This window comes from Vibrio sp. MEBiC08052 (assembly GCF_001506075.1).
Taxonomy (GTDB): domain Bacteria; phylum Pseudomonadota; class Gammaproteobacteria; order Enterobacterales; family Vibrionaceae; genus Vibrio.
In genome coordinates, this window is record NZ_KQ947475.1 from 1 (window position 1) to 115,343 (window position 115,343).

General features: G+C 45.0%; 96 protein-coding genes, 6 tRNA genes and 4 pseudogenes (1 of these 106 running past the window's edge). 54 read left to right on the top strand and 52 right to left on the bottom strand.

Going from position 1 to position 115,343, the window contains the following annotated elements:
- The first annotated feature begins 173 nt into the window (after positions 1–173).
- From VRK_RS00005 to VRK_RS00015, 3 genes are all read left to right on the top strand, one after another.
- Positions 174–264: transfer RNA gene (locus tag VRK_RS00005), tRNA-Ser, on the top strand.
- Positions 265–429: 165 nt separating this feature from the next.
- Positions 430–1,821, top strand: a complete 1,392-nt coding sequence (locus VRK_RS00010; protein WP_231735716.1) for a phospholipase D family protein — start codon at positions 430–432, stop codon at positions 1,819–1,821.
- 435 nt (positions 1,822–2,256) lie between these two features.
- Positions 2,257–4,218, top strand: coding sequence for a methyl-accepting chemotaxis protein (locus VRK_RS00015; RefSeq protein WP_059119527.1), 1,962 nt, complete (start codon positions 2,257–2,259; stop codon positions 4,216–4,218).
- 102 nt (positions 4,219–4,320) lie between these two features.
- Here VRK_RS00015 and ilvY read toward each other — a convergent pair whose 3' ends face one another.
- Positions 4,321–5,217: an HTH-type transcriptional activator IlvY gene (ilvY, locus tag VRK_RS00020; protein WP_059119528.1), complete on the bottom strand. Its 897-nt coding sequence runs from the start codon at positions 5,215–5,217 to the stop codon at positions 4,321–4,323.
- A gap of 138 nt (positions 5,218–5,355) precedes the next feature.
- Here ilvY and ilvC point away from each other — a divergent pair, with 138 nt between their 5' ends.
- The gene (gene ilvC / locus VRK_RS00025; RefSeq protein ID WP_059119529.1) at positions 5,356–6,840 is read left to right on the top strand and encodes a ketol-acid reductoisomerase; all 1,485 of its coding nucleotides are present in this window, start codon (positions 5,356–5,358) and stop codon (positions 6,838–6,840) included.
- A gap of 156 nt (positions 6,841–6,996) precedes the next feature.
- Here ilvC and ubiK read toward each other — a convergent pair whose 3' ends face one another.
- The 3 genes from ubiK to VRK_RS00040 all read right to left on the bottom strand — a co-directional run bounded on the left by ubiK (position 6,997) and on the right by VRK_RS00040 (position 11,628).
- Entirely contained in the window at positions 6,997–7,254 is a 258-nt protein-coding gene (gene ubiK / locus VRK_RS00030; RefSeq protein WP_059119530.1) for a ubiquinone biosynthesis accessory factor UbiK, read from the bottom strand.
- A 130-nt stretch (positions 7,255–7,384) separates the two neighbouring features.
- Positions 7,385–10,498, bottom strand: a complete 3,114-nt coding sequence (locus tag VRK_RS00035) for a multidrug efflux RND transporter permease subunit (RefSeq protein WP_059119531.1) — start codon at positions 10,496–10,498, stop codon at positions 7,385–7,387.
- An 11-nt stretch (positions 10,499–10,509) separates the two neighbouring features.
- Complete coding sequence (locus VRK_RS00040; RefSeq protein ID WP_059119532.1) at positions 10,510–11,628, bottom strand: efflux RND transporter periplasmic adaptor subunit; 1,119 nt, start codon at positions 11,626–11,628, stop codon at positions 10,510–10,512.
- A 324-nt stretch (positions 11,629–11,952) separates the two neighbouring features.
- Between VRK_RS00040 and rep the strand changes: the two genes are divergently transcribed.
- The 12 genes from rep to VRK_RS00100 all read left to right on the top strand — a co-directional run bounded on the left by rep (position 11,953) and on the right by VRK_RS00100 (position 23,398).
- A complete protein-coding gene (rep, locus tag VRK_RS00045; protein ID WP_059119533.1) occupies positions 11,953–13,974 on the top strand; it encodes a DNA helicase Rep in 2,022 nt (673 codons plus the stop codon).
- Between the two features lie 200 nt (positions 13,975–14,174).
- Positions 14,175–14,251, top strand: a tRNA-Arg gene (locus VRK_RS00050).
- Between the two features lie 32 nt (positions 14,252–14,283).
- Positions 14,284–14,359 (top strand) — tRNA-His (locus VRK_RS00055).
- A 117-nt stretch (positions 14,360–14,476) separates the two neighbouring features.
- Positions 14,477–14,553: transfer RNA gene (locus VRK_RS00060), tRNA-Pro, on the top strand.
- A gap of 11 nt (positions 14,554–14,564) precedes the next feature.
- Positions 14,565–14,640: transfer RNA gene (locus VRK_RS00065), tRNA-His, on the top strand.
- A gap of 8 nt (positions 14,641–14,648) precedes the next feature.
- Positions 14,649–14,725: transfer RNA gene (locus tag VRK_RS00070), tRNA-Pro, on the top strand.
- Positions 14,726–15,608: 883 nt separating this feature from the next.
- Positions 15,609–17,327 (top strand): dipeptide ABC transporter ATP-binding protein, encoded by a 1,719-nt coding sequence (locus VRK_RS00075; protein ID WP_059119534.1) that lies wholly within the window; start codon positions 15,609–15,611, stop codon positions 17,325–17,327.
- A gap of 64 nt (positions 17,328–17,391) precedes the next feature.
- The gene (locus VRK_RS00080) at positions 17,392–18,948 is read left to right on the top strand and encodes an ABC transporter substrate-binding protein (RefSeq protein ID WP_059119535.1); all 1,557 of its coding nucleotides are present in this window, start codon (positions 17,392–17,394) and stop codon (positions 18,946–18,948) included.
- A 171-nt stretch (positions 18,949–19,119) separates the two neighbouring features.
- Complete coding sequence (locus VRK_RS00085; protein ID WP_059119536.1) at positions 19,120–20,097, top strand: ABC transporter permease; 978 nt, start codon at positions 19,120–19,122, stop codon at positions 20,095–20,097.
- A 2-nt stretch (positions 20,098–20,099) separates the two neighbouring features.
- Positions 20,100–21,038: an ABC transporter permease gene (locus VRK_RS00090; RefSeq protein WP_157371953.1), complete on the top strand. Its 939-nt coding sequence runs from the start codon at positions 20,100–20,102 to the stop codon at positions 21,036–21,038.
- 163 nt (positions 21,039–21,201) lie between these two features.
- Positions 21,202–22,149: an SPOR domain-containing protein gene (locus VRK_RS00095; protein WP_082671430.1), complete on the top strand. Its 948-nt coding sequence runs from the start codon at positions 21,202–21,204 to the stop codon at positions 22,147–22,149.
- A gap of 163 nt (positions 22,150–22,312) precedes the next feature.
- Entirely contained in the window at positions 22,313–23,398 is a 1,086-nt protein-coding gene (locus tag VRK_RS00100) for an ABC transporter substrate-binding protein (RefSeq protein WP_059119539.1), read from the top strand.
- Positions 23,399–23,480: 82 nt separating this feature from the next.
- Here the strand turns inward: VRK_RS00100 and yjfF are convergent, their stop codons facing one another.
- From yjfF to ytfQ, 4 genes are all read right to left on the bottom strand, one after another.
- Complete coding sequence (yjfF, locus tag VRK_RS00105; protein WP_059119540.1) at positions 23,481–24,479, bottom strand: galactofuranose ABC transporter, permease protein YjfF; 999 nt, start codon at positions 24,477–24,479, stop codon at positions 23,481–23,483.
- Positions 24,466–25,491: a galactofuranose ABC transporter, ATP-binding protein YtfT gene (ytfT, locus tag VRK_RS00110; protein WP_059119541.1), complete on the bottom strand. Its 1,026-nt coding sequence runs from the start codon at positions 25,489–25,491 to the stop codon at positions 24,466–24,468. The genes yjfF and ytfT overlap by 14 nt, the downstream gene beginning before the upstream one ends.
- A gap of 8 nt (positions 25,492–25,499) precedes the next feature.
- Complete coding sequence (gene ytfR / locus VRK_RS00115) at positions 25,500–27,005, bottom strand: galactofuranose ABC transporter, ATP-binding protein YtfR (RefSeq protein ID WP_059119542.1); 1,506 nt, start codon at positions 27,003–27,005, stop codon at positions 25,500–25,502.
- Between the two features lie 96 nt (positions 27,006–27,101).
- The gene (gene ytfQ, locus VRK_RS00120) at positions 27,102–28,061 is read right to left on the bottom strand and encodes a galactofuranose ABC transporter, galactofuranose-binding protein YtfQ (protein ID WP_059119543.1); all 960 of its coding nucleotides are present in this window, start codon (positions 28,059–28,061) and stop codon (positions 27,102–27,104) included.
- A gap of 564 nt (positions 28,062–28,625) precedes the next feature.
- Between ytfQ and VRK_RS00125 the strand changes: the two genes are divergently transcribed.
- Complete coding sequence (locus tag VRK_RS00125) at positions 28,626–30,635, top strand: methyl-accepting chemotaxis protein (protein ID WP_059119544.1); 2,010 nt, start codon at positions 28,626–28,628, stop codon at positions 30,633–30,635.
- A gap of 73 nt (positions 30,636–30,708) precedes the next feature.
- Here the strand turns inward: VRK_RS00125 and VRK_RS00130 are convergent, their stop codons facing one another.
- Positions 30,709–31,449, bottom strand: a complete 741-nt coding sequence (locus VRK_RS00130; RefSeq protein WP_197413038.1) for a 5'-nucleotidase, lipoprotein e(P4) family — start codon at positions 31,447–31,449, stop codon at positions 30,709–30,711.
- A gap of 661 nt (positions 31,450–32,110) precedes the next feature.
- On the opposite strand from VRK_RS00130, the gene VRK_RS00135 reads away from it, so the two are divergent.
- From VRK_RS00135 to VRK_RS00155, 5 genes are all read left to right on the top strand, one after another.
- On the top strand, positions 32,111–32,647 hold the full coding sequence (locus tag VRK_RS00135) for a TIR domain-containing protein (protein ID WP_059119545.1): 537 nt from the start codon (positions 32,111–32,113) through the stop codon (positions 32,645–32,647).
- A gap of 73 nt (positions 32,648–32,720) precedes the next feature.
- On the top strand, positions 32,721–33,209 hold the full coding sequence (locus VRK_RS00140) for a TIR domain-containing protein (protein WP_059119546.1): 489 nt from the start codon (positions 32,721–32,723) through the stop codon (positions 33,207–33,209).
- A 4-nt stretch (positions 33,210–33,213) separates the two neighbouring features.
- Positions 33,214–34,374, top strand: coding sequence for a toll/interleukin-1 receptor domain-containing protein (locus VRK_RS00145; protein ID WP_059119547.1), 1,161 nt, complete (start codon positions 33,214–33,216; stop codon positions 34,372–34,374).
- A gap of 2 nt (positions 34,375–34,376) precedes the next feature.
- Positions 34,377–35,048 (top strand): SLOG domain-containing protein, encoded by a 672-nt coding sequence (locus VRK_RS00150; protein ID WP_059119548.1) that lies wholly within the window; start codon positions 34,377–34,379, stop codon positions 35,046–35,048.
- A gap of 197 nt (positions 35,049–35,245) precedes the next feature.
- Positions 35,246–35,947 (top strand): TIR domain-containing protein, encoded by a 702-nt coding sequence (locus VRK_RS00155; protein WP_059119549.1) that lies wholly within the window; start codon positions 35,246–35,248, stop codon positions 35,945–35,947.
- A 186-nt stretch (positions 35,948–36,133) separates the two neighbouring features.
- Here the strand turns inward: VRK_RS00155 and gorA are convergent, their stop codons facing one another.
- Together gorA and VRK_RS00165 are read right to left on the bottom strand one after the other, a co-directional pair.
- The gene (gorA, locus tag VRK_RS00160) at positions 36,134–37,486 is read right to left on the bottom strand and encodes a glutathione-disulfide reductase (protein WP_059119550.1); all 1,353 of its coding nucleotides are present in this window, start codon (positions 37,484–37,486) and stop codon (positions 36,134–36,136) included.
- A 49-nt stretch (positions 37,487–37,535) separates the two neighbouring features.
- Entirely contained in the window at positions 37,536–38,375 is an 840-nt protein-coding gene (locus tag VRK_RS00165; protein WP_059119551.1) for a 23S rRNA (adenine(2030)-N(6))-methyltransferase RlmJ, read from the bottom strand.
- A gap of 206 nt (positions 38,376–38,581) precedes the next feature.
- Between VRK_RS00165 and prlC the strand changes: the two genes are divergently transcribed.
- Positions 38,582–40,624, top strand: coding sequence for an oligopeptidase A (gene prlC / locus VRK_RS00170; protein ID WP_059119552.1), 2,043 nt, complete (start codon positions 38,582–38,584; stop codon positions 40,622–40,624).
- A gap of 104 nt (positions 40,625–40,728) precedes the next feature.
- Here the strand turns inward: prlC and VRK_RS21545 are convergent, their stop codons facing one another.
- Positions 40,729–43,083, bottom strand: coding sequence for a phosphatase PAP2 family protein (locus VRK_RS21545; protein ID WP_059119553.1), 2,355 nt, complete (start codon positions 43,081–43,083; stop codon positions 40,729–40,731).
- A gap of 314 nt (positions 43,084–43,397) precedes the next feature.
- Between VRK_RS21545 and uvrD the strand changes: the two genes are divergently transcribed.
- The 3 genes from uvrD to VRK_RS20790 all read left to right on the top strand — a co-directional run bounded on the left by uvrD (position 43,398) and on the right by VRK_RS20790 (position 46,371).
- Positions 43,398–45,572, top strand: a complete 2,175-nt coding sequence (uvrD, locus tag VRK_RS00180; protein WP_059119554.1) for a DNA helicase II — start codon at positions 43,398–43,400, stop codon at positions 45,570–45,572.
- Positions 45,573–45,595: 23 nt separating this feature from the next.
- Entirely contained in the window at positions 45,596–45,913 is a 318-nt protein-coding gene (gene yqfB, locus VRK_RS00185) for a N(4)-acetylcytidine aminohydrolase (protein WP_059119555.1), read from the top strand.
- 245 nt (positions 45,914–46,158) lie between these two features.
- Positions 46,159–46,371 (top strand): hypothetical protein, encoded by a 213-nt coding sequence (locus tag VRK_RS20790; RefSeq protein ID WP_157371816.1) that lies wholly within the window; start codon positions 46,159–46,161, stop codon positions 46,369–46,371.
- Between the two features lie 560 nt (positions 46,372–46,931).
- On the opposite strand, the gene ggt is transcribed toward VRK_RS20790, so the two are convergent.
- Together ggt and rarD are read right to left on the bottom strand one after the other, a co-directional pair.
- Entirely contained in the window at positions 46,932–48,692 is a 1,761-nt protein-coding gene (gene ggt / locus VRK_RS00190; RefSeq protein ID WP_059119556.1) for a gamma-glutamyltransferase, read from the bottom strand.
- 225 nt (positions 48,693–48,917) lie between these two features.
- Positions 48,918–49,826: an EamA family transporter RarD gene (gene rarD, locus VRK_RS00195; protein WP_059119557.1), complete on the bottom strand. Its 909-nt coding sequence runs from the start codon at positions 49,824–49,826 to the stop codon at positions 48,918–48,920.
- A gap of 219 nt (positions 49,827–50,045) precedes the next feature.
- Here rarD and recQ point away from each other — a divergent pair, with 219 nt between their 5' ends.
- Both recQ and VRK_RS00205 read left to right on the top strand, forming a co-directional pair.
- Positions 50,046–51,884: an ATP-dependent DNA helicase RecQ gene (recQ, locus tag VRK_RS00200; protein ID WP_059119558.1), complete on the top strand. Its 1,839-nt coding sequence runs from the start codon at positions 50,046–50,048 to the stop codon at positions 51,882–51,884.
- Entirely contained in the window at positions 51,877–52,179 is a 303-nt protein-coding gene (locus tag VRK_RS00205) for a DUF3630 family protein (protein ID WP_059119559.1), read from the top strand. Before recQ ends, VRK_RS00205 begins: the two co-directional genes overlap by 8 nt.
- 52 nt (positions 52,180–52,231) lie before the next feature.
- Here the strand turns inward: VRK_RS00205 and VRK_RS00210 are convergent, their stop codons facing one another.
- Complete coding sequence (locus VRK_RS00210) at positions 52,232–53,320, bottom strand: hypothetical protein (protein ID WP_059119560.1); 1,089 nt, start codon at positions 53,318–53,320, stop codon at positions 52,232–52,234.
- 559 nt (positions 53,321–53,879) lie between these two features.
- Between VRK_RS00210 and VRK_RS00215 the strand changes: the two genes are divergently transcribed.
- Positions 53,880–55,037 (top strand): hypothetical protein, encoded by a 1,158-nt coding sequence (locus VRK_RS00215; RefSeq protein WP_157371817.1) that lies wholly within the window; start codon positions 53,880–53,882, stop codon positions 55,035–55,037.
- A gap of 182 nt (positions 55,038–55,219) precedes the next feature.
- On the opposite strand, the gene VRK_RS00220 is transcribed toward VRK_RS00215, so the two are convergent.
- A complete protein-coding gene (locus tag VRK_RS00220; protein ID WP_059119562.1) occupies positions 55,220–56,536 on the bottom strand; it encodes a PTS sugar transporter subunit IIC in 1,317 nt (438 codons plus the stop codon).
- A 400-nt stretch (positions 56,537–56,936) separates the two neighbouring features.
- Between VRK_RS00220 and VRK_RS00225 the strand changes: the two genes are divergently transcribed.
- The 6 genes from VRK_RS00225 (at position 56,937) to VRK_RS00250 (ending at position 62,280) form a co-directional block, all read left to right on the top strand.
- On the top strand, positions 56,937–57,251 hold the full coding sequence (locus tag VRK_RS00225) for a PTS sugar transporter subunit IIB (RefSeq protein ID WP_059119563.1): 315 nt from the start codon (positions 56,937–56,939) through the stop codon (positions 57,249–57,251).
- Positions 57,252–57,276: 25 nt separating this feature from the next.
- Positions 57,277–58,605 (top strand): PTS sugar transporter subunit IIC, encoded by a 1,329-nt coding sequence (locus tag VRK_RS00230; protein WP_059119564.1) that lies wholly within the window; start codon positions 57,277–57,279, stop codon positions 58,603–58,605.
- 69 nt (positions 58,606–58,674) lie between these two features.
- Complete coding sequence (locus VRK_RS00235; protein WP_059119565.1) at positions 58,675–60,060, top strand: glycoside hydrolase family 1 protein; 1,386 nt, start codon at positions 58,675–58,677, stop codon at positions 60,058–60,060.
- Positions 60,061–60,097: 37 nt separating this feature from the next.
- The gene (locus tag VRK_RS00240) at positions 60,098–60,406 is read left to right on the top strand and encodes a PTS lactose/cellobiose transporter subunit IIA (protein ID WP_059119566.1); all 309 of its coding nucleotides are present in this window, start codon (positions 60,098–60,100) and stop codon (positions 60,404–60,406) included.
- Positions 60,407–60,584: 178 nt separating this feature from the next.
- Positions 60,585–61,544: a LacI family DNA-binding transcriptional regulator gene (locus VRK_RS00245; RefSeq protein WP_059119567.1), complete on the top strand. Its 960-nt coding sequence runs from the start codon at positions 60,585–60,587 to the stop codon at positions 61,542–61,544.
- Positions 61,545–61,791: 247 nt separating this feature from the next.
- Positions 61,792–62,280 carry a hypothetical protein gene (locus VRK_RS00250; protein ID WP_059119568.1) on the top strand — a complete coding sequence of 163 codons (489 nt, stop codon included), beginning with the start codon at positions 61,792–61,794 and terminating at the stop codon, positions 62,278–62,280.
- Between the two features lie 98 nt (positions 62,281–62,378).
- On the opposite strand, the pseudogene VRK_RS20525 reads toward VRK_RS00250, so the two are convergent.
- From VRK_RS20525 to VRK_RS21645, 10 genes and pseudogenes are all read right to left on the bottom strand, one after another.
- Positions 62,379–62,795: pseudogene (locus VRK_RS20525) on the bottom strand (DDE-type integrase/transposase/recombinase); the annotation flags it as partial.
- 145 nt (positions 62,796–62,940) lie between these two features.
- Positions 62,941–63,687: a M48 family metallopeptidase gene (locus VRK_RS00255; protein ID WP_059119569.1), complete on the bottom strand. Its 747-nt coding sequence runs from the start codon at positions 63,685–63,687 to the stop codon at positions 62,941–62,943.
- The gene (locus VRK_RS00260; RefSeq protein WP_059119570.1) at positions 63,687–66,935 is read right to left on the bottom strand and encodes a type I restriction endonuclease subunit R; all 3,249 of its coding nucleotides are present in this window, start codon (positions 66,933–66,935) and stop codon (positions 63,687–63,689) included. The genes VRK_RS00255 and VRK_RS00260 overlap by 1 nt, the downstream gene beginning before the upstream one ends.
- Positions 66,932–68,173 carry a restriction endonuclease subunit S gene (locus VRK_RS00265; protein ID WP_059119571.1) on the bottom strand — a complete coding sequence of 414 codons (1,242 nt, stop codon included), beginning with the start codon at positions 68,171–68,173 and terminating at the stop codon, positions 66,932–66,934. The genes VRK_RS00260 and VRK_RS00265 overlap by 4 nt, the downstream gene beginning before the upstream one ends.
- Positions 68,170–69,015: a DNA damage-inducible protein D gene (gene dinD, locus VRK_RS00270; RefSeq protein ID WP_059119572.1), complete on the bottom strand. Its 846-nt coding sequence runs from the start codon at positions 69,013–69,015 to the stop codon at positions 68,170–68,172. Before dinD ends, VRK_RS00265 begins: the two co-directional genes overlap by 4 nt.
- 109 nt (positions 69,016–69,124) lie before the next feature.
- Positions 69,125–70,759 (bottom strand): type I restriction-modification system subunit M, encoded by a 1,635-nt coding sequence (locus VRK_RS00275; RefSeq protein ID WP_331456292.1) that lies wholly within the window; start codon positions 70,757–70,759, stop codon positions 69,125–69,127.
- 334 nt (positions 70,760–71,093) lie between these two features.
- On the bottom strand, positions 71,094–71,339 hold the full coding sequence (locus VRK_RS00285) for a DUF2188 domain-containing protein (RefSeq protein WP_005085359.1): 246 nt from the start codon (positions 71,337–71,339) through the stop codon (positions 71,094–71,096).
- Positions 71,340–71,433: 94 nt separating this feature from the next.
- Positions 71,434–72,012, bottom strand: coding sequence for a restriction endonuclease subunit S (locus VRK_RS00290; protein WP_059119574.1), 579 nt, complete (start codon positions 72,010–72,012; stop codon positions 71,434–71,436).
- Positions 72,013–72,373: 361 nt separating this feature from the next.
- Positions 72,374–72,727 (bottom strand): hypothetical protein, encoded by a 354-nt coding sequence (locus VRK_RS21640; protein WP_231735717.1) that lies wholly within the window; start codon positions 72,725–72,727, stop codon positions 72,374–72,376.
- Positions 72,728–72,733: 6 nt separating this feature from the next.
- Positions 72,734–73,036 (bottom strand): hypothetical protein, encoded by a 303-nt coding sequence (locus VRK_RS21645; RefSeq protein ID WP_231735718.1) that lies wholly within the window; start codon positions 73,034–73,036, stop codon positions 72,734–72,736.
- A 554-nt stretch (positions 73,037–73,590) separates the two neighbouring features.
- Between VRK_RS21645 and VRK_RS00300 the strand changes: the two genes are divergently transcribed.
- Positions 73,591–74,643 carry a helix-turn-helix domain-containing protein gene (locus VRK_RS00300; RefSeq protein ID WP_059119575.1) on the top strand — a complete coding sequence of 351 codons (1,053 nt, stop codon included), beginning with the start codon at positions 73,591–73,593 and terminating at the stop codon, positions 74,641–74,643.
- A complete protein-coding gene (locus VRK_RS00305; RefSeq protein ID WP_059119576.1) occupies positions 74,644–75,123 on the top strand; it encodes a PIN domain-containing protein in 480 nt (159 codons plus the stop codon).
- A 133-nt stretch (positions 75,124–75,256) separates the two neighbouring features.
- Here the strand turns inward: VRK_RS00305 and VRK_RS21610 are convergent.
- From VRK_RS21610 to VRK_RS00355, 11 genes and pseudogenes are all read right to left on the bottom strand, one after another.
- Positions 75,257–75,594 (bottom strand): annotated as a pseudogene (locus VRK_RS21610) (hypothetical protein).
- Position 75,595: 1 nt separating this feature from the next.
- Positions 75,596–76,863 (bottom strand): annotated as a pseudogene (locus VRK_RS00315) (tyrosine-type recombinase/integrase).
- Positions 76,864–77,952: 1,089 nt separating this feature from the next.
- Positions 77,953–78,774 carry a YagK/YfjJ domain-containing protein gene (locus VRK_RS00320; protein WP_059119578.1) on the bottom strand — a complete coding sequence of 274 codons (822 nt, stop codon included), beginning with the start codon at positions 78,772–78,774 and terminating at the stop codon, positions 77,953–77,955.
- The gene (locus tag VRK_RS00325; protein ID WP_059119579.1) at positions 78,774–79,202 is read right to left on the bottom strand and encodes a hypothetical protein; all 429 of its coding nucleotides are present in this window, start codon (positions 79,200–79,202) and stop codon (positions 78,774–78,776) included. Before VRK_RS00325 ends, VRK_RS00320 begins: the two co-directional genes overlap by 1 nt.
- A 10-nt stretch (positions 79,203–79,212) precedes the next feature.
- Positions 79,213–79,449 (bottom strand): helix-turn-helix transcriptional regulator, encoded by a 237-nt coding sequence (locus VRK_RS00330; protein WP_059119580.1) that lies wholly within the window; start codon positions 79,447–79,449, stop codon positions 79,213–79,215.
- A 64-nt stretch (positions 79,450–79,513) separates the two neighbouring features.
- Positions 79,514–80,041 (bottom strand): hypothetical protein, encoded by a 528-nt coding sequence (locus VRK_RS00335; RefSeq protein ID WP_059119581.1) that lies wholly within the window; start codon positions 80,039–80,041, stop codon positions 79,514–79,516.
- A 1-nt stretch (position 80,042) separates the two neighbouring features.
- Positions 80,043–80,540 carry a hypothetical protein gene (locus VRK_RS00340; RefSeq protein WP_059119582.1) on the bottom strand — a complete coding sequence of 166 codons (498 nt, stop codon included), beginning with the start codon at positions 80,538–80,540 and terminating at the stop codon, positions 80,043–80,045.
- A 2-nt stretch (positions 80,541–80,542) separates the two neighbouring features.
- Positions 80,543–80,866, bottom strand: a complete 324-nt coding sequence (locus tag VRK_RS00345) for a hypothetical protein (protein WP_059119583.1) — start codon at positions 80,864–80,866, stop codon at positions 80,543–80,545.
- A 10-nt stretch (positions 80,867–80,876) separates the two neighbouring features.
- Positions 80,877–81,917 (bottom strand): tyrosine-type recombinase/integrase, encoded by a 1,041-nt coding sequence (locus VRK_RS00350; protein ID WP_197413039.1) that lies wholly within the window; start codon positions 81,915–81,917, stop codon positions 80,877–80,879.
- A gap of 28 nt (positions 81,918–81,945) precedes the next feature.
- A complete protein-coding gene (locus tag VRK_RS20800) occupies positions 81,946–82,122 on the bottom strand; it encodes an Arm DNA-binding domain-containing protein (RefSeq protein WP_157371820.1) in 177 nt (58 codons plus the stop codon).
- A 181-nt stretch (positions 82,123–82,303) separates the two neighbouring features.
- Complete coding sequence (locus VRK_RS00355) at positions 82,304–83,170, bottom strand: YicC/YloC family endoribonuclease (protein ID WP_059119584.1); 867 nt, start codon at positions 83,168–83,170, stop codon at positions 82,304–82,306.
- A 233-nt stretch (positions 83,171–83,403) separates the two neighbouring features.
- Here VRK_RS00355 and rph point away from each other — a divergent pair, with 233 nt between their 5' ends.
- Together rph and pyrE are read left to right on the top strand one after the other, a co-directional pair.
- Complete coding sequence (rph, locus tag VRK_RS00360; protein ID WP_059119585.1) at positions 83,404–84,120, top strand: ribonuclease PH; 717 nt, start codon at positions 83,404–83,406, stop codon at positions 84,118–84,120.
- A 95-nt stretch (positions 84,121–84,215) separates the two neighbouring features.
- A complete protein-coding gene (gene pyrE, locus VRK_RS00365; RefSeq protein ID WP_059119586.1) occupies positions 84,216–84,860 on the top strand; it encodes an orotate phosphoribosyltransferase in 645 nt (214 codons plus the stop codon).
- An 81-nt stretch (positions 84,861–84,941) separates the two neighbouring features.
- Here the strand turns inward: pyrE and lpxM are convergent.
- From lpxM to coaBC, 4 genes and pseudogenes are all read right to left on the bottom strand, one after another.
- A pseudogene (gene lpxM, locus VRK_RS00370) lies at positions 84,942–85,933 on the bottom strand (lauroyl-Kdo(2)-lipid IV(A) myristoyltransferase); the annotation flags it as partial.
- 19 nt (positions 85,934–85,952) lie between these two features.
- Entirely contained in the window at positions 85,953–86,897 is a 945-nt protein-coding gene (lpxL, locus tag VRK_RS00375; protein WP_059119588.1) for an LpxL/LpxP family Kdo(2)-lipid IV(A) lauroyl/palmitoleoyl acyltransferase, read from the bottom strand.
- 6 nt (positions 86,898–86,903) lie between these two features.
- A complete protein-coding gene (gene slmA / locus VRK_RS00380; RefSeq protein WP_059122573.1) occupies positions 86,904–87,494 on the bottom strand; it encodes a nucleoid occlusion factor SlmA in 591 nt (196 codons plus the stop codon).
- 72 nt (positions 87,495–87,566) lie between these two features.
- Positions 87,567–88,769 carry a bifunctional phosphopantothenoylcysteine decarboxylase/phosphopantothenate--cysteine ligase CoaBC gene (coaBC, locus tag VRK_RS00385; RefSeq protein ID WP_059119589.1) on the bottom strand — a complete coding sequence of 401 codons (1,203 nt, stop codon included), beginning with the start codon at positions 88,767–88,769 and terminating at the stop codon, positions 87,567–87,569.
- Between the two features lie 196 nt (positions 88,770–88,965).
- Here coaBC and VRK_RS00390 point away from each other — a divergent pair, with 196 nt between their 5' ends.
- The 6 genes from VRK_RS00390 (at position 88,966) to mutM (ending at position 93,666) form a co-directional block, all read left to right on the top strand.
- The gene (locus tag VRK_RS00390) at positions 88,966–90,645 is read left to right on the top strand and encodes a methyl-accepting chemotaxis protein (RefSeq protein WP_059119590.1); all 1,680 of its coding nucleotides are present in this window, start codon (positions 88,966–88,968) and stop codon (positions 90,643–90,645) included.
- A 109-nt stretch (positions 90,646–90,754) separates the two neighbouring features.
- Complete coding sequence (gene radC, locus VRK_RS00395) at positions 90,755–91,429, top strand: RadC family protein (protein WP_059119591.1); 675 nt, start codon at positions 90,755–90,757, stop codon at positions 91,427–91,429.
- 366 nt (positions 91,430–91,795) lie between these two features.
- A complete protein-coding gene (gene rpmB / locus VRK_RS00400; RefSeq protein WP_059119592.1) occupies positions 91,796–92,032 on the top strand; it encodes a 50S ribosomal protein L28 in 237 nt (78 codons plus the stop codon).
- 13 nt (positions 92,033–92,045) lie between these two features.
- Positions 92,046–92,213, top strand: coding sequence for a 50S ribosomal protein L33 (rpmG, locus tag VRK_RS00405; protein WP_004728408.1), 168 nt, complete (start codon positions 92,046–92,048; stop codon positions 92,211–92,213).
- Between the two features lie 138 nt (positions 92,214–92,351).
- Positions 92,352–92,855, top strand: coding sequence for a hypothetical protein (locus tag VRK_RS00410; protein ID WP_059119593.1), 504 nt, complete (start codon positions 92,352–92,354; stop codon positions 92,853–92,855).
- 1 nt (position 92,856) lies between these two features.
- Positions 92,857–93,666, top strand: coding sequence for a bifunctional DNA-formamidopyrimidine glycosylase/DNA-(apurinic or apyrimidinic site) lyase (gene mutM / locus VRK_RS00415; protein ID WP_059119594.1), 810 nt, complete (start codon positions 92,857–92,859; stop codon positions 93,664–93,666).
- 28 nt (positions 93,667–93,694) lie between these two features.
- Here mutM and coaD read toward each other — a convergent pair whose 3' ends face one another.
- Entirely contained in the window at positions 93,695–94,189 is a 495-nt protein-coding gene (coaD, locus tag VRK_RS00420; protein ID WP_059119595.1) for a pantetheine-phosphate adenylyltransferase, read from the bottom strand.
- Between the two features lie 168 nt (positions 94,190–94,357).
- On the opposite strand from coaD, the gene VRK_RS00425 reads away from it, so the two are divergent.
- Positions 94,358–95,422, top strand: a complete 1,065-nt coding sequence (locus tag VRK_RS00425; RefSeq protein ID WP_059119596.1) for a glycosyltransferase family 9 protein — start codon at positions 94,358–94,360, stop codon at positions 95,420–95,422.
- Here the strand turns inward: VRK_RS00425 and VRK_RS00430 are convergent.
- Both VRK_RS00430 and VRK_RS00435 read right to left on the bottom strand, forming a co-directional pair.
- Complete coding sequence (locus VRK_RS00430; RefSeq protein ID WP_059119597.1) at positions 95,361–96,140, bottom strand: glycosyltransferase family 2 protein; 780 nt, start codon at positions 96,138–96,140, stop codon at positions 95,361–95,363. The two genes, VRK_RS00425 and VRK_RS00430, sit on opposite strands and share 62 nt — an antisense overlap.
- 119 nt (positions 96,141–96,259) lie before the next feature.
- Positions 96,260–97,312: a glycosyltransferase family 9 protein gene (locus VRK_RS00435; RefSeq protein ID WP_059119598.1), complete on the bottom strand. Its 1,053-nt coding sequence runs from the start codon at positions 97,310–97,312 to the stop codon at positions 96,260–96,262.
- A gap of 100 nt (positions 97,313–97,412) precedes the next feature.
- Between VRK_RS00435 and VRK_RS00440 the strand changes: the two genes are divergently transcribed.
- Positions 97,413–98,114 carry a 3-deoxy-D-manno-octulosonic acid kinase gene (locus VRK_RS00440; RefSeq protein WP_059119599.1) on the top strand — a complete coding sequence of 234 codons (702 nt, stop codon included), beginning with the start codon at positions 97,413–97,415 and terminating at the stop codon, positions 98,112–98,114.
- Between the two features lie 10 nt (positions 98,115–98,124).
- Entirely contained in the window at positions 98,125–98,871 is a 747-nt protein-coding gene (locus VRK_RS00445) for a glycosyltransferase family 25 protein (RefSeq protein ID WP_059119600.1), read from the top strand.
- A gap of 27 nt (positions 98,872–98,898) precedes the next feature.
- Here VRK_RS00445 and waaA read toward each other — a convergent pair whose 3' ends face one another.
- The 8 genes from waaA to rfaD all read right to left on the bottom strand — a co-directional run bounded on the left by waaA (position 98,899) and on the right by rfaD (position 107,764).
- Positions 98,899–100,170: a lipid IV(A) 3-deoxy-D-manno-octulosonic acid transferase gene (gene waaA, locus VRK_RS00450; protein WP_059122574.1), complete on the bottom strand. Its 1,272-nt coding sequence runs from the start codon at positions 100,168–100,170 to the stop codon at positions 98,899–98,901.
- 13 nt (positions 100,171–100,183) lie between these two features.
- Complete coding sequence (locus tag VRK_RS00455; RefSeq protein WP_059119601.1) at positions 100,184–100,963, bottom strand: glycosyltransferase family 32 protein; 780 nt, start codon at positions 100,961–100,963, stop codon at positions 100,184–100,186.
- A 12-nt stretch (positions 100,964–100,975) separates the two neighbouring features.
- On the bottom strand, positions 100,976–102,199 hold the full coding sequence (locus tag VRK_RS00460; protein WP_059122575.1) for an O-antigen ligase family protein: 1,224 nt from the start codon (positions 102,197–102,199) through the stop codon (positions 100,976–100,978).
- A 2-nt stretch (positions 102,200–102,201) separates the two neighbouring features.
- The gene (locus tag VRK_RS00465) at positions 102,202–103,224 is read right to left on the bottom strand and encodes a glycosyltransferase family 9 protein (RefSeq protein ID WP_059119602.1); all 1,023 of its coding nucleotides are present in this window, start codon (positions 103,222–103,224) and stop codon (positions 102,202–102,204) included.
- Positions 103,225–103,232: 8 nt separating this feature from the next.
- A complete protein-coding gene (gene waaF, locus VRK_RS00470; RefSeq protein ID WP_059122576.1) occupies positions 103,233–104,264 on the bottom strand; it encodes a lipopolysaccharide heptosyltransferase II in 1,032 nt (343 codons plus the stop codon).
- A 78-nt stretch (positions 104,265–104,342) separates the two neighbouring features.
- Positions 104,343–105,455 carry a glycosyltransferase family 4 protein gene (locus VRK_RS00475; RefSeq protein ID WP_331456275.1) on the bottom strand — a complete coding sequence of 371 codons (1,113 nt, stop codon included), beginning with the start codon at positions 105,453–105,455 and terminating at the stop codon, positions 104,343–104,345.
- Positions 105,456–105,575: 120 nt separating this feature from the next.
- On the bottom strand, positions 105,576–106,742 hold the full coding sequence (locus VRK_RS00480) for a nucleotide sugar dehydrogenase (RefSeq protein ID WP_059119604.1): 1,167 nt from the start codon (positions 106,740–106,742) through the stop codon (positions 105,576–105,578).
- Positions 106,743–106,822: 80 nt separating this feature from the next.
- Positions 106,823–107,764 (bottom strand): ADP-glyceromanno-heptose 6-epimerase, encoded by a 942-nt coding sequence (gene rfaD, locus VRK_RS00485; RefSeq protein WP_059119605.1) that lies wholly within the window; start codon positions 107,762–107,764, stop codon positions 106,823–106,825.
- 255 nt (positions 107,765–108,019) lie between these two features.
- On the opposite strand from rfaD, the gene VRK_RS00490 reads away from it, so the two are divergent.
- From VRK_RS00490 to VRK_RS00515, 6 genes are all read left to right on the top strand, one after another.
- Positions 108,020–109,414, top strand: coding sequence for a mannose-1-phosphate guanylyltransferase/mannose-6-phosphate isomerase (locus VRK_RS00490; RefSeq protein WP_059119606.1), 1,395 nt, complete (start codon positions 108,020–108,022; stop codon positions 109,412–109,414).
- Between the two features lie 5 nt (positions 109,415–109,419).
- Entirely contained in the window at positions 109,420–110,802 is a 1,383-nt protein-coding gene (locus VRK_RS00495) for a phosphohexomutase domain-containing protein (protein ID WP_059119607.1), read from the top strand.
- 184 nt (positions 110,803–110,986) lie between these two features.
- Complete coding sequence (locus tag VRK_RS00500) at positions 110,987–111,838, top strand: ABC transporter permease (RefSeq protein WP_059119608.1); 852 nt, start codon at positions 110,987–110,989, stop codon at positions 111,836–111,838.
- 9 nt (positions 111,839–111,847) lie between these two features.
- Entirely contained in the window at positions 111,848–112,594 is a 747-nt protein-coding gene (locus VRK_RS00505; protein ID WP_197413040.1) for an ABC transporter ATP-binding protein, read from the top strand.
- Positions 112,587–113,960 carry a phenylacetate--CoA ligase family protein gene (locus tag VRK_RS00510; RefSeq protein ID WP_197413041.1) on the top strand — a complete coding sequence of 458 codons (1,374 nt, stop codon included), beginning with the start codon at positions 112,587–112,589 and terminating at the stop codon, positions 113,958–113,960. The genes VRK_RS00505 and VRK_RS00510 overlap by 8 nt, the downstream gene beginning before the upstream one ends.
- Positions 113,957–115,343, top strand: partial view of a polysaccharide deacetylase family protein gene (locus tag VRK_RS00515; protein WP_059119609.1) — the 5' portion only. The gene runs 188 nt beyond the window's last position; only the first 1,387 of its 1,575 coding nucleotides appear in the window; it begins with the start codon at positions 113,957–113,959; the stop codon falls past the right edge of the window. Before VRK_RS00510 ends, VRK_RS00515 begins: the two co-directional genes overlap by 4 nt.

Below are 115,343 nucleotides of genomic sequence, written 5' to 3' on the forward strand. Positions count from 1 at the left end.
CATGTGAGAGTAGGACATCGCCAGGCTTTAATTGTTTATCTTGGTTCTTGTTTGCATCTAATCTGCTGCACATTTCCCAAGATAACCTAAATAAAGCAGTTGTTGGTAAGACTTTATTTAGAGAAATTTAACTAAAAATAGGATAATTAGGTCTGTTTTTAGTCACAATTTGTGGAGAGATGGCTGAGTGGTTGAAAGCACCGGTCTTGAAAACCGGCGATGGTTAATAGCTATCCTAGGGTTCAAATCCCTATCTCTCCGCCACTTTAAAAAAGCCGTTGATATTTCAACGGCTTTTTTTATGCCTTTAAATCACCAATTCCTATCGATTTTGCTGCCTGAAGGTTCAAGCTTATATTTTTAAAAGCACAGGTATTCAGTGAGTGTACATCTCTGTTTATTACTGGCTGTTCTTCAGCACCAGATAGTGTGCCATTATCTGATCATGACTATTGTGCTGTACCGCTGAATCGCTCAACGCAGACTTTATCTCAGTTTACCGCGCCTTTTGCATCAGAAATGCGGCATAAGACCGGCGTCTATGTGTTGGAGCAAGGAACGGAAGCGATGATGTCCCGTGCATGGCTGTCTGAACGTGCGGAAAAATCTATCGATGTACAATATTTTATATTTTCAATCGATAATATTGGCCTGATTGCTACCGATTATTTGGTGCGTGCTGCTGAGCGTGGTGTCAAAGTTCGAGTGTTGGTTGACGATATTATGCTTGAAGCTCGGGGGGATGAGCTTTTAATGCTGGCTGCACATAAGAATATCGAGATTAAAATTTATAATCCGAATGCGAATGTCGGCAAGAATATTCTCGGAAAACTTACATCGCTTGTGACTGATTTCCATGGTCTCAATCAGAGAATGCATAATAAAGTATTTCTTGTTGATCAACAAATTGCAATTACTGGTGGGCGCAATATTGCCGATGAATATTTTGGCTTCGATCATGACTATAATTTCAGGGACAGAGATGTTTTCCTCGCAGGTAAAGCCGTTCATTCAGTACAAGCATCTTTTGAACAGTATTGGCAAAATGATCTCAGTGTTTCCGTAGAAAACCTTGTTGATCGTCAGCAATCTTCAGAGAATCCGGATTTTTCTCGGCTACATTCCTATGCGTGTGATCCTGAGAATTTTAATTCAGAGATTAGAAAAGAGATCGAAGAAGTACCCGAGACCTTTAATCACCTCGTAGATGAAGGTAAATTTTTATTTATCGATCATATTGAATATATTACTGACATTCCGGGAAAGAATGATCGCAAGCATTTTCTGGGTGGCGGAAGTATTACCAAAGATAAGTTGGTTGAACTTGCGGAAAAAGCAACTGACAGTATCGTTATTCAGACACCATATTTGATTACAACTAAAAGAGACCGGGCATTTCTACGTCAATTGGTTAATCATGGTGTCAAAATAAAAATACTTACAAACAGTCTGGCATCCAATGATAATTTAGAAGCTTTTAGCGGCTATCAAAGAAATAGAAATGAATTACTCGACACTGGTGTCGAAGTTTACGAATTCAGACCTGATGCTAGAATTAGGCAGAGGGTGATGTCGGAACATATGTATAAACGATTACCATCGGTACCTATATTTGGCCTCCATGCCAAAACGATGACGATTGATAATAATATTACCGTGATTGGTACTTATAATTTTGATCCTCGCAGTGCAAATTTAAATACTGAGAGTATGACGATTATTTACTCTCCTGATGTTACACAAGATGTGAAAGCTTCTATGTTAAAAGAAATGGAAGCAGAGAATGCATGGAAGGTTACCAAACAAAGTTCGTTTATTTAAACAAATTGGGGTGAAGCTGCGGAGAATTGTGCCGAAAAGTATACTCTAACATTGTCATATTAAATTCATTCGACAATGTTCGATTCAAGAATTTATGGAAAGCCCCGTACTGTATTCCATGGGCATATGGATGACACGGATGAATTAAGGTCTTGTTGAATCGACTCATCCAATAAAAATTACGCACATACATGGCAATATTCACTGCCAAAGTTCTTTCGTCAATATAGATATGTGTGAATATGATATAAATATATCTGTATATAAATTACGCTTATATTGGTAGATCAATAAATATAACCAAGTGATAACTGAAAGAATAAAAAATATGTGATGGATTTATTGGACAAGTCATAGGAATCTTGCAAAAACGCTGCCGCACACTATTTTCAAATAAGGCATAAAAAATTGCCGGGACTTGGTGAGAGAGGATTCATGAAAATAAGAACGAAGCTGATTGCAACATTTGTAGTCGCAGTAATCGTGCCTGTTGCATTTTTAGCGATTTTCTCAATAAGAGAAGTGACTGATGCGGCTATCATCCAATTTCAAAAATCAACAAAGAAAGAAATTGTACAAGTTGATCGTGCATTCAATATTTTCTTCGAGAATGCGAAGAAGAGTATTGATTATCTTGCATCGGTGCCGGAAATTATCGGACCTTTATCTGGTGCACCAAGCTTTGTCGATCAACGGAATATCGACAAATTTCAGGGATGGGTTTCCCTAGACGGGGCCGCGAAGCGACTGTTTGAAATTTTTGATGATTTTGGGAAAGCACAAAAAAATCTCGCCTATATATACACCGGACGTGAGACGGGCAATTATATCGAATGGCCGGGTAGTGACTATTCTTCGCCTTTCGACCCTCGGGTTCGCCCATGGTATAAAGCGGCAATGAACGGTAATGGCAAAGCGGTGATGACGAATGCCTATTACTGGAAAGGGGATGATGCAACTTACATTGCGATTGCGAAAACGGTTAAGAATCAAAACAATAAAGTACTTGGTGTCGTCAGCTTAGATATTTCAGTCAATGAGCTGACCGATATCGTGAAAAATATCACCATTGGTGCCAATGGCTACATTGTCTTGCTCGAAGACAATGACAATATCTTAGTTGATCCCTACAAACCCGAGAATAACTTTAAATCGGTGAGTGATGTTGAAACACCGTTTTTTAAATTGATGAACGAGCACCCGAAAGCGCTATTTGAGATCAACCGTGGCGGAACCGACTATCTGGGACAGATTATTACTTCTAAGTTGGGTTGGCGCTTTGTTGCATTAGTACCTAAGTCTGAAGTCTACGCTGCTGCGGTGAAACAGACTTATGTGACTTTCGCGATTGTGATTCCGTTAGTCATTATCTTCATTCTGATCGCATTCTATGTTTCCAAAGTCATTACCTCACAAATCAGCAGTGTGACGGGGGTGCTACGGCAAATTTCTCAGGGGCATGGTGATTTGACGATTAAGCTCGATGCAACTGCCAAAGATGAGGTCGGAGAACTCTCTCGTGCCTTTAATGACTTTGTTGACAAGTTAGGGAATCTGATTCGCGAAGTGGTTAGCCTCAGCGCCGATCTGAAGCGTATGGCTGCTACAGCGACGGATAAAGCGCATCAGTGGCAGGATGATTCAGGGAAGCAGCTAGAAAAAGTCACACTTGTGGCTGATGCCATCTCAGAAATGTCGAAAGCGACGGCTGAAATTGCATCCAGCTCCGAGCAGGCTGCGGGGATTGCTGAAAGTAGTTCAGCGGCATGTACAAATGGAAAATTAGTCGTTGAAAATACAAGAGAGTCGATCGAGATGCTTGCCAGTGAAGTGCATATGACGAGTGATATCATCAGCAAGCTCAATGACAATTCTCAACAGATTACCACCATTATTACCACGATTCAGGGAATTGCAGAGCAGACAAACTTACTAGCGTTAAACGCAGCCATTGAAGCCGCCAGAGCCGGAGAACATGGCCGAGGGTTTGCTGTAGTTGCTGATGAAGTCCGTAATCTGTCACAGAAGACAACGACGTCTACGGAAGAAATTCAGCAAATGATCCAAGAGTTGCAACAAACCACGCAACAAGCAGCAAACGTCATGAAAAATAGTAAGTCGATGACCGATAGTGCTGTAGAACAAGCCAACACTGCCAGCGAAAGTTTGATTCAGCTAGCCCATTCGATTGATCAGATAAAAGGTGCTTCAATCCAGATTGCGACAGCGACTGAGGAACAGTCTTGTGTCTGTGAAGACATCACACTCAATACACAGCAAATTAATGGCATTGCCACTCAACTGACAGAAGACGCACAGGGACAACTGGATAGTGCTGAAGCGTTCCGTGCCGTCTCTGATAAGATGTTCGATTTGGTAGGAAAATTTAAAGTATAATCAATTAATTGAAAATCTATCACAGCAAATGCCTGAGTCGTGATGCTCCGGCATTTTTCGATTTGGCCTCAACTATTTTACAACCTAACCGCAGGTTCTGAATTAAGTCACAATACTTCTTTTGGCAGTGACAACCTGCCATAAGGCTTTTACCAGCGGTTGCTCCAATTGGGACTGACGGCAGCAGACCCCCAATTGGAACGGTGGTATCAACTGACTCTCCGGCAAGCGTTGCACCTTTTCTCGGGCTGGGCTGTTATTGATGACAACATCAGGTGCAATCCCGATTCCGTATCCGAGCGCAACCATACTCACTATTGCTTCGTGACCGGCACTTTGAGCATAGATATTGGGTTTGATTCCCATTTCCTTAAACCAAGTATTGGCCCTTTCTCTTGCCGTCCCTGATTCAGGGACGATGAATGGAATCGTTGACCAGTCAATCGGGTCGGCACGAAGAGCCTGCTCGAAGCTGCTGACACCGACAGGGGCAATGACTGACAGCGGTATCTCACTGATCGATTCAAATACAATGCGGTTAGGCAGTTGTTCAGGCAAAGCTGAGATGGCTAGATCGGCTTCGTTGTTCAGGACCTTGTCGATTGCCTGAGCAGGATCACCCGTTAATAGTTTGAATTCAATAAACGGGTGTTGAGAGCGAAAATCAGCCAGTAGTTCCGGAAGGTGGCTATAGCTAGCCGTTACCGAACAAAACAGGCGGATTTCACCTTTCAGCGTTTGGTTACTCTCATGCAGTTCCGCCTGAAACTGCTGCCACTCACTGATGATTTTCAAGGCGATCGGCAGAAGTCGAAGGCCTGTTGACGTCACTTCTACCCGGCGGTTATCGCGGATAAAGAGGTGTCGTCCGATTTCATCTTCAAACTTTTGAATTTGACGGCTTAATGCGGATGGACTCATGTGCATTGCCGCTGCAGTTTTACTAAAGTTTTTACTGTCACAGAGATGGACAAAAAGTTCTAATATTCTGATATTCATATTGTTGTCTAATGTGTTGCATTTTTTGCAATACTTAGTTGTGAATATATCACTTTCGGCAACAGAATGTCTGATTTAATATGTGGATATTCGGTGCCTGCTACCGACATGATGGATCAATAACGAAGGAGCCCCTACATGGCTAACTATTTCAATACACTGAACTTACGTCAGCAACTGGATCAACTTGGCCGTTGCCGTTTTATGGACCGTGAAGAATTTGCCAATGAAGCAGATTACCTCAAAGGTAAGAAAGTTGTGATCGTTGGCTGTGGTGCACAAGGTTTAAACCAAGGCCTGAACATGCGTGATTCTGGTCTGGATGTTGCCTATGCATTACGTCAGGCGGCGATCGATGAGCAACGTCAATCCTATAAGAATGCGAAAGACAATGGTTTTGAAGTGGGTAGCTACGAGCAACTGATTCCTCAAGCGGATCTGGTGGTTAATCTGACGCCTGATAAACAGCATACCAATGTTGTTGAAACCATTATGCCTCTCATGAAAGAAGGTGCAGCGTTGGGCTATTCACATGGCTTCAATATCGTTGAGGAAGGGATGCAAATCCGTAAAGATTTGACGGTTGTCATGGTTGCACCGAAGTGTCCGGGAACTGAAGTTCGTGAAGAGTATAAGCGTGGTTTCGGTGTACCGACACTTATTGCTGTACACCCAGAAAATGATCCACAAGGAGATGGTCTGGAAATCGCGAAAGCATGGGCTGCTGCAACCGGTGGACATCGTGCGGGTTGTCTGGAGTCTTCTTTTGTTGCTGAAGTCAAATCAGACCTGATGGGTGAACAAACGATTCTGTGTGGCATGTTGCAAGCCGGCTCTATCGTGTGCTACGAAAAAATGGTTGCCGAAGGTATCGATGCCGGCTACGCAGGAAAACTGCTGCAATACGGTTGGGAAACTATTACGGAAGCCCTGAAGTTCGGTGGTATCACGCATATGATGGATCGCCTGTCGAATCCTGCGAAAATCAAAGCATTTGAGTTGTCCGAAGATCTTAAAGACTTACTGCGTCCGCTGTATAACAAACACATGGACGACATCATTGTTGGTGAATTTTCTAGTACGATGATGGCTGACTGGGCAAATGATGATGCAAATCTGTTGAACTGGCGTAAAGAAACGGGTGAAACGGCATTTGAGAACTACCCTGAATCAGATGTGAAAATCACTGAGCAAGAATATTTTGACCACGGTATCCTGATGATCGCGATGGTTCGTGCCGGGGTTGAGCTGGCATTTGAAGCGATGACTGCTTCCGGGATCATTGATGAATCAGCTTATTACGAGTCTCTACATGAGCTACCACTGATTGCCAATACCATTGCTCGCAAGCGTCTGTATGAAATGAATGTTGTTATCTCTGATACAGCAGAATACGGAAACTACCTGTTTGCCAATGTTGCGACTCCGCTACTCCGTGAAAAATTCATGCCTTCAGTGAGTACGGATGTGATTGGTAAAGGCTTAGGCGAAACGTCTAATCAGGTTGATAACGCTTATCTGATCGAGGTGAACAGCGTAATTCGCAATCATCCGGTTGAGTATATCGGTGAAGAATTACGTGGCTATATGAAAGATATGAAGCGTATTGCCGTAGGTGGTTAAGCTGATGCTGTCGTCACCATTTTAGGTGACGATCACTGAGGTTATGTTATAAAAAGGCCTGAATCAAATGATTCAGGCCTTTTGCTTTTGAATAACATGAGATAACTCGTCATGAAAGCTTGCAGAACATGACAAATTGCTCTCAGTTCACTTCAATCATTTATCTTGTTTGGACAATTTATCTTCCAACTCAGTAAGCTTTGTTTCCAACTGAGTCAACTTTTCACGGGTACGAAGTAATACTTGTGTCTGAACATCAAATTCTTCACGACTGACAACATCCAGCTTATTCAATTGTCCTTGAATGACCTGACGAACTTTTTGTTCAACATCAGCACCAAGGTCTTTAACTGGTTGCGGCATGGCATCATGAATCTGTTTTGCGACTTGCTCTAGCTTTTTGGGATCAAACATATAGGGTAAAACTCCTCTTCTGTTACCTGTTATTCTATGTAATTCAGGCAAGAAAGTCGTTATGAAAGTCGACAAAAAAGGCCACAAACTGTGGCCTTTCACTTATCCGAATATCAAACACACCTTACGTCTATGAAGCTGTATGGGTTGGCGCTTCATCGGTTGATTGCTTTTCTTCATCGTCTTCCACAAAAACCGGTAGTGGTTTGTGTTTCTCTGCCAAGTAACTGTAGATGACAGGAAGTACAAACAGCGTAAACAATGTTCCGATCGCAAGACCAGCAACAATCACAATACCGATACTGAATCGCTGTTTGGCACCGGCACCGGTGGCATACATTAATGGAATCAGACCGGCAATCATCGCGGCTGTGGTCATTAGGATTGGACGCAGACGAACCTTAGCCGCTTCCATGACTGCTTCAATCCGATCTTTATTGAATTTCAATTGTACCTCTTTGGCAACCTCACAAATCAAGATGCCATGCTTGGTTATCAAACCAATCAAAGTAATTAACCCGACCTGAGAATAAATATTGAGAGAAGTGAAACCAAAGAATCCACCCCATGCCAATGCGACCAGAGCTCCACAGATCGCGAGTGGTACAGACACCATGATGACGATTGGATCTCTGACGGATTCAAACTGAATAGCCAGAACCAAGAAGATAATTGCCAAAGCGAGAGCAAAGGTCGTATAGAGTGCGCTCCCTTCGGTAATAAACTGACGAGATTCACCCATGTAGTCGCGGGTGTATCCGGTCGGTAGCGTCTTATCGACTTCATGATTCAACCACTCAAGTGCACTTCCCATGGTGACTCCGGGGGTTGGTACTGCACTGATGGTTGCTGAGTTCAACTGGTTAAAGTGGGGTAATGCCCGAGGTTCTGAAACCACATCAATCTTAATCAGACTGCGTAAGGGAATCGCATCTCCATTTGCGGCCAGTACATAGTAATTGTTCATCGACTCAGGGTTGAGTCGGTACTTACGTTCGACTTGCGGAATGACTTCATAGGAACGTCCGTAGAGATCAACGCGATTGACATACCCGTCAGCCATCATTGTTGCCAGTGTCGTCCCAATATCCTGCATCGTCACTCCATAAGCACCTGCTTTGTCTTTATCAATGCTGATCTTCATCGTTGCTGAATCGAAGTTCAGATCCAGTGTTGAGTAGACAAACAAGGGGCTCTGTTGAACTTTGCCCAGAATGTCTGAAGCCAAAGTAAACAGGTTCTCGAAGCTGTTTGGTGTTTTCAGAACTAACTGAATCGGTAGACCTGAACCGGCACCCGGCAGTTCTGGCATCTCGAAAGCGGAAACAGACATGCTCGGAACTTCTTTAAGAAGTCCTTGTAGTCGTTTTTGTATTTCAGACTGACTTGCTTCCCGCTGACTCCAAGGTACCATGACCGAGAAACCCAGAGACTGGTTTGATTTCGGCACACCAGTAAACTCCAGATTTAAGTTAACTTCAGGTTGCTTCATCAAAATATCATTGACGTGCTCCATGGTTCTCTGCATGTAGTCAAGGTTAGCGTTTGACTGGCCATTGGCAATAAACATCACCACCCCGTTATCCTCAGAAGGGGCCAGTTCAGTCGGAATAAATTTGAACAGTACCGGCAGGCTGGCAAGGATAATCAAGGCAAAAGCAATCACAACGGGACGGTGCATCATGACCGCCGATAGCATTTTCTCATAGCGGTTAGTCATACGATCCAATGCTGAGTGAACCCGACTTTCAAATCCGTTGGGGGTGCCGTGTGCGATAAGCATCTTTGAACACATCATCGGTGAAAGCGTTAGTGCAATAATCCCTGAAACGATCACCGAACCTGCCAGAGATAATGCAAACTCTTTAAATAGTGAGCCTGTAATCCCTTGTGTCAGTGCAATTGGTGCATATACTGCCGCCAGAGTGAGTGTCATGGCAATGACCGGTAACGCAATTTCTCTGGTTCCGATAATCGCTGCCCTAAATGGTGTCTCACCCAGCTTGATGTGACGGTCAACGTTTTCGAGAACAACGATCGCATCATCAACAACCAAACCGATAGCGAGCACCATGGCAAGCAGTGTCATTAAGTTCCAGGAAAACCCGAAAGTCTGCATCACCAGAGAAACCCCAATCAGAGACAGTGGTATAGTGATGATCGGAATCACGACAGCGCGGAAAGAACCGAGGAAAAGGCTAATTACCACCAATACGATTAGAATTGCTTCTCCGATGGTTTTGATAACCTCGTTAATCGACTCGTTGATTGCTTCTGTTGAGTCGTAGAGCAGCGTCATCTTGATATTGCTCGGCATATTCTTTTCGATGCGCGGCATAATCGCTCTGACATCTCGTGCGATATCAATCGGGTTGGCACTGGGGGCAGCATTTATGGCGGCAACAATAGCTTCTTTTCCGTTTGCGGTTGCCCGATAGGTATCATGGCTTTTGGCCAGCGATACTTTGGCGATGTCTCCCAAGCGGATAATTTGACCACCATCCGACTTGATGACCAGCCGTTCTAATTCTGTGGTCGTAGAAACCTGTGTATCCGCATCACCATTATAGAGAACAAATTCCCCCGTTGATTGCCCTGTCGCGGATTGGTAGTTATTCGCGCTCAGAACACTCATAACTTGAGATGCAGACAGTTTCAATGCGGCCATTTTATTGGGGTCTAACCAAATACGCAGGCCATATTTGATCCCACCATAGAGATCAACCTTCGACACACCACTGACCGAGAATAATTGTGGGTTGACCACGCGCTCGAGATAGTCGTTGATTTGGCTCGAATTCAACTCATCACTGGAAAAACCAATATACAGTACCGCAGTTGTTGAGCCGGTTGACATCGTCACACTCGAGTCTTCAGCTTCTTTTGGCAGTTGTGAGCGCACCGAGTTGGTTTTTGCCAATATATCAGCCAATGCCGCATTCGGATCGGTATTGAGCTTCATTTTGATCGTAATTATTGAACCACCCATTGAGGATTCAGAGGTCATGTAGTCGATATTATCGGCTTGAGCAATGGCTTGTTCCAAGGGTTGGGTAATGAATCCCTGAATCAGATCCGAGCTGGCACCATAGTAGCCAGTTGTCACGGTGATCACGGTGTTCGTCATCTCTGGATACTGTCTGACTTGCAGCTTGAATACGGCTTGTAATCCAAGCAAGGCAATCAACAGACTCAGTGAGATGGCGAGAACCGGACGTTTGATGAAAATGTCAGTAAAACGCATGAAACCTCCGGTTAAAGCATGGGAACTTCAGATGATGGTGTCAGCGTATTACTTTCCACCACATGAACTTTTGCCCCATTACTTAAGCGGACCTGACCGGAAGTAACAATAATATCTCCGTCCTTCACACCACTTAATATGTGAGCTACATCTTTTTTGCGCTCTCCCACCTGAATGACATGTTGCTTGACACGCTTTTCACCATCTTTATCGGTCACAATGTAAACACTGTCACCATAAAGCGTGTAGGCAATCGCCACCTGAGGAATAGTCACCTGATCTTTTTGGACTGGCAGTAGGATATTTGCTTTAGCGAACATCCCGCTGCGTAGCTTGCCATCGCTATTCGGGATATTGGCTTCTACCTGAACTAATCCACTCTGTGCACTGACCGCAGGTTCGATGGCCTTGATCGTCCCTTTGAATGAGTCATCCGGATAAGCATCGACAGCGATGTTGACCGTCTGCCCCACTGAAATTTTAGACAGGTCGGTCTGCGGTATCGTGAAGTGCAGACGCATCACAGAAGTATCTTCCAGACGGACGATATTGGATCCGATATTCAGGTATTGGCCGACATAGATATTGCGGATACCTACCGAACCAGAGAAAGGTGCCGTGATTTCACGTCGGGCAATGGTCGCTTTCAAACTTTCGATATCGGCAGACAGAGAGAAATAAGCTGCTTCAGCTTCATCGAAAGATTCTTGAGACAAAGACCCTTTTGCATACAGGCCTCTGTAGCGCTCATATTTTGCTTTTGCCGCAGGCAAACGGACTTGCGCACTTTTTAAGTTCGCTTTTTCAACAGCCGAATCGAGCGTCATCAGCATCTGTCCTTTTTCGACGGAAGCGCCTGACTCAAATGTGATATCTTTAATTACACCACTGGTTTCGGAGGTGAGTGTCACACCCTGTTTCGGTTCAATAAAACCGATCGCTTCAATAACCGGTGTCCAATCTTGCACTTTAATCTGAGAAACTGTAATCGGAAATGAGGGTTCGGGCATGTTGGCAAAATAGTCATTCATCGCTTTTTGCTTGAACAAATTTATTCCGATAACACTACCTAACAGCACAATAACAATCAGCAGCATCGAGAGTGTCCATAGTAATGTCCGCTTTTTCATTCGATGTTAAACTCCAAGTTTAATGATGAACTAGCCTCAACGAGTTTGTTTCTCTAGTTTGTGCAACAAGGTGCTTTCTGATAAAGCTGAATTCACTATCAGAATAATTGGTTCGCTTGATTGCTAACTTTTTGGTATTGAAGCATGAATTAGGTTGCCATTATAGCTTACAGAGTAGCCATATATGCAACACACTTGTGCAGTAAATTATGTAAAAAATCGCATATTTACACGAGTGGTAAATTTATCAGCCGGGCATTATCATGAGGGCGTGTGAATGTCCTCGTAAACCAGTCATCAAGTTCAGAGCAGATGAGATAACGGATGAAGTTAAATCCAAGACAAGATGAAGCCGTCAAATATATATCCGGTCCGTGTTTGGTGCTTGCCGGTGCCGGATCAGGTAAGACCAGAGTCATTACCAATAAAATTGCCTATTTAGTTCAACAGTGTGGCTATAAAGCACGCAATATTGCTGCGGTGACGTTTACCAATAAAGCGGCCAAAGAAATGAAAGAGCGGGTCGCTCAAACGCTGGGGAAAAAAGAATCCCGTGGCCTGATGGTTTCAACTTTTCATACGCTTGGCTTAAATATTATTCGCCGGGAATATAAAGCACTCGGTCTGAAGGCCGGTTTTTCTTTGTTTGATGATCAGGACCAGTTGGCTCTCCTCAAGGCGTTGACGGAAACACAGATCGATGGGGATAAGGATCTATTGCGTCAGTTGCTCAGCACCATCTCCAACTGGAAAAATGACATGCTATCTCCGGCACAGGCTAAGGCGAGTGCCAGAGGTGAACAGGAACAGCTATTTGCGTTTTGTTATGAGCTGTATCAGAACCAAATGAAAGCCTACAATGCACTGGATTTTGATGACTTGATTCTGATGCCGGTCGGATTACTGAAAAACAATGAGCAAGTCAGGCAGCACTGGCAGTCGAGAATCCGTTATCTGCTGGTGGATGAATATCAGGATACCAATACCAGTCAGTATGAGTTGGTTAAGCTGCTGGTGGGAGAACGAGGCCGGTTTACGGTCGTGGGTGATGACGACCAATCGATTTATTCATGGCGAGGTGCTAAACCCCAAAATCTGGTGTTACTGGGCGAAGATTATCCGAGTTTACGGCTGATTAAGCTGGAGCAGAATTACCGTTCAACCAATCGGATTTTGCATTCGGCCAATATTTTGATTGCTAACAATGCTCACGTATACGAAAAGAAACTCTTTTCTGAGTTGCCGGATGGCGAAAAACTAAAAGTCATTATGGCCAATAATGATGAGCATGAAGCAGAGCGTGTCACTGGTGAAATTATTGCCCACAAGTTTATCAATCATACAGCGTATCGTGACTATGCCATTTTATACCGGGGCAATCATCAATCCCGTTTGATTGAAAAAAGCCTGATGCAAAACCGGGTTCCTTACAAAATCTCAGGGGGGACCTCTTTCTTTGCGCGAGCTGAGATCAAAGACATCATGGCATATCTGCGAGTGCTGGTGAACCCAGATGATGACAATGCTTTTTTGCGCATTGTTAATACACCGCGTCGGGAGATCGGCCCTGTGACGTTGGAGAAACTGGGCAGTTACGCCAACATGCGTGGTAAAAGCTTGTTTGAAGCCAGTTTTGAAATTGGGTTAGAGCAGCATCTGACCGGTAAAGGGCTGGAAAATTTAAGGCGTTTTACCCAATGGCTGGTGCGGTTATCGGATCAGGCAGAAAGAGGCGATACCGTTGACGTTGCACGCTCACTGGTACGCGATATTCATTATGAAGACTGGCTGTACGAAACCTCATCAAGCCCCAAAGCGGCTGAGATGAGAATGAAGAACGTTTCTGACCTCTATTCATGGATTGTCGCTGATTTAGAGGGTAACAACCCCGATCAGGAAGAAAAATCGCTTAAAGAGGTGGTTCAGCGCCTGACTTTGCGTGACATGATGGAGCGCGGCGAAGAAAATGATGACAGTGATGCCGTTCAATTGATGACCTTACACGCATCCAAAGGATTGGAATTTCCGTATGTCTATTTGATCGGGACTGAAGAAGGTATCTTGCCTCATCAAACCAGCATTGATGAAGATAACATCGAAGAAGAGCGGCGCCTGATGTATGTCGGTATTACCCGGGCTCAGAAAGAGATGACCTTTATCGTGTGTAAAGAAAGGCGTCAGTATGGGGAGCTCATCCGCCCAACGCACAGTCGTTTTTTGGATGAATTACCTTATGATGATGTGAGTTGGGAGCAGCAGAAAAAAGCGCTTTCACAGCAGGAGCGGATGGAAAAAGGGCAGGCTCATATTGCTAATTTGCGAGCCATGTTTAAAAAGGATTCTTGACGAATCGAGTGGGAAAAGCAACGATAGAACACGGCATGAAGCGATGCTTTTCTGACAACGTTCAACTGTCTGATTCTCGAAGAGATGCCTTTTTCAATGATGACTGACGAAAAAGGCGTCAAACGATAAAAAAAGTTGAAAAAAAGCTAGACGACAAACCATGATATCCGTATCATTCCCCTCCGCCGATAGGGCATGATGCGCCCGTAGCTCAGCTGGATAGAGCGTTGGCCTCCGGAGCCAAAGGTCGAAGGTTCGAATCCTTTCGGGCGCGCCATTTGCGGAGGAATGATCGGCAACAGACGTATGGTGGCTATAGCTCAGTTGGTAGAGCCCCGGATTGTGATTCCGGTTGTCGCGAGTTCGAGTCTCGTTAGCCACCCCATTTCCTGAGAGCACTTCCCCATTTGGGCTGTTTTTCAGAGAGACAAACGGACTGTTTGCCTTGAGCATATATCTTATGCTGTCGGCAGTGATAGACAATATCAAACAATAAATGTATCGGTGAATAGCGCAGTTTGGTAGCGCATCTGGTTTGGGACCAGAGGGTCGGGGGTTCGAATCCCTCTTCACCGACCACTTTTTCAGTGGTGGCTATAGCTCAGTTGGTAGAGCCCCGGATTGTGATTCCGGTTGTCGCGAGTTCGAGTCTCGTTAGCCACCCCATTTATTCTCGGTGAATAGCGCAGTTTGGTAGCGCATCTGGTTTGGGACCAGAGGGTCGGGGGTTCGAATCCCTCTTCACCGACCACTTTCAGAGCCTCGGCAGATGCCGAGGCTTTTTTGTATCTACAATATTTGTCGTGTGCTGACCAGACTCTTTCTGTCTCCTATTCCTATTCGGTCATCGCACAGTTTGGTGGCGCATCGATTCTTTTAAGCATAAGCGGACCAGAGGATGGTTTTGGGGTTCGAATTCCTCTTCACCGACCACTTTCAGAGCCTCGGCAGATGCCGGGGCTTTTTTGTATCTACGATATTTCTCGTGTGCCGACGGACTTTTCTGTCTCCTATTCCTATTCGGTCATCGCACAGTTTGGTAGCGCATCGATTTATGAACATAAAAATAGTGCAGTTTTATCACGCATCGGTTTTTGAATAGATTCTGTTTCATAGCATGGTTGATACTGTCAATGAGCGGCTTAGTATAATTGACTAGATTGTCAGGGCATAAAATGTAAACATTTGGTTAATGTGGTGATAGTATCAATAACTAACATGAGTGATTATTTTGGTCTAATATATTGTATGTATGTTTTATGTTGGATACTCTCTGTTACTATCCGGTCATTTTTTAGCATTTTCCCATGTGTTTTTTTAAGACGAAAATTTAGCTTAATTTAAAGTTTTATTCTAATTATTGTTATTTATTTATATTTTAAACTGATGACGATTACATCTCGGGAAGGTTTTTTTAATTTCACAACATAAGAAAAATGCACAAAAAAAGCATTTTTATTCGATTTTTATCGCGAATTATCCGAGTATACTGAATTTATATACTATGTTTATTGCTTTTTTTTGAAATTTTTGCACAATGATAAACTTTGTGAGTAATCAGCAGAATATGCTGATATGAAAGGATTCAACTCTTTAGGCTCGGCATTCGTTGCGAGTCAGAGGTCAAATTTGTCATGTCTCTTTTAGAAGTTAAAAATCTTCAAATCGAATATCCGTCACGCCATGGGGTTCATGCCGCAGTGAAATCCCTTTCTTTTCAGATCGAGCGCGGAGAAATCGTCGGTGTGGTTGGCGAGTCCGGGGCGGGGAAGTCAACCGTCGGTAATGCGGTGATTGATCTGCTCAGCCCTCCGGGCGTTATCGCCGGTGGTGACGTCTATTTAAATGGTGAAAAGATTTCGGGCCTGTCACCGGAGCAAATGAGACGTGTACGGGGATCGAAAATTGGATTTATTTTCCAGGATCCGATGACATCATTGAATCCGCTCTTTACGGTTGAGCAGCAACTGAAAGAAACGATTCATGCCAACATGAAAGTGACGGATGAAGAAGCCTATCAGCGTGCGCTTGCGCTCATGCAGCAAGTCGGTATTCCTCAACCTGAGAACCGCTTGAAGCAATATCCACATCAGTTTTCCGGTGGGATGCGTCAGCGAGTCGTCATTGCCATTGCACTGGCCGGTGAACCGGATTTGATTATCGCGGATGAACCGACCACAGCACTGGATGTTTCGATTCAGGATCAAATATTAAGCCTGATTCGGGAATTATGTGTACAGAATCAAGTGGGCTGTATGCTCGTCACCCATGATATGGGTGTGGTGTCGAATGTGACCGATCAGGTTGCAGTGATGTACCGTGGTGATCTCGTTGAATTCGGGCCGACAGCACAAGTTTTGGGAACACCACAACATCCATATACAAAGAGTCTGATTTCGGCAGTCCCGCGTTCGGATATCAAGCTTGATCGTTTTCCTTTAGTTAGTTACATCGAAGAAGCCAGTGAGATGGAACCGCTGGATATTAAGAATCACTGGCTGGGGCAACGTCAGGATCAACGTGAATATTCCGGTGCATTATTGCGGGTCGAAAATGTTAACTTGCGTTTTGTGACCAAAGATTCGTTGTTTGAAAGTCGGCGTGAGTATGTACAGGCTTCAAACCATGTGAGTTTTGACGTGATGGAAGGCGAAACCTTTGGTTTGGTCGGGGAGTCCGGTTCAGGGAAATCAACCATTGCGCGTATTATTGCCGGCTTGTATGTGCCGAATTCCGGGAAGATTACGTTTGAGGGCATCGATCTCACGGCACTCACTTCAGAAAAAGCGCGTCGTCCACTGCGTCGTCAGATGCAGATGGTGTTTCAAAATCCATATACGTCAATGAACCCTCGCATGAAGGTCCTTGATATTATTGCCGAACCGATACGCTTCCATCATTTGACGAAAAATGAATCGGAAACACGACAGATTGTTTATGATTTGCTGGACCATGTCGGTCTTGGACGGATGTCCGGGGTTAAGTATCCGCATGAGTTCTCCGGTGGGCAACGTCAACGTATTTCGATTGCGCGTGCTTTGGCAACACGACCCCGATTATTGATTTGTGATGAACCCACATCCGCGCTGGATGTTTCGGTTCAGGCACAAATCCTGAATTTGTTGAAAGACTTACAAGCAGAGTTGAATTTAACCATGCTCTTTATCAGCCACGATTTACCAGTGATCCGCCAAATGTGTGATCGAGTTGGCGTGATGAAGATGGGAACATTACTTGAAGTTGCACCGACAGAAGCGTTGTTTTCTGCACCGCAACATGAATATAGCCGCCAGTTAATCTCTCTGATGCCGGAATTTACAGGGTTGAAAGAAGATATTGCGGCGATGCGTTGATCTCAACCCCAAAGACAAAAGCAAACACACGAAGGGATGAACTTCCCGCATAAGGAGTTATGCAATGAAAATGATAAAAACCAAACTGGTTGTGGCATTGATGGCTGTTGGACTGAGTTTCTCAGCCGCTGCTGCGGATATTACGATTGCTTATGCAGCTGACCCGGTGTCCATGGACCCACAGGAACAGTTGTCTGAAGCAACCTTACAACTGTCTCATATGGCGTTCGATCCCCTTGTTCGCTATACCCAGTCTAAAGAATTTGAACCTCGTCTGGCGACAAGTTGGGAACGTATTAACGACACCACCATGCGCTTCCATTTGCGTCATGGCGTCAAATTCCACACTGGCAACCCCTTCTCTGCGGATGATGTGGTCTGGACGTTCAATCGTCTGAAATCTTCGGGCGACTACAAAGGGATTTTTGCTTCAATTGAGAAAGCGGTCAAAGTTGATGATTATACCGTTGATCTGGTGACCACTGGCCCATACCCACTTATTCTGCAAAATGCGACTTATATCTTTGCGATGGATAGTAAGTTTTATTCAGGTAAAACTGAAGACGGCAAAGATAAGTCAGAAATCATCAAGCATGGTAATTCTTTTGCATCAACACATGAATCCGGTACCGGGCCATTTGTTGTCACCTACCGTGAGCAAGGCGTAAAAGTTGAGTTTGAGCGGTTCAAAGACTATTGGGATAAAGATTCAAAAGGTAACGTTGATCATCTCACATGGGTACCGATCAAAGAAGATGCAACACGTGTTGCAGCGCTGCTTTCCGGGGATGTTGACATGATTGCGCCGGTTGCCCCGAACGATTTGGAACGGATTGATGAAGCCAAAGGCATTGATTTGGTGACCATTCCCGGCGAACGGATTATCACATTCCAGATGAATGAAAAAAGTCAGCCGGCCTTTAAAGATAAGCGTGTCCGTGAAGCGGTGACTTATGCGGTCAACAACACCGGGATTGTGAAAAAGATCATGAAAGGTTTTGCAACAACCGCAGCGCAACAGAGCCCAATCGGTTATGTGGGGTATAACCCAGATCTGAAACCACGTTACGATCTGAAAAAAGCCAAAGCGCTGATGAAAGAAGCCGGCTATGAAAAAGGCTTTAACATCACGATGATTGCACCGAATAACCGCTATGTGAATGATGCAAAGATTGCCCAAGCAGTTGCTTCGATGCTGTCTAAAATCGGTATCAAGGTCGATCTGAAAACCATGCCAAAAGCACAATACTGGCCTGAGTTTGATAAATGTGCTGCGGATATGTTGATGATTGGTTGGGACTCAGATACACAAGATTCTGGTAACTTTACAGAATACCTGACCATGACGCGTAACGCCGAAACGGGTAAAGGTCAGTACAACTGTGGTCACTACTCTAACCCAGAAGTGGATCGTTTGGTCGAAGCCTCTAACGTTGAAACCGATTCAGCGAAACGCGCAACGATGCTGAAAGAGGTTGAGGCGAAGCTCTATCAAGATGCTGCTTTTGTGCCGCTACACTGGCAGAACCTTGCTTGGGGTGCCAAATCAAATGTGGATATCAAACCGGTTGTGAACTCAATGAATTATCCTTATCTGGGTGATTTGGTCGTCAAAGAGTAACAATACCTGCTGAGCCAGTATGCCTAATCACAATGAGGCATACTGGCTTGTATTTATTCCCTGTTATTACGGTGCTTATTTCATTCAGTCGGATAAGTACCTTTTTCAGACTGAACTCTCGTTAAAGTCATTTGGCTTGTAACGAGGTCACAGATAGCCAAGGGGCAAGATATGTTCTCTTTCCTGATCAAACGTCTGGTTCAGGCGTTTGTCGTTATGTTTGTCATTAGCTTAGTCGCTTTTGCCATTCAGGATAATTTAGGTGATCCATTGCGTGAGCTGGTGGGTCAGTCCGTGTCAGAGGCACAGCGGCAGGTCCTGCGCGATGAAATGGGGCTCAATGATCCATTTATGGTGAAATATGTCCGATTTATCAAAGCTGCATCGCACGGTGATCTCGGGACGTCGTATTTCTTTAAGCGTCCTGCACTGGATGTCATTCTGGAAAAACTCGTCGCAACGCTGGAACTGGTATTCGGTGCTGCGGCAATTATTATTTGCCTGTCTATTCCTCTTGGTGTTTATTCAGCGATCCATCCGAAAAGCTTTTTTTCCAAGGTCATAATGGCGGCCAGTAGTATTGGTATCTCGATTCCGGTCTTTCTGACCGCAATCATGTTGATGTATATCTTCTCAATTGAGCTGGGATGGTTGCCTTCTTATGGCCGGGGCGAAACGGCCAATGTGCTGGGATGGGAGTCTGGCTTCTTCACACTTGATGGTTTAGCGCACCTTATTTTACCGTGTATCTCGCTGGCATCGATTATGTTGCCACTGTTTATTCGTTTAGTTCGCTCGGAAATGCTGGAAGTTCTGAGTTCAGAATACATAAAGTTTGCCAAGGCAAAAGGGTTGGCACTGCGTAAAATCTACTATCGTCATGCCCTGAAAAATACCATGTTACCGGTATTGACGGTCGGCGGGGTACAGCTTGGCACCATGGTCGCTTATACCATCCTGACCGAGACTGTCTTTCAATGGCCGGGTACTGGTTTCCTGTTTCTGGAAGCAATCAATCGAGTCGATACGCCACTGATTACCGCTTATGTTATTTTCGTCGGGCTCATTTTCGTGGTGACGAATACCATTGTTGACCTGCTATATGGATTGATTAACCCAACCGTCAACCTCACCGGAAAAGGAGCGTGATGATGAACCAGACCGTATCCGCCCCATCTATCTGGGAGCGTTTTAAAAAATCAGATTTTCTTTACTATTTCTTAAATGACAAAGTTGCAATGTTCAGCTTTGCGGTATTTCTTACCTTTGTTGTGGTTGCTTTACTATCGCCTTTGATTGCCCCGACGAATCCTTATGACTTAACGTCACTGGACATTATGGATTCGGAAATTCCGCCGAGCTGGATGCCGGACGGCGATAGTCGTTTCTTGTTGGGAACTGATGATCAGGGCCGGGATATCCTCTCAACGATGTTATATGGTTCGAGACTTTCTTTGACCATCGGTTTTCTGGCGGTGGCGCTACAGCTGTTTCTCGGCATTATCATCGGGCTTTCATCGGGTTATTTCGGTGGTCGGATTGATAGTTTTCTGATGCGTTTTGCTGATGTGCAGTTGTCTTTTTCAACCATGATGGTGGCAATTATTGTTTCGGCTATTTTTAAGGCAAGTTTTGGCAGTGAGTTTTATAGTGAATATGCGGTTGTTATGCTGGTTGTCATTATCGGTATTGCCGAATGGCCACAATATGCAAGAACAATTCGTGCTTCCGTACTGGCCGAGAAAAAGAAAGAGTATGTTGAAGCTGCTCGCGTGATGGGATTTAAATCACTGAGAATTATGTTCCGTCACATCCTGCCGAACTGTTTATCTCCCATTTTGGTGATTTCGACGGTTCAGGTTGCCAATGCCATCATGTCTGAAGCGGCACTTTCTTTCCTCGGTCTTGGATTGCCGGTTGAGCAACCGTCGCTCGGCTCGTTGATTAGTATCGGTTTCAACTATATTTTCTCCGGTTCATGGTGGATTACAGCATTCCCGGGTATTGTGTTGGTACTGTTGGTTCTGGTGATTAACCTGCTTGGTGACTGGCTCAGGGATGTTTTTAATCCTAAACTCTATAAAGGATGATAAGTCGATTGATTTATCGATGAAAATTCTCCTAAACTGAGCCGTATAACTAATAAATACGGCTCTTTTTTTGCATATTTGTTTTGTATCGTATTGGAGCAGTGTTGTGATCGATTGATTATTTGACAACTTAAAGTAATGAAAGGATTTTGTTGTGAACGTGATGATAAAGGTCACCAAAAATATCCTAATGGGTTTTGCCTTATGTTCTAGTATTTTTTTGGCTCATTGGGTGAACGCACAAGAAGAATTTCTTTGTGATGCGACACAGGTATCCACACAGGAGCTTCCCACATTAGACAAAAACTGTCCGATCGGTGAAGGCCTATGGGGAAAAAGCCAACCTCGAAGTCAGAACTCAATGTTCTGGATTCAGTGTGGTATTTTTAGTCAGCCGATGCCGTTAGCGGATGCGAAGATACTTTACCGACAAATTTCTACCGATGTCTGGATGAAACCCGGTGCCAATCAATATCGTTGTTTGATCGGGCCGTATAATGATATTCGCAAAGCAAGACAGGAGCTGAATAAAATTCATCGGCTGAAAGGATATCATGAAGCGTTTATCCGAGAAGTTCGTAAACAGCAACAAGGTGCTTCTGCAGCAAGAACAGCTACGCCACCAAAAGCATCTGTGGCTCAACGTCGTGTGAGCCAACCTCATAAAGCACCTCAGCCAGCCACACCGTCCCAGCCATCTCAAGCGGCAAAAACGCCAACCACACAGGCGTCAAATCAGGCGGTGACGCCCCAGCGCTCTTCCTCTCCTGTAATGGACGAAAGTGTTGTCATCCGCAAGCAAACCGTCATTGCCGGGGTTAAATATGTGATTCCTTTTCTGGGGGTTAAAGCATCTCAGTTCTATATGGAATATGAAATCCCATGGAACCGGTTGAGTTATGGGCAAGCCTATGCAACCTGCCAAAAAATTGGCATGAAGATGGCGACGGAGAGTCAGTGGAAACAACTGTTGGCATCTCAGGTCATGGACCGGGAACAGTGGCCTCTTTACCTACCTTATTGGGGAGTCGATAAGAAAGGGATGTTCACCAGCGGCAAAGTCAGTCAACTGAAAGGCTCATCGCTGCTGAATGTTGTTTGTGTGCAATAGTATTATCGTTCTCAGCGTTACCCATTGCGGCTTTTCGGCACCAATGATGATGAACATCAAATAAGATGATATTTCCTATCAAATGATAATGAATATTATTTATTTTTTTTACTGATCGGGTAAAATCCAGCTTTTGCTACCCCTGTTTGTAAAGGAATTCATCATGCTTAAAAGGTTCATGACGCTTTTGTTGATTTTATTTGTGCCTCAGGTCGTTGCCAAAGTCACGACGGTCACTGATATATTAGGGCGTCAGGTGACGCTTGATCTTCCCGCTCAACGAGTTGTCCTCGGTTTTTATGGCGAAGACTATATGGCCATCGGTACGGAAAAATCATTTGATCATGTTGTAGGGATGTCAAAGGGGATTTGGGAGCAGTGGCGCCCGGCAAACTGGGCAATGTATGTTGCACATCGGCCATCACTCGAAACCTTGCCTGATGTGGGTAAAGTGGATACTCAGACATTCTCTGTCGAAAAAGTGATCAGTTTGCACCCTGACTTGATTGTCCTTGCGGATTGGCAGTACAAAGGTTTGGGAAGCGATGTGGATCGTATGGAACAAGCTGGTATTCCGGTGATCGTGATTGATTACAACGCTCAGACGGTCGAACGGCATGTTCAAAGTACACTGATTATCGGCCAAATCACAGGCCAGGAAGCCCGCGCACGGAAAATTGCGACTGAATACCAAAATATGATTCAGATAGTGAAGGACCGTCTGGCGAAGGCCAATCTTCCGAAACCAACGATCTATGCTGAGTTTGGTTTCCCGGGGACAAAAGAATATGGTTACACTTTTGGCAAAAACATGTGGGGCGCGATGGCTGAGGTTGCCGGGGGAGAGAACATCTCCAAGCCGTTTGTCGAATGGTGGGGACATTTGAATCCTGAGCAAGTATTAGCGGCTCAGCCAGATGTTGTACTGATCACTGGTTATGAGTTTGGCGGTGCTGATGATGCCATGTTGATTGGGCAGAATATTGACCGTGCAACTGCAATAGCCCGCTTAGAAGGTTACAAACACCGTTTAGGTTGGAGTAGTCTGCCCGCAGTGAAGAATAACCGGATGATTGGTATCTACCACGGTGCTTCGCGCAGCATTATGGATGCACCCATGACCCAGTTTATCGCTAAAGCGCTGTATCCGGATTTGTTTGCAGATTTGGATCCTGAAGCGGAATACCTCAACTTCTACAAAAAATATCTGCCAGTAACACCGACAGGCACTTTTGCCGTCTCTCTCTAATTGATTGGTAAAGAGATTTCATTGACAAGGCCGCTGTAAAACAGCGGCTTTGTCTTTGATGCAGTACGGAAACCACAACTTGCTAAGTGCCTTCCGCAGTGACGGCCTTCATGGTGTTCACCACTTTATTTCGTTCTGAAATCACAATCAGCAATCGCTGCAATCCGATGAAAGCAAACAACAGAATGCCGATGATGATTTTGGTCCACCATGAACTCAGTGTGCCGTCAAAGGTAATATAGGTCTGAATCAGCCCTTGAATCAGCACACCGAACAGCGAACCGAACACCGTCCCGACGCCACCGGACAGTAACGTTCCCCCGATCACGACCGCAGCAATGGCATCCAGCTCAACGCCGACTGCAGCGAGCGGATAACCGGCAGACGTGTAGATCGCGAACACAATTCCGGCAGTCGTTGCCAATAAGGCGGACAGCATGTAAATACCGATTGTAGTTTGCTTTACGGCAACCCCCATTAATCCTGCGGAAACGGCATTCCCGCCGATGGCATACACATTATTACCAAAGCGTGTGCGATGAGCGACTAAAATACCGATAATCACCACAGCCAGCATAATCACGGCTAACAAACTCAGACGTCCGCCACCGGCGATTTTCCACATACTGCGGGAAAGCTCCCGAAAAAATGGATGGGTAATCGGCAGTGATTGTTCTGAGATCAGGAAGCTGGTTCCCCGTAAGAAAAACATCCCGGCCAGCGTAATGATGAACGGGGGGATTTTTAAGGTGTGTATCAACCATCCCATTCCGGCACCAAATGCACCGCCCATGATGAGGACAATCACCATGGCCAATTGTGGTGCGACCTGCCAGTCACCAATCATTTTCGCCAGAAAAACACCGGTAAACGCAATCACCGCGCCAACGGATAAATCAATCCCGCCGGAAAGGATGACAAAGGTCATGCCGACTGCGACGATTCCCAAAAAGGCATTGTCCGTCAGAATATTACAAATCACCCGAGTCGATGCAAAAGCCGGAAACTCAACCAAGCAGATCAGGTAACCAATGATAAATACCAGAATCGTAATTACGAGTGGCAAATTACGCTTTACCATGCTGGCGTCCTCCTTTCAGCAGTTGCACCACAGCCGGAGATTGCATCACCAGAACCAGTAACACCACAATCGCTTTGACGATTTGATTCCATTGGGGCTGATAGCCGGAAAGCAGAATTCCGGTGTTCACACCTTGAATGATCAGGGCGCCAATCAGAGCAATAAAGAGATTAAAACGTCCCCCGGCAAGGGAGGTTCCCCCGATGACCACTGCGAGAATCGCATCCATTTCCAGCCACAAGCCTGCATTGTTGGCATCGGCGCCGCGGATATCCGCGGCGACAATCATGCCGGCAACAGCCGCAGTAATCCCACTGATCACGTAAGTGGAGATCACCACCGTTGGCGCATTGATTCCGGCATTTTTAGCTGCACGGATATTGATCCCGACGGATTCAATAAACAGCCCTAATGCGGTTTTCTGAGTCAGTAGCCAGATTGCCACCGCGACCACAATCGTGATTACGACCGGTGTCGGCAGATAGAGGAAAGAGCCACTGCCGATCCAAGCTAACGTTTCATTATTAAAGGTTACGATTTGCCCTTCGGTGATGAGCTGGGCAATCCCTCGTCCGGCAACCATCAGGATCAGCGTGGCAACGATCGGCTGTATTTTAAAGACCGCGACCAGAAAGCCGTTCCATAAACCGCATAAAGCACCCGCCAGCAATGAGATCAGAATAATTACCGCCACCGGATAGCCCTGAGTCGCCAGACTGGCAAAGGTTGCACCACTGATCGCCATCACCGCACCGACGGATAAATCGATCCCGCCGGTGGCAATCACCAATGTCATGCCAATGGTTAATAGTGCCACCGGGGAGCAACGGTTGAGGATATCGATCACACTGCCGAATAGTCTGCCGTCTTGTATATTGATAGAAAAGAAGTTGTCTGCGGCTAAGCTATTGATGAGTAGCACACAGATAAGCGCTGCAATTTGCGGCGTGCCTTTGGGTAACTTCTGTTTCCAGTCCGAGCTGAAATGTGCCCGTAAACTTGATGTATCCATAACGCGCCTCACATAGCAATCGCTTGCATGATGTTGGGGACAGACAGATTTTCCGCCGGAATTTCTGCCACTTGTTTTCGATCTCTCAGCACAATCACGCGATCAGCGTAACCGACCAGTTCTTCCAGCTCGGAAGAGATGACCAGCAAGCCCAGTCCGTTGGCACACAAGGATTCAATCAGACGAATAATTTCTGCGTGCGCCCCGACATCGATCCCCCGGGTTGGCTCATCGAGGATTAGAAACTTCGGTTTGGTTAATAACCATCGGGCGAGGAGGACTTTTTGCTGATTACCGCCCGATAAGAATTCGATCGGTTGTTCCATGTTTGGGGTTTTGATCGACAACTGGTTGATAAAACGTTTCGAGGCGTCTTCTTGCTCTGCCCGGGACAGGGGGCGGAACCAGCCTCGCTGGGCCTGTAGTGCCAGAATGATATTTTCTCGTACCGATGCCGATGCAATAATGCCGTCGGTTTTTCGGTCTTCGGGGCAAAAACCGAGCCCTAAAGATGAGGCTTGTCGGGCCGAACGGATTTTGACCGGCTTGTTTTTGATATAGCTCTCACCGCTGTCATTGGGCTCAATCCCGAAAATGACTTGTGCGGTTTCGGTCCTGCCGGAGCCGAGCAAACCGGCTAAACCGACGATTTCACCGGGATAGACGTCAAGATCAAACGGCTCAATGGTGCCTTTTTTACCGAACTGAACAAATTTCGCGATAGGGTTATCACTAAGGCGGGTTTTGCCGACTCTTGCCAGTGCGTTGTCTTCGAGCTCACGACCGAGCATCATTTTGATTAACTCAATACGCGGTAGTTTGGCCGTCTCCTCGGAACCAACCAATTCTCCATTTCTGAGTATCGTGATGCGATCACTCACTGCGTAGACCTGATCTAAAAAGTGGGTAATAAAGACCAGACTGATCCCTTGGTCGCGCAAATCACGCATGATGCCATACAGCATTTCTACTTCATTACTGTCCAGACTGGCGGTCGGCTCGTCGAGAATCAGAATTTTTGCAGAAAGTGACACCGCTCTCGCGATGGCGATCACTTGCTGAATCGCGACAGAAAAATGATTGAGCGGTTGAGTGACATCGATATTGAGGTTGTATTGCCTGACTATCTCTCGCGCTTTGGTCTGCATGGTTTTGCGATCAACGAAACCAAATTTTTTGGGTTCGTGGCCAATAAACAGGTTATCCATAATGGACATATTCGGCAGCAGATTGACCTCTTGATAAACCGTACCGATTCCCAACGCTTGCGCATCAGCGGTACTTTGCGGATTGATGGATTTTCCATCTAAAATAATTTCACCGCCGTCACGCTGATAAACCCCAGTCAGTGACTTAATTAATGTGGACTTTCCTGCACCGTTTTCGCCAAGCAATGCCATGATTTCACCCTTTCTCAGCATAAAATCAACATTATTCAGGGCGCGTACTCCGGGAAAATATTTGCAAATCCCTTTGGCATGTAAAACGATGTCATTATTATTTTCCAATGACATAATCACTCCAATTGTGGCTGACTTTCATCCCGCCTCACCTTGTGGTTTGGCGGGACAATTCAGGATTAATGACCATCCGGTCTCATTGCCTTCAGGTTAATAACCCATGTCTTTTTTCAGCTCCAGTTGTGCTGGTGCATCGGCAGGTTCAAAGAATTTAGATTCAGTTGTAATATGTTTAGGAGGAATTGTGCCGTCTTTTTTATAGGCGATGAGTGCGTCAAATGCAGGACCAGCCATATTCGGTGTCAGTTCAACAGAAGCGTTTGCTTCACCGGCCATCATCGCTTTGAAAATATCAGGAACACCGTCGATAGACACAATCAAGATATCACTGCCCGGTTTCAGACCCGCTTCCTTAATCGCTTGAATCGCACCGATTGCCATATCATCGTTATGCGCATAGACCGCACAAATATTTTTTCCGTTGGCTTCTGCTTTGATAAAACTTTCCATGACTTCTTTGCCTTTACTGCGAGTAAAGTCACCAGATTGAGTACGGATAATATTAACATTAGACGCTTTACCAATCGCGTTGGCGAACCCTTCTTTACGGTCTAAAGCCACACTGGCACCAACGGTACCTTGTAATTCAACCACATTACATTTTTTGCCATTGACTTTATCGATCAGCCAGTTACCGGCCACTTCACCTTCATGGACACTGTCGGCAGCGACGGATGTCATATACAGAGAGTCATCATCGACAGTAATGCCCCGGTCTAACAAAAATACAGGAATATTATAGTCACGTGCTTCTTCCAGTACCGGTTCCCAGCCTGTCTGAACGACAGGTGCAATAAAAATTGCATCGACACCTTGAGCAATAAAAGAGCGGACGGCTTTGATTTGGTTTTCTTGCTTCTGCTGGGCATCAGAGATCTTCAGAGTAATCCCTCGTTTTTCTGCTTCCGTTTTTGCCACGCTGGTCTCGGCTGCACGCCAGCCAGATTCAGAACCGATTTGTGAAAAGCCAACAGTGAGTGTTTTTGCCAATAAACTTCCTGATAGCAAGATGCTACCTATCGCTGTCGCGATTGCTATTTGTTTTAACATAGGATTCCCTTTTAGTTTCACGTTACTTTTGTTGTTGTAATCAAAATAGTTATGGGACCAGTCAAGGTGCCACAATTATAGTAATGAGCAATAATTGAGCGATGCGAGAGCTTAATCACAAATAGATTTCGGTAGCATAATTGTCCATGTATACAGCATCTAATGGGCTATATTGGATGAATCGATCACGCTAAATGTGGAATTCTCAGAGAGATTGACTGAACCCCTTCGTTAGCTTGGGTTCATATTTTGTGCGCTTTGTCGAGATATGGATACTGCGGATACCAGAGTCAAAGCTGTGAATTACGGGCGTGTGAGCAATGTTCAAACCAAATTGGCGTCAACCCGGATCCACACGGCACAGCATCCCATATATTTTATTCTTCTATTGGGTTTCAACGATTCAAACAATCTCGTATTAATGTGAAGTCATCAGGGGATAAAACTGAACTCAGACCCATGCAATTGCATATCAGTAGTAAGTAACCTATACGTTATTTATTGGTGGTATAGATACTTGGTTACATAGATACGTTCGCCCCGTACGATGCTTAAGGATAACAGATGCAGCCGATAAAATTACTCGTGACTTGGATGGAAAATGTCTCGTTAAAGCGAATACTACAAATGTTAACGTTGTTCTTCGTGATTGTGATTACAGGCTTGGTCTCTTATACCGTTATCGCGCTCAACCTGCAAAAAAATGATAGCTTAGTCATCAATATTGCGGGGCGTGAGCGAATGCTTTCGCAAAAAATTACCAAGGAGTTTTTTTTAGCGTTACAACAGGCGACCCTGACCAATAAAGCTCCTGATTTATCCAAAATTAATGCGACCCAAAAACTGTTTGAAGTCTCGTTAGAGGCGCTGAATAAAGGTGGTCAAACCTACTTGGATTTGACCATGCAACAACCGGTGACTCTCCCGCCAGCGTCAGAAAAAGCATCTCAACAGCTTAATAAAGTGATGGCCTTGTGGCGTGAACAGCAACAGATGATGGCCAATATCTCCGGTGCCGATGCTCAACCTGAAGTACTGCAAAAAATTAATGAGCAAAGTTTAGCAATCCTTCAAAACATGAATATTGCGGTTTCTCTGTTTGCTGAGGAATCAGACCAGAAGATCTTAGCCATGGAGCGTAACCAAGTCATTGCTGCAATATTGGCGATTCTGCTGTCAATCATCGTGGTTACGCTGGTTGCCAGAAGTGTTCTGAGAACGGTTAATCAAGCACTGGAGACCACCGATCGGATATCGTCCGGAAATCTAGTGAGTGATGGTAATCAAGTCTTTGGCAAAAATGAGCTTGGATCACTGTTGAAGAATATCGAACAAATGAGAGCATCTTTGCATCACGTGATTAATTTGGTGAAACGTAACAGTCGTCAGATGGCACATTCTGCCCAGCAAGTGGCGGATGTTTCTACGGAGATATCCAGTGGCAGCAAAGCGCAGCGCGAAAACTCATCTGAAGTCAGCACAGCAATCAACTCGTTGCTGGAAACCTCTCAGATTGTCAGTGACACCATCGAACGCACCTCCCAAATCTCACAAGACACCTTGACGATCGCACAAGAAGGTATTGTTTATGTCAATGAAAGTATTGAGGAATTGAAAAAAGCGGTGGTGTCGGTCAATAACGCATCTGAGCAGATGGAAGCGCTGAAAAACTTTACCGCCCAGATTAATGAAATCACAGAATCGATTCATAACATTGCAGAACAAACCAATTTGTTAGCTTTAAATGCGGCCATCGAAGCCGCCCGGGCAGGAGAACAGGGACGAGGATTTGCCGTTGTTGCCGATGAAGTGAGAAACCTTGCGGGAAGAACATCCAGTTCCAGCAAGGATATTTCAGACTTGATCAGCCAGTTGACTGAAAAGGTTGAAAGTTCAGTGGTTTCTATGCAGTCGGTGGTTTCAGCCGTGTACCAATCACAACAAACATCAGAGAAAACGGTAGAAGCATTCACCTCGATGTCTGATGGTATCGGTGATACCACGACAAGTACCGAAACCATCCAGCAGTATAATCAGCAGCAAACCAAAAACTTGAATTATTTGGATGATAAACTCAAAGACCTGTTTGTGGTATTAACGGAAAGCTCTGATAAAGCAGGGACGACCTCAATGGTTGCGGGTGACTTGTACGATATCTCTGAACAGTTGGATCAACAAATCAACGGCTTCAAAACCCATGTCAGTGAAGTTGTCGCTAAAGCACAAGGTGAGCAGCGCAACTCTCCGCGGGCGGGCAATAAACTGCGGGTGAAGTTATTACAAGGTCAACGGACTATCGAAGGGATTACCAGTGATATCAGTATGGATGGGATTAAGATTCGCACAACATCGGCATTAGATGGCAAAGAGATCGTGACACTTCAGTTCCATTTACCTGAGCAACTAAAACATTCCGGCCCGAATCCACTGATTGTCAAAGCCAACATTGTTCATACCAAGCAGCAACAGGAGAACTATGACTATGGCTTGAAATTCACGGGACTCTCTGAGGCGCAGCACTCGGCGCTCAAATTGATCTTTAAGCACTTCAACGAGTCTTATCGTTATCAGTAAGCGGTGACATTCAGATCTGAAACGATATAGGTGCCTCTGACTATTCTGTCAGAGGCGTAATCGCAAGGGATACTTATTTCTCGCTCCAAGAGTTTAACGATGCTTTTTTCCAGGCTCCGTAACTTGCATTCGGCAAAACAAACCAATCGACGCCTAGGTGGGCTTTATGCTTCTCAACTAAATTTCGGTTATAGTCGGTATCCTGTTTGTTTTTAAACCCGGCAGCAAAATCTGGCAAACTGTCACCCAGTAACATGATAATCTTGTGCCGGGCAGCGACTGACTGACGACGTTGCTCCTTGGTTTTTCCATAAAGCAGCACATGACTTTTCTCAGCTTGTGGGATTCCTAATGCTTTCAGGGTCTCGATGGTATAAGACTTGTTTTCATTAAAACGGTCAGACACATAGTAAATATTCAGTCCCAGTTTGTTTGCCTGATCAATAAAGGCTTTAGCGCCCGGGATCAGCGTCGGATGGCCCTTGATCTCCCAGTCTGACCAAGTATCCCAAGTGGTGTAATCGACACAGTTTTCCATATCACGTACCAGCAAAGGGGTATTATCAAGAACAGTCTCATCGAGATCGAGCACAACAGCCAGTTCTTGGGGCTTTTGGTCGCTCTGCTTTAAGATGGTATGCAGACGTTCCGTCGCTAAATGATAGGTTTGCAGCTGAATCGCTTTGATTTCAGCAGACTGTTGTTGGTAGCGTAACGCCATTTCATAACTTTTCGGCTGACAGATGTCGTCACTGGCCCAAGATAAACCTGATACAGCCATCAGTGCCACTGATAATATCGCATTGGTTTTCACTGTTTTTCCTTTTGATGTCTAATTATTTTTAACGCCTAACAGCCAATATTTTATGCATGGGTTCTGCTTGTAAGTCAAATTCATTATTTAAATTGATTAAAAATCATTAATTTAAATTGATTGAATAAATAAAATCGCATCACTTCATATTTTCGTAATAATTAGTGGTCATTATGATTGGTTACCCTCCGGTCGGAGGTGCGCGTGATATCAGGGATGAGTGAATGAGTCAGCCATACGAAACTAGCCCACCGGCATATGATGCACCGGTGGGCTAGTTGCTGATTCAAAGTATGTTCTGTCGGTGATGATCTACATGGTATGGATCTACTGCCACAGGCGATTTCTGAAATAAATCTGGAAAGGTTTGTATGGTAAGGCTTTTCAGCCTTTTCCAGAAAAATAGCAATTTCTTACTAATTTTCCTAAAACTTTATTATCTACCTTATCATTTTCCAGATTCTTGTCATCAGAAGAATTTGCTCACCGACTCTGCGATAGCATACTTTAACCTACGATTTTCATTACACTTTTCAACATTCCCGTTTGACCAGTATTAAATCATATTCCAATATGAACTTAGATCACTATGTTCACCTGAGATTCGTTTACATTAGGTGTTAAGTGTAAATGTTCCTACCTTGCTTATTTGAGGATAACAGTGGCTTTATTAAAAGAATCGGACTTAAGGTCGTACTTAAGAAAAAGTAACGTTTATCTTGAAAGTGCTTCTAACCGGAGTCTTGACCATGAACAATTTGATATTTTTCTATCTCATAGTTATTTGGATAAGGACTTAGTCTTTGCGGTAAAAAACTACTTAGAGGAACATAAGCTGTCTGTATATGTAGACTGGATTGATGAGCAAGAGCTAGACCGTTCGTCAGTTAATGCGGAAACAGCCGCAACGTTACGGAAACGCATGTCTCAGTGCCAGTCTTTACTTTTTGCAACTTCTTCGAACTCTACTTTCAGTAAGTGGATGCCTTGGGAGTGCGGGTACTTTGATGGAATAAAAGGTAAAATTGCCATATTTCCGATTGCACAATCAGATGAAAATTCTTTTGTCGGTCAAGAATACTTGGGGCTTTACCCGTATATAGATGTAGTTGCCGATACTATTTGGATTAATAGCGTTAGAGCCGACTACTGTTCAATAAAAAATTGGTTGAATGGTGTTTCACCTGATAAGTACTAGCTAAGAATTGTCAACCTCTCTATGTGGGTAGCGGAGTAACACTGTGATTTTGATAATTGTTTGGGAGTAATATATGGCTAGAAAAGTATTCTTTAGTTTTCATTACGAGCGCGATGTTAGACGTGTCGTTCAGGTTCGAAATTCTTGGGTTGTTCGACCTGAGGGGGAGGCTCAGCCTTTCTATGACAAGGCTGAGTTTGAAGAAGCGAAGAGACGTTCCGGCGGTATTGAGCAGTGGATTGAGGAGCAACTCAAGGGAACATCAGTTACAGTAATTCTATTTGGCGCTGAGACTTATGAAAGAAAATGGGTGCGTCATGAAATCAAGCGAAGTTATGAACTAAATAAAGGCATACTTGCAATAGATATCCATCGAATTAAAGATCCTCAAAAAGGTAGCGACACCCAAGGGAAGAACCCACTAGACTATTGGTCCATAGAAAAAAATGGGCGTAAAGTTTGTTTCTCAGAGCTTTATGAAACCTATGACTGGGTAAATGACAATGGTTATAACAACCTTGCTACTTGGATAGAGAAAGCAGCTAAAGCTGCAGGACGTTAATATTATGAGTATTTATGAGTTTGCTATTCTAGGTAATGTTACTGACGAACAGCGACAAACCTTAAGAGACTCTATTGAACAGGTTGTATCTGAATTTGGTCTTCATATAGATGATGAAATCAAAATCTATGATGCTAACACTGTGGGGCAACGGGATAGAGCTTCTGCTTTCACTGCTGTCTATTTTGGTTCCAATCCTCAAGTTGATTCTGAAGCAGCTCGTTCGTTATACGATGACAGTGTTCCTATTATTCCAGTTGTGAGCAGTTTTGAGTTATTTTCTGAGCATATTCCAGAGTTTCTAAAGCCGATAAATGGCTATTGCCTAAGTAGACAAGACCCTGAAATGAAAGGGCTTGCAAACCTGATGATGGAATGTACAGGCTTATTGCGTGAACAAAGGCGAGTATTTGTCAGTTATCGACGGACAGAATCGCGTGATGCAGCTTTGCAGATACATGATGTTCTAATTGCAAAAGGGTTTGATGTTTTTCTAGATACTCATGATATCCGTCCAGGAGAACCTTTTCAGGACGCTCTTTGGCATAAACTTTGTGATTCTGATGTTCTAGTAATGTTAGATACTCCAACATACTTTGATAGCAAATGGACTCGCCAGGAAATTGGGCGAGCTCTCGCTAAGGGGATCCATGTATTACGTGTGGTGTGGCCGAATTATCAGCCAAGTAAAATGACAGAGTTGGCCGAAACGGTTTACCTAGAAGAGGACGATTTAGAAAATGATATTGGTCCTATAACCTCAGAAAGAACAGATGAAATAGTTACAAAACTAGAAAGTATTAGAAGCCGCAGTATTGCTGCTAGATATATGTCTATTACTGGTCGTTTACGTTCTGAAGTTGAAAGGATTGGTGCCAATTATGAGGGGGTTGGTGCACATAGAGCCATTGCTATTCGTCTTCTGGATGAGAGAAAACTATGGGTATACCCTGTTGTCGGTGTTCCAACAGCAGAAACTTTAAATAAGATCGCCGTCCAAGCTCAATCGAACTTTAGTGAGGAAGTCCCTGTCCTCGTGTACGATGCATTAGGCATTCGAGATACATGGTCTAACCATCTAAAGTGGTTGAATGAAAATATTAAATCTGTTCGAGGTTTAAAAATCGGTGATGCGGCTTGGGAATTAGCTGCGTGGGAGGAATGAAGATGGATGATTTTATTTTTCTATCTGCCAGTGTACCTGACCCGAAAAGAGCTCCGGAATTCGCTGAGTCCTCTGATTCGGTGGCCATAACTTCTGCAGTTAGAGCATTAGTGCATGTAACTTTGGGTCGTAGAGTTTTAGTTTGGGGTGGTCATCCAGCAATAACACCGATGATAAAGGTTGTGGCAGATGAGATGGGCGTTGACTATGGTAAGTGGGTAAAACTATACCAATCATTATTTTTTAAAGATCAATTTCCAGAGGATAATGAAGCCTTTAAAAATGTTGTTTACACAGATCGCATCGATGGTGATATTAAAGAAAGCCTACTCCGAATGAGAGAGCAGATGTTCACTGAAAACAGTTTCAAATCTGCTATTTTCATTGGTGGAATGGCGGGGATTATTGATGAATTCCATCTATTTCAAAAATATCAACCGGGCAAAGATATTATCCCTATAGTTTCAACTGGCGGTGCTACATTAGAAGTTGCAAAAGAACTAGAAGTAATGAATCCAAAATTAATTGGTGATGATCTTCGTTATGAATTAGATTATGTACGACTATTCCACCATCAACTAGATATAGATGTGCGTGAGGAGCGGTATAGTAGCCCTGATATTCAGCCAAAGAATATTCAAGATAGATATTGGAAGCCAAGAGCAAGTAGTTAAATATTTAATTGTGAATATTCATTTTCTTCTTACTGCTTACTGCACCTGTGAACGTAGCCTCGCTTCTAGCTGTCTTCTCCACACTTTCTAGGGTTTCCTTTTGACCGGTATAAACTAAAGTGCTTATTATTAAACAAATCGTCTATTGAGCTGGTTAACTTAGGGTTTTCCAAATATTTCTATGGAGGAATAGGTACATGGGGCGAAAAATTTTTGTTTCTTACAAATATGCCGATAATCAGGTCAAGGCACTTACTAACAGTATTTTTGATACAACAACAGTTCGAAGTTATGTGGATGAGCTTCAAGCCTCTCTCAGTGAAGAAGATCATATAAACAAAGGAGAGGCTGATGGGGAGGATTTGAGCGCATTCAAAGATGGTACTATTGAATCAAGGCTCAGAAGTAAAATTTATGATAGTAGTGTAACAATCGTTCTGGTTTCAAAAGGGATGAAATCTGTGTGGGAATCAGAAATTGATCAATGGATCCCATGGGAAATCTCATACTCCTTGAGAGAGTCTACCCGTAACGGTGTTACTAGCCGTTCCAATGCGATTCTAGCTGTCGTCTTGCCTGACAGAGATGGTTCATATGATTATTTTATAGAGGACAACACCTGCTCTGTATGTAAATGTCGAACACTTCACACAAATTTCCTTTTTAAAATAATGAAGGAAAATATGTTCAACATAAAAAAACCTACATTTAGTGATTGTTCAGAGCATGAAGCTGATACAATTTTTTTGGGTGAGTCATCATATATAAAGTCTGTGAAGTGGATTGATTTCATTAAGAATGTTAACAGTTATTTGGATATGGCCGTTGCTATTCGAGATAACAAGGAAAACTACAATATTGTGAAAAACATCCCTAATGAGTCGATATTTGGTGTATGAAATGGATAGAAAGCTTAAGCACTTAGATTTTATTCAGGCAGTCATGAATCGGCTTTCAACGAATTCCTTTCTTTTGTTCGAATTTACGACAGTACCCATACTAACCTCCAATGTATTTTATATACATAGAGGCTAGTAGGTTTCCAGAATTTACAAATCTACAGAGTGGATTTTCCAGACACTGATCTACATGGTAACGAACTCTTCCGAGCCGGTCGGGTGAATGGCCACAACTGCATCGAAGTCGGCTTTGGTTGCGCCCATCTTCATCGCCACAGCGAAGCCTTGAATCATTTCATCGACCGTAAAGCCAATCCCGTGCAGGCCGACCACTTTTTCATCCGGACCGACGCAGACCAGTTTCATCCGGCATGGCTGACGGTGTTGGGTGACAGCGGTATACATCGCAGTAAAACTCGACTGGTAGACTTTGACATTGTCTTCGCCAAACTTAGCAATTGCTTCGGGCTCAGTCAGACCAATCGTGCCGATTGGCGGGTGACTGAAGACCACGGTCGGAACCAAATTGTAGTCCATTTTCGCATCGGGCTTGTGGTTGAACAGCCGTTCAGACAATTGACGTCCGGCTTTGACCGCGACGGGCGTGAGCTCAATGCCACCTGCCATGATGTCACCGACACAATAGATACCATCAACGTTGGTTTGCTGGTACTCATCGACTTTGATGTAGCCTTTCTCATCTGTTGCGACGCCAGTGGCCGCCAAATTGATCGCATCGGTTGCCGGGTTACGACCAATCGCCCAGATGACTTGATCTACATTTTGCTGTTTCCCGTTTTCCAGATGTAGCGTCAGGCTGCCGTCTGCTTCTTTGACAATCGATTTCGGCACGGAGTGCGTATGCAGTGTCGGGCCTTCTGCGGCCATCACTTCCATCAGCGTTTCAATCACCATCGGATCAAAGCTACGCAGCGGTGATTCCTTGCGGCAGAACAGGTGCGTTTCTGTACCTAAGGCATTCAGTACGCCGGCAATCTCAACCGCAATGTAGCCGGCACCGATGACGGCCACACGCTTTGGCTGTACCTGCAAATCAAAAAATCCATTGGAATCGATACCGTACTCTGCTCCCGGAATTGCCGGGACCGTCGGGCGACCACCGACGGCAATCAGGATATGGTCTGCAGTGTAATGCTCACCGTTGACTTCGACGGTCTTCGCATCGACAAATTTGGCGAACCCGCGAATCACATCGACTTTGTTGTTGCCCAGAACACGGTCATAAGACTGGTGGATCCGACCGATATAAGCCTGACGGCTTTCCACCAGTTTTGACCAGTCAAAACCGTTGAGTTGAGCATCGAAACCGTAATCTTTAGCGTACAGATGAATGGCTTCCGCTATCTGAGCGCCATGCCACATGACTTTTTTCGGCACGCAGCCGACGTTGACACAAGTGCCGCCTAAATCTTTGGCTTCAATCAGCGCGACTTTCGCGCCATATCTTGCTGCACGGTTAGCAGATGCGATACCGCCACTGCCGCCGCCGATACAGATATAATCAAAATGTGTTGCCATTACTTTCTCCGTTATTCTAAGTCTGTCTATGTCTGGGGTCGTCACGAGCTTATTCAGGGACAACCCACTGGAGTGTCGTGTGTCCGGTTTCCGGTGCGATAACCGATTGCAGATACGGTAAAATTTCTTGCATCTGAGTTTCCAGTGTCCAAGGGGGATTAATCACAATCATGCCGGATGCGGTCATGCCCCTTTCGTTGTTGTCTGGTGCAACCCCCAGTTCGATTTGTAGTATTTTACGAATTCCCAACGATTCTAATCCTGCCAGCATATCATCTATATTGGCTCGGTAAACCACCGGATACCAAATCGCATAGATGCCGGTGGCCCAACGTTTATAGCTCTGGGCAATCGCCTTGACGACGTCTTGATATTCATGTGCCAGCTCATAAGGCGGATCAATCAGCACCAGCCCGCGGCGCTCTTTGGGCGGCAGGCTGGCTTTGAGACAACGGAAACCGTCATCTTTATAGATACTGACTTGAGAATCGCGTGCAAACTCTTGTTGGAGCAGCGGATAATCACTGGGATGAAGTTCGGTAAGCACCATGCGATCCTGTGCTCTTAAATGCGCCTTGGCGACCCGGGGTGAGCCGGGATAGTAGCGTAGTATCTCTGACGCGTTGAGCGTTTGAATCGCTGCCAGATAGTTTTCCAGAGCCTGAGGCAGGTGTGACTGCTGCCAGATTCGGCCAATACCTTGTTTGTATTCACCGGTTTTTTCTGACCATTCGTGCGTTAAATCATACCGCCCGGCACCCGAATGGGTGTCGTGGTAGACGAAAGGTTTCTCTTTCTTTTGCAGCGCAGTCAGAATCAGACTCTGTACCGTATGTTTAAGGACATCGGCATGATTGCCTGCATGGAAACTGTGGCGGTAACTTAACAAAGTGTGCTCCCCGAACCGAATGTGGATGAATACAGAATTACCGGGATTATACGTGAAGATAAGATCGTTGTGATGATCTGTTGCTATTGAAAATCGTAGAATCTACCTATATTTACTATTTGTAATGTCTATTGGCTTTCAGATGCCGTTTCAGCGAGAATCATTGGTATATGTATCTGATGCTTTCAAAATAAAAGGAATCGTTTATGTCGAACCCACTGCTCACCTTTACGGACTTGCCGCCGTTTTCTCAGATTCAACCTGAACATATCAAACCAGCGGTCGAACAGGCGATTGCCAACTGTCGGACTAAAATCGAGGCGGTGCTTGAAGGCAATACTCAGCCGAGCTGGGAAAACCTGATTGCCCCGATTGAAGAGGTTGATGATCACTTAAGCCGGATCTGGTCACCGATCAGCCATATGAATTCGGTGGTGAACAGTGAAGCATTGCGGGAAGCGTACGAAAGTTGTCTGCCACTATTGTCTGAATACGGCACATGGGTCGGACAGCATAAAGGACTATTTGAGGCGTATCAGAAAATTCGGGCCAGCGAAGCTTACCCATCCCTGTCTCAAGCTCAGCAAAAAACGATTCGTGATGCATTAAGAGATTTTGAACTGTCTGGTATCGGTCTGCCGCTGGCTGAGCAAAAACGCTATGGCGAAATCAGCAAACGGATGTCTGAATTAGGCTCCAAGTTCTCCAATAATGTACTTGATGCCACCATGGGCTGGACCAAACATATCACCGATGAAAGCGAATTGTCCGGTCTGCCGGAGAGTGCCTTGGCTGCGGCAAAAGCGGCCGCTGAAGAAAAAGGGAAAGATGGTTATCTGCTGACGCTGGAAATGCCATCTTACCTGCCGGTGATGACCTATTGTGACAATCAGGCCCTGCGTCAGGAAATGTATGAAGCCTATGTGACCCGCGCCTCGGATCGCGGCCCGAATGCTGGCAAGTGGGATAACAGCGATATCATTGCCGAGCAGCTTAAACTTCGCCATGAAATTGCCAAAATGCTTGGGTTTAATTCTTTCAGTGAAAAGTCACTGGCAACCAAAATGGCTGAGTCTCCGGAACAGGTACTAACGTTCCTCAATGATTTGGCCAAACGGGCTAAACCACAGGGTGAAAAAGAAGTACAGCAACTGCGTGATTTTGCGAAAGAAAACTTCGGTATCGAGCAACTGGAACTGTGGGATATTGCTTATTTCAGCGAAAAGCAGAAACAGCATTTGTTCCAGATTTCGGATGAAGAGCTACGACCTTATTTCCCTGAGTCCAAAGTTGTCAGCGGATTGTTTGAAGTGCTCAACCGAGTGTTTGGGATGACTGTGCAGGAGCGTGAAGGGGTCGATACATGGCATGAATCGGTCCGTTTCTTCGATATCTTCGATCAGAATCAGCAGCTGCGCGGCAGTTTCTATCTTGACCTGTATGCCCGTGAACACAAACGGGGTGGTGCATGGATGGATGATTGCCGGGGACGTCGGGTGACATCATCCGGTGAATTACAGTCTCCGGTCGCTTACCTGACTTGTAACTTCAATAAACCGGTCGGTGGCAAACCCGCACTGTTTACCCACGATGAGGTCGTCACGCTGTTCCATGAGTTTGGTCACGGTATCCACCATATGCTGACGCTGGTTGATGTCGGTGCCGTCTCAGGGATTAACGGTGTGCCGTGGGATGCGGTCGAACTGCCGAGTCAGTTTCTGGAAAACTGGTGTTGGGAAGAGGAAGCCCTTGCGTTCATTTCCGGTCATTACGAAACCGGTGAACCGCTGCCGAAAGCAATGCTGGAGAAAATGCTGGCGGCGAAAAACTTCCAGTCTGCAATGTTTATCCTGCGTCAGCTTGAGTTCGGGCTGTTCGATTTCACCCTGCACACCAACTATGATCCGGAGATCGGCCCGCGCGTCCTAGAGACGTTAGCCGAAGTGAAAGCAAAAGTTGCGGTGTTGCCAAGTCTGGAGTGGAACCGTTTCTCGCACAGCTTCAGTCATATTTTTGCCGGGGGTTACAGTGCAGGTTATTACAGCTATCTCTGGGCGGAATTGCTCTCGTCCGATGCGTTCTCCCGTTTTGAAGAAGAAGGGATTTTCAATCCGGAAACCGGACAGCGTTTTCTGAATAACATTCTGGAAATGGGTGGTAGTGAAGAGCCGATGGAGTTGTTCAAACGCTTCCGCGGCCGTGAGCCACAGATTGATGCACTGCTGCGTCATTGCGGTATTGCCGCTTAAATCTTCATTTCTATACCTTGATGTAAAAAGCCCTGTGACATGTCACAGGGCTTTTACTATCAGCTATAAACCACCGCTTGTTGCGATAAAGTCGGTGTAAATCATTAAGCTTGTGGTGAAACTGTAACCGTTGCTCCGGTACTTGAATAATCGATGCTCACTTTATAAGCCTTTCCATTATTATCGGTGGCTGTCACCGTCTGAAAGATACCTTCCAGATGATTGGATGACAGTACGGTATAGGTCGTGGCTGTTTTCAGGGTGGGGACATTCAGAGTGAGCTGATTGGACGTTCCGATCAGGTAAATACCATTGGATGCATTCAGACGGGCGTTGTTGTTCAAATCAAGCTCTAGCTTACCGGCGGTCTGAACGAAGTCAGAGACGGTCAGCATTCCCTGAGAACGATCTGCAGCGCCCGCTTTGATTGAAACCCCGACGGTACCACCCTGTTGGTATAAGGTATTAGAACCAAATGCCGTAGCAGATTTTCCGACCAAAAAGCCCCCATTGACAAGGGTTCCGCCTTGATAGGTATTGTGACCTTCCAGATATAAAGCGCCCGTGCCTGATTTGGTCAGCCGGCCTGCACCTGAAATATCATTCCACCAGTGATCTTCGGCATTAAATCCACCTTTTGCACTATCCATGAATACCGTTGTATTGACATCGAAAGCGCCATAACCGTCAGCTGCATCAACCAGGTTCAGACGTCCCCATCCGCGAGATTTATTAATCACCGGATAATTTGAATCGATTTCTGTCGTTGCCAGAACGGCACGACGCTGATTGTCATCCAGATAAGGAAGTCGGGTTGCCAGTAAGGCTTCTGCACCTTTCGGCACTTCAGGGGCGAGTTTCGGCTCGTTGAGAGGGCTGAAACCGTAGGTCATATAAGCTTTGTAGCGCGCTTTCATTGCGGCATGATCGGCATACCGATCCGTTTTACTACATGGTTTTTCTGCATCAGTCGTACAGTGGGCGTAGTCATAAATACTATCGTAACCCGCTGCTGTTGCTTTGGTCATAAAGTAGCTGTTGGCCTGACTGTAAGCATTGCTGGCCGTCGTTGCATTATTGGGATCGGTCAGCGTGGCAGCTGTAATTGCCGTTGCCATGATACGTCCCCCGATAACATCCAACGGGGAGTGCATTCCGGCCACAATTCGGTTTTGCCCGAGATCTCCTGCACGGGCAACCATTTCAGCAAAACGCTCCGGAATCGCGTAAGCGTAGCCTAAGCCGCGGTCAAATGCTTCAGCCGTATGACCACTCGGGAAAGCCCCATCTTTTGCCCGGCTTGAAAACGTCTTGGTTTCCAGCGGAGAACCATTGAAATCATAGCCTTCGCTGTAGCCACCGCCACTTTTTTCACGGTAGGTGGTCCGGGCCGCACAAATCAGGCCACGCATCGGCGTGACAATTGGATTTGCCGGACGTTCGTAGTACTTGTCTGTGTCTGCTGTCCCGTCCGGATTGAGGCAGGTGACGCGTTCTAATTGGGTTAAATCATTGATTTGGCTGTAAATCGATGCGGATGCGTCGTTGAATGAAGCCACATCGTAGTTATTTTTGCTGATGCGCCACGGACGAGGAGAGGCAAAATGATATTTTGGCGCTTGGCTGGATGCTCCGTGGGAGGCGATTGCATTGAGTAAATCCACCACATTACTGAGTTGTGTTGCATTACCACCGTCCGTGGTGGTGCCGTATCCGGTTTGTATATGGCTGGCAATCTTTTCATTCAGGCTTTTGTTATAAGTGGCTGAAGTTACATCGACAGTGGTCACATTGTTGCTGTTATCGGTGAGAGTCACATCGTTGTTGCTGTCTGTTCCATAGGATGAGTGGGAATTGGCACCGGAGCGATAGTCGTCGGTGAGCGGGCCCAAACCATCGTTGAGACTGAAACCTTTATCCCGTTGGTCATCCAAATAGGCGAAGACCATGGCCGCTTTATCGTTGCGGTCAACATCTGGTGCTGACTGACCGGAACGCGTGAGTGTCGTGACATAATCAAAGTTTTCTTTCCAGACGGTCATGTCGCGGATGACATCATTTGAAAAGTTAAATGGAATCGCCAGTGTCGTACTGGTTGAGCCCCCTCCTGCAACTCCGCTGTTGCCATTGACTGCGTTCAGCGTATTCGAGCCATTATTAGCCCAAGTATCATCACCAGCGTACCAGATATTATCAAATCCACTTAAGATCTGAATAATCGGGTTTGAATCCGGGTCGAAGGCAACCGTATTTTTTGTGTCGTTGGTGGTTGGGATATCACCATCCACAACTGCAATATTTGTCCCGGTTAATACCGGTTCGCTGATAAGCAAACTGCCCGGTTTTCCCATTGGAATTCCCGGATTGGTATAAGTCTTATCGGAGTGGTTACATGCGGCCAAAGCCAGCGTGATGACTGACAATGTCAGACATCGGGTATGTACTTTATGATTTATCATAGGAAGTATCCTTACTCTCAATTAAACAATTTTTTCAAGCCGCACGAACCCCCACAACCTAGGAATATTGTGTCAGGAAAAGAGAGGGTATGCGTTATGTTAAAACCAACGACACTGTAACTATTTTTATTTTAGATTCAGCAAATTAGCATTGATATATGAATCAAATGTGACGTTTGTATGATGTATTGATGCCAATATCAATAATGAAAGAAAGCGGTGTGATAGTACAAAGATCACAAAGACAGGCGAGCATTTGATGGCCATTTATGGTTATAATCGTCACCCATGTATAAATAGCCAGTGATGTCACCATGATGGATCCCTCTCTCTTAATCGACGGTTTAAATGATAAACAGCGGGAAGCTGTTGCAGCCCCTTTGCAGAATTTGCTGGTACTGGCCGGTGCTGGGAGTGGTAAAACCCGGGTCTTGGTCCACCGAATTGCCTGGCTGATGACCGTTGAACAAGCTTCACCGTTTTCGATTATGTCTGTGACATTCACCAATAAGGCTGCTGCCGAGATGCGCGGCCGGATTGAAGCGCTGATGATGGGCAGCGCTTCGGGAATGTGGAATGGGACTTTCCACGGTATCTGTCACCGTATTTTGCGTGCCCACTACCTTGACGCCAAATTACCGGAAGATTTTCAGATTATCGATTCTGAAGACCAGTTGCGTTTAATGCGCCGTCTGGTCAAAGCGCAGAATCTGGATGAAAAACAGTGGCCGGCTCGTCAGGTTTGCTGGTGGATTAACGGCAAGAAAGATGAGGGGATTCGGCCACAGCATATCGATACCTATCATGATCCGGTGACTACGACTTATCTGCGATTATATCAGGCCTATCAGGAAGCTTGTGACCGTGCCGGCTTGGTGGATTTCGCGGAAATTTTGCTCAGAACGCAGGAGTTATTGCGAGAGAATCAGTTTATCCGCGAACATTATCAGGCTCGCTTTAAATATATTCTGGTGGATGAGTTTCAGGATACCAACAATATTCAGTACGCTTGGCTGCGGCTGATGGCCGGCCCCGATTGTCATGTGATGATTGTCGGTGACGATGACCAGTCTATTTATGGCTGGCGGGGAGCCAAGGTTGAAAATATCGAGAAGTTTGCTCAGGAATTTCAGGCGGTCAAAACGATCCGGCTGGAGCAGAATTATCGTTCCACCCAAACTATTCTGGAAGCAGCGAATACGCTGATTGCCAATAACACCGAACGGATGGGAAAAAACCTGTGGACAGAAGGTCAGAAGGGCGAATCCATTTCGGTGTACTCAGCTTATAACGAGCTGGATGAAGCCCGTTTTGTGGTGAACAAGATTAAAGTATGGCAGGACGAAGGCGGCGCATTGCAGGATACCGCCTTGCTCTACCGGAACAACGCTCAGTCACGGGTGTTGGAAGAGGCCTTGATTCAGGCCGGTCTGCCCTATCGGATCTACGGTGGGATGCGATTCTTCGAACGACAAGAAATTAAAGATGCATTGTGCTATTTACGTCTGATGTCAAACCGCAATGATGATGCTGCGTTTGAGCGTGTGGTCAATACACCGACACGCGGACTGGGCGATAAAACGCTGGAAACCGTGCGTTTTGCTGCCCGTGAGCGTGGCTGTACCATGTGGCAGGCGTGTGTTCAGCTGCTGGAAGAAAAAGTGCTGGTGGGTCGTGCCGGTGGTGCGATGAGCCGCTTTGTCGAACTCATCAATGCGCTGGAAGACGACACATTTGAAATGCCACTGCATCGTCAGACTGACCATGTGATTAAAGCCTCTGGTTTGTACGCAATGTATGAACAAGAGAAAGGGGAAAAGTCGAAAGCCCGCTTGGAAAACTTGGAAGAGTTGGTGACTGCGACTCGTCAATTTGAGAAGCCGGAAGAAGCCGAAGAAATGACCATGCTGACGGCATTTCTGACCCATGCTGCACTGGAATCCGGAGAAGGACAGGCCGATGAATTTGATGATGCCGTGCAGCTGATGACGCTGCACAGTGCCAAAGGTTTGGAATTTCCTCTGGTGTTTATGGTCGGTGTCGAAGAGGGGATGTTCCCGAGTCTGATGTCGGCAGAAGAAGCCGGCAGGCTGGAAGAAGAGCGTCGTCTCTGCTACGTCGGTATGACCCGGGCGATGAAAAAACTCTACATTACTTATGCGGAAATGCGGCGTCTGTATGGGCAGGATAAATATCACAAACCGTCTCGTTTTATTCGCGAACTGCCGGAAGGATGCCTCGATGAAGTGCGAATGAAAGCACAAGTCAGCCGCCCGACCAGTACCGGGCGATTTAGCCAGAAAGTGGTCAAAGAAAGCTTCAACGAAACTGGCTTTAGTCTGGGGAGCCGGGTCAAACATCCGAAATTCGGTGAAGGCACCATTATTAATTTTGAAGGGGCAGGGTCACAAAGTCGGGTTCAGGTTGCGTTTAACGGTGAAGGCATCAAATGGCTGGTGACGGCCTATGCGAAGCTGGAAGCTTTATAGTCATTTTACATTAGGTATCGCAGATGCATCCGATTTCAACCCAAATAACGTTTTTTGAGTTTCTGACGCCTTTTGTGGCAGAAGGGCTGAAAACGATTACCATTAGAGATCGAGCCGAGAGTCATTATGTGGTCGGCTCCCAAGTCGAGGTGTTCACTCTGGAGACCCATCAAAAGGTGTGTGATATTGAAATTATTGCGGTTGAGCCGCTCCGGTTTGATGAGATCAACCAATTCCACGCCCGGCAGGAACATCTGCCATTACCGCAACTGAAAGCATTGATACGAGACGTCTACCCAGAGACGGATGAGCTATTTATGATTACATTTAAGCGATTGTAATTTTAACGAATCTTGCATTATCCCCTCATTCTCAGCCGCGCAGCATGCGTGAGTCGATTATTTTTTATCCTTTTTCTCTCTTGGAAGTAATCTGTTTTGACCCCATATTCAGAAACGGAGGGTGTCGAAGCGGTTTGCCACGCCCGGAGAACCGATACCGGCGCACAGCAGAACAAGCTTTGATACCCAAAAAATGATTCAGTGCTCTTCGTGAGCTTATTGTTGGTCATCGTGAGGTAAATGCTATGCATCGTTGCTCATCAATCAAGTTTTCAATCGCTGAGTCCGGATATCTACAAGGAATGCATACGACGCATCACTGGCCGGCAGCAATGACTTTCCCTCATTTCCCGGGAGGAAAAGTATTTTCTATTGACAATCAGTTACCCAAGCCACCACCGCGGGTGATATTCACTATCGATCTGTCTCAAATCTTGAGAGAGCGAGTCTTACATTAGCGCGGTTAGATTCACTTTCAAGGGAGCATAAGAAAAACCCCGGGAGCAATTGCCCACCGGGGTTCTGTTCTTTGCTTGCAGCCATCCTGCTACGATAAGTGCGTCCTGCATCTAATCCATGATCAGTCTGCTGAATCCTTCAGCCGATCCTTCCATCGCCTTCCTAGCGGTGTCCTCGACGTCCTCGTCTGCTAACCATCCTGTTAGCACGGTCATCCCTGAACGGTTCCCACATCATCCTGATGTATCTTACTCTTCCTGAGTGTGTCCATCGTTCCCTGTTCGTGACCATCCTGTCAACGAATCAATTCCTTTCGATGTTCCCTTCGTCAACTCCCTGCTGACAAGTTATATATTACGTTTCTGTCCGTATTCGGCAATCTTATGGGGTCACAGAATTTGGATGAACAGCTGATTGATAAATATACATTTCAATATTATTCAATAAGTTAATGTGATATTTGTGAAAATGTCGTCAGTCTGAATCTCTATTGGCTCACTCATTTGTAAGAGATCTCTTACAATCGAGCGAGCCAATTAGCTATGCTACTGGTTACATTTTATTCTCCGATCGCGATTCCTTCTCGCCGTGGATCGGCAGCGCCTTCCAGACCGTCTTTCGTGAGGCGAATCGCATGAAGTCCGGAGTTCAGATCGCGAACATTCACCTCATAGCCTATCTTTTCCAGTGCTGGTTTGAGTTGTTCTGCTCGGGTGCCTTGTTCAAGATCGACGGGGCCGAAACGATCAACAATATGGGGCATATTTAAAGCTTGTTGGATATCTTGTCCCCAAGTCAGATGTGCGATCAGTGCCTGAGCGACGTAGCCGATAATGCGGCTGCCACCGGGAGAACCAATCGCCAGATAAGGCTGACCATCTTTTAGCACAATCGTTGGTGCCATTGAGGAACGAGGGCGCTTACCCGGTTCGACGCGGTTTGCGACGGGGGCATCCCCGTCATGGGATTTGAATGAGAAATCCGTGAGTTCATTGTTGAGCAAAAATCCCCGCACCATCAGGCGGGAACCGAACCCATTTTCAATGGTGGTCGTTATCGATACGACATTCCCTTCCCGGTCAACAATATTAAAATGACTGGTACAGGGGAGTTCGATGGCCTGATCCGTACCGAGTTGCATGGCGTGTTGCCACGGTGGGCTACCGGCTGAAACATCAGTCAGTGGTTTACCGGGCTGAATGAGTTGCGCGCGCTCGGCAAGGTAGTCTGGATCCACAAGTCCCTGAGTCGGCATCGGCACAAAGTCTTCATCTGCCATGAACTTCCCGCGGTCAGCAAAGGCTAAGCGTGAAGCATCAGCGAGCACCTGCCATGATTTCTCACTATCGGGCCCCCACTTCTTCAGATCAAAGTGTTGCGCCATGGAGAGAATTTGTCCGACGGTGAGTGCCCCTGAACTGGGTGGCCCCATGCCGCAGACATCATATCCCTGATAGCCGGCACAAACGGGCTGGCGCTCTTTAATGGTATAATTGTTAAAGTCTGTTTGTGACAAAACCCCGGGATTACCGGGTGCATTGCGAACGGTTTTCACGATATCTTTGGCGATGTCTCCGCGATAGAACGCATCAGCACCACCGTTGGCGATCAGCGTTAATGTTTGGGCGTATTGCGGATTTTTGAGCAGCGTACCGGCGGGTTTCGGATTCCCTTGAGTGTCAAAAAAGTAATCGCGCGTTCCTGAATACCGACTCAGACGCTGAGTATCATCGGCAATTTGTTTGGCGAGACGCGGACTAATACGAAACCCTTGCTGCGCCTGTTCAATGGCTGGGGCAAAGAGTTTTTTCCAAGGTAGCTTGCCATATTTTTGATGGGTTTCCCAAAGCAGTTTTACAGTGCCGGGAGTACCGACAGAACGGCCACCGACAACCGCATCGTAAAATTGGAGTGGCTGTCCTTGCTCATCCAAAAACAGTTCAGGCGTGGCCTGCACAGGCGCTGTTTCTCTGGCATCAAACGTCGTGAGATGCTGTTTTTTCTGATCCCAGTACACCATGAATGCTCCCCCACCGATACCTGACGATTGGGGCTCGACTAAACCGAGCATCAGTTGCACCGCGACCATCGCATCGATGGCATTACCGCCCTGACGAAGGATATCTGCGCCTGTTTTGGCTGCGAGTGGGTTTGCCGCTGTGACCATCCACTGTTTGGCATGAGTCAGTGTTTTGACATTATGACCGGTGTTGATTTCTGGTGCGACAGAATCAGCAACCTGTGCAGCGTGAATGTTTAGGGTGGTGAACAACCCTGAGAGTATGAGTAATGTTTTTATTTTCACCGGGGAAACCTCCATGTTGCATTAACATTTATGCAACACTTAGAATGACATTTCATGTCTTATAAATCCAGAGGCTTAACGTGATTTGTATCGGGTGACTCGTTTTTGCATCACCCGGCTTAAAACGTCACAGCGATGTCAGTGACGTAAATGCGTGATAACTGCTCATCAGACCGGGGACGGAGAAAATGACACCGCATAGTTCGTCAATTTTCTGCTTTCGTCCCAAATAATTATTAATTATTTTTCTATCACAACGACAGGGCGTTTGCGATGATTACGAATCCCATCATAGCTGAAGAGGATTAAGGCACCCCAGATGAATAAAAATGTTGTCGCTTTATCGGGACTAAACGGTTCGCCATAAAAAATAGTGGCCAGAATAAACATCATGCTCGGGCCGATATACTGAAAGAAACCGAGGGTCGAAAGTTTCATGCGGGTCGCGGCACCGGCAAAACAGAGTAGCGGTAGTGTCGTAACCACGCCTGCCATTGCGAGTAACCCATTGAGCTGGAGTGAATTATCGGCCAGATGACTGGTCGCGGAGTTGGCAAAACCAAACAAATATATCAGCGCCACCGGAACTAAAATCAATGTCTCAATGAACAAACCATTCAACGCACTGACCATGACTTTTTTGCGCAGTAGCCCGTAAATCCCGAAGGTACTGGCAAGCGCAATGGCAATCACAGGGAGCGAGCCGAACAGTATGAGCTGAATCACCACGCCAATTGTGGCAAGTGCAACCGCTATCCATTGTAGTATTCGTAGCCGCTCATTGAGAAACACCATCCCCAAAATCACATTGAGTAATGGATTGATGTAATAGCCGAGACTGGCATCGAGCAGGTGATGATTATTAATCGCCCAGATAAAAATCAGCCAGTTACCGCCAATCAACACGGATGTTGCAATCAGATAATAGATTTTGCGTCGGTCTGACAGCAGATTGCGGATCATCGGCCATTGCTTGCCGAAATGCAGCAGAACAGTCAGCAGCAGGAAAGACCAGAGAATCCGGTGACAGATAATTTCTACCGGGTTGATATGTTCGAGCATTTTGAAATAAACGGGTGCAATACCCCACATTAGGTAAGCGGCCAGAGCAAAGAGCACTCCTTGTCGCGCTTGCTGTTCATCGTTCATAGTTGTTCCGCTGAAGTTATTTTATTCTTAATAAAACATGATGATATTGTGATAAGAGATGCAGTATACACCACGTGAGTGAATCATATGTATTGATTTGTTCCGCTCGTTTTCGCGAGAAGAGTCGTATAATTTATGGTTTTATTCCGTATCTAACCCCACTACAATAGCCGCTGTGTATGACCATTCTTCTGCGAAACCCATCATATCGAGTATTTCATGACCGCTGCATTGATTGCCGAACAAGACGACCACGCTTCAACCAGTCCAGAATCTGTGCTGCATACCATCTTCGGTTATCAGACGTTTCGGCTGGGTCAAAAGGATGTGATTGATGCGGTACTTGCCGGGCAGGATAGTCTGGTCATTATGCCGACCGGGGGCGGAAAATCATTGTGTTACCAAATTCCGGCGATCATGTTTGATGGTATTACGCTGGTGATTTCTCCGTTGATCTCACTGATGAAGGATCAGGTGGATCAATTGGTTGCCAACGGGGTTGCTGCGGCCTGTATTAATTCGAGTATGAGTAAAGAGGCGCTGATCGAGACTTATCAGCGGATGAATGCCGGCACGTTGAAGTTGGTGTATGTCTCACCGGAACGGGTATTAATGGCCGATTTTATCGAACGGCTACGCCAGATTCAGGTTGCGATGATTGCGGTGGATGAAGCACATTGTATTTCCCAGTGGGGACACGATTTCCGTCCGGAATATGCTGCGTTGGGGCAATTGAAACAGGCTTTTCCTCAAGTGCCGGTTATCGCTCTGACGGCAACTGCCGATGAATCGACACGGCAGGATATCCAAAACCGGCTGCATTTAAATACCCCTCATATCTATCTTGGTAGTTTTGACCGGCCGAATATCCGTTACGCGCTGCTGGAAAAACATAAACCGGTTTCTCAAGTCATTCGCTTTTTAGGCACCCAGCAAGGCCAATGCGGCATTATTTATTGCGGCAGCCGGAAAAAGGTTGAAATGGTGACTGAAAAGTTGTGTCAGAGCCATTTTCGGGCTGCGGGATACCATGCCGGCATGGATGTCGATGAACGAAATTATGTTCAGGAAGCATTTCAGCGCGATGATGTCCAGATTGTCGTCGCGACCGTAGCGTTCGGCATGGGGATCAATAAGTCGAATGTCCGCTTTGTCATGCACTTTGATATCCCTCGCAATATCGAATCTTATTATCAGGAAACCGGCCGCGCGGGGCGAGATGGCTTACCGGCAGAAGCGGTGATGCTCTATGATCCGGCTGACATGAGCTGGTTACGTCGTATTTTGGATGAAAAAGTCGATGGTCCGCAAAAACAAGTTGAAAGTCATAAGCTTAATGCCATGAGTGCTTTTGCCGAGGCGCAAACTTGCCGTCGTCAGGTGCTGCTCAATTATTTCGGTGAATATCGTGAGAAGCCTTGTGGCAACTGTGATATTTGTCTGGATCCCCCCAAGATGTTCGATGCGACCAAAGAAGCTCAGAAAGCCCTGTCTTGCGTTTATCGGGTGAAGCAAAATTTCGGAATTGGCTACGTGGTGGAAGTGCTGCGTGGGATGCAGAATATACGGATTCGTGAAAATAGCCATGATCAGTTAAGTACCTACGGCATTGGCCGGGAACACAGCCATGACTATTGGGTCAGTATTTTCCGTCAGTTGATTCATAAAGGGTTGTTACAACAGAATATTACCCGGAATTCAACCTTGCAGTTGACTGAAGAAGCACGGCCGTTGCTGCGGGGAGAAGTTGCTCTGGAACTGGCGGTCCCACGTTTGGATACAGCAGTGAAAGCATCCAAAGCGGAGAAGTTGAGCAGCAAAACCTATGATCGGCAGTTGTTTGCCAAACTACGCAAACTCAGAAAATCAATTGCGGATGAAGAAGAGATTCCACCTTATGTAGTGTTCAGTGATGCAACGTTGATCGATATGGCCGATATTTTACCGACATCGTATGGTGAGATGTTGGCGGTGAGTGGTGTCGGACAAAGAAAACTGGAAAAATATGCCGATCCGTTTTTGGATTTGATTCAGGAGCATTTGACTTATCATGGCTGAGTTTTCCCTGCGTGAGTATTTGATGGATTCCGGTGTGATCGTACTGGAGACACAAAACTTTGATTTCGATTCATTTCCTCGTCTAGGTGCCCGATTGATTGAATTGCTGCCCGCGTCGATTATCGAGAAACAGTGTGATGCCGATATCCACACTTGGTTGATTGATTTTGAAGGGACACGACTTTTTCTAAAAGCGGAACACTATGCCGGTGCCTTATGGCTTGAAACTCTGAATCCAACAGAGGATCGGGAAATCACCGATTTTCTTGCCCGTATGTTGACCAAAGGGCTGTAAATCTCATTCATTCCACGATCCGCTATCAATTCACAATTTATCCCAATTTAATTCACAGGGCACCATCGGTTTCGTAGCTATTATCCTGCGGATTTTTGGTATCGCCCCCCGAAACTTGTTGTAAGTGATCGGTGGTCGTCATCCAGCGTCGGACTTGTGCGTTGCTTGCCGAGGCAGAGATACCCGGTAGATTATTATCTATCACGGCAGGTATCGGATAAATAATCGACCAGAGATATAACCAGATTGCAGCATTATGTTTTTCAGACTGCTGTGTTTGATTGAAGAATTGAGTCTGTTGTTCTATAAAAGCGACTGAGTTATGCAACGCCCGATTCTCATCTCCGATAAATGGTGTCGATGTGACTGCTGAAGTCCGATAAGAGTCGATGGCGATACCTCTGAATTTCAGACGGCTGACCGCTTCCCGGGCTGCTTCACCGACCCAGCGGCCATTCAAATAATCTTTACTGTAGTTGGAGTAGAACGCATCCAGCAGTGATATGCGTTGCGGCACCAGATTGTTGGCAATCTGACCCCGGTCAGCCAGCGTTGCCAGCCGGTCGGCAAGCCGGAGGGCGACCTGATTGCCTAAACTGTGTCCGGCAAGGCGAATATCATTGCCCCGATATCCTTGCATGGCACTGATATATTGTTGTAGCAGTATATCGGTGACATTTTGTGTCGGGCCGGTATGGTAGTTGCCGCGACTGTCACGCCAGCGCATTTTTTTAGGTCCATTGGCTGACCAGATTTTCGCTTCAGCATCTTTGACCTCGGATTCATCCGCAAACTGATCCCAATACAACATGGCAACATTGTAACCTTCGGCACGCCAGAGGTTGGCGAAATCGATATCAGGCGTTCCCCCGCCATTCTCCCAGTAGACCGTCCGGTTTTGTTCGATGGTATGGTTGGATTGCCAGCCGTGAATCAGAATCAGTGTCGGTCTGGATGGGTCATAATAGGTGCTGCCATTACGTGTATTTTGACCACCTTTCTGATATTGGTCATTAGCGCCAAACCAGTACAACCCATAACTTAGTTGGTCAAAATCTTGTCTCGGAAAGACACCCGTTTTAGCAATAGCACTGAAAGACAGACATACACTAGCGAAGTAGATGAAATATTTTTTAATCATGATTTATCCATAGGTCTAAGAATTAAGTAACTTGAGCAAGTGCTCAAATGGATAAAAACGGCTTTATGTTCAAGTGTCTATAAAAATCATGTCTACTTTCTATACAATATGTCTGTTTTCCATACTGACTCACATTTATCAATTCTATTGCATATAGTTATAACGATAACAACCACTTGATGATTTATTTTGCATCCCTCTTCATCTATTCGAATCCATAATGTCCCAGCATTCTGCTGAGATAAAAAAGTGACATTCATAACAATATTGGAAACCGGTTTCCAATATTTGCCCTCAATCTGAAAAATCGTGCTGGACACCACAATCTATTGTTGTTTATGGAATTAGACTGGCTTTGAACAATAACTGAGCTCTCGAAAAAATGCTGTGATTCTTGACATGAGGTCGTTGGTTATGGCTGTTTCCATATTTTGAAACGTTGCCGAATCTATCGATGATGGTGAGAACTGAGCGTGATGAACCTTTGGTTTCAACGGGTCATGGTTTCAATTTCGGGAGGATGGTCTGAAACGGTAGATAAAATAAAGACGAGAAAACTATGGATAGGAAAAAACAGATGGGACTGAAGATACTCCCAGTGATGCTGGCAGCCTGCTGGTCAGTCAGTTCAGTTGCTGCCGCAGTGGATAAAGCAGCGCTGGACACCCAAATCCAACAACTCGAACAATTGCATCAGCAATATCAGAGTGAACTGCAAAAGCTGAAACAAGAAAGAATGGATTACGAAGAGTCGATGGACAGTGACTCGATTGCCTCTCTGAAAGCGATGATGGACCGGGTACATATTTTTGGTTTCTTCAGAGCAAAATACGATCACGATGATCGTGAGCCGATTGGTTCCGGTGCCAATAACAAGCATTTCTATATGGATTTAGAAGGCAAGATGAAAGTCTCGGAAGACTGGAGTGCGAACTTCCAGATTGAGACCCGTAAAGGCTATACCGTCACGCAATCATGGCGTAAAGGGGATAACGGCAGTAGTGATCAGGATGGGACATTACAGCGGATTTGGGTTGAAGGACGCCCCGGTGGTGTTGGTGTGACATTGGGAACGAAATGGTGGGGCTACGGATTTCAGGCGGTTCCGTTTGGTCATGCGGCAGACGGGGTTCAGCTTGATTATGATGTCTTGCCGGGATGGAATGCCAAAGCATTTTGGCTGAGACCGAGACAGGGTGATTTGGTGACAATGCCGAATAGTTCTGATATTTCGATTGCCGGTGCGAACCTGACAGGTAGTTTGACCGATGATTTGCAGACCAGTCTGACCTTTGCGACCAACGACAACAAAAATGACGATCAGAAAATGGATCGGATGGGAGCATTTGAACTGCAATACCGTCTGACGGATGACATTCTACTTCGCGGTGCGTTTGCGATGACGAATGCTGAACATCATAACACCAGCCAAGAGTATCGGATCGACTATAAAGATACTGACTTAGCACAAGTGGGGTCATACGGGCTGTATTTCCGCTATATCGATTTTAGAAGATATGGGGACTATTCCCATGATGATGAATGGGGTTCATTACCCAGTGATGCCAAAGGCGGCATTCTTGGGGTGAAATACGTGTTATTTAAAAATGTTGTCTGGGAAAACTTCTACTCTGTTCAGGAACGGTTCCGTTCCGGCGGTAGTGACGCGGGTGCCTATCGACATCTATTCCGTACTCAGATTGATTTCCATTTCTAAGGAGGGCACAAAATCGGTTGTTTTGTTTTTGTTCAATAAATGAAAGCTGTTGCACCACAACAGCGCCATAAATAGAAGTTAATAAGAAAAAAGCATGTCATCAGAAAGCCGGCGGTTCAGGGGGAGAACCGTCGGTCTTTCTCACTCAGGTCACTGTCGGTGATACCGGGTCATTGGATGAACTAATGCTTTGGGGCTGCCATTTGTTCTTGCTGCGCGAGGATAATTTTTTCGTGTGCACGAAAAAAGGGTAGATATAAACAATAGGCATTAAAGATCGCAAACAACACCATTAATACGTTGACGATACTGCCATTTGCGGCCCATGTGGCACCGAGTGGCGCGGGAACGGTCCAGGGAAGCATCATGACGATGCGGTCCATGACCCCGATTGAAGTCAGATACCAGGCGATGGTGGCATTCAAGATCGGGACAAAAATGAACGGGAGAATAAATACCGGATTCATGATGATCGGAAAGCCGAACAAAATCGGCTCGTTAATATTAAAAATAGCAGGTAATAAGGCGACTTTACCGACCGACTTCATATGGTTGGAACGGCTCTTCAATGCAAGATATACCAGTGGTAATGTTGAACCAACCCCACCAATCAGGAGGAAAAAATCCCAGAATGAAGCGGTATAAATATGGGGTGGAATTTGAACTCCAGTTTCAATTGCTGCCTGATTGGCGAGTAGATTGGTCATCCAGAAAGGATTCATGATACTGGTGATAATGATCGAACCGTGGATTCCGACGAACCACAAGAGCTGACAAACCAGTATCGAAATAATTACCGCTGCCAGACTGTCGGAGGCGAGAATGAGTGGCTTGAACAGTGTTTCAATCAGATGGGGGAAATGAACACCGGCATAGTGCTTTAGAATGATATTAAATAACGATAATGTCAGGAAGACGACAAAGATCGGAATGAGCAATTTAAACCCTTGTGCGGTAATCAGTGGCACGTCATCAGGCATATGGATATACCAGCCTTTTTTGATAAACAGGTTGATGATTTCAACGGCATAGATACCGGCAACGAGCGCCGTAAAAATTCCGCCGCCACCCAAATAGTAGAGTTCTTGGGTACTGAGTGTTGAAAAACCGGACAGCATCAGAAAAGAGAGGCACCCCGTTAATCCGGATAAGCGTTCCGGCAGACGGTACTGTTTTGCCAGACTGGCGGAGACACCAAATGAGACAATCAAAGCAACCAGCCCCAGCGTGATTTGGTACATGGGGAGAATCACAGGTTGTAAGCTGCGACTGAACGATTCCCACCACAACGCAATTGATGAAGCTTCTCCCATCGATAGAGTGGCGGTGAGCGGAAAAATCAGCGGTACAAAAATACAACCGATAAAGACAAAAGGCATTGAGATCTGGAAACCGTCACGTAACGCAATCAGGTGAGGGCTTTGGCTTAACTTCCTTGCATACGGTGAAAAGTAATGATCAAGTGTGTCCGCGAACAGTCTGGTAACGGAATGATTCATGGCGATCCTTGTCCTTGATGAATGGTTTTGGAAACCGATTTTCCAACCTGCTATTCTTCCATAAACGGCTATTGATAAATAAAGATTAGATCACACCTTCATACGGTGATATCGCTTCTTATTTCGGCAAAATCAGTGCCTTTCTCTCAATCTGCATAACCATGAATCGATGAATTTGTTTGATGGATCATAGAATCATACTCGCTTGTGACTGTTTTAATGATCCGATTCACATTCCCACGGATTACACTTGGAAACCGGTTTCCAAGTGTAATCCGTGGGCGCATACTCTTAATGTCTAAACAGATAATCGCCTAAACAAATCAATAAGTGTCTAAACGAATCAATGCTTAAGCGAAAGCATCGTTGAAGCAAAAGTATCGAAACAGGAGTATCGGTTATGAAAAAGATCATGCTGTGTTGCTCTGCTGGAATGTCAACCTCGTTGCTGGTGAAGAAAATGGAAGCCGTAGCAAAAGAGCGTGGCATTGATGTAGAGATAAAGGCATATGGTACCTCGGAGTTCAGTGATCAGGTTGGCAACTATCAAGTGGTTTTGCTGGGCCCTCAGGTCAAGTACATGCAACAAGACCTACAAAAGAAAGCCGACAAATACGGTATCAGAGTCGAGCCTATCAATATGATGGATTATGGGATGCAAAATGGAGATAAAGTGCTTGATTTTGCAATAGAACTGATAGGCGAGTGCGTTTGAGCAAAACCAAGAACAGGACATCAAAATGAGTACTCTATACGACCATGTGGTCAATGCAATCGAACAAAAACTAACACCACTAGCAGTCAAAGTTGGTCAGCAGAAATATCTCACCTCGATCAGGGACGGTTTTATTGCGGCACTGCCGTTCATGATTGTCGGATCATTTATGCTAGTGTTTATCTTTCCACCTTTTCCCGCGGATGCAACATGGGGTTTTGCCCGGGTATGGCTGGACTTTTCCTCCGAATATCGCGAGCAACTCATGTTACCCTTCAACCTGAGCATGGGGATCATGACTGTATTTATATCGGTCGGGATTGGCTCCAGTCTGGCCAAGCATCATGAGCTTGATCCGATGACGACCGGCCTGTTGGCATTAATGGCATTCCTGCTGGTTTCCGCGCCATTAAAAGATGGCTCGATATCGATGCAGTACCTGTCAGGACAGGGGATCTTTACTGCAATCCTGACTGCGATTTATGCGACCGAAGTGTACGCCTTTCTGAAACGTCACCATGTGACGATTAAACTTCCGCCGGAAGTTCCAACCGGGGTTTCGCGCTCGTTTGAAATCCTCATCCCTGTTTTGTTCATCATTTTGACGTTGTACCCATTCAACTTATTGATTGAAGCACAAACCGGCATGATTTTACCTCAAGCGATTATGACATTACTCCAACCGTTAGTGTCTGCTTCTGACTCATTAGCCGCAGTATTACTTGCCGTCTTTATTTGTCAGTTGCTCTGGTTTGCAGGGATCCATGGTGCGTTAATCGTGACAGGGATTATGAACCCATTCTGGATGACTAACTTGTCTGAAAACCAGGTCGCGATGGCCGCAGGTGAAGCACTGCCTCATATTTTCCTACAAGGTTTCTGGGATCACTACTTGCTGATCGGTGGGGTGGGATCAACCTTACCACTCGCATTTTTACTGCTGAGATCAAAAGCGGTTCATTTGAGAACGATTGGGAAAATGGGCATTGTTCCCGGCTTTTTTAACATCAATGAACCTATTTTGTTCGGGGCACCGATCATCATGAACCCGGTATTTTTCCTGCCATTCATACTGGTTCCGATGATTAATGCTGTGTTTGCGTGGTTTGCTGTTGACTTCGGTCTCGTTGCAAAAGTGGTATCGCTGACACCATGGACAACACCGGGCCCAATCGGGGCGTCATGGGCCGCCAACTGGGCAGTTAGTCCGGTGATTCTTTCTCTACTGTGTATGTGTTCTGCTGCGCTGATGTATCTGCCATTCCTTAAAGCTTATGAGAAACAGCTATTAGACAAAGAAGCGACTGAAGCGAAGAAGAAAGAAGCCGAGCATCCACAAGGCGTTACTGTTTAATCGCTGGGTGAAACAAGATAAGAGATAGATAGTGCGGGCAGAGATACTGCCCGCTGATGGAGAACGAATATGAAGTATCAATTCCCGCAGCATTTCTATTGGGGAAGTGCAGCCTCAGCCACGCAGACGGAAGGGGCGGCCTTTTCTGGCGGAAAAGGGGAAAATATCTGGGATCACTGGTACAAATCTGAACCGAATCGCTTTCATCAAGGTGTTTCTGCGACAGATGCGTCAACGTTTTATGAGCATTTCCGTTCAGATATTCAATTGATGAAAGATATCAATCATAACAGTTTCCGGACCTCAATATCATGGGCTCGTCTGATCCCTGAGGGAACTGGCGACGTCAATCCTGAAGCAGTTGATTTTTATAATCAAGTGATCGACACACTGATAGAGCAAGGGATCGAGCCGTTTATCTGTCTGTTCCATTTCGATATGCCGATGAAGATGCAGGCTCTGGGTGGCTTTGAGAATCGTCGCGTGTTAGAGGCATATGCCAATTACGCAGAAACCTGTTTTCGCCTGTTCGGTGATCGGGTCAAGCACTGGTTTACGTTTAACGAACCGATTGTGCCGGTTGAAGGTGGCTACTTGTACGATTTCCATTATCCGAATGTATTGGATTTTCGTCGTGCAGCGACCGTGGCATATCATACCGTATTGGCTCATGCGATGGCCGTGAGCAAGTATCGCGAACTGAAGCTGAACGGGCAGATCGGGATTGTGCTCAACCTGACGCCGTCCTATCCGCGTTCACAACATCAGGCGGATCTCGAAGCCGCCAATATTTGTGATCTGATGTTTAACCGGAGCTTCCTCGATCCGGCGATCCGGGGAGAATATCCACAGCAACTCGTTGCCTTACTCAAGCAGTATGGACAACTGCCTGATATCCATGACGGAGATCGTGAGCTGATTGCCAAAGGTAAAATCGACCTATTGGGGATTAACTACTATCAGCCAAGGCGAGTAAAGGCCCGTTTGAGTGCTGTAAATCCGAATGCGCCTTTTGTCCCGGAATGGTTTTTTGAGCCTTATGAAATGCCCGGCCGGAAAATGAACCCACATCGGGGTTGGGAGATTTATGAAAAAGGCATTTATGACATCCTGACGAATCTACGGCAACACTACGGCAATATTCCTTGCTATATCTCAGAAAACGGCATGGGTGTCGAAGGTGAGGAAAAATTCCTCAAAGATGGACAGATTCAAGACGACTATCGCATTGACTTCATTCGTGAACACCTGAAATGGATACATCGTGCCATCGAAGAAGGGTCTGCGTGTTTCGGGTATCACCTCTGGACCTTTATTGATAATTGGTCTTGGTGCAACGCGTATAAGAATCGCTATGGTTTCTACCGACTCGAGCTGGCTACGCAGCAACGCAGCGTGAAAAAAAGCGGTGAATGGTTCGCTCAGGTGTCTGAAGCAAATGGTTTTGATGATTGAAGTGCCGTAGCAAAATCGCGGTGAATAGGAGTCGAGAATGGATTTAGAAGAACAAGTTATGGGAATTATTGTCAATGCCGGACAGTCCCGGAGTCTCTGTTATGAAGCACTGCGCAGTGCTAAAAACGGAGATTTTGAACAGGCAGATATGTTGTTACATCAGGCGAGTGAGTTTGCCAGTCTTGCGCATCGCGTGCAGACGCAACTGATTGAAGCGGATGAAGGAGAAGGGAAAACACCGATGACGCTGATTATGGTTCATGCGCAGGACCATTTGATGACATCGATGCTTGCCAAGGAACTGGTGGTTGAATTGATCGACGTATATCGACGGATTGCACAGTGAATGATTGGCCTTGATTCGAGTAGTACGTTCAATCCGGTGATTAAATCACCGGATTGTTCGCGTTAATATTGTGCAGTCCTCTTGTTAAATCTGTCTTCAAAGGTAAAATGAAAACAGACGGGAACCGTTTTCCATTCTCGATGTTCCCTTTGATTGACCTTGGTTAAATAGGATTGTCATGGTTACTATCACTGATGTCTCTCGGTTGGCAAATGTCTCAAAAGCGACGGTTTCTCGCGTGATGAGTGGCAGCCGGGGAGTGAAACAAGAAAGCCGCGAAGCCGTGCTCAGAGCGGTGGAAGAGCTCAACTATCGCCCCAATATTATGGCGCAGAGCCTTGCAACCCAAAAATCTGACTACATCGGTGTCGTTTTGACGAGCTCGGATACGGGTCAGGTGTCCACTTTTCTGCCATTGCTGTGCAGTGCACTAAAGCAAAGAGATAAGCGGATGTTGGTCAGTTTTGCCGACACACCGGACGAATATCACCGAGTGATGGAGTCATGGGGGCATGGACAGTGTGATGCCATTATCACCTTCGGTGGTGATATTCCGGCTTCTGCTCTCGACAAGACGATTGCGGTTGATAGTTATGTGCATGACAACTGCCGCTCTATCAGTTACGACTACCGTTTTGCCTGTGAGAGTGCTTGTCGCTATCTTTCCAGTCAGGGGCACGCATCAGTCGCGATTTTGCTCGATGGTCAGAACTATGCGTCTCAGCAAGTGCTTGAGGGTTACAAAATCGCCATGCAGAATATGTCGATTCCGATCAACCGGCAACTGATTGTCAGCGCCGATGAAAGTGCGGAGCTGGCGATGCTGAATCTTTTGAACAGTTATTCGTCCTTCACGTCACTGATAGTGATGAAAGACAGCCATGCCGCAGTCGCGATGAAACTGCTTCAGGATTTTAATCTGTCTACCCCACAAGATGTGTCGATTCTGTCACTGGAAGATTCGTCACTGGCCAAGCAGTTAACCCCGGCGCTGACGTGTATCAGTTATCCGTCTGAGCGATTGGTTGCTGCACTGATGAAAGAGCTCGATAACTTTCTCGAGCGCCATCCGTCAGAGAATAAATCAAGTATTCAGGGCAATCTGGTTGTGCGAGATTCAGTGGTTAATCGCAATTGATGAAGCTTATGGACGCTGATTTAATTTTTATTTCTATCAATAATAGTAGGGTTTTTCTAGACTAGTCTACATAAATTAGAACTATCTAATTGACTTCACAAGATAAAATCAATAAATGTAAATGCCTGTTTTCATATTGTGATGCCTTTTCATTTTGATCATCTCTGACATTACCCATGAATAAATCCAATTGCCCAAGTCAAAGTGATTATCTGATGGGCAAACTGAATAATGAATGTAAAAACTGATGAATGTGACTTTGATAGAGAGTAAGGTTCAATCTTACCAAGCCGTAACCCCTACAATCGTTCGTATCGAGCTGGTGGATTCCCAGACGGTGATTCTGAGACTGTCAGAATCATGGGTATTGAATCAAGGCGACTCGGTCGCGATTGCTGGATTTCAGGATCCGCAAAGCAATATGTTTATTGGTTATGGTTATATCAATCTGTCACAACATGTTCAATCAATCACGCGCAGTAACGGATTGTCTTTTCTCGTCTTTGGTGCACTGCTGAGTGTCATCACATTGGGCATCATTGCTTTTATCTTTTCTGGAAGTGGCGTTACTCCTTTTTATAATCTCTTGCTCATTTTTCCTCTCTTGATTGTATTCCTGTTTTCCGGCTTCTTTATTTGGATTGGCATCAAAGCCAAGCAAAAAGAGCGGGCTGTGAAAAAAGTGCTGGATCAAGTGAAAATAGACGTATTGGTCGATGCGGCTACGCTTGGTTAGTGACCTCCTCTCTGAAAACTCTAATTATGGGTGCCATTGTTCAAAGGGGGGACAATTTCTTAAAAGCCCGATCCCCAGCACCAGCCAAACTGTAGTGGTCAACTAAAACCGGACACTCGGTTAGGCCGATTTTCGGCGATTGCAGGCGGAACCCCATCATTATGTTGATGCGGTCTTTGCCAGTTGTAATAGTCCATAAGGTAATAACTGATATCTCTCTTTGCTTCCCAATACGACAAGTACCCCATTTCAGGCACCCATTCCGATTTTAAGCTGCGGAACAACCGTTCCATTGGCGCATTATCCCAACAAACTCCTCGACGGCTCATACTTTGCTGGATTTGATATCGCCATAGTCGTTGTCTGAACTTGCAGCTTGCATATTGGCTGCCTTGGTCAGAATGGAACATAACTCCACTGGGGCAACCTCGTTGTTGATAAGCCTGCTCTAAAGATTTAACAACCAGGTCTGCATCAGGTCTGCCCGACAACACCCGCCCACGTATGTATTGTGTTAAAGGTAGTATTTTGGACGACTAACGAGGCGATGAATTCTGTGTGGGCTTGTCGCTTTGCAGTGAACTGCCAGTAAACATAAGAGTTGGGCGAGATTTAAAGTCCAGCACAGACAAGACCGCTAGAGTACTGGCGGTGTACTGACTATATCAGTGCCATTTCCAGTTTATGTTTGCGTTTCACCCAATCTGGTAAAGAGCGTTCGAGTAAGCGATAAAACTCTGGGCCGTGGTTGTGGTGCTCAAGGTGACACAGTTCATGAATGATCACATACTCGATACACTCTTTCGGTGCCTTAATTAGGTCCCGGTTTAAAGTCAGTGTTCCGCTTTTAGATAGGCTGCCCCAGCGCTTTTTGAGTTGCATAATTTTAATGGTTGGCTTGTTGGTATCTGAATGTTTGAGTTTCTTCCAACAATCCGAAAATACTCTATTTAAATGAAAATCGGCTTTTTCTCGATACCAGTTACTGAGTAGAGACTCAACATGGTCAGGTTTACCACAAGTAGACGTCACCCAAAAAAAGCCAGCTTTCAGCGCCACACCGTTGTCAGTACCTACTTCAATTTTTAGTCGATACTTTTTGCCTAGATACAAATGGCTTTCACCACTCACGTATTTGCGAGAAGGGGTTCTTGGGTCAAACTGGTCAAAGTAGCGAATTTGACGTTTGATCCACCGAGCACGTTTTTTAACCTTGGCTTCAATCGCGTCGCGACCGGTGCCTTCAGGGGCTTTAACAAAAACAGATTGATCAGGGTGAACCGATATTTCCAGCGACTTGCGTTTAGAAAAAGTCAGCTGGAAGGGGATTTCTCCCCCTCCATACACAACGACTAGCTTTTCAGCGCTTGCCGGAAGCGTCTCGGCTTGCTTGATGATTGACAACATCAATAGTGCCTCCGGTGTTTCGCAACCTGCATCGTTTTCTCAATGATTTCGTCCATTTGCTCTAAACTCAGCGTCACACCGTACTGTTCTTTGACTTCATCATAAAGAAAATCGTCAATATCATTCATCGCCGTTTTTTGAACGTCGGCATCGTCCCAAAAATCGACCTTCCAATGAGCATCAATGATTTTTTGTATCGCCAATGATGTTTGTGCGGCAATCGCATCTAGCTGAACATCGTCTAACTCGTTGAGTGTTGCCACTTGCTGGAACTGCGGTTTAATCAAGCCAAAGTAGGCACACGCTTCGTCGTTTTCACGAATGCAATCAGGCATATCATCATGCTGTTTAGTGGCAACCTTGTTACGAATATCAATCACTCGGTTGAGATATTCTAAGTCTGATATGCGCTTAGCTTTAAAGTCATCAATAGCGGCTTGGATCAACTTAGAAAATTTCTCATAAAACGCAGGATCTTCGTCCATATTCTCCGAAATACTACGCTTTGTGGCATGGGCGATGGTGTCCGCTTTTGACGCCGTGGTTTTGGTTTGATAAACCCCTTGCTCTTCTTTCACGGCGGTAAACATTTTTTCATCAAACATATTCACCGGCTCGTTAAGCTGAGTCACCTCATTGGCCTGAATATGTGTATCCAGCAGTTTTTTAATTTTCGGCTCGTAGTCGCGATAATCAATGGCCTCGGCGTAACGCAACTTAACCGCCGCCTTTAAGTTCTGAAAACGTTTTAAATCGTTTTTATAGGTTTGTAGCTTCTTCTCATCAGAGTTCATAATGAACTGCTCAGACGATAAAGCGATTGCCAGAGATTTACTGTACACCGATAAGCATTCATAAAACTCTTCACGCAATTCGTCATCCGCCAGTAACACCTCATAGGCTTCTTCGTCTTTTGAGTTTTTAACGGCTTTAAACAGATCCCATAAATCAGAGTAGCGTTGTGGCAGTTTAAACACTTCTTCGTTGATTGACGTCAACGTGCCCGCTAAGTCATCTTCGTCAAACCCTTCAAAGGCTTCATACATGGTTAGGGCTTTATCCAGCTCGCCCAATACACTGGCATAGTCGATGATATAGCCAAACTCTTTGCCTTCGTACAGGCGGTTAACCCGAGCAATAGCCTGTAGTAGCGTGTGCTCTCGCAGGGTTCGACATAGGTACAGCACGGTGTTGCGCGGTGCATCAAAACCGGTTAATAGCTTATCCACCACAATGAGTATTTCAGGGTCATCACCGTATTTAAACTGGTTGATGATTTGTTTGGTGTACTCTTCTTCAGAGCCAAAGCGCTTCATCATTTTGTCCCAGAATTTACCTACTTCGTCGGTTGGTCCTTCGTCCACTTCATCGTGGCCTTCACGGGTATCGGGGCCAGAAATCACTACCTCTGTGGTGACGGTGCCAATTTCATGCAGAAATTGCTGGTACTTTAATGCAGCCTGTTTGCCTGGGGCGACCAGCTGAGCCTTTAAGCCGGTGCCTTGCCAGTTAGCACGAAAATGCTCGCTGATATCAAAGGCGCGCATATATATCACTTGATCAGCTTTGTTTAGCATTTCAGCGCGGGCGTATTTCTTTTTCAGGTCGGCCTTTTGCTCTTTGCTTAAATCAGCGGTGTGGCGCTCAAACCATAGGTCGATAGCCGACTGATTCTGTTCCATCTCAACATGTCGGCCTTCGTACAGTAGTGGCAATACGGCTTCGTCGGCAACCGCTTGTTTAATGGTGTAGTGCGGCTCAATCAGGCCACCAAATTTGGCAAAGTTATTCTTTTCTTTTTTCAGCAGCGGTGTACCGGTAAAGCCAAGAAAGCACGCATTCGGCAACATTTGGCGCATTCTGGCCGCCAACGAACCAAAGTTGGTACGGTGGCTTTCATCGACCAGTACAAATATATCGTGCGACTCATCGACAAACTTCTCAGCAATCCAGCCTTTATCAAATCTGTGAATCAGCGTGGTGATCAACCCCACTTTGTTCTTTAGGTGTTTTACCAAGTTTCGGCCAGAAGTTGCAGATTCACGGCTTAAACCGCAGGCTGTAAAGGTGTTAGCAAGCTGCTTATCGAGATCAATCCTATCGGTAACTAAAATAATCCTTGGATTGATCAATTGTGAATCAAGCGCCATGGTGCGGGTGAGCATCACCATGGTGAGCGATTTACCCGAGCCTTGGGTATGCCAAATAACACCACCTTGGCGCTTATCTTTAGCGCTTTTTCTTTTGATGCGGGCGATGGTCGCTTTAATCACAAAATATTGTTGATAGCGCGCCACTTTCTTAATGCCACCATCAAACAGGGTAAAGCGATACACCAAATCTAATAAACGCTCCGGGCGGCACAGGCTGTGAATGGCATTGTCTTGCTCTGTCACCAAGCGTTTGCCTTCAGCCTCTAGCGCATCAAAAAACGGCCGTGCGGCGGCAAATTTGCCACTAAATAACAGCGTTTTAGTGTCTTCGTCTAAGGTGGTATTCACGCCTTTATCGACATCGGCAGGCTTATCTTCCTGCTCCTTCCACACGCCCCAGAACTTCTTAGGCGTACCTGCTGTGGCATATTGGGCGGCGTTTTTATTCACCGCCAATACTTGCTGCACATAGGTAAACAGGCGCGGAATATAGTCATCGCCCTGGTTGCGAATATTTTGCGATATGGCTTGTTCTACATCCACTTTTGGTGATTTGCATTCAATCACACTAAACGGAATACCATTGACGAACAACACAATATCCGGGCGTATAGTTTCCGTGCTGCGCGCCCGCTCGACAGAGAACTCCGCTACTACATGAAAGCTGTTATTGCTTGGGTTTTTCCAATCAATGTAATTGAGGGTAAAACTTTTTGAGTCCCCCTCAATGGTTTGCTCCATGGCTGAGCCTAAGGTGATTAAATCGTAAATCGACTCATTGGTTTTTTGCAGGCCATCAAACTTGATATTTTTCAGCTTTTGGATCGCGGTTTGGATGTTCTCCTCGCTAAACAGATACTCGCCACCTTTATAGTTAATGCGGTTGATCTTTTTTAGCTGCTGGCGAAGTATCCCTTCCAAAATTACATTGGCACTGCGCCCACCCCGTTCAGCCAATGCTTGCTCTGGAGTAAGGTATTCGTAACCCAAATTAATTAGCTGTTGCAGGGCAGGAATTTGCGACAAGTACTTTTCGTTAAACTCAAAGCCCGAAGGCTCCGAATTGACATCGTAGTTTACCGGAGGTGTGCTCATGCGATAGCCTCCCGAAGTTCTCCCTCAGCGACAGACTGGGTACTGCTAACTTGCCAAGCACCCGTGAGCAGTTTTTGCATCAGGCCGCGTTTTTGGATGCGGTATTTTTCAGCTAATAGCTTTAATCCATCTATCTCTTTCTCCGCCAGAGATAATATATTTGCTATATCGTTTTGTTCCTCTAAATTTGGCAAGCCTATCAGTGAGTTCGAAAGCCACTCCATGTCGAGATTTCTTCTTACAATACTGGCACCCTGTATTGAAGAGTCCAAAAGTATTTTTGTCATGTAATGGCTTCTAATGAAGAACCTTAAGTAGTCTCTATTGTAAGGTCCTTCATTTAATTTAAACGTTTTGTATGCGGGGGAAACTATTCCTGTGTCCCTTATAGTTTGAAAGTCGATAGCTCCCATCCAGAAATTAAGCCCACTCATAACCAGCGTATATTTATCGACAATTAAATATTTACTCTTATCTTTGCTTGCAACCTCTTTGTTAAAGTATTCGCTCTGGCTGACAATACCGTCTTTTGTGACTGATAGAACTTCGTAGTCAGCACATGATGTGTTTACTTTCTTAAACAATGAGAAAATAGAGCCAAATGCCGTTGGAATGCTTTTTCCTGTGAACCCAAACGATTTCTTTCTCTTTGATAGTAAGTTTGTGCACAACCACTCAAACTGCTTTTCCTTAGCCGCAATTAACGCCTCCGTTTTTTCGATGGCGTTGTCCCATTCAGACAAAATCCTAGAAATCTTCCTCTGCTCATCTATTAGTGGTAGCGGCACAAGCTCTTTTTTAAGATTTTTACCACTAATTACAGGAACAGCTCCGCTGTTACAAAATCGACCAAGATCTTGAAACTCAAACCAGTAATAGAGGTACTCAAAATAGCACTTCTCCTCATCGGTAACAGTTATCACTATGACGTTGTCGTCTGTTACACAATCTTCGGTGAGGAGGAGTTTATTATTTAATTTTAAGGCAGCTCCTACCCTAGGAAAAACAATACTGTTTGCGGGAAATGGAGTAGCCTTAATTTTTTCTAGAACATCATCATCTACATAGTTTTTAGTTCTATAGACATACTTTTTGTTACCCAAAGAGTTTAAGTCTGCAACTTTCACATACATCCATTTACCTTCAGCATTACCTTGGTAGGAGCGGCTAAATGTATATCCCTGCTTGATTGTCACTAAAGAACCGAGAGGAGACTCTGAGACTGGAGCTTTACTCATTGATCACCCTCCAACTTTTTCTGCGCACGCGCCAACTGGGGAATGCCTTTTTCGGGCGTTGGCAAATCCTCTGGCATGGTGCCCCCCAGTTCTTCAATGGTGGCACGCACTTTGGCACCCACTTCAAAATGGGTTTGGTTGGCATGGGCTTTATTACTGACTTGATCGCGCTTTAGCTTCTCTTCTGTTTGCGTGGCACGGAACAGGTTGGCGGCCAGTTCGGTACTACCCATATGGTCGAGGATTTTCTGGCTCTTTTTTAAGCCTTTGTGTTGGTGAATGGCTTTGTTGTCTAACCCGCCATACAAGCCTTTATAGCCATGGTTTTGGAAAATGGCGTAGTCCAAGCCAGACTCAACCCCCGCACCACGGGCCGCCGCAGCCAGTTGCTTGTTGTGGTCGGCTAATTCATTGCGCAGCATTAAGCGTTTTTGGTCTTCATTTAGTTGCTGAAAACCAGTGTCATCCTGTAGCTCTTGGCGACGAGTCTGAATGGCAAAATAGGTCTGGCCATTGGCGATTATAGGCTTACGGACATCGCCGTTTTGCACAATGAGGTAACAGGCATAGCGTGACAAGGCAAACGAGTCCATTTTGCGCTGGGCACCTGAGCCAATTTCGACCATCTCGTGGATCTCCACGAAATGGTCGGCCACCGCTTGGCCGCTGTTTTCACAGGCTTTTTTGGCTTTCTCGATAACCGGCAAAAAGTTACGGAACTCGGCATAGTCCAATACCTTCGCCAACTGGCGTGCCAGCCAAACTTCGCCGCCTTGTTCATTAATCACGCGAATGCTTTCAAAGCTGGTGTGTTCTGGTTGGGTAAGCTGCTTGTCACTCATCGCATACCTCCTACCATTTTCGTGACGTCACGTAATTGGTTAGCTGTGTCGTACTCAGGCTCAGATACCATTTTGTTGGCGTCAACAAATTGGTTGTTGTTTGTCATACTCACTCAGCCACCTCCGTTGTGTTGCTTTGCGCCTCGTTAGGCACGATATCCTTTAACAGCGCTGCCATTTTGCTGCGAACGTCGGCGAGTTCGGTTTCAAGGGTGGTAATTTCCGCCTGTACCGCCACAATATCTACTTCAATTTCTTCTTCGAAGGTATCGACGTAGCGCGGGATATTCAGGTTAAAGTCGTTCTCTTTGATCTCGTCAAAGGTGGCTAAATGGGCGTATTTTTCTACCTCTTCACGGGCTGTTACCGCCGCAACAATTTTGTCTAAGTGCTCATCCAGTAGGATGTTTTGGTTTTTACCAGGTTGGTAATGGTCTTTACCGCTGGCATCGACAAACAGCACGTCTTTGCGGTTTTCATTGGCACCGCCTTTTTCACGCGAGCGGTCAAATATCAGAATTGCCACAGGAATGCCGGTGCTTGGGAATAAGTTACCAGGTAAACCAATCACGGCATCCAGTAGGTTTTCTTCAATCAGTTGTTGGCGAATACGGCCTTCTGCCGCGCCTCTAAACAGCACGCCATGAGGCACCACTACGGCAATGCGGCCTTCTTTTTCAACGGCGGCTTCAACCATGTGGCTGATAAAGGCAAAGTCGGCTTTTGACTTAGGTGGTAGCCCACGCCAGTAGCGGTTGTATCTGTCTGCTTCAACGTCTTCTGACCCCCATTTGTCGAGTGAAAACGGTGGGTTGGCAACCACGTTATCAAACTTCATCAGTCGGTCGTTTTCGACCAAGGCTGGTGAGGTAAGGGTGTTACACCATTCAATGCGAGCAGAGTCTGAACCGTGCAAGAACATATTCATACGTGCAAGCGCCCAAGTGCTGCCGTTGACTTCCATGCCATAGAGTGAGTAATTGCGATCGCCCACTTGACGTGCGGCTTCAATCAATAGCCCGGCTGAGCCACAGGCAGGGTCACAAATACGCGCCCCTGACTTTGGCGCAGACAGTCGCGCGACCAGCTCAGAGACTTTATGGGGAGTGTAGAATTCACCTGCTTTTTTACCTGCATCGGAGCCAAAGCGCTCAATAAGGTAGATGTAGGTGTTACCAATCACATCTTCAGACACGCGCGACGGGCTCATGTCGAGAGCGGGCTTGTTGAAATCGTCCAGCAAGGTTTTTAGGCGGCGGTTACGGTCTTTGGTTTTACCCAAGTTGGCTTCGCTGTTGAAATCGATATTACGGAACACGCCTTCTAACTTGGCTTTGTTCGCGGTTTCAATATGCTCTAAAACAATGTTGATCAGCTCGCCAATGTTTGGTTCGTTTTTACGCTCTAACAATGAATAGTAGTTGGCCAAAAAGGTGTCGGTAACGACGGTTTTCTTCTCTTTGGTCGCTGGGTCTACAACTTCTTCTGTAAGTTCTACCATTGGCAGTACAAAGCGCTCGCGCTCAAGCTTACGTATGATACGGACGTCGTCGTCACCGTACTGTTTTTTATATTCTTCGTAGTGGTCATTCCATACATCGGAGATGTATTTTACGAACAGCATTACTAGGATGTAGTCTTTGTATTGCGCCGGGTCTACCGCGCCACGGAAAGTATCGCATGCAGCCCATGCTGCATTGTTGATGTCTTTTTGTTGAATTTTATCGCTCATGCTTTTGTTCATGCTGTTATTCATAAACGGCCCTCAAATTTGGTCAGTGTTTATAAAGCGGGGCCGGCTTTATACCGATAGCGCCCCGCTAGCTGTAAGTTAAAAGGTTAGGAATCGAGTACGGCTGATTGAGTCCATGTAATCGACCGCCCAAATGGAGGGTAAATCGATGTATTGTCTTTTACGGTGTACCGTGCAATGACTTCACCTTGCTCGTTTAGCTCTTCACATTCATAGGCATCAGTGTCTTGGCCTTTTCGTTGCGACCACTGACTACTTACGATGTTGAGGGTATGCGATTCAGGTAACCCTATTTTCTTTTTGTATTCATCACTCATAAGGGCAACTATCCTTTAATATCTTTCGGGTCATTGCCGTGGCTATCCTTGCGTTGTATCTGGCCGTCTTTGCCATGTACAACTAGCTCAGAGCCTTCGCGCTTGCTTTGTTCGCGTGCTGCAGCTTCGGCCTCTCGTTTGGTGCTGTGTACGCTTGAAGCACGTTCTGCACCGCCTTTTTTGTTCGCCCATCCATCAGGATGTGGTACGACATGTCGGGTGTTGCCCTTGCTTGATGATGTATTCTTTGCCATAATTTCGGCTCCTGTTTTTTGAAATGAAACGTGGATTAAAGTTTTGCTAAAAGTGCTGTCACACTTTCGGCTCGTCTAAACCCAGTAACTGTCATTACTGGGTATTCACTGCTAAATTCATTAATACTGCGTCAGTTAACACCTCCTTTTTCTTTGCCAATGCGTTCATTAGCTTCTGCTCGTTGATGGATAATTGGTAAATCTCAATGATCTTTTTTTGCACATTGAGACTAGGGACTACTATCTCCAGATCCTCAAGTGCAGGTTTGCCAATCATTCTTACTGCTGTTCCTGTTGCCTTACTTTGTAATACTGCTTGTGAAGTCGGTTGATTAATAAACCAACATAGATACGCTGGCATAACCAAGTTACTTTCAACCCGAATTCGCAACAGTGGCGCAGCGATAACAGCATCGCTCAATTCTTGGTCAATCAATGCTACCGTATTGGTTTGACCTCTAGAGCGAAATGCTAAGTCGTTATGTTTAACTCTGTGATGATCCTTTAAGTCCTGCATAGCAATCTGCACTAGCTCTTGGGCATTTAGTCGGTTATCTTCAGTAAGGTCCTTCATCTGGATAACAGAGATATTTCCATTAGCGTCTGGCTCAAGCTTTGACCTAAAAGAGTGTCCCATCTGTACAGAGGCAATTTTTTTCAAATTAACTTTCATTGTTACCTCAAATGCGTTGTAATGGCGTTTCTGCAACTTGGTGAACAGTGTAAGCAGGCATCCAAAACCTGTCAACTATTTATTTTGAAAAAACGCCATTACTGTAAATGAAGTGGTTTGAGTGGCGCTTGTAAATGCTGGAATTGACCTATACGTGGATTTATCGAGAGGGGAAAGTGGTATATCGATCTATTTGGCGTTCTTTATATTAAAAATTGCGCTAACAACACCCCCCGCTACCCGTTAGATCACCGCCCTGTGAGGGCTGCTCTTATTTTGAAGGACGTTTCTGGGGTTTGGTTTCGTTTTTCAGACTTATGATTTGGGGTCGTAGGCTTCTACTCATTGGTATTGTAATGAGTTACGGTACCAACTTCGCTCTAAACCAAACATCATTCTCCGGCCCACAAAGGTGGTGTAGCAGCGCTAGGTTAATCTGGTGGTTGATCACATTGCCGTTTCGTTTTCGGTTATCTTTTCTTAAACCACTCAGTAATAAACCCGTATATGATTTGCCTATTTGCTCTGGCGCACTGGGCAGGCAAAGGGCGCGATTTTGCTGCTTGGGGTGCAAGGTAGAGCGGCTTCCTGTTTTAGATAAAGGCGTGATGCACCAAAAGATACAGGCGTTGGCAGGTGTGTTTGCTTGCAATACTCTGGTTTGAATCGTGCCATCCACATATGCCGGTAACAAATGTGCCAGTAACAGAGCCAACCCGCCTTACGCGTGGCCATCAACCTCAGGCAAAGGTAGCCAATACAGGTTTGGCCATTGCTCTGGGCTCTGCCATTTTTCTGCGATCACTTGTGCGCCAATGCTATTCAGCCATTGGTGAATCGGGCAGCCAGGGTGCGCTTGTTTAACGCGCGGTAACTGATAGGTCAGCCAGCGGGTTAAATGTTCGGCAGCATTATCGGACTGGCTCAATGCCAAGTAGAGAGTAAACGCGCCATGCCCAATCAGTAAGGCGACCAGCTGCTGTATCCATTCTCTATCCCAGTCGTTGCCACTTGCCCATAACACGTCACTTATCACCTTGTTGGTTCTTCATGCCGTCTATTTTCAGTTGTCGGATGCAGACTCGGTGGTGAATTAGATGAAAGAAATGGCCATCAAACTAACCAGTCAAATCGGATTTTTGTTATGGCCTATTCACGGCTAACTGTTTGAAATATATCGTCTAATACGGCTCTGTTTGGCGGCATTTAGCCCGTGCAAAAAAATCGAGACGCCAAACGATGGTTTGCATTCTGGGTTGGAAAAAACAAACGGTTTACCGGTTGGCAACGAGATTGGTAGTAGGTGCAAAAAATGACAAACCTTGCTTTGAACCAGTACTGGCAAGGCCTACCAGTTTTGGATTTCAATCGAGACGCCAAACAGTAAATGGGCTAATTTCCCTGTTTGGCGTTTCGATCCAAAAGCCAAACGGATAGTGGTTTTGGCGTATGGGGGTAAAGGCGTGGGGAAGTGTGTGTCGGACATGCAAATAATTGCCCTGTGAAACCAATCGACAAAAACGCCAATTTGGTTTATATTTTTAAAATTATTTTATATTTTATAAACCAGAGGTCAGTATGATTGGAGAGCGCATAAAACGAGCCCGTGCTGCCGCTGGCCTGTCGATGCAGGCCTTGGGTGAGCAGGTTGGTATTAGTGCCAACATGGTTAAAAAATACGAGCACGACCAGAGTATGCCTTCGTCGGGGGTTTTACTTAAATTGGCGACGGCTTTGTCGGTTCGTACTGAATACTTCTTTCGCCCAGCACAGGTGACTTTGGGTGAGGTGGAGTATCGTAAGAAAGCCTCAGCTTCAGCTAAGTTGCTAAAGAAGATTGAGTCCGATGTGGTTGACCAAGCTGAGCGCTGGTTAGCACTTAAAAATGTGTGGCCAAACTTCCCGATAGCGAGTTTTAACTACCACCCCGACGTTCCTGTTGTAAGCACTTTGGACGCGGTAGAACAGCTTGCCGCTAAAGTCCGTACTGATTGGCAGTTGGGTATGAATCCATTACCAGACTTAATCGACTTGCTTGAGTCTAAAGGTATTCTGGTGATTGTCAGTAACGTACCCCAAGCCGATAAATTTGATGGGTTACAAGCCAAAATATCAGGACAGCCAATTGTTGTCGTGTCTTCTCATTGGCCTGGTTGCCGCCAGCGGTTCACATTGGCGCATGAACTTGGCCACCTTGTTTTACATGGCTTACTAGATGAATCCATTGACGAAGAGATGGCCTGCAACCGCTTTGCTTCTGCGTTTTTACTGCCCGAAGTAGGGCTTTTTCAGCATCTAGGAGAGCGACGTTCAAACATAGATCCCAAAGAGCTGTATTTTCTGAAACATGAATATGGCCTAAGCATGGCAGCTTGTTTGTATCGTAGTGCCGACCTTGGTGTGATCACCGAAGAGAAAAAACGCCAAATATTTATACAGTTCTCAAAAAACGGTTGGCGAAAGCAAGAACCTGGGAATCCTTATCCACAAGAACAGACATTATTGTTTGATCAGTTGGTTTATCGTGCATTGGCAGAGGGAATTGTTAGTGAATCGAAAGCCGCTGAACTGTTACAGATGTCAGTGATGGCATTGCATAAGCAGCGTCAAATGTTGGCTGAGGCGGTGTAAATGTATTTGTTGATCAGTGATGCCAATATTCTCATTGATCTCGAAGAAGGCCAATTATTAGAAGTCTTTTTCAATTTGCCGTACCAGTTCAAAGTTCCAGATGTGTTATTCCACGAGGAGCTAAGCGATCAACATGGCTATTTAATCGAGTTAGGCTTGTTGTTGGGTGAGTTAAGTCCTGAGTCTATGATGTACTCATTTGAACTGAGGCAAAAGTATGCTGGCCCTAGCATGAACGATTGCTTTGCGCTTGCGCTGGCGAAACAAGAACAGTGTCCACTGCTAACTGGGGATATGGCGCTTAGAAAAGCAGCTGAAAAAGAAGCGATATTGGTTCAAGGTACGCTATGGGTTGTCGAGCAGCTCGTTACCCATGGTGTATTGTCAGTTGAAGAAGCCCAAGCTGCCTATGATAAAATGGCAAAAGCAGGTCGTCGCTTACCTTGGGCGCTTGCAAAACAGCGTTTATCTCAATTATAAACTTTGCTCAGTCCCCGTTGCCCCATTCCTTGGGGCGGCTCAAATTCCTCTTATTCACCTCCTAAAGCTTGCTATATCAAGTGCTGCCCCATTGTCCCAACTGCCCACGGTAAGTGAGCAAATGGTGGGCTTGTTAGTTTCGCCTGATTGGCTTTTTCGGCATACGGCAGCGTTTGCCATCGAAGAAGGCCAATACTCTGAACCAATAGAGTGATTTTTCATAACCTAGGCTGTACGTTGGTCGTGCAGGCGGGATGAGTCCCAGTTTGCGTCCTAGGCTGACAATCACGTAGAACATAAGCTTTAGTGCCAGCCAAGGGGCGAGTACCACGAATGTCATCAGGCAATACCGGGTAAGCGCGTAGCCTACGCCATGAGGTTGTTCGAGTAAGGCAATGCCAATACACCAGCCAAGGCCTGCCAGCATGGCTATTGGAAAGGTAATGGGGGGCGTCGCATCATAAATTGCATGTCAGCACCCTCCTGTTTTGTGTTGTGAAGAGGGCTCAAAGTTCACCTGTGGTTCGACCACATCAGCCACGGTCTGATGAGCAATACGACGCTCTTCAAAGTAATCGTGTCGGTCGTAGATGCCCTCAACGCCTTTTAGCTTATGGTTAAGACAGCGTTCGGCCACGTTGCCTGCAATGCCCAATGAGGCGGCAAGGCTGCGAAAGGTGCGGCGTAAATCGTGTACGGTGAAGTGTTCGAGTTTACCCATTTTATTGGGTGGCTGTTTTTTGCGCCCAGGCTCGCGACCAAATAGCTTACAAATGGCGCGGTTCAGTGTATCTGGCCCCATATGAGGACGATGGCTTGTTCGTCTGGCTGGGAAAACATAGGGCGAGCCACAAGCACGGATTTGCAGTTCGTTGAACCAAGTAATGGCTTGGCGCGGTAAGGGAATGCTAATTGGTACGCCGGTTTTGCTGCGTTCTTTGGGCAGATCCCACACGCCTGTGGTTAAATCCATTTCACGCCACATGGCTTCACACAGTTCGCTTTTGCGCACGCCCAATACAAAAAACAGACAGCAAGCTAGGTAGTTGTCGCGGCCAAAGCTGTTGATATGAGTATGAAACACGCTAAAGGCGTAGTGAATTTCCTCTTTGCTGAGCATCCTGTCTTTACTGGACTCCACGCCTCCGGCATCGTCCACGGTAAATGCGGCAGCAGGGTTGTTCAGGGTTAAATCGAGCTTAATCGCATGTCGAAACAGCTGCTTCATGTACATCAAGGTGTCGTTAGCAATGGTAGGGCGGTTACTTTCTCGGATGCGTTCTAATACTTCGCGCACGTCGTGTGCGGTCACTTCGGCAATACATTTAATGCCAATAACTGGGCTTATCTCTTTGGTGTAAACCCGATACGGAATCTTTGGGTGCTTGAGTCGTCGGCTCAGGTCGGTTCGATACCAGTCATGGAACAGTTGATCGACGGTTTCAATGTCAGATAACTCGATTTTCTGTTTCTCCAGAAGAGGATCTATGCCGCCTCATACTTCTTTTCGAAAATATGCGGCGGCACTTTTTCTGGAATAGGTGGCGGCGTCCGCCAGCAACATTAAAGGAAATTGCCTCAAGGTTGCTTCTCGCCTTCTTTTGGCTGTGTGGTGTAGCGGATCATCCAATAAGGCGAGCCCTGTTTGCGGACGCAAAAGTATAGCCCTTCACCGTCTGAATATTTTTTTGGGTCGGCTTTGCTGTATGCAATAACCTGTTTTGCTGTGAGTTTTCCCATGTTTACTCCATAGTTGCTGAAATAATGGAGGGGGCAATAATGGCTGCCCACCACCGATTTGATTATTGAATCAGCAGCTAACCTGTTGTGGTGACGAGTTAAATGCGAAAATTGGGCAACTTACGGCTCACCAATTTGCTCACCGCAAAACGCTTATTGAGCCAAAATGAGGGGGCTGCCCACCATTCTGCTCATCACTAAACAGGTAGTTGGTAACGGACATCTGTAAACCGATTTGGGCGGGAAAAATAAAAAAGCCCTGTATTTTCAATGCTCTTCACAAGGTAATACAGGGCTTCTAAGACATTCTTGGACGGGTAGCTTTCTACCCAAGAACCTATTCGATGTTTGGATCTGCTTGTTGGGTGTGGTTTTCATCCTCAGTTGTGGTGGTGCTTGTAGGTTGGTTGTCTGTACTGATTTGTAATTGTGTCATCGTTTGTATCATCACTTGGTCTTAGCCTAGCTGTGGGCAAAACCTTATGATTACTTAGGATCGGCAAGCTGCCATCAGGCTAAACCTTAACCTGAGTTAACCTAAACATTATTGAACATTTGGCTGATGACCTTGACGTGACTTGACCCCAACATGAGTAAACCACCACGGCGACAACCGAGGATAACCCTGTTGGTTAACTTGGGTGTGGCAATAAGGAGCACGAACCGTGCTAAAGCGTTAACAGGCCGTCAGCTTAATACATCAGAGAGTGCTCAACTAAGCCGCCGTGCTATTGCCCTGAGAGTTTGGGAAGTCTGGCAATCATGGCCTTTCGCGCCTCCCGGTAATCTTTGTTGAGATGGGTTGCTTGAGCAATGTTTATGGCTCCGTATTTAGCCATCCATCGGCGTGGTGTCCATGAGTCCGCATTAACAATAGCCGTTGCCAGTAATTCCAGTTGATTCACTTGTAAGCCCTCCAGAACAATCCGAGCCCCACACCTACAGTCACTTAAGATTTATCAGGGGGTATAAGGCCATTGTAAGGTAAAAACCTTACCTTTACTTACCGTCCTAAGTAGCCACAACCTTATCATTACTTAGCATTTGCCAGATTTGCTAACCCTGAATTTCAGGCATAAAAGGATGCCTTTAAGGCTTAAGCCTTGATGTTTGATAGTCCTTGGTTTGTGCCGGGCGGTGGCCTTTGCCGCGAGCTTTGGCAAGATAGCTCAGCCGATAAATAGCGTCCTTTCTGGTGGTTTGGTTGTCGATGAAGTAATAAGGTTTTTTGATAACAGGCACATGACCGCCAATGTCAGCCCATGCCGCCCGGATAACTTTCAGCAGCTTGGCCGGGTAGCGCACCAGATTACCATCAAGCCAGATAGCACAATGGTAATGTTGAGCCTTAGCCTTTTCTTGTTCCCGTGCCCAGGCATAGCCTAGTTCGGTTTTACCGTACAGCTTGGTTATCTGATAGGTCAGTCGCTTGCGAAGCGCCGTTACTGAGGCGTTGTTATCGGTGAATTGTTTTTGATGTAGGTCAAAGCGTATAACCAGCACTCGCCTGTGCTTAGCCAGCGATATACCCAGCTGGTCAATTATCCGATGGAGCACTGGCGTATAAATCCCGCTTTTGCTGGCGTTGATTTCTAAAAGCTCGCCCTTGTGACGGAACGCGGATTTATCTGAAACATACTTTCGGTTTGTGGGCTTTTTGCTAGAACTATCCCTATCGGGATTATTAGTTCCCTTAGATAAAAGAAAATACCGCGTTTTTTTGCCGATTTCCGGATCGAGGTTTTCCAGTGCTGGCGATGGATTGCCGTGAGTTGTTGAAGTCAAAACCGCGAAGTCAAAACCGCTAAATTTTTTCTCGCTTTTTTTTGCCTCAAAATACCCGGTATCGGATGGCGACTTTCGCCGCCCTCCCGCACTTCTGCCTTTTGCGCTGGCATAGCATTTTGGCATTAGCGATCACCGGAGTCGGCCTTGAAAGGCTCCAGTAGTTTATTGGCCTGTTGCTCGGGTAATGGCTGAAGCCTGCGCTTAATCCGGCATCTGTTGGCTATGGCCAGCAGCTTTTGAGCATCGGCCAAGCTTGCCGGGGTGTAACGGGTGAAAGTTACCGTGCCGCCGTATTTGTGCTGATGTGGCTCAGGTTTGCGTTTAAAGATAACCCCTTGTTTGTTAGACAGGGTGCTAATGTCGCTGTGTAAGCAGGTGGTACCAAAAGCGGTTAGCGCCTCCAGTTCCACCAGCCCGTCAAGGCCTCGCCTTAAAAGCTCCAAAGAGCACATTTCGATTTTGTAGGGTGCCCGTTTAGGCTGTTGTGATAAACTGTCAGTGTCGGTTTTGGCGCTGCTCTGATTCGTTGGGGTGGCGTCTACATTTTTCATGGCTTCCCCCTTATACAGCTCTGGTTTCGGCAACTTCACTGATCCACGCCTGAAGCTCGCTCAAGCGCCACGCGACAGACCTTGTGCCAAGGCTTATCCGTTTAGGGAATCGACCATCCTTTTCCATCTCCCAGCGCCGTTGGCGTGATAGCCCGGTGATCTGGCGACACTCTTGCTCTCTGACTAAGCGATCAAGGTTTTGGACTGGTGACGTAGTGGTTTTTTTGAGTGGGGTAACGGTTGTCATTTGACTGCTCCTGTTCGTTATTGTCAGGGGCAGAATCTTCTTTTCCGTTTTCGCGTAGGAGCCTTTACGAAGTTTTCTTTTTGGCCTTGTATATCCAGCCCTCAACCGTGCGCTTGGCTGGCAGTTCGTCAGCGCCAAGGGATTTCATACGCTGGTAAGTTATTCTCACAATGACTGAGGTTTTCAGTTCTGGCCTTTCGCTGCTTACCGCTTCGGCAATCTCAAGAGCTTTCTGTTTAAGAGGGTTAGCCTTTTTGCCGCCATCCTGAGTCGCGTGGTAACGCTCAGTAAGCAAAGTAGCCCCGAGATGTAGACTTGGCTCAGAGTGTTCAACAGTGAAGTCGATACCATCACCAAAGCCAGCAAGATAGAAAGCATCCATCAAGCCAGATAGCTGCGCTTGTTGCTGCTCACTTAACCCGAGCTCTTTGAGCTGGCTTGATGCCTGTTCACAGAGCGCCTTTGCCCTTGCTGAACTCGCTATAGTTGCCGCTAAGTTTTGCGCCGTCTGCTCTTCGCTGGCCAGTTGATTCTGGTTCCTTTCAAGGAAAGCATCGGCAAAGCGGGTGAATTTAGTTTTGTTATCGTCCATCTTACTGATAAATCCTGTTGCTCTCTAAAGTGCGGATAACCTGCTTGATTGCCTCTCTAATCTTCCTGAGCTCGGCCAACCTGCCTAACCTGTGGCTTTCCAGCAGTTTGTTTATTTCGGCTCGCTCAAGGGCGTCTGCTTGGCCATTAAGTTCTTCAGCTTCGGCGCGTAAAGCTTCGGACTGTGTCATCGGTTCCGGTGGGTACTTGCTGTGAAGATCAGCAAGTAACAGCTCAGTATCATCTACTATCTTATTCAGTCCGGCCTTTAGTTGAGCATCCCGCTCCGGCTGTGATGATTCCCACGCTATTTCGCGTTCCACTAAGCGAAGTTGTTTGTCCCAAAATCCCTTACCTTGGGCGAACTCTTTTAATTTGCCACCAAAGCCAATAACCTGACCCTCAGTATTTACCCTTAGCTCATAAGGGCCTGAGTAAGCCAGATAACCTAACAGGCTGATATTACCTAGCAGTAAAATCGCAGCCGTTTTATAGTTCATGGTTAATAATCCCTGTTTGCTCTTGTTCCCTTGTAAAGCTTATCAAAATGTTTATTCGCTTCTTCGGCGTTGAGTCGCTGCCGCTCTTCCAGTAACCGGGTGTTATATTCCAGCAGCTTTTGAATAAATACATCGAAAAAGCCAAGTGGCAACAACAGGCAAATTAGCAGAGCGATGATCATCAACTCAGGAAGCCACTGAAAGCCGCTGAAGTAGCCAACGGTGACAGTGAAAGCGAGTATTACCTTGAGCCATTTAACGTAGCGACAGAGTTTTAACGCTTGCTGAATGTTGTCTTTATGGTGTTGTTCTTCATTAGGGTTCACGGGCTTTTCCTCACTTTATTCTTTTACTTAGTGGGATGATCTTGTTGTCACCATTAACTATTGGTGCCAGCTTTTCTGAGAGTTTGTTTAATGCTTCCCTGCGCTCGTCCAGATAATCATGGCGGTTGTAGATTCCTTCCACGCCTTTGAGCTTGTGGTTGAGGCAGCGTTCAGCAACATGACCCGGCGTTCCTACTGCCGCCAGTAAGCTCCGGCAGGTGCGGCGCAGATCGTGAATAGTAAAGTGCTCCACTCCGGCGTTGCCAAGGATGTTGTCATAGGGCTCTTTCTTGCTATCGGTCTTCTGCCCAAAGAGTTTCGCCAGCGCGTGATTAAGTGTGTCATCAGAGATATAGGCGCGGCGCTTGCTGGCTCTTCGTGAGGGAAACAGGTAATCGGAACCACAGGCGCGAATGTTTAACTCTTCAAACCAAGGGATTGTTGCCGGGGGCAGGGGGATAGTAATGGCCACGCCCGTTTTGTTCTCTTCCGGCATATTCCATAGCAGGCTTTCAAAGTCGAAGTCTTCCCACTTGGCTGCTATCAGCTCGCCTTTCCTGACACCCAGCGACAGGAGCAGTGCGCAGGCCAAATAATTTTCACGGGTAAAGATAGCGGGTTGCTCTCTGAATACCGTAAACACCTTGCCGATTTCATCAAGGGTTAATGCCCTGTCACGCCCCTCACTAACGCCACCAGCATCTGACTGAGTAAAAGCCTGTGCTGGGTTATAGGTGATAAGGTTGAGCTTTACCGCATGGCGAAAGAGCTGTTTGGCATACATCAGGGCTTGGTTAGCTGTGGAACTCCTGCCGCTATCCATTACGGCCTGAATAATCGAGCGAATATCGCGAGGGTTAACGTCTTTGATGGCAAGCTCGCCAATATGGGCTTTAAGCTCTTTGTGATAAATCCGCTTGGGGATCTCAGGGTGTTTGAGGCGTTTATCAATGTCGTTAGCGCACCAGTCGTTAAACAGGTCGTTGACGTTGCGGATAACTTCTTGCTGGTCACGTTTGCGCTTGGCTTTCGGGTCGATGCCTTGTTTCACTTGCGAGCGGATTTGCCCCGCCAGCTTCTTAGCATCGGCGATTGAGCAATAGGGGTAAGCCTATTTGGCTCCGCTTGCCGCCCAGCGTGTACTTAACCACCCATGAGGCTTTGCCTCTAGCAATGCGAAAGTAAAGCCCTGTATCAACAGTGAGCATTACGCTATCGCCCTGCCTTATCAGCGCATCAATCTGTTTATTGTTCATCGTGCCTCCATATTTGATGACACGAGTTTGCTTTTGTTGAGCTTGAAAAGGTTTGTGTCATCGCCTGTGTCACCACTTTAGCACGGACAATGGTAAACAATCCAGAACCAATAAATACAGAAAAGCCGCTATAGTAGCGGCTTGGTTAGGGTTTTTATTCAGTTTAAAACGCTTGAAAACCTCACTCTATATTCTGAATTTGCTCTCTCATCTGTTCAATCAAAACTTTCAGTTCGACGCCGGAGGCGGTGACTTCGGTATTGATTGATTTTGAGGCCAGCGTGTTCGATTCACGGTTGAACTCTTGCATCATGAAATCCAGGCGCCGGCCACAGGAGCCGCCTTTTTTGAGGATGTTTTTGGTCTCTTTGACGTGTGAATCGAGGCGGTCGAGTTCTTCGGCAACGTCGGATTTCTGAGCCATGAGCACCAGTTCCTGCTCGATGCGGCCGGGGTCGAGTTCGACGTTGGCTTCTTCAAACTTATTCAACAGGCGCTCGCGTTGCCATTCGATAACTTCAGGCATGTGGGCCCGGACTTTGTTGACTTCTTGCGTGATGGCATCCAGACGCTGTTCGATCAGCGCTTTCATATTTTCGCCTTCGCGGCCGCGGGATTCGATGAACTCTGTTAAAGCGCCGTCAAACTCATCGAGCAGAGATGTGTTGATCGTGTCCATATCGTGTTCAGGTGTTTCCATGACGCCCGGCCATTGCATCACCTGAAATGGATTGATGCGGCTCAGCTCTCCGGTCATATGCATGACTTGATTGGCAGCGTCGATCACCTGTTTGGCGAGTGCTTCGTTAATCGTCAGTTCGTTTGCTGCTGAAGGATTGGCTTCAAAGCGGAGATGACATTCGACTTTGCCCCGGGCCAGACGCTTGCGAAAGCGCTCACGCAGAATCGGTTCCAGACTACGGAATTGCTCAGGGAGTCGGAAATAGGTTTCGAGATAGCGTTGATTGACGGAGCGAATTTCCCATACGGCTGTACCCCAGTCAGCTTTTGCCTCTTTGCGTGCGTATGCGGTCATACTATAAATCATCAAATTTTCCTTAAGTCTTGAAGATTTGGACTTGCTATTGGTTTCATCTTAACACAATTCTAGGGTGTAAGACGTGCGTTGATAGTGAATCCGGCGGATTGTTTGGTTGTCATTTCGGTCGATGTCGTTTGCGTTGTGCAGTGTGTTCTTGATGGTGGTTTGCTGATCGGATTTCCGCTATAATCTGCGGCCAATTTCATCACTCATCCAAGACAACAACAGGTAGATACCTTATGCGTCCAAACAACCGTGCTGCGGATCAAGTTCGTCCGATTCAAATTACTCGCCATTATACCGCTTATGCCGAAGGCTCTGTGTTGGTTGAGTTCGGCAATACCAAAGTGTTGTGTAATGCCAGTGTGGAGGAGAATGTGCCACGTTGGTTGAAAGGTCAGGGCAAAGGGTGGGTGACCGCTGAATACGGCATGTTACCGCGAGCAACTCATTCGCGAACTCGTCGGGAAGCTGCCAATGGGAAGCAAGGTGGTCGCACTATGGAAATTCAGCGATTGATTGCCCGTAGTCTGCGTGCTGTGGTTGATCTGGAAGCGATGGGTGAAATCATGATTACCGTGGATTGTGATGTGATTCAGGCCGATGGTGGTACCCGGACGGCTTCTATTACCGGTGCCAGTGTGGCGATGGCGGATGCATTTGAGTCTTTGGTTGCATCCGGCAAACTGAAGAAGAACCCGATGAAGGGGCACGTGGCCGCTGTCTCTGTCGGGATCCTCGGTGATGATGTGTTGTGTGATTTGGAATATGTCGAAGACTCGGCAGCTGACACCGACATGAATGTGGTGATGACCGAAGCCGGCAAAATGATTGAGATTCAGGGGACGGCGGAAGGCGAACCGTTTAGCCATGAACAATTACTGGATCTGCTGGCCGTCGCGAAAAAAGGTATTATGGATATTGTTGTTGTACAGAAAGCAGCCTTAGCAGATTGATCGTAGAGAATAGCTCCTTGTCGGAGCTATTTTTTTAGTAGTTGTGTTATATCGACAGTAATAAGAAAAAGAGTCACGGAAAAAGAGAGAAAGTCATGAAAGCGTATCAGCGTGAATTTATTGAATTTGCCCTTGAAAAAGAAGTTCTGAAATTTGGTGAGTTTACTTTGAAGTCCGGTCGGAAAAGCCCTTATTTTTTCAATGCCGGTCTGTTTAATACCGGGCGGGATTTAGCGCGTCTGGGGCGTTTTTATGCAGCGGCATTGGTTGATTCTGGCATTGATTACGATGTGTTGTTTGGCCCGGCCTATAAAGGGATTCCGATTGCAACCACAACCGCGGTGGCGTTGGCGGATCATCATGATGTCGATACGCCTTACTGTTTTAACCGTAAAGAAGCCAAAGATCATGGTGAGGGCGGCCATCTGGTCGGCAGTGCTCTTGAAGGCAAAATTATGCTGGTGGATGATGTGATTACCGCGGGCACTGCGATTCGTGAGTCGATGGCAATTATTCAAGCCAACGGTGCGGCACTGGCTGGTGTTTTGGTCGCCATTGATCGTCAGGAAAAAGGGACCGGAGAATTGTCCGCGATTCAGGAAGTGGAAAGAGACTTTGGTTGCGCGGTGATTTCGATTGTCGGTCTGACCGACTTAATTATTTACCTTGAAGAACAAGGGAATAGTGACGAACATCTGGCTGCGGTCAAAGCGTATCGTGACCAGTACGGTGTGGTTTAAATCCGTCGCGGATGAACAACGATTGATTACAAAAAGACTCAGCCGGTGGCTGAGTCTTTTTGTATCGTTTTTAAACCACCGCCGTTGGCGATTGTGATGATTGGTTATTGATAGATCTTTTTGCCGTCACGCTGCGTTTGGAGCAAAAATAAGTTCCACATATATTGTTCCGGATGTGGCGTGACCAAATCTTCAATCGCTTGATTCATTGCCCGGGCATCCTGCATTTCATCACCGGTCGGGAAGTTCTCAATTGCCGGCAAAATGTACACTTCATATTTTGACGTTTTATCATTGTATGCCGGTAGCACTGGCACTACTTTCGCTTTGGATAAACGAGCCATTTTGCCAAAGCCTTTCAGCGTGGCTTTTTCGGTGGCGAAGAACGGCACAAACACAGAATTCTGAGGGCCATGATCTTCGTCGGGAAGCCAGTAACCGATATAACCATCTTTGATGGAACGGACAAATGGCTTCACGCCAGCATCTCGTGCAAATATACGGCCGCCATACTGCATACGTTGAACATGCATCAGCCAGTCACCAATCGGGTTACGCTGTGGTTTCATGATCGTGGTGACTTTATAACCACGGGCTGCCAGCATTACCGCTGGGTAATCTACTGCCCATGCATGGGGGGCGAGAATGATGACTTTCTCTCCGGCATCGAGTAACGGTAGCAGATTTTCCTCACCAATCAGTTCCCCCCGCTGTTGATTATGCCGGGTCGAGCGCACTAAAAACTCAGAGTAACCCAGCATGTATTGTGCGGCTTTGACAAAGGTTTCGTGCAGAATTTGCTCGCGTTCTGCTTCGCTCTTTTCCGGGAAACAGTACGCGAGGTTGATGCGGGCCCGCCGAACGACACGGCCATTTTTATTGACGATCGGCTTGGCTATTTTACGGGCAAGGCCATCCCGCCATTTGGGGGGGATGAAAGCGAATAGCGCAGCAAATAAGATGCCCAGCCAAGTCCCCCAGTGGCGAGGATGTAAAAAGGACCACTGAAAAGTCGGATTGTACAGGTAATCGTCAATGCTGTTTTGACGCGGATTGTCTGGCGTTGAACTCATGAATGCATGATCCTGATGTTTACTGATATCGAGTGTGACTGGTTCCGTCAGGCAAAGATTTAAATCGTTTGTGGAGCCACATCCATTGTTCCGGTGCGCGCATAATAACCATTTCAAGATATTGATTGAGGTACGCTGCCGCAGCTGTCATATCCTTTTGCGGATATTGTTCTTCAATTGAAATATCGGCCATGATTTCATAGGTCCCCTGAGCGGTCCGGAATCCGGATACGGGAACAATGGCACACTTACTGGGGTAGGCAATCAGGCTGGTTCCGGTTGTGGTACACGCCTCATTAACGCCAAAAAAAGGCACAAAGACGGATTTATTATGACCATAGTCTTGATCCGGCAGATAAAATAGCCGTTCACCTTTGCGTAATACGCGAATCATCTGCTTCAGATCGCGGCGGTAGACCAGTTTGTTGCCATTCCTAGTTCGGCCACGGTACTGGATAAACTCATAAGCTGGGTTGCTATGCGGGCGGTAAACGCCATAGCCGGGTAAACCGAGCACCGCGAAGCCCCGGGCACAGATTTCCAGATTCAGGGCATGAACTGCACACAACAGCACCCCCTTATTGTTTTCTGCATGTTTGCGCAAGGCGCTGATGTCTTTTTCGACCAGAATGCGGCGAAAGCGCCAGGTCGGCCAGAACCAAGTTATACCGGATTCAACTAAAGCCGCACCGGTATTTTTGAAGTTTTCAACCACCATCGCATCGATATCATCGGGTGACATCTCCGGAAAGGCGAGACGCAGATTTGTTCTGGCAATATGCACGCGTTTTTGGCCGAACTTCATGCCTAACTTTCCGAGCGAGCGTCCGATAGAAAGCGATACCGAATAAGGCAACAGGTTGACGATTGCAGCGAGAAGGCCGAATCCAAACCAGACACCCCAATATTTGGGGTGTAATAACGAGACGGAAAAGGCAGGTTTGCCGATTTTGTAATCATTCATAAAGTGTTATTTCAATTGTGCGCTGAGCAGGGACCAGTATTGTTCAAAATTTGCAGTTGGCTGATATTTGAAGTCTGAACGAACAAAACGGTTCAAGCTTCCTTCAACCTGTCCTAACAGTTGAGCCGCCAGAATATTTTCTCCGACAGGGAATGATTTTCCTTCCCGAATTTGGCGCTCGCGTAAAATCTGACGTAAAGAGGTTTCTATGCGTTCAAAAAGTTGGTTGATTCTTTCACGGAGTCGCTCGTTTTCAAACATCAGGGCATGGCCGGATAATATCCGAGTCAAACCTGGATTGCGTTCAGAGAATGTTAAAATCAGCTGCATCACCATGTTGAGGCGGTTGAGTGTATCTTTCTCTTCATTGAGGATCATATTAATCCGCGACATCAGTGTTTCTTCAATAAACTCGATCAGCCCTTCGAACATGCGGGCTTTGCTAGGAAAATGACGATAGAGCGCAGCTTCTGAAACACCGACCTGCTTCGCGAGCTTGGCGGTAGTAATGCGAGAGGCGCCATCATGAGACTCTAGCATCTCAGCCAGTGCCTGAAGAATTTCGTCACGGCGATTACTTTTTTTTGTTCCGGTCATTTCCATACCCTTTCCGTTACCACATGCTATCAGTAACCGGGTGAATGAATTCAGTCGGTTACGATTGTTATTTTATCCTATTTTTTCACTGATAAGTGTCATTAGTGCCAGCGCCAACTGCGATTTGGGAGCCAATGGTAATTTTCGCTCTCCGCCGGGCCAGAGCAGATGAAGTGCATTTTGATCGCTATTAAATCCCTGCCCGCTGACGGACACATCGTTGGCGCAAATCATGTCCAGATTTTTTCGGGCCATTTTCGAACGGGCATACTGTTCAACTTGCTGGGTTTCCGCTGCGAACCCTACCGTAAATGGTCGGTGAGTGGTCATTGCTGCAACAGAGGCGACAATATCCGGATTTTTGACCAGTGTGACGGTCATGGTATCTGCATCGTCCGTCTTCTTGATTTTCTGCTCGGCAACGTCCGCGGGTCGATAGTCGGCAACCGCAGCACAACTGATAAATACATCATGGTGTGGGGCTTGAGTCATCACCGCATCATACATATTGACGGCACTGCTGACATCAATTCTCAGGACACCAATCGGTGTCGATAAATGGGTTGGACCAGCAATGAGGGTGACATTCGCACCGAGCTGGGCGGCTGCTTTGGCTATCTCGAATCCCATTTTACCGGAGCTGTAATTCGTCATATAGCGTACGGGATCGAGTGCTTCACGGGTCGGGCCAGCCGTAATGAGAACCGATTTCCCGGTGAGTAATTTGGGTTGGAAAAACTGTTCGCACAAAGTGACCAGTTGCATTGGTTCGAGCATTCGTCCCGGGCCGACATCACCGCAGGCTTGCTCGCCGGCATCCGGTCCCCAAATATGCATGCCAAATGAGGCAAGGGTATCCAGATTTCTTTGGGTGGCAACATGCCGATACATTTGCTGATTCATGGCTGGTGCAAGGGCAACCGGTGCCTGAGTCGCTAAAATAAGAGTGGAGAGTAAATCATTCCCCAGACCTGCCGCGATACGGGCAATAAGATCGGCACTGGTCGGCGCCAGCAGAACGAGATCAGCCCATTTGGCCAGTTCGATGTGGCCCATAGAGCGTTCCGCTGCCGGATCAAGCAAGTTGTCTGAGACGGGGTGGCCGGAAACAGCCTGCATGGTGAGCGGTGTAATGAAAGCTTTTGCTGCATCGGTCATGACGACTCTGATTTCTGCGCCGTGATCAATCAGGCGGCGTGTCAGCTCTGCGCATTTGTATGCTGCGATGCCACCACTGATCCCCAGCAGTATTTTTTTTCCTGCCAATGTTTGCATGTTTTGATTCCTTAATCACTCTGCGCGCTATGCTAGCACAACTCCCGAAAAGATGTCAGAACTGTGTCAGAGGAACTCATCCGTTCAGTCGATCATATTCATATACTTGAGTATATCTCACAGATATTCAGGCCAAAATATGCAATAAGAAGGCTATCGATAAATGGTCAATTGATATAAGCGAATAAGGAATTTTATGTTGAGTTCTCTTCGGAGCCGAACCAAGCTCCTTTTCATCACTGTGATTCCTCTGATAGTGATTACAGCGATGATTACAATGGTGTATTACTGGAGTGGTATGATCTCGCTGCAGCAGGAGCTGGGACAATACCGGAAGGAATTGGTTACCAGCCATAAAAATAAGCTGAAGTCCTACATAATGATGGGGACGACCGCTATCAAATCGCTCTATGATAGCGATCAACATGGTGAAAATCAGGCTCGGGCCAAAGAGATATTAAAAGCCATGCGTTTTGATGATGATGGTTATTTCTTTGCTTATAACTCTCAGGGGGTGAATACGCTTCATGCGATTAAGCCTCAGCTGGAAGGAAAGAACCTCTATAACATGAAAGATAATAATGGTGTTCCTGTGATTGCCGGTTTGATTGATGCGTCAAAAACGGGGGACGGATTTCTTTATTTTTCATGGCACAAGCCATCGTTGAATGCGCAAGCGCCAAAGTTAGGTTATGCCGAGTACTTACCCAAATGGGATTGGGTGTTGGGAACCGGGGTTTACATTGATGATATTGATCGTCAAGTGGCGGCTTTTCAAAAAAATCGGGAAAAATTGTTACACCAACAAATGTGGTCCGCAATCGGATTGTCGGCGGTAGGATTGCTATTCACAATTATTATTGTGAGTTGGTTAGTTTCTAAAGGGATTGCACCACTTCATCACATTTTGAAGTCGTTGCAGGATGTTGCCGCAGGTGGCGGTGATTTGACAGCTCGTTTACATGTGGAAAGTCGGGATGAAGTCGGTATGGTGGCTGAGGCATTTAACTCCTTTATGGACAAACTCCATCCGTTGATCACCGACATCAGCCGGACAGAGCATGATGTGGTATTGGCTGTAAATGATCTGGATCAGCAGACGTCTCATTCAAATCAGAAGATGAATAATCACTGTCAGGAAACCGATAAAGTTGTTGCTGCGGTTACGGAAATGAGTGCGACAGCCCGTGAAGTTGCCTTGAACACCAATGCAACTGCGCAGGCAATAGAGTCAGCGAATCAGCAGATTCATGAGGCGCAGGATGAGGTGAATTTCGCGATTGAAGGCATTAGCAGTTTGGTCAAAGAAGTCAATCTGACTTCCGATGCAATCTCTGAGTTGAGCCAACAAGCCGGAGAAATTACGCTGGTTCTGGATGTGATCGGGGAAATAGCTGAGCAGACCAACTTACTGGCATTGAATGCAGCAATAGAAGCTGCACGAGCCGGAGAACAAGGGCGTGGATTTGCTGTGGTTGCCGATGAAGTTCGTTCGCTCGCAAGCCGAACTCAAAATAGCACGCAAGAGATCGGTAATATGCTGAACTCGTTGAATCAAGGCGTCAGTAAAGCGGTCAGTCGTATGCAAGCGAGCCGTGAGCGGGGCAAAAGCACCGAACAAGAATCGGTGCGTATCAAAGAAAGTTTATCCGGTATTTCTCAAGCGATTCGGACCATTCAGGATATGGGAATTCAGACTGCTTCGGCGGCAGAAGAACAAAGTGTCGTTTCTGAAGAGATCAACCAGAATCTGGTTGCGATTCAGCAGATTGTGAATGAGTTGAGCCATAATTTGCAGCAGTCGGAATCAATCAGTAGCCGTTTGGCACAATCTGGTAAGAAAATGGGAGACTTGGTCGGACACTTTAAGATTTAGCCGACATGATGGTTGCAACTGATGTTGATATCTCTCGGATTTCTTATCAACGAAGTTGAATCCAACGCTATCTTCAGTATTTGTATAGCAAACCGAGAGGAGCTATACAATGAGTCTGAAATTCCTTCCTAAAGAATCAATGCCACGGGAAAAGCTACTTTCCCGTGGTCCCCACGCCTTGTCTGATGCCGAACTGTTGGCTATTTTCTTACGTACCGGAGTCGCCGGTATGAATGTCCTCGAATTGGCTGATTTTCTTTTACAGGAATTTGGTTCACTCCGTGCGTTATTTTCAGCCCAGAAAAGTGCATTTTGTCGGCATAAAGGTCTGGGAGAAGCGAAATTTGTGCAAATGCAGGCGGTGTTAGAAATGGCACAGCGTTATTTTTCGGAAACGATACAAAGAGGGGATGCGCTAACGAATCCACAATATACCCGTCATTATTTATCAGGAATACTTCGAGATAAGCGTCGGGAAGCATTTTATGTGTTGTTTCTCGATAACCAGAATCGGGTCATCTGTGGTGAAATCATGTTTGAAGGGACGATCAATGCCGCGAGTGTCTATCCGCGAGAGATTGTCGCGCGGGCACTGCAGTATCATGCTGCATCAGTGATTCTGGCACATAATCATCCTTCAGGGGTTGCTGAACCCAGTCAGGCTGATCGGCATATTACGCGACGAATTATCGATGCCTTGGCGCTGGTAGACATTCGAGTGTTGGATCACTTTGTCATTGGTGATGGCGAGATAGTGTCTTTTGCTGAGCGAGGCTGGATTTAGAGTGGATGAATCCAGCATGTGTGGAAGGCGTTGAACGGTTTCTGATGATTTTGCGAGGAAGTTGCCGCTTTCGGCTGATTTGATAGCATCCGCGAAAGTTTTTAGTTGTGGGAACAGGAGATTCTGTTATCATTCGCCCACTAAATTTTCAACCTATTATCAGCTCGGCGATGAAAAAGATCACAGGATCTGCAAAAAAGGATCTGTTCGGGTCTTGAGCAATGCACATCAAGTTAGTATAATGCGCGACCTTTGATAGCCTTGTATGGATTTTCCATAATGGTTTTAAACCTCACCCTTCAACTATGGAGAGAGGTTCGGCCACCAAGGTTGATATCGAGCTGAAACGATTTGGAGAAGACATTCATGTCCCGAGTATGCCAAGTAACTGGTAAGCGTCCTGTAACGGGGAACAACCGTTCGCACGCACGTAATGCTACTAAGCGTCGTTTTCTGCCGAACCTACAAACTCATCGTTTCTGGGTAGAGAGCGAAAAACGTTTTGTTAAACTGCGCCTGACTGCGAAAGGCATGCGTATCATTGATAAGAAAGGTATCGATGCCGTTCTTACTGATATTCGTGCTCGCGGCGAAAACGTTTAAGAGGAATTGAGCAATGGCTAAAGGCATTCGTGAGAAAATTCGTCTGGTATCATCTGCTGGTACTGGTCACTTCTACACAACTGACAAGAACAAGCGCAACATGCCAGGTAAATTTGAGATCAAAAAGTTTGATCCAGTAGTTCGCCAGCACGTTGTTTACAAAGAAGCAAAAATCAAGTAATTGAACTGCTTTTTGTAAGTGTTATAAAACCCAGCTTCTGCTGGGTTTTTTATTGCCTGATATCTACCTTTTTTCAGTGAAAGATCATAGGATGAACGGATATATCGATGAGCGACAATATCTGTTGAGAGTGACCTGATGAAGGATCGAAAACGGCGTTGGAATAATTACCTGATTCTGGCGGTGATTTTATTTATTGCCATTTTGAATCTACCATCCATGATTAAAGATTATCTTTTACCTCATGAAGCGCAGAGCAATCCATCGCTTCTCAATCCCCAACTGACCATTACTTCGATACAGACACAACCTTGGTCGCTGATGCGTGACGCCAAAGGGGACTGGATATCTACGGTGTCGTTTGATATTTCAGCGTTGGAACTGGTACAACGGTGGCGGAATCTGGTTGGCACTCAGGTTGATGATAAGACCTACCATTCATTGTTCGGTAAGCTGAATAATCCGGGAACGGTTGAGGTCTGGTATGAAGAGCAGGAAGAGCCGCAGCGAATTACCTATTATCGTTTCCCGCAGTTTTGGCTATTAAAAAACTGGCAGGAACACTGGATTGCTATCTCGGTGGAAGACAATTATCTGTTTCCGTCAGTCATTGCTAAATCACCAACGCAGAAGGAGGATTGAAATGCCGGAGTTACCGGAAGTTGAGGTAAGCCGACTAGGGATTAGTCCTTTTTTGGTGGGTGAGCAAGTGAAATCGCTGAGTGTACGAACACCGAAACTGCGCTGGGAAATTCCCTTTGAGCTTCAGCAGATAACAGGACAAGTGATTCGGCGGATTTATCGCAGAGCAAAATATCTGCTACTGGAAACGGATGTCGGAACCGCGATTATCCATTTGGGAATGTCAGGCTCTTTGCGGGTGTTGGATGTTTCGCTTCCGCCAGATAAACACGATCATGTGGATCTGTTTATGATGAACGGAAAAGTGCTGCGCTATAACGATCCGAGACGGTTTGGTGCGTGGTTATGGGCAGAGAAAGGCACCATTCATTCGGTATTCGACAACCTTGGCCCGGAGCCGCTTTCGGATCAACTAACCGCTGAGTATATTGCTGCGAGAGCGAAAGGAAAACGAGTGACGGTCAAACAGTTTATTATGGATAATAAAGTGGTGGTTGGTGTCGGGAACATTTATGCCAATGAATCTTTGTTTACCACAGGGGTTCGACCAACCCGAGAAGCCTGTTCACTGACAATGAGTGAATGGGAGACGCTGGTGAGTGAGATTAAAGCGGTACTGACCCACTCGATTCAGCAAGGTGGCACGACCTTGAAAGATTTTGCCCAAACTGATGGTAAACCCGGTTATTTTGCTCAGGAACTACGTGTTTATGGGAAAGAAGGGGAACCATGTCCTGAATGTGGTCAAGCGATCGTGGCGCAGAAGATCGGACAACGGAATACTTTCTATTGCCCACTCTGCCAAAAGTAGTTGTATCAGCGTTAGCGATTAAATTTGGTTAAATACTACGTTTTTTACGCAGAGATTCAGCAACGACCGGCGGTACAAACGAATCGACGTTTCCTCCGTGGATGGCTACTTCCCGGACAATGGTTGACGAGAGAAATGCAAATTCATCTGACGGGGTGAGAAATACACTTTCAAGCTCTGGCATCAGTCTGCGGTACATGTTGGTCAGGCCGAACTCATACTCAAAGTCCATGGTTGTTCGAAGGCCGCGAATTAAGACGTTGGCGCCGACTTGTTTGGCAAAATCGACCAAGAGCCCGGAAAATCCCTGTACACTCACGTTCGTCAGGTGTTGGGTTGCCTGTTCGGCAAAAAAGACTCTTTCCGCCAGCGTAAACATGGTATTTTTACTGGGGCTGGCAGCAACCGCAATCATGACTTCATCAAACATACCGGCAGCGCGATTGACAATATCAAGGTGCCCGTTGGTTAGCGGATCGAATGTTCCCGGATAGATGACGCGCGATAATTTTTTTTTGCTCACAGTCCGTTATCTCAACAGTTAAACGAGTGCCCTCGATATATACCGAAGGTGCCTCAAAGTGCAAAGTTCGTCAGAGTATCTGACACTCACACTATAGTAACAAAAAGACTCAAAATAACCTATTGATGTCCGTATTCTCGATAGTATGTGACGGAATAAGAGTTTGAAATGAAAAAAATACTTGTCATTCGTAATGATAAAATCGGTGACTTTATGCTGGCATGGCCGAGTTTTGCGATGCTCAAAGCATCGATTCCCGATTGCCACATTACCGCGTTGGTGCCTCGCTATACCATCGCACTTGCCGAATTATGCCCGTGGATTGATGACGTGCTTGAAGACCCGACCAAAAAGGGATCACCCTCATCTCAACAAGCGCTGATTGAAGATATCCGCCGGCGTCACTTTGATGTGTCGATTAACTTGTTTTCGACAACTTACAATGCGTTGTTGGTCTGGAAGGCGAAGATTCCGTACCGGATGGCTCCGGCGACGAAACTGGCGCAGGTGTTTTACAACCATCGGGTGAAGCAGAAGCGTTCTCAGTCAGCGAAACCTGAGTTTGAGTATAATCTGGATTTGATTCGGACTTTTTTGCAGGATCATCAGATACCGGTGGTTGAGCCGCAGCCCCCGTACCTGACTTTTTCGTCATCAGATCTTGCTAAACAAAAAGACAAACTTGCGGCACAACTGGGGATTCGTTCTGACAAATCATGGGTGTTTGTTCATGCAGGAAGTGGTGGTTCGGCCAATAACCTGTCTCTCGAACAGTACAGTCAGTTGATCGATGGAATGAACGGTGATTTTGAGGTGGTGCTGACTGCCGGGCCGGGAGAAGAAGAAAAAGCTTATCAACTTCAATTAAGTATCAACCGACAGGGTGAAAAAGCGGTCGTCTATCATAAAAATGACGGGTTGGTGGATTTCGCCCGGTCAATTGCTTGTGCGAGCCTCTTCATTGCGGGATCTACGGGGCCCCTGCATATCGCTGCTGCGATCGATGTTCCGACCATTGGCTTCTTCCCGGCTAAACGCTCGGCGACACCATTACGTTGGTATCCGCTCAATTCGCAAGGACGTCACTTATCGTTTGCCCCCCCTGTACTCGGTGGTAAAACTCAACAGGAAGATATGAGCCAAATTCAGATTCAGTCGCTCTTGAGTCATATCAATGCTTGGGCGGCGACGTATTTGTCCTTATCCAAAGGTCAGCGTATTTCACAAATGTAGAATGTGCCGAAAGCAGGGAGAGCAGTAAGCCCTGCTTGCCGTCTAAAAAACCTGCTTTGATCACATACATTTTCACAAAGCATCCGAGTGCATGAATGATACCTTGGCCGATACTGCTTTTTTTTCCGCGTTGTTGTCGTTGTTCTGCCCACGCCTTTGCATATCCGGCTGACTTGACCAGATAGTGATGCATGTCGTCGTACGTGTAGTGAATTGCGTCACCTGACAGTGTTTCGACCCGCATGGGTGAGCTCACTTCCACTTTTTCATGAACCAAAGCGTCGTTGTATTGGGTTAGTTTGGTTGGATAGAGACGTACAACTTTGTCGGGATACCAACCACAATGACGAATGAATCGGCCAAAAACCCAGCTTAACCGTGATATTTGATAGAGAGTATTGGGTTGGTTTGCTTTCACCGCTTCTTGAATGCTACTGCGAAGCTCCGGGGTGACACGCTCGTCAGCATCTAACCATAAGACATAATCTGATTCGATATACGATTGTGCGAGGCGACGTTGCGGACCGAATCCCAGCCAGTCAGTATTGGTGAAAAATCTATCGGTAAATTGTCGGGCGACCTGCTCAGTTTCGTCGTGACTGCCTGAATCAAGAATGACGATCTCATCGACCCAATCCTGAACCGTTTTGAGACAGGCTTCGAGATGTTTGGCTTCATTTTTCACAATCAGAGCCACGGCTAAGGTTGGTTGTGTCACGATTATATTTCTCCGCTGAATGACGTTGTGATTCGGTTTTATCGCTGTCCGATAATAACAGGATACAGGTATTTGTCTTTATCTGGTTTGAAAGTCTATCGAGTAGCGTTCTCGTTCTCTCACAGCCCAAAATCCTTCACGGCTTTCTCAAACATGTGAATCACTTGTGGTACCTGAATCCGGCGCATTGCCGATTTGTCTTTGACACGAGCACGCCAGTTTAATGCTGAGATTGCTTTACCGGTTTCCGCTTGAATCACTTCTGCATAGACAGATACAACATAATCCTGATAGCAATAAGGTCCGGTGCGTTGTGGGTTATGGTGGGCATACAGCCCGATAACCGGTGTGCCCATTGCATTGGCCATATGAGTCGGACCTGTATCGGGCGCAATCACGAGATCGCTGTGATCGAGTAAAGCCAGCATTTGTTTCAATGTACTGTCGCCAACTTTATTGGTGACCGGAAAGTCAATCAGGCTGAGTATCTGTTGGGCTAAGTCACGCTCAACCTCAGCAGGGGAGCCGGCCAGAATAATATGCCAGCCTTGTGCATGAATATGTTGCATCACTTCAGCATATCCTGCTGCCGTCCAGTTTTTATAGGCTTTACTGGCACCGGGAACAATCACCAGATTCCGCTTATCTTGACTGAGTTGTTGCGTCGCCCAGTGCTGATCATGATGAGAGTAAGTAAGTGTCCACTTTGGTGTGATATCTTTAATCCCAATATATTGTGCAAAGGCAAGTAGGCCATCCAACACATGTGGTTTATCCGGAGAAGGCACGTGCTGATTGGTAAACCAAGTCTGACAATCCTGACTGCGTGTCGCATCGAAACCTAGTTTGTAGGTCGCTTTGATTCCGAGTGTGGCAATGCTGGCTCTGAATGCATACTGCATATGGAGAAGGGCATCAAATCGCTCTTCTTTCAGCCTCGCCCAAAGCTGTCGGTAGGCTTGTAAGCCCTGTTTTTTATCAAACACGATAAGGTTTATATTTTCGAGACCATCCAGCAACTGAGCTTCTAATTGGCCGGTAATCCAAGTGATTTTTGTCTCAGGCCACTGGCGTTGAATGGCTTGAACCGCTGCAACGGCATTGCAAACATCACCGATGGCAGAAAGACGCAGGATACATATCGAGCGAGGAGCGGAATCAAATAACGCCATAATGATCACTATAAAGCAATGAGAGTTGTCCGGAATTATGCAGAGCCTGACAGAAAATGTAAAATGCTGATTGAGAGAAGTTTTAATCATTGGGTAAGCCGTGAAAACGTTCGAAAAAGATAAGTTACGAGTGTGGTATGACGAGGCGCTGTTATCCGCGTCTCCGGAGCAATGTTTTGATATTGAGTTCTGGCAACAGCAGGATCGGATTGTCGGTCATGCCTCCGGCAGAGGGACAACATGGTTTATCCAACTCGACCGCATTCAGGGCGCACTACGTCATTATCGACGGGGCGGATTATTTGGCCGGCTCGTCCGCGATCATTATCTTTTTTATGATTGGAAGAAAACCAGAAGCTACCAAGAGTTTCAGATTTTAAGCCATCTGAGAAATGCGGGTGTAAATGTGCCGCGTCCCGTTGCGGCCAGGGCGGTAAAGAAACATGTGTGCTATCAAGCCGATTTAATCACGGAAAAAATTCCGAATGCCCGAGATTTAGTGACCATTCTTCAGGAAAATGCATTGCGTGATGAAATATATGTGAAAATCGGACGAGAGATTCGTAAGATGAATGATGCGCAGGTCAATCATACAGATTTGAATATCCATAATATTTTAGTTGATGATCAGGAGCAGGTTTGGATTATCGATTTTGATAAGTGTGGGATCAAGCTTGGTCAGGATTGGCAATTCAGCAATATACAGCGGCTCTCGCGCTCTTTTAAGAAAGAGCAGCTCAGGCATAACATTTTTTTCAGTGATCACGCATGGCAAATATTGATGAGTGGTTACTTACAATGATGGGAACGTAATGAAATTATATGTAATTAACTTGGCAAGAGCAGTGGAGCGGAGGGAAAGAGTTAAACAATGTTTATCACAACTGAATGTTGATTTTGAGTTTTTTGATGCAATTGATGGATTTAATGGCTTACCACCAGAGTTAGCATCCATGCCCAATGATGCTTATCGAATCCGGTATCGGGGCCGAGTGTTAACACCCGGGGAAAAAGGTGTTTATGCCAGCCATTATTTATTATGGAAAAAATGTATTGCGCTGGATGAGCCTATCGTCATCCTTGAAGATGACTTTTTACCGACCCAATTTTTTAATCAAGTGATCGAACGTCTTCCTTCATTCCATGAAAAATATGATTATTTACGTATAGAACCACAAGATAGCCATGTCGATGGCTCAATGATTGAAAGTACTCATGATGGTTTGCAAATTGTGATGTGGAAAGATAATCGAGGGGGAACTCGAGGCTATAGTATCACACCATCCGCAGCAAAGAAGTTCGTTGAGAATAGCGATGAGTGGTTATGTGGTGTTGATAATTTTATTGGTGATTCATATAGGCATGATGTTCCGGGAATTGGGGTGATTCCTTACGCAGTTTTTAATCCGTCAGATATGGGGAGCCAAGTACAGAATATCGTAGAACGCCCGAAAATTAGTTTTGTAAATAAAATATTCAGAGAGCTCAATCGAGTCTACCGGGCGGCTTCTCTGTGGCTGTGGAATCTCCGATATTTAAAAAATTATCGACAAAGCTGAGTCATGCATTGAGTTATGATTAACCTCTCATTCAGTAAAGAGACAGTTGATGGTTTTAGCGATTGCACCGGTGTTTTCTTGTATCACTTTCTTTGCTTGAAGTGACATGTGTAATCTCTGCTTATGATTGTTAAATAAGTTCAGAACCGACGGACTTATTTCTTGAGCATGATTGAGTATTTGAAGCGCACCTTCATTTTCCAGCGTGGCGGTAATATCATGAAAATTGTAGTAATGGGGACCGATGAGGGTTGGTATTCCTAGTGCCGCCGGCTCTAAAACATTGTGCCCACCGACATCACCAAGCAGGCTTCCTCCCATAAAACAGACATCTGATGCACCAATGAGCGTCAGCATTTCTCCCATCGTATCGCCCAAATAAATCTGAAATGGTTTATTGGAGTTGAGTTCTGCCGTTCGTCTCTGAGTGACCAATCCATATTCAGTACATAATGCATAGACTGCATTAAATCGTTCTGGATGTCTGGGCACCAAAATAAGTAATGCCTCCGGATGAGATTGTAGAATAGTTTGATGATTCTGGAGGATGAGTTGATCTTCGCCATGATGGGTACTGGCTGCAATCCATATCGGTCTAGTTTTTCCCAGTATATGACGCAATTTTTGGGCTGAATGAAGCACGGCATCTGAAATATGAATATCATATTTCATCGAGCCTGTGACAGACAGCTGTGATGCTTGAGCCCCCAAGCGTAAAAAACGATTTCTGTCTTCATCATATTGACAACAAAGGTGATCAATTTTGGGAAGACACATGTTGATCAATGGTTTGATTCTATTGTACCCGCGATACGATTTTTCAGATAGGCGCGCATTGATAACAGATACATTTAAACCGTTTGCTTTTGCGATATGCAGAAGATTTGGCCAGAGTTCAGTTTCCATGATGATGAGATGGCTAGGATGAACCACTTGCATAAATTTCTTGATAGCAAAAGGGAAATCTAGCGGTGCATATCGATGTTCGATATCAGGTAAGAGTTTCCGAGCTTGTTCTGCACCGGTGGCAGTCGTTGTCGTAATAACGATTTTCCGTTCAGGATATATCTGACGTAACTGCTTGAGAAAAGGTAATACGGTGATCGTTTCTCCGACAGAAACAGCATGAACCCAGATGGGATCAGTCTCTTTCGTCTCGTTTGCTAATGGTGGGACTAACCCAAAATGTTCTTTCCATCGGGAGCCTACAGCGGGCTTTTGCGGCTTTTTCTTGTATAGCCCGGCTAAAAAAAATGGCGCAACAAAAGCCAATAATATCGTATAAATCCAGCGAATCATTTTCATAGGGTTGTTATTTTTTGATTAAATCATTCGGATCTTGATGGGTCCATTTCCCACGGGGTTTATCTAAATATTGAAAGTGCTCATTGGTGAACGTTCCCTGAATACAAACATAGTTTCGCCCTCGGGCATGAACATTTTTCTCTTGTAGTACACGATTTAATGCTTCCGGACCGGTTGTGCCATAAACGCCTTTTTCGACATCGTAATTTTCAATGTTATTAACGATGGTGTCCATAATCGTTTGATAGTCGGGGTTATTGGGAGTCGTCGCCAGAAAGAAATTCGTATAATCCGTATTCCCTTTTTTAAACTTGATATAGAGCGCTTTTTGTTCATCCTGTAGGATTTTGCGGAGCGGCCAGACAAGGGTTGCATCGATATCCATATAAATACCGCCTTGTTGGTACAAAACCGTTATCCGCCATAAATCTGCTTGGGCAGCGCCATCGGTCAGTTTTTGATACGCTTTATACACATGTTCAGGCGCGAATTCTCTCATGAACTGTTCGCGCGCTTCTGTACTGACATAGCGGTACTCATAATCCAGAGACATCAGACGATTAAATAAGTAATTGAGATAAACAGGTAAAGTGCTGCGATTCGAATAATTGGTTTGCCAGATCACTCTTGGAATCGCACTGGTATTTTCCCAATTCAACTTCGGCTGAGAGTTGATTGGGATGGTAAAGCGAGTTTTAGGTAAAATTGCATGAAAGAGATAAGAGAATAGTTTAAATAAATTCCCTATAAGTCGAATCAGGCGATTGGTGACAATTATGATATTCATTATCTTATCCCACTATGTTTCATTATTTTGGACATTTGTAAGATCATTTCGAGTGAAATTAATGAGTACGGCAAGCATAAAACCGTAGAAGCTACTGATTAAGTTCTGTTCTAAGGGAACTTCCGTTAAGCAAAATATGGAAAACCCTAAGACGAAAATGAATCCACTGAATGCATGTGTGGATTTTTGTATATGTTTTAAGAAGAAAAATAAAGGGGTAAAAACTAATGCAATAAAAGCTAGTATGCCGAGGATTCCGTTGCTCGCTAGCATCTCAAAATATTGATTATGAGCATGAGCTCGTTTTACACCTATCGGCCAATCACTAATTTCACCTGCTTGATATAATTGTTGAATGGTTTCTTCCCGCTGTGAATAGGTCTGTCCAATTAAGGGGCTTTTTACAAAGGACTGCGTGGCAGCGTACCATAGTTGAATACGTCCACCAGAAGATTCTGCATCAGCTATATCTCCTGATATAATTCGATGAAATTCAGTTGTAGTGTAATTGATTCTGTCTTGAAATTGAGGAGAAAAATAATAGATACTCGCAAAAAAAATCAACATAATCATTATTATCCTGAAAAGATTTTTTAATCTATTTGCTTTGGATTGAAATATGATACTAAAGACTATTAGAATAGGAATTGCAAAAATAGCGCCTCGGGTTAAGGTCAGTATTGTTGCAAAACTACAGAATATAAAAGATAGCCATAATGTCTTCTTTATATGACTACTATTAGCTAGTGTGAACGCTAAAAAGGCGAGAGAGCAAGATAAATAACCAAAGTTAATACTGTATAAATAACCATCAACTCTGGGCATCCCTTTGATATAAAATTGGTAAATCGCAATAACAATTGTGCCGATAGAACCAAAAACGATCCCCAAATCGAGATGTTTTCTCGGTGCTGTTGTTTCACTGATGATGTGTCGAATGAAAAAATAGATCGGGATGATAAATAAATAGCGTGATGCACCTTTAAAGTATCTTGTTGTCTCCATGTCAGATAAATAGATAGGAATGTTGGCTATAAAATAGGCAGAAAGTATAGTGATCATCATCCAGTCTAATTTATCTAAAGTATAGTTTCTTTTCTCTTTAATTAAATACCATGTTGAAGTTAAAAGTAAAATTAAGATAGCACCAATACTAAAATTTTTAGTGCATAGCAGCAATGCCGGGACTAAAAATAGACAACCATTAAATATTCTTCTGTAATATGTATTTTCCATCTCTACGACCATGAGGAAACTTCACTTCTAATTGCTTGATATATTTTTTGTGGGCTCGGTACACTGCCATCAGGATTCATGACAATATGGTGTTTCTCATATAGTGGTGTATACCGAAAAGGAACCGTTGAGTAGAAAATCCCAATTGTTGGTGTATGGGTTGCAATTGCAACATTTCTAACCCCTGTATCCGGGCTGACCATAAGGGAGGCTTTCGCTACAAGCACGATCAGTTGTTCTAGCGGGAGACAAGTCTGAATTGAAAAATGAGAATATTGCTTGAGATCTTCAAGGAAATCTCCTTTCTCAAATGTATTTTTACCCTCGAGAAAAATATGTTGAACATGGGGATGGTTTGCCAAAGAAAGCTCAATGAGTGCTTTCATCTGTTGTTGACTCAGAATTTTTGAGGTCTGGGAGGCACCATTAAAAAATAATATGAATGGTTTAGTTGTCTCTTGTTCGACTCGGTGATCCGGATAATTAAAATCGAGAGGATAGCTTGGGGCATGCCCCAGAATTTTTAACATATCCAGCATACATTCGACTTCCGGCTGGAAATCTGAACGCGGTACACAAACATTGTACAACACGCCACGAAGATAGTTTTTGTAAGGAAAACCGATTTTCAGTTTGGCTTGACTCAATGCCATCATCCAGTGTGAGCGATTGGTACTGGCCAGGTCAAAAATGATATCTTGTTCTCCCAGGTCCTTGATATTTTTGATCTTATCGAACACCGAGGTTTGTTGTTTCTTATCTTTGCCCGGCATGATATGAACACGATCAACCAGATCTTCTGGCATTCCATATTGATAGTTTGATACGGCAACGAGTGTGATCTGTGCATTGGGAAAAAATTTTCTCGCTTCGATCAGAAAAGGTCGGGTGATCACCTGATCACCGAGTGCCGCATGTCTGATTACGGCAATTTTCTTTATATTTAGCGGAGAAAATACTTCAGTTAAATACTTTCTGGCTTTTTTTGTTGCGAAAGCCCCACGCTCAAACCATTGATATTTCATTACAATTCTTATTTTGGTTGTTGATGTTTAATCTGACGGATGACTTGATCTGGTGTCAGTTGCTTAAGGCAGTTGAGGTGTCCGTACGGACATTCCCTTTGAAAACATGGCCTACATTCTATATCAGTATTTAATGTAATCACATTTTCCGCTAACGGTGGCGTGTATTGAGGCGAGCTGGAGCCGTAGATGGCAATGATATGACAATTGACCGCTGCGGCAACATGCATCAGACCTGAATCATTACTGACGACAGTATGGCAACAGGCGAGTAAATCGACTACCTCTACCAATGTTGTTTTCCCTGCCAAATCAAAACAGTGTGATTGATGTTCCAGAGGGAGTAAGCTGCGAATATGTTGCGTGACTTCCTGATCTTTTTGTGAGCCAAATAGCCAGATCTGTTTACCCGCTTGTATAAGGGCTGATGCCAATTCTGCATAGTGATGAGCGGGCCATCTCTTGGCCGGACCAAATTCTGCACCGGGACATAAACCAACAACTTTCCGGTCAGAGCTTAACGAAAAACGTTGTCGTAATTGCTCTTGTTGGTCTGAATCAACTCTCAGTTTCGGTTTGAGACATCGCTCCAGTGATACTTCATCAACCATGGTGCTTTTGGGGACAGCTAAGGCTACATAGCGTTCCACCATATATTGAAAGACTTTTCTGTCAGCTCTCAGATCGTTCAGTAGCCCATAGCGCATTTCACCTTTCCATCCTGTGCGGACAGGAATTCCGGCGAATAATGGGATCAATGCCGATTTGGCTGAATTGGGAAGAATGAAAGCATGAGTGTAACGACTCGCGGCTAACTGGCGGCCGATTTTCCATCGTTTAGTTAAACTAAAATCACCATGACCGATTGGCATCTCGATGGCGTGATCAACTTCTGACATTCGTTCTAGAATAGGAGCACACCATGCCGGTGCCAAAACATCAATTGTCGCGTTTGGATGACGGCTTTTGAGTTCACGATATAAACTCTGCGACATCACCATATCTCCGACCCATGAGGGGCCGATTATCAGGATTTTCATTTGCATGATTTTAGAACGACTCATCTAAATTAGGGGGCATAGTACCATCAGCATGATTGTATAGTAAGCTGCTCTCAACTATTCCTGATAGTAATGTAGCAGATTTTGAGTATGTGTCTGTATTGAAAACTCTTTACATGCTCTCATTCTGGCTGATACTGCATTATTTTTTGCCTCTTCATAGTGTTCATAGCTATTCAGAATGGCCTGTGCGATGGATTGATCACTGGTAGGGGAACAATACTGAGCGTAATTTTCCAGTAGTTCTGGGAGCGCACCGGTATTTGCCGCTACGATGGGGCGCTGAGCTGCCATTGTTTCTATTGCTGTTAAGCCGAATGCTTCATTGGCATAAGGCAGACAAACAATATCCATGATGGATAGCAGTTGCTGGGTGTCATGACGAAATCCGGTGAAGACAACATGGTTGGTTAAATCTAAAGATTGAATGATTTCTTTGACTTGAGAAAGATAAGCTAAATCGCATCCTTGTGAGGCTTCTAATCCCCCGACGATAACCAGTTTACTGTGAGGAAGACTCTGCTGAACACGTGCAAAAGCCTTCACCAGTTCTATCTGTCCTTTCCCTGGGCTAATTCGACCAATCGTGCCGATCACAAAATCTTTTTCCGGGAGTGAGAGCGATTGTTTGATTGTCGCGATTTCGTTAGGAAGCAGTTCTGTATTGTCAGGGATATCTGTCCCCAACCACAAGCGTGTTATTTTCTCGGGTGAGACCGGAAGTGCGTTGAGATTTCTCTGGTATGTTTCATCACTAATAGACAATACCTGATCAACATGTTGGTAAATCCATCGATGGAAAGCATCTTTTTTACTTCTTGTTACGCCCATGTGTTCGGTGAATATAATTTTCACGGGGATAAATTGTTTAATCAGGGCTGCAATCAATAGATCACCGGATTTATGGCAGTGAATAACGTTGATCTGATGTTGTTTTACCCACTGAATGAGAGAGTATAATTTGACGGTGATGAGTTGAGATTTACTTCTCGCCGTATACAAGGAGAATTGTTTTTCTTGCATCCCTGATTCTACTTGTGTACCAGTCAGACACAGGCCGAATATTTGATAGCCCACAGAGAGGAATTGTTTACCCATTCTGATCGGGTACATTTCCAGACCTCCCCATCCTTTTGACAGGCATATATGTAATATTACGGGATGTCTCACTATCCTCTCCTATTGATAAAAGTGATATATACATTCTACAACATTCGGAGAAAACAGGTTAATTGATTGAGAAAAAAAGAGTTCTGAATGTTCTATCAGAACTCTTTTTCTGAGGTGTGATTAGTCGGAACCGAAGAGATCTCGGGTATAAACTTTGTTTGCAACTTCTGACAGTTCATCTGACATACGATTTGAAATAATGATATCGGCCATTTGTTTAAACTCATCCAGATCACGCATCACTCGGGAGTTGAAGAACTGATCTTCTTTCATCGCGGGTTCATAAATGACGATTTCTAACCCTTTTGCTTTCAGGCGCTTCATGATTCCCTGAACTGATGATGCCCGGAAGTTATCCGAACCGGACTTCATAATCAGTCGATAGATGCCGACAGTTTGTGGATTCTTTTTCAGAATACTTTCTGCAATAAAATCTTTACGGGTTCGGTTGGCATCGACAATCGCAGCAATAATATTATTGGGGACGGTGTTGTAGTTTGCCAGAAGCTGCTTGGTGTCTTTTGGCAGGCAGTAACCACCATAACCGAAAGATGGATTGTTATAATGATTGCCAATGCGAGGATCGAGACAAACTCCTTCAATAATCTGACGGGTGTTCAGGTCATGAGCCTCAGCATAAGAATCCAATTCGTTAAAGTAAGCGACTCGCATGGCTAGATAAGTATTGGAGAATAGCTTGACTGCTTCGGCTTCTGTGGCATTGGTAAAGAGCACTTGAATGTCTTCTTTTTGAGCACCTTCCACAAGCAGGTTGGCAAAGGTTGTTGCTCGATCACTTTGTTCTCCGACAATGATTCGTGATGGGTAAAGATTATCGTGAAGCGCTTTCCCTTCACGGAGGAACTCAGGTGAGAAAATAATGTTTTGGCAACCGAAGCGCTGTTTGACCCGTTCGGTGTAACCGACTGGAACCGTGGACTTGATAATCATGGTTGCTTCAGGATTGATTGCAATCACATCCTGAATGACCGCTTCAACTGTCGTGGTGTTAAAATAGTTGGTTTGTGGATCGTAATCAGTCGGTGTGGCGATGATGACAAAACTGGCATCACGGTATGCTTCTTCTTTATTCAATGTTGCTTCAAAATCCAATTCCCGTGACGATAAGAATGTTTCGATTTCTTGATCGATAATGGGTGACTTTCGATCATTGAGTAATGCGACTTTTTCCTCAATAACATCTAACGCTACAACGGTATGATTTTGAGCAAGTAGGATTGCATTCGATAACCCGACATACCCAGTTCCAGCAACAGCAATTTTCATAACGACTCCCAACCTAACGTATTAAAAATGAGACACTTCATTATCATACAAGTCTCGTTAGGATTGGGAATGGTTAAATGTTACTGATTAATGATGTGTAAATATTCTGAGACACCTTCAGCAACAGTTTTGAACTCAATGTCACATCCTGCAGCGCGTAGCTTTGTCAGATCGGCTTGCGTAAACTCCTGATAAGCACCTTTCAGGTGTTCAGGAAACGGAATCGTTTCAACGACGCCTCGACTATAATGTTCAATCACGGCTTTTGCCACTTCTTCAAACGACTCCGCTTTCCCTGTACCACAGTTGAAAATGCCGGAAATACCCTGTTCCCAGAACCACAAATTCACCTGACACACGTCACCGACATAAACAAAATCACGGATAAAGTGATGGCTACCTTCAAATAATTTCGGATTTTCGCCTGCTTTCATCTGATTATTGAGATGGAAAGCGACGGATGCCATAGAGCCTTTATGATCCTCGCGAGGGCCGTAAACATTGAAGTAGCGAAATCCAGTGATTTGTGAAAGTTTCTCACCATTTGCTTCAGCATCTTTCCAGAGACGGCGAACGTAATTATCAAACTGCTGCTTAGAGTAGCCATAGACATTCAGCGCGCCTTCATATTCAGGTGATTCGATGAACGTCTTTGTTTCTCCGTAAGTGGCTGCAGATGAAGCATAGAGAAAGGGAATTTCTCTCTCTAAGCAGTAATGGAGCAACTCTTTTGAATACTCATAGTTATTGAGCATCATGTATTTGCCATCCCACTCGGTTGTCGCTGAGCACGCACCTTCGTGGAAGACCGCCTCAATCGGACCGAAATCATCACCAGCCATGATTTGTGCTAAAAAGTCATCACGATCCATGTAGTCTGCTATGCTCAGGTCAACGAGGTTTTTAAACTTTTTGCCGTTCTTGAGATGGTCAACAACAAGGATATCGTCAAATCCTTTGTCATTCAGAGTTTTTACGATATTGCTGCCAATCATGCCAGCACCGCCGGTTACGATGATCATAGGTTTTCCTGTGAAGATATGTAGATATGTATAATTGCCACCCATTATAGCGAGTTGACATGCTGATGTAATCACAAAATCTGGGTTAAGCATGGGTTAACCTCGCCTCAAGTTAAAGATTCATGTATCATCTTCCGAGTTTTATTCCTCGGTAGATAAGCATTTGGGAGCTTTACCCAAGGGCGGTAGCGTATTTTGAAATGAATACCGTCTTTAATTTGTTTGATTTATCAATAAAATAAAGAAGAAGTTGACATGTTTATTCCTGTAATAATGGCGGGTGGTACGGGTTCTAGACTCTGGCCCCTTTCTCGCTCTGCTTTTCCAAAGCAATTCCTTTCGTTAGATACTCAAAATTCTTTAACAATGTTGCAAGCAACGTTGGCGCGTTTGAATGGTTTATCCTCTTATGAACCGATTATCATCTCTAATGAAGAACATCGATTCATTGTTGCAGAGCAAGTTCGGCACTGCAACCACACTTCACAAATCATTTTGGAACCAGCGGGCAGGAATACTGCTCCAGCAATAGCGTTGGCCTCTTTTATTGCAGTTGAGCAAGGTGAAGACCCCGTACTACTGGTATTAGCCGCTGATCATATAGTCAAGAATATCAATGCATTTCAGAATGCAGTAAAGAAAGCTCTCATTCAGGCTGAAAATGGCAAACTAGCAACATTCGGTATTGTGCCTAATGCTCCTGAAACGGGTTACGGATATATACGAAGAGGAAACTCTTTAGGTAACGATGTGTTTGAAGTGGAAGCATTCGTTGAAAAGCCTGATTATGAAGTTGCGAAAAAGTATTTAGAAACAGAAGAATATTACTGGAACAGTGGTTGCTTCATGTTTAAAGCATCGACTTATCTGCGGGAGTTAAAAAAGCATTCGCCAGAAATTTATCACTGTTGCCGAGAAGCTGTTCGGGAAATTTCTTATGATAAAGACTTTATTCGTGTGAGTGAAGAAGAGTTTATTAAGTGTCCTGATGATTCTGTTGATTATGCTGTGATGGAACATACCCATGACGCTGTCGTTGTTCCTATGGATGCAGGATGGAGTGATGTTGGCTCATGGTCAGCTTTATGGGAAGTCTCTGATAAAGATCCTCATGGGAATGTATGTTTTGGTGATGCTATCTTGGAAGGAACGGATAATTGCTATATCTATGCCCCGAATAAATTAGTTGCAGCTGTCGGATTGAAAGATATTGTTGTGGTTGAAACTAAAGATGCGGTTTTGGTTGCTGATAAAAACAAGGTACAAGAAGTTAAAAAAATTGTTGAGCATTTGAAGCTAGAAAGCCGAGCTGAATATCGGGAGCATCGGGAGATTTATAGGCCGTGGGGAAAATCTGACGCTATTGATAAAGGGGAACGGTATAAAGTCAACCGGATTACTGTTGAACCGGGTAAGAAGCAGTCATTGCAAATGCACTATCATCGAGCTGAGCATTGGGTTGTCGTTTCAGGTACGGCTAAAGTCACTTATGATGGTAATGTTAAGGTGATTACTGAAAACCAATCTCTGTATATCCCAATAGGAATGAATCATATGATTGAAAATCCTGGGAAAGTACCTCTGGAACTCATTGAAATTCAGTCAGGATCATACCTAAACGAAGATGACGTAGTACGTTTAGAGGAATAATTTGAATGGAAAATTTAACTTGCTTTAAAGCTTATGATATTCGTGGTCGTTTAGGTGATGAGCTAAATAATAATATAGCCTATCGTATTGGACGGGCATATGGGCAGTTTTTGACACAAAGTTCGAAAGAACCAAAGACAGTTGTTGTTGGTGGAGATATTCGTTTAACCAGTGAAGAATTAAAGCTTGCTTTGGCTGATGGGTTGATGGATTCTGGTGTCGATGTACTGGATATTGGCCTCTCAGGGACAGAAGAAATTTATTTTGCTACGTTTCATTTAAAAGTTGATGGTGGGATTGAAGTTACCGCGAGCCATAATCCTATGGATTACAATGGTATGAAGATAGTTGGGTATGGGGCGCAACCAATAAGTCGTGATACCGGACTATGGGAAATCCAGTTATTGGCGGAAAAAAATGAGTTTAGTCGTGCGTCTAGAATCGGTTCTTATAAAAAAATATCCATATTAAATAATTATGTTGACCATTTGATTGGATACATCCAACCGAAAAACATTAAGCCTATGAAGCTTGTTGTTAATTCAGGAAATGGTGCTGCCGGACATGTTATTGATGCTATAGAAGAGCGAATGAAAACTCTAAATGTTCCAATAGAGTTTATAAAAGTTCATCATGATGCTGATGGTAACTTCCCTCATGGTATTCCCAATCCTCTTCTTCCTGAATGTCGTGCAGATACTGCAAATGCAGTTAAAATTCATAACGCTGATATGGGAATAGCTTTTGATGGTGATTTTGACCGTTGTTTTCTTTTTGATGAGTGTGGTGAGTTTATTGAAGGCTATTACGTTGTTGGAATGTTAGCTGAAGCCTTTTTACAAAAAGAATCCGGTGCTAAAATTATCCATGATCCTCGTTTAACATGGAATACTGTGGATGTTGTTACGAAAGCTGGTGGTATTCCTGTCATGTCCAAAACTGGTCATGCATTTCTCAAAGAGCGTATGCGCAGTGAAGACGCGATTTATGGTGGAGAAATGAGTGCTCACCATTATTTCCGTGATTTTGCTTATTGCGATTCAGGCATGATCCCATGGTTATTAGTTACAGAGCTGCTTTCTGTCAAAGGATTACATCTTTCTCAGATGCTTTCTGATCGTATAGACTGCTATCCTTCATCTGGTGAAATTAATTTTAAGTTATCATCCCCAGAAATTGCCTTGAAAAAAATACATGATTTATACCGAGATGATGCGTTATGCGTAGATCAAACAGATGGTCTATCTTTTGAGTTTGAGGCGTGGCGTTTTAACTTGAGAACATCCAATACAGAACCTTTGGTTCGTTTAAATGTTGAAACAAGAGCTGATCATGCTCTTTTAAAAGAGAAGACGGCTGAATTACTTCATTTATTAGAAACAATGTAATAAATAGATGTGTTCTATTACTGAATCGAAATAATCCGAGTAGGAAGTAGATATTATGAATTATTTCGATTTTTCAAATTAAGTTCTTATAGTATTTATTGAGTACTTTTAAAATATGACATGTTTTTATTGATATATTAATTTCTTGTCGTTTTATAAATTATTTATATAGTTGAGTTGAAGAATGAATGATGATTTATCAGCTGGTCGTTCCAGCCGAAGTCAAGATAGCTTAGATATTAATGATAAGTGGCACAATCATTCTGGTCGTAATGATATATGGGTTGCATTATTTTCTTACCATGTATGGTTAATTCTAGGTTGGCATGATATTAAACAAAGGTACAGAAGGTCAGTATTAGGGCCATTTTGGTTTACATTGAGTACACTAATAATGGTTGGTGTATTGGGTATTCTCTATTCAACATTGCTCAACCAAGATATAACTAATTATCTACCGTACTTGGGGGTTGGGTTAGTTGTATGGCAATACATTAGTACCTGTCTGAATGAAGGTAGTAATACTTTTATTGTCTATGGATATATAATGAAGCAAGTGAGGATGCCATTAACAACACATGTTACTCGTGTAATATGGCGAAATGTTATTATTCTCTTTCATAGCCTACCTGTTGTTGTATTCTTGATGATTATGTTTGGCCATCCGATTACATGGGACATAGTATGGTTAATCCCGGGATTATTACTGTTGGTACTTAATACACTTTGGATGGCTATTGTATTAAGTATTCTCTGTACTCGTTATAGAGATATACTGCCAATTGTGACAAATTTAGTTCAAATCGCTTTTTTCTTCACTCCTATCATGTGGTCTAAAGATTTATTAAAAGATCGTGCCTGGGCCGCTGATATCAATCCATTTCACCATATGATTGAGGTCGTTCGTGCCCCAATATTAGGTGAACATATATCTATATTATCTTGGACTTGGTCAATTGCATTAGTTATTTTTGGCTTTATTTTTGCACAGTATCTAATGCATAAATGTCGAAATCGTGTTCCATACTGGTTATAAGGATTGATTTTGGAAGCAAATATTATCACAAAAAATATGACAGTAGAGTTTCCTATTTATGAAAACTCTCATCGATCATTGAAAAAGAAAGTCTTGAATATGACAACTGGCGGACGAATCGGTAGTGATGCTGGAAAAAACCCAGTTGTAAGAGCTTTGGATGATATAAATCTGACGTTTTCATCTGGAGATAGAGTCGGTTTAGTTGGACATAATGGTTCAGGAAAAACAACATTATTAAGAGTTTTAACTGGTGTTTATTCACCTGTTAAAGGGAAAGTTGATACACATGGAAGAATTGCATCACTACTTGATGTGTCGATGGGACTTGATCCAGATGCAACAGGTTTTGAAAATATTTATCTTAAAGGGGTCATGGATGGATTGAGCCCTCAAATTATTAGACAGAAGATCGATGAAATTGCCGATTTTACTGAACTTGATGAATATTTAAACTTGCCTGTCAAAACTTATTCTAGCGGCATGATGTTACGCTTAGCATTTTCTATATCAACAAGTGTTGATGCTGATATTATTATTATGGATGAATGGCTAAGTGTAGGTGACGAGTCATTCAATAAAAAGGCATCTGAACGTTTAAATGATTTAATCAACAGTGCATCTATATTGGTAATCGCTTCTCATGATCCTAAGCTTATAGAGAATGTTTGTAACAGAAAAATTCATATGGAACATGGAAAAGTTGTTTCCGATGAACGTATTACTCTTCAATCGTATGGTAGTGATAATGATTAAACGTGATAGCCACATTCTTAAAGTTGTAGATTTTGGTTTTTCTCGTTTTCCTTTAAACATAGTAAAAGGATTCTCTAGTGCTTTTATTGCATATCCAATCGCAGAAAGGCTAGAAAAGAGAGAGATAAGAAGTAAACTGAATGAATTAAGAAGGTATTACGCTTTCCCGTTTAGCGATAGAAAAAAGATATGTCGAAATAATTTATATAACATTCTATCTTACGCTAAGCATAATATACCATACTATAAAGATATGTTGGGTTCAATTAATTTTAATGTTGAGAATATAAAAAAAGATATAAATTATATTCAAGATATCCCTTTTTTAACTAAAGATATAATTAGAGAGCAAGGTGAACGATTACTCTCAACTCCTCTGAATGAGATACGACATCATGTATGTAAAACTGGAGGATCCACAGGTTTATCCTGTTTTATTTATTATGATCAACCAGCAGCTGATTACTCTGCTGCAATTACTCTATTTTCAAGAGATAGTGTTGGTAATAAAAAATATAACTCGGAGCTTCATTTTGCTTGTCAGTTTCCTGGAGAAGTTCAACCTGAGTGGCCGGTTAAAGAAGATTTCAAATGCTTAGCTATGAATCGGAGTAATATATTTTTTTCTAGCCTTGATGACTCGGGTTTAGAAAAAATATTAAATACACTCCAATTAAAAAAACCACATCTCATTCATGCCCATCCATCAACTATTTATGCATTAGCATGTTATGTAGATAAACATTATGGTAAGAAACATTTGTTTTCTATCTTTGAATCTAGTGGCGAATTACTAGAACCTTATATGAGAGAAAAAATAGAAAATGTTCTATGCTGTGATGTTATTAATCGCTATGGTCTAGCTGAATTGGGTGTTATGGCGTACCAATATCAGAAAAGAGCCGAGATGTTTGTTTATGATTCAGAAGGGTATCCCGAGAACTTTGAGCAGACAAATGGAGATTCGGAATTGGTATTCACCGGATTCAGAAACCATTTGATGCCTTTAATTCGTTATAAGACTGGAGATTTGGCAAGAGTAGAAAGTCGAGATGATGGCTTTTATCTGACGAACGTAGTGGGACGAATCCATGATGTGGTGTGCTTAAATGGTATTGAGTATCCAACACACCACATACAAGACGTTTTAGATCATCGTGTCGGAGGGATACAAGAGTTCCAGATCGATGTTCGAACGAAGCAACCTATATTAAGACTGGTACTTGAAGCTGACACAACTCAAGAGATTGTCCTTTCTAAAATTGAACACTATTGGCCGGAAGTGTTTCAAGTGAAATTTGTAAGACATGATGACTTTATTCGTGTCGGACATCGAGCGAAATTTAGACATGTGGTAGATAAATGATAGGATTACTTACAAGTGATAATGCTCACGTTGATTCCGCAAAATATGTTGAATCGGCTATTATTCGTTCAGTGACTCGTAGTCAATACATTAGGATATCTACAGCCCCGTCTCCATCTTTATTAAATGATAATATCAGTATATTGGTGATGATTTCTCCTACTGTAGAACAACTTGACTGGGCCTTAGGTTTATTAAATATAGATAAAATTATTATTTTAGGCTATCTCCCAGATAGTATTTCTAATTATTTACTTCTTGAATATAGAGGTTGGCCTAAAGCTGGTTGGGATAAAGCTCCTGTTGCAAAACCATATCATAGTTCTGAAAGTGACGGTTATATTCGCTACAATCATCTTGCTCATGAAGATTTTGATTTAGTGAAGGATCGACCATTTGAACGTTTTGACTTTATGGATGAGTGGAATAATCTTGGATATGGAGCAATCACAGCTGATAAGACAATATGGTCTATTTGTCAGCCAGTATTGTTAAGTGATGAGTATTCATTAGCAACAGTAACATCTGGTGATGAAAAAATAGCAACTTATGCAGCGTTATGTGAAATAAATAATAAGTCCGTGTTGTGGTTTAACCGTGAAGTTGGTCCTATTGATTCATACGAATGGCATTTTGTAGAAGAATTTATAACATCGTACAAATCAGAAAGCTCATCTTGTCTTCCTATATTAACTGAAATTCCACAAGGTTATGATTCAGCAGTTACAATGCGTCTTGACTGTGATGAGGATGTAGAGTCTAGCCGCTTTTTATGGAATGTTTATCAAGAGGAAAACGTACCTTTTTCCTTAGCAATACATACAAAAAATCTAGAGAATTCAAAAAATTTTTCCATTATTAGTGAACTTGATGATTTTGGTGGAGCTATTTTATCTCATACAGCAACACATGCACCTAATTGGGGTGGATCTTATGAGAGTGCTGTTATTGAAGCAAAAGAGTCAGCCGAAAAAATTGCCACTATTACTGGTAAAACAGTAGATTATATTGTGTCACCATTTCATCATACACCAATATATGCATTAAAAGCATTGTCTGATATGGGATATTTAGGATGTATTGGTGGTATTATTAAAAATGATCCAGAATTTCTTTCATATAAAGGAGGGAATTTAGCTGATTTACCAAATGATTTTATAGGCCATAGTCAGCAAGTTATGCTGCATGGTGATTGTTTGCTTAGAGATACTGATGATATCTTAAAAGTATATAAGGAATCATTCGACTTATCATATCACACGCAAACTTTATTTGGGTATTTAGACCATCCATTTTCAGAGCGATATCAATATGGATGGGAGACGGAAGAGCAACGAGCTAAGTGTCATAGAGAATTATTGAATTATATTCGTTCTAATACAA

Bases quoted from the DNA above. Each gene is read 5' to 3' on its own strand.
- VRK_RS00015 (WP_059119527.1), top strand. From the start codon at position 2,257: ATGAAAATAAGAACGAAGCTGATTGCAACATTTGTAGTCGCAGTAATC.
- ilvY (WP_059119528.1), bottom strand. From the start codon at position 5,217: ATGAATATCAGAATATTAGAACTTTTTGTCCATCTCTGTGACAGTAAA.
- ilvC (WP_059119529.1), top strand. From the start codon at position 5,356: ATGGCTAACTATTTCAATACACTGAACTTACGTCAGCAACTGGATCAA.
- ubiK (WP_059119530.1), bottom strand. From the start codon at position 7,254: ATGTTTGATCCCAAAAAGCTAGAGCAAGTCGCAAAACAGATTCATGAT.
- VRK_RS00035 (WP_059119531.1), bottom strand. From the start codon at position 10,498: ATGCGTTTTACTGACATTTTCATCAAACGTCCGGTTCTCGCCATCTCA.
- VRK_RS00040 (WP_059119532.1), bottom strand. From the start codon at position 11,628: ATGAAAAAGCGGACATTACTATGGACACTCTCGATGCTGCTGATTGTT.
- rep (WP_059119533.1), top strand. From the start codon at position 11,953: ATGAAGTTAAATCCAAGACAAGATGAAGCCGTCAAATATATATCCGGT.
- VRK_RS00075 (WP_059119534.1), top strand. From the start codon at position 15,609: ATGTCTCTTTTAGAAGTTAAAAATCTTCAAATCGAATATCCGTCACGC.
- VRK_RS00080 (WP_059119535.1), top strand. From the start codon at position 17,392: ATGAAAATGATAAAAACCAAACTGGTTGTGGCATTGATGGCTGTTGGA.
- VRK_RS00085 (WP_059119536.1), top strand. From the start codon at position 19,120: ATGTTCTCTTTCCTGATCAAACGTCTGGTTCAGGCGTTTGTCGTTATG.
- VRK_RS00090 (WP_157371953.1), top strand. From the start codon at position 20,100: ATGAACCAGACCGTATCCGCCCCATCTATCTGGGAGCGTTTTAAAAAA.
- VRK_RS00095 (WP_082671430.1), top strand. From the start codon at position 21,202: ATGATAAAGGTCACCAAAAATATCCTAATGGGTTTTGCCTTATGTTCT.
- VRK_RS00100 (WP_059119539.1), top strand. From the start codon at position 22,313: ATGCTTAAAAGGTTCATGACGCTTTTGTTGATTTTATTTGTGCCTCAG.
- yjfF (WP_059119540.1), bottom strand. From the start codon at position 24,479: ATGGTAAAGCGTAATTTGCCACTCGTAATTACGATTCTGGTATTTATC.
- ytfT (WP_059119541.1), bottom strand. From the start codon at position 25,491: ATGGATACATCAAGTTTACGGGCACATTTCAGCTCGGACTGGAAACAG.
- ytfR (WP_059119542.1), bottom strand. From the start codon at position 27,005: ATGTCATTGGAAAATAATAATGACATCGTTTTACATGCCAAAGGGATT.
- ytfQ (WP_059119543.1), bottom strand. From the start codon at position 28,061: ATGTTAAAACAAATAGCAATCGCGACAGCGATAGGTAGCATCTTGCTA.
- VRK_RS00125 (WP_059119544.1), top strand. From the start codon at position 28,626: ATGCAGCCGATAAAATTACTCGTGACTTGGATGGAAAATGTCTCGTTA.
- VRK_RS00140 (WP_059119546.1), top strand. From the start codon at position 32,721: ATGGCTAGAAAAGTATTCTTTAGTTTTCATTACGAGCGCGATGTTAGA.
- VRK_RS00145 (WP_059119547.1), top strand. From the start codon at position 33,214: ATGAGTATTTATGAGTTTGCTATTCTAGGTAATGTTACTGACGAACAG.
- VRK_RS00150 (WP_059119548.1), top strand. From the start codon at position 34,377: ATGGATGATTTTATTTTTCTATCTGCCAGTGTACCTGACCCGAAAAGA.
- VRK_RS00155 (WP_059119549.1), top strand. From the start codon at position 35,246: ATGGGGCGAAAAATTTTTGTTTCTTACAAATATGCCGATAATCAGGTC.
- gorA (WP_059119550.1), bottom strand. From the start codon at position 37,486: ATGGCAACACATTTTGATTATATCTGTATCGGCGGCGGCAGTGGCGGT.
- prlC (WP_059119552.1), top strand. From the start codon at position 38,582: ATGTCGAACCCACTGCTCACCTTTACGGACTTGCCGCCGTTTTCTCAG.
- VRK_RS21545 (WP_059119553.1), bottom strand. From the start codon at position 43,083: ATGATAAATCATAAAGTACATACCCGATGTCTGACATTGTCAGTCATC.
- uvrD (WP_059119554.1), top strand. From the start codon at position 43,398: ATGATGGATCCCTCTCTCTTAATCGACGGTTTAAATGATAAACAGCGG.
- yqfB (WP_059119555.1), top strand. From the start codon at position 45,596: ATGCATCCGATTTCAACCCAAATAACGTTTTTTGAGTTTCTGACGCCT.
- VRK_RS20790 (WP_157371816.1), top strand. From the start codon at position 46,159: ATGCATCGTTGCTCATCAATCAAGTTTTCAATCGCTGAGTCCGGATAT.
- ggt (WP_059119556.1), bottom strand. From the start codon at position 48,692: ATGGAGGTTTCCCCGGTGAAAATAAAAACATTACTCATACTCTCAGGG.
- rarD (WP_059119557.1), bottom strand. From the start codon at position 49,826: ATGAACGATGAACAGCAAGCGCGACAAGGAGTGCTCTTTGCTCTGGCC.
- recQ (WP_059119558.1), top strand. From the start codon at position 50,046: ATGACCGCTGCATTGATTGCCGAACAAGACGACCACGCTTCAACCAGT.
- VRK_RS00205 (WP_059119559.1), top strand. From the start codon at position 51,877: ATGGCTGAGTTTTCCCTGCGTGAGTATTTGATGGATTCCGGTGTGATC.
- VRK_RS00210 (WP_059119560.1), bottom strand. From the start codon at position 53,320: ATGATTAAAAAATATTTCATCTACTTCGCTAGTGTATGTCTGTCTTTC.
- VRK_RS00215 (WP_157371817.1), top strand. From the start codon at position 53,880: ATGGATAGGAAAAAACAGATGGGACTGAAGATACTCCCAGTGATGCTG.
- VRK_RS00220 (WP_059119562.1), bottom strand. From the start codon at position 56,536: ATGAATCATTCCGTTACCAGACTGTTCGCGGACACACTTGATCATTAC.
- VRK_RS00225 (WP_059119563.1), top strand. From the start codon at position 56,937: ATGAAAAAGATCATGCTGTGTTGCTCTGCTGGAATGTCAACCTCGTTG.
- VRK_RS00230 (WP_059119564.1), top strand. From the start codon at position 57,277: ATGAGTACTCTATACGACCATGTGGTCAATGCAATCGAACAAAAACTA.
- VRK_RS00235 (WP_059119565.1), top strand. From the start codon at position 58,675: ATGAAGTATCAATTCCCGCAGCATTTCTATTGGGGAAGTGCAGCCTCA.
- VRK_RS00240 (WP_059119566.1), top strand. From the start codon at position 60,098: ATGGATTTAGAAGAACAAGTTATGGGAATTATTGTCAATGCCGGACAG.
- VRK_RS00245 (WP_059119567.1), top strand. From the start codon at position 60,585: ATGGTTACTATCACTGATGTCTCTCGGTTGGCAAATGTCTCAAAAGCG.
- VRK_RS00250 (WP_059119568.1), top strand. From the start codon at position 61,792: ATGAATGTGACTTTGATAGAGAGTAAGGTTCAATCTTACCAAGCCGTA.
- VRK_RS00255 (WP_059119569.1), bottom strand. From the start codon at position 63,687: ATGTTGTCAATCATCAAGCAAGCCGAGACGCTTCCGGCAAGCGCTGAA.
- VRK_RS00260 (WP_059119570.1), bottom strand. From the start codon at position 66,935: ATGAGCACACCTCCGGTAAACTACGATGTCAATTCGGAGCCTTCGGGC.
- VRK_RS00265 (WP_059119571.1), bottom strand. From the start codon at position 68,173: ATGAGTAAAGCTCCAGTCTCAGAGTCTCCTCTCGGTTCTTTAGTGACA.
- dinD (WP_059119572.1), bottom strand. From the start codon at position 69,015: ATGAGTGACAAGCAGCTTACCCAACCAGAACACACCAGCTTTGAAAGC.
- VRK_RS00275 (WP_331456292.1), bottom strand. From the start codon at position 70,759: ATGAACAAAAGCATGAGCGATAAAATTCAACAAAAAGACATCAACAAT.
- VRK_RS00285 (WP_005085359.1), bottom strand. From the start codon at position 71,339: ATGGCAAAGAATACATCATCAAGCAAGGGCAACACCCGACATGTCGTA.
- VRK_RS00290 (WP_059119574.1), bottom strand. From the start codon at position 72,012: ATGAAAGTTAATTTGAAAAAAATTGCCTCTGTACAGATGGGACACTCT.
- VRK_RS00300 (WP_059119575.1), top strand. From the start codon at position 73,591: ATGATTGGAGAGCGCATAAAACGAGCCCGTGCTGCCGCTGGCCTGTCG.
- VRK_RS00305 (WP_059119576.1), top strand. From the start codon at position 74,644: ATGTATTTGTTGATCAGTGATGCCAATATTCTCATTGATCTCGAAGAA.
- VRK_RS00320 (WP_059119578.1), bottom strand. From the start codon at position 78,774: ATGCCAAAATGCTATGCCAGCGCAAAAGGCAGAAGTGCGGGAGGGCGG.
- VRK_RS00325 (WP_059119579.1), bottom strand. From the start codon at position 79,202: ATGAAAAATGTAGACGCCACCCCAACGAATCAGAGCAGCGCCAAAACC.
- VRK_RS00330 (WP_059119580.1), bottom strand. From the start codon at position 79,449: ATGACAACCGTTACCCCACTCAAAAAAACCACTACGTCACCAGTCCAA.
- VRK_RS00335 (WP_059119581.1), bottom strand. From the start codon at position 80,041: ATGGACGATAACAAAACTAAATTCACCCGCTTTGCCGATGCTTTCCTT.
- VRK_RS00340 (WP_059119582.1), bottom strand. From the start codon at position 80,540: ATGAACTATAAAACGGCTGCGATTTTACTGCTAGGTAATATCAGCCTG.
- VRK_RS20800 (WP_157371820.1), bottom strand. From the start codon at position 82,122: ATGAACAATAAACAGATTGATGCGCTGATAAGGCAGGGCGATAGCGTA.
- VRK_RS00355 (WP_059119584.1), bottom strand. From the start codon at position 83,170: ATGATTTATAGTATGACCGCATACGCACGCAAAGAGGCAAAAGCTGAC.
- rph (WP_059119585.1), top strand. From the start codon at position 83,404: ATGCGTCCAAACAACCGTGCTGCGGATCAAGTTCGTCCGATTCAAATT.
- pyrE (WP_059119586.1), top strand. From the start codon at position 84,216: ATGAAAGCGTATCAGCGTGAATTTATTGAATTTGCCCTTGAAAAAGAA.
- lpxL (WP_059119588.1), bottom strand. From the start codon at position 86,897: ATGAATGATTACAAAATCGGCAAACCTGCCTTTTCCGTCTCGTTATTA.
- slmA (WP_059122573.1), bottom strand. From the start codon at position 87,494: ATGACCGGAACAAAAAAAAGTAATCGCCGTGACGAAATTCTTCAGGCA.
- coaBC (WP_059119589.1), bottom strand. From the start codon at position 88,769: ATGCAAACATTGGCAGGAAAAAAAATACTGCTGGGGATCAGTGGTGGC.
- VRK_RS00390 (WP_059119590.1), top strand. From the start codon at position 88,966: ATGTTGAGTTCTCTTCGGAGCCGAACCAAGCTCCTTTTCATCACTGTG.
- radC (WP_059119591.1), top strand. From the start codon at position 90,755: ATGAGTCTGAAATTCCTTCCTAAAGAATCAATGCCACGGGAAAAGCTA.
- rpmB (WP_059119592.1), top strand. From the start codon at position 91,796: ATGTCCCGAGTATGCCAAGTAACTGGTAAGCGTCCTGTAACGGGGAAC.
- rpmG (WP_004728408.1), top strand. From the start codon at position 92,046: ATGGCTAAAGGCATTCGTGAGAAAATTCGTCTGGTATCATCTGCTGGT.
- VRK_RS00410 (WP_059119593.1), top strand. From the start codon at position 92,352: ATGAAGGATCGAAAACGGCGTTGGAATAATTACCTGATTCTGGCGGTG.
- mutM (WP_059119594.1), top strand. From the start codon at position 92,857: ATGCCGGAGTTACCGGAAGTTGAGGTAAGCCGACTAGGGATTAGTCCT.
- VRK_RS00425 (WP_059119596.1), top strand. From the start codon at position 94,358: ATGAAAAAAATACTTGTCATTCGTAATGATAAAATCGGTGACTTTATG.
- VRK_RS00435 (WP_059119598.1), bottom strand. From the start codon at position 97,312: ATGGCGTTATTTGATTCCGCTCCTCGCTCGATATGTATCCTGCGTCTT.
- VRK_RS00445 (WP_059119600.1), top strand. From the start codon at position 98,125: ATGAAATTATATGTAATTAACTTGGCAAGAGCAGTGGAGCGGAGGGAA.
- waaA (WP_059122574.1), bottom strand. From the start codon at position 100,170: ATGATTCGCTGGATTTATACGATATTATTGGCTTTTGTTGCGCCATTT.
- VRK_RS00455 (WP_059119601.1), bottom strand. From the start codon at position 100,963: ATGAATATCATAATTGTCACCAATCGCCTGATTCGACTTATAGGGAAT.
- VRK_RS00460 (WP_059122575.1), bottom strand. From the start codon at position 102,199: ATGGAAAATACATATTACAGAAGAATATTTAATGGTTGTCTATTTTTA.
- VRK_RS00465 (WP_059119602.1), bottom strand. From the start codon at position 103,224: ATGAAATATCAATGGTTTGAGCGTGGGGCTTTCGCAACAAAAAAAGCC.
- waaF (WP_059122576.1), bottom strand. From the start codon at position 104,264: ATGAAAATCCTGATAATCGGCCCCTCATGGGTCGGAGATATGGTGATG.
- VRK_RS00480 (WP_059119604.1), bottom strand. From the start codon at position 106,742: ATGAAAATTGCTGTTGCTGGAACTGGGTATGTCGGGTTATCGAATGCA.
- rfaD (WP_059119605.1), bottom strand. From the start codon at position 107,764: ATGATCATCGTAACCGGCGGTGCTGGCATGATTGGCAGCAATATCGTA.
- VRK_RS00490 (WP_059119606.1), top strand. From the start codon at position 108,020: ATGTTTATTCCTGTAATAATGGCGGGTGGTACGGGTTCTAGACTCTGG.
- VRK_RS00495 (WP_059119607.1), top strand. From the start codon at position 109,420: ATGGAAAATTTAACTTGCTTTAAAGCTTATGATATTCGTGGTCGTTTA.
- VRK_RS00500 (WP_059119608.1), top strand. From the start codon at position 110,987: ATGAATGATGATTTATCAGCTGGTCGTTCCAGCCGAAGTCAAGATAGC.
- VRK_RS00510 (WP_197413041.1), top strand. From the start codon at position 112,587: ATGATTAAACGTGATAGCCACATTCTTAAAGTTGTAGATTTTGGTTTT.